At 60.6% G+C, this 113749-nt stretch carries 101 protein-coding genes, 4 tRNA genes and 1 pseudogene (2 of these 106 only partly in view); 43 read left to right on the plus strand and 63 right to left on the minus strand.

What is annotated here, in order from left to right; genetic code table 11:
• The 6 genes in view from KCG87_RS12695 to KCG87_RS12720 are tightly spaced (at most 47 nt apart) and all read right to left on the minus strand, a layout consistent with a single transcriptional unit that may run on beyond the window.
• On the minus strand, positions 1 to 785 hold the 5' end (the start) of the coding sequence (locus KCG87_RS12695) for an ABC transporter substrate-binding protein (protein WP_098968138.1). The gene continues 958 nt to the left of window position 1, outside the view; the window shows 785 of its 1743 coding nt (coding positions 1–785); it begins with the start codon at positions 783 to 785; its stop codon lies beyond the left edge, outside the window.
• Between the two features lie 47 nt (positions 786 to 832).
• Positions 833 to 1105 (minus strand): DUF2160 domain-containing protein, encoded by a 273-nt coding sequence (locus KCG87_RS12700; protein ID WP_027614647.1) that lies wholly within the window; start codon positions 1103 to 1105, stop codon positions 833 to 835.
• A gap of 10 nt (positions 1106 to 1115) precedes the next feature.
• Positions 1116 to 1916, minus strand: coding sequence for a carbohydrate ABC transporter permease (locus KCG87_RS12705; RefSeq protein WP_027614646.1), 801 nt, complete (start codon positions 1914 to 1916; stop codon positions 1116 to 1118).
• A 10-nt stretch (positions 1917 to 1926) separates the two neighbouring features.
• On the minus strand, positions 1927 to 2793 hold the full coding sequence (locus tag KCG87_RS12710) for a sugar ABC transporter permease (protein WP_007961995.1): 867 nt from the start codon (positions 2791 to 2793) through the stop codon (positions 1927 to 1929).
• On the minus strand, positions 2790 to 3899 hold the full coding sequence (locus KCG87_RS12715) for an ABC transporter ATP-binding protein (RefSeq protein WP_210557655.1): 1110 nt from the start codon (positions 3897 to 3899) through the stop codon (positions 2790 to 2792). The genes KCG87_RS12710 and KCG87_RS12715 overlap by 4 nt, the downstream gene beginning before the upstream one ends.
• Positions 3899 to 4993, minus strand: a complete 1095-nt coding sequence (locus tag KCG87_RS12720; protein ID WP_095138884.1) for an ABC transporter ATP-binding protein — start codon at positions 4991 to 4993, stop codon at positions 3899 to 3901. Before KCG87_RS12720 ends, KCG87_RS12715 begins: the two co-directional genes overlap by 1 nt.
• 381 nt (positions 4994 to 5374) lie before the next feature.
• Here KCG87_RS12720 and KCG87_RS12725 point away from each other — a divergent pair, with 381 nt between their 5' ends.
• Positions 5375 to 7222, plus strand: a complete 1848-nt coding sequence (locus tag KCG87_RS12725; protein WP_098968135.1) for a sigma-54-dependent Fis family transcriptional regulator — start codon at positions 5375 to 5377, stop codon at positions 7220 to 7222.
• 253 nt (positions 7223 to 7475) lie between these two features.
• The gene (uppP, locus tag KCG87_RS12730; RefSeq protein ID WP_210557653.1) at positions 7476 to 8348 is read left to right on the plus strand and encodes an undecaprenyl-diphosphatase UppP; all 873 of its coding nucleotides are present in this window, start codon (positions 7476 to 7478) and stop codon (positions 8346 to 8348) included.
• 62 nt (positions 8349 to 8410) lie between these two features.
• Here uppP and cysS read toward each other — a convergent pair whose 3' ends face one another.
• Together cysS and KCG87_RS12740 are read right to left on the minus strand one after the other, a co-directional pair.
• Positions 8411 to 9793 (minus strand): cysteine--tRNA ligase, encoded by a 1383-nt coding sequence (cysS, locus tag KCG87_RS12735; RefSeq protein ID WP_134785992.1) that lies wholly within the window; start codon positions 9791 to 9793, stop codon positions 8411 to 8413.
• Positions 9794 to 9815: 22 nt separating this feature from the next.
• On the minus strand, positions 9816 to 11516 hold the full coding sequence (locus KCG87_RS12740) for a glutamine--tRNA ligase/YqeY domain fusion protein (protein WP_210557650.1): 1701 nt from the start codon (positions 11514 to 11516) through the stop codon (positions 9816 to 9818).
• A gap of 266 nt (positions 11517 to 11782) precedes the next feature.
• Here KCG87_RS12740 and KCG87_RS12745 point away from each other — a divergent pair, with 266 nt between their 5' ends.
• Both KCG87_RS12745 and lpxH read left to right on the plus strand, forming a co-directional pair.
• Complete coding sequence (locus tag KCG87_RS12745; protein ID WP_098968133.1) at positions 11783 to 12289, plus strand: peptidylprolyl isomerase; 507 nt, start codon at positions 11783 to 11785, stop codon at positions 12287 to 12289.
• Positions 12286 to 13032 (plus strand): UDP-2,3-diacylglucosamine diphosphatase, encoded by a 747-nt coding sequence (gene lpxH, locus KCG87_RS12750; RefSeq protein ID WP_210557648.1) that lies wholly within the window; start codon positions 12286 to 12288, stop codon positions 13030 to 13032. The genes KCG87_RS12745 and lpxH overlap by 4 nt, the downstream gene beginning before the upstream one ends.
• A 179-nt stretch (positions 13033 to 13211) precedes the next feature.
• On the opposite strand, the gene KCG87_RS12755 is transcribed toward lpxH, so the two are convergent.
• From KCG87_RS12755 to KCG87_RS12790, 8 genes are all read right to left on the minus strand, one after another.
• Positions 13212 to 14741, minus strand: coding sequence for a DHA2 family efflux MFS transporter permease subunit (locus tag KCG87_RS12755; RefSeq protein WP_210557646.1), 1530 nt, complete (start codon positions 14739 to 14741; stop codon positions 13212 to 13214).
• 239 nt (positions 14742 to 14980) lie between these two features.
• Positions 14981 to 16183: an HlyD family efflux transporter periplasmic adaptor subunit gene (locus KCG87_RS12760; protein ID WP_134785989.1), complete on the minus strand. Its 1203-nt coding sequence runs from the start codon at positions 16181 to 16183 to the stop codon at positions 14981 to 14983.
• Between the two features lie 14 nt (positions 16184 to 16197).
• Entirely contained in the window at positions 16198 to 17667 is a 1470-nt protein-coding gene (locus KCG87_RS12765; RefSeq protein ID WP_210557644.1) for an efflux transporter outer membrane subunit, read from the minus strand.
• Positions 17657 to 18139 (minus strand): MarR family transcriptional regulator, encoded by a 483-nt coding sequence (locus KCG87_RS12770; protein WP_064586973.1) that lies wholly within the window; start codon positions 18137 to 18139, stop codon positions 17657 to 17659. The genes KCG87_RS12765 and KCG87_RS12770 overlap by 11 nt, the downstream gene beginning before the upstream one ends.
• A 237-nt stretch (positions 18140 to 18376) precedes the next feature.
• Positions 18377 to 19696 (minus strand): DUF308 domain-containing protein, encoded by a 1320-nt coding sequence (locus tag KCG87_RS12775; protein ID WP_210557642.1) that lies wholly within the window; start codon positions 19694 to 19696, stop codon positions 18377 to 18379.
• A 94-nt stretch (positions 19697 to 19790) separates the two neighbouring features.
• Positions 19791 to 23465 carry a translocation/assembly module TamB domain-containing protein gene (locus KCG87_RS12780; protein ID WP_210557640.1) on the minus strand — a complete coding sequence of 1225 codons (3675 nt, stop codon included), beginning with the start codon at positions 23463 to 23465 and terminating at the stop codon, positions 19791 to 19793.
• Positions 23462 to 25189: an autotransporter assembly complex family protein gene (locus tag KCG87_RS12785; RefSeq protein WP_210557638.1), complete on the minus strand. Its 1728-nt coding sequence runs from the start codon at positions 25187 to 25189 to the stop codon at positions 23462 to 23464. The genes KCG87_RS12780 and KCG87_RS12785 overlap by 4 nt, the downstream gene beginning before the upstream one ends.
• 66 nt (positions 25190 to 25255) lie before the next feature.
• Positions 25256 to 25906 carry a GNAT family N-acetyltransferase gene (locus KCG87_RS12790; RefSeq protein WP_007961094.1) on the minus strand — a complete coding sequence of 217 codons (651 nt, stop codon included), beginning with the start codon at positions 25904 to 25906 and terminating at the stop codon, positions 25256 to 25258.
• 305 nt (positions 25907 to 26211) lie between these two features.
• Between KCG87_RS12790 and xthA the strand changes: the two genes are divergently transcribed.
• Positions 26212 to 27024 carry an exodeoxyribonuclease III gene (gene xthA, locus KCG87_RS12795; RefSeq protein WP_098968125.1) on the plus strand — a complete coding sequence of 271 codons (813 nt, stop codon included), beginning with the start codon at positions 26212 to 26214 and terminating at the stop codon, positions 27022 to 27024.
• A gap of 240 nt (positions 27025 to 27264) precedes the next feature.
• Positions 27265 to 28599, plus strand: coding sequence for a phosphate ABC transporter substrate-binding/OmpA family protein (locus tag KCG87_RS12800; RefSeq protein WP_210557636.1), 1335 nt, complete (start codon positions 27265 to 27267; stop codon positions 28597 to 28599).
• 131 nt (positions 28600 to 28730) lie between these two features.
• Here KCG87_RS12800 and KCG87_RS12805 read toward each other — a convergent pair whose 3' ends face one another.
• Positions 28731 to 29960 carry an acyl-CoA dehydrogenase gene (locus KCG87_RS12805; protein WP_003223710.1) on the minus strand — a complete coding sequence of 410 codons (1230 nt, stop codon included), beginning with the start codon at positions 29958 to 29960 and terminating at the stop codon, positions 28731 to 28733.
• Between the two features lie 157 nt (positions 29961 to 30117).
• Here KCG87_RS12805 and KCG87_RS12810 point away from each other — a divergent pair, with 157 nt between their 5' ends.
• From KCG87_RS12810 to KCG87_RS12820, 3 genes are all read left to right on the plus strand, one after another.
• Positions 30118 to 31047, plus strand: a complete 930-nt coding sequence (locus KCG87_RS12810; protein WP_027614626.1) for a LysR family transcriptional regulator — start codon at positions 30118 to 30120, stop codon at positions 31045 to 31047.
• Between the two features lie 178 nt (positions 31048 to 31225).
• A complete protein-coding gene (locus KCG87_RS12815; protein WP_202369817.1) occupies positions 31226 to 31624 on the plus strand; it encodes a MerR family DNA-binding transcriptional regulator in 399 nt (132 codons plus the stop codon).
• Between the two features lie 143 nt (positions 31625 to 31767).
• Positions 31768 to 32667 carry a hydroxymethylglutaryl-CoA lyase gene (locus KCG87_RS12820; RefSeq protein WP_210557634.1) on the plus strand — a complete coding sequence of 300 codons (900 nt, stop codon included), beginning with the start codon at positions 31768 to 31770 and terminating at the stop codon, positions 32665 to 32667.
• Positions 32668 to 33333: 666 nt separating this feature from the next.
• On the opposite strand, the gene KCG87_RS12825 is transcribed toward KCG87_RS12820, so the two are convergent.
• Positions 33334 to 35031, minus strand: coding sequence for an AMP-binding protein (locus tag KCG87_RS12825; RefSeq protein WP_210557632.1), 1698 nt, complete (start codon positions 35029 to 35031; stop codon positions 33334 to 33336).
• Between the two features lie 298 nt (positions 35032 to 35329).
• Between KCG87_RS12825 and KCG87_RS12830 the strand changes: the two genes are divergently transcribed.
• The 4 genes from KCG87_RS12830 to KCG87_RS12845 all read left to right on the plus strand — a co-directional run bounded on the left by KCG87_RS12830 (position 35330) and on the right by KCG87_RS12845 (position 40997).
• A complete protein-coding gene (locus KCG87_RS12830; protein ID WP_007961115.1) occupies positions 35330 to 36493 on the plus strand; it encodes an isovaleryl-CoA dehydrogenase in 1164 nt (387 codons plus the stop codon).
• A 12-nt stretch (positions 36494 to 36505) separates the two neighbouring features.
• Positions 36506 to 38113 carry a carboxyl transferase domain-containing protein gene (locus KCG87_RS12835; RefSeq protein ID WP_210557630.1) on the plus strand — a complete coding sequence of 536 codons (1608 nt, stop codon included), beginning with the start codon at positions 36506 to 36508 and terminating at the stop codon, positions 38111 to 38113.
• 119 nt (positions 38114 to 38232) lie between these two features.
• Positions 38233 to 39048 carry a gamma-carboxygeranoyl-CoA hydratase gene (locus tag KCG87_RS12840; protein ID WP_210557628.1) on the plus strand — a complete coding sequence of 272 codons (816 nt, stop codon included), beginning with the start codon at positions 38233 to 38235 and terminating at the stop codon, positions 39046 to 39048.
• Positions 39048 to 40997 (plus strand): acetyl/propionyl/methylcrotonyl-CoA carboxylase subunit alpha, encoded by a 1950-nt coding sequence (locus KCG87_RS12845; protein WP_210557626.1) that lies wholly within the window; start codon positions 39048 to 39050, stop codon positions 40995 to 40997. The genes KCG87_RS12840 and KCG87_RS12845 overlap by 1 nt, the downstream gene beginning before the upstream one ends.
• Positions 40998 to 41036: 39 nt before the next feature.
• On the opposite strand, the gene KCG87_RS12850 is transcribed toward KCG87_RS12845, so the two are convergent.
• Positions 41037 to 41696, minus strand: coding sequence for an XRE family transcriptional regulator (locus tag KCG87_RS12850; protein WP_027614618.1), 660 nt, complete (start codon positions 41694 to 41696; stop codon positions 41037 to 41039).
• A 131-nt stretch (positions 41697 to 41827) separates the two neighbouring features.
• On the opposite strand from KCG87_RS12850, the gene KCG87_RS12855 reads away from it, so the two are divergent.
• The 3 genes from KCG87_RS12855 to KCG87_RS12865 all read left to right on the plus strand — a co-directional run bounded on the left by KCG87_RS12855 (position 41828) and on the right by KCG87_RS12865 (position 45148).
• Complete coding sequence (locus KCG87_RS12855; RefSeq protein ID WP_003223691.1) at positions 41828 to 42166, plus strand: DUF3077 domain-containing protein; 339 nt, start codon at positions 41828 to 41830, stop codon at positions 42164 to 42166.
• Positions 42167 to 42647: 481 nt separating this feature from the next.
• Positions 42648 to 43799 (plus strand): M14-type cytosolic carboxypeptidase, encoded by a 1152-nt coding sequence (locus tag KCG87_RS12860; RefSeq protein WP_210557624.1) that lies wholly within the window; start codon positions 42648 to 42650, stop codon positions 43797 to 43799.
• 149 nt (positions 43800 to 43948) lie between these two features.
• Positions 43949 to 45148, plus strand: a complete 1200-nt coding sequence (locus tag KCG87_RS12865) for an MFS transporter (RefSeq protein WP_210557622.1) — start codon at positions 43949 to 43951, stop codon at positions 45146 to 45148.
• Here the strand turns inward: KCG87_RS12865 and KCG87_RS12870 are convergent.
• Complete coding sequence (locus tag KCG87_RS12870; protein ID WP_027614614.1) at positions 45145 to 45690, minus strand: cytochrome b; 546 nt, start codon at positions 45688 to 45690, stop codon at positions 45145 to 45147. The two genes, KCG87_RS12865 and KCG87_RS12870, sit on opposite strands and share 4 nt — an antisense overlap.
• Positions 45687 to 46781 carry a catalase family peroxidase gene (locus KCG87_RS12875; RefSeq protein WP_210557620.1) on the minus strand — a complete coding sequence of 365 codons (1095 nt, stop codon included), beginning with the start codon at positions 46779 to 46781 and terminating at the stop codon, positions 45687 to 45689. The genes KCG87_RS12870 and KCG87_RS12875 overlap by 4 nt, the downstream gene beginning before the upstream one ends.
• A 157-nt stretch (positions 46782 to 46938) precedes the next feature.
• On the opposite strand from KCG87_RS12875, the gene KCG87_RS12880 reads away from it, so the two are divergent.
• The 3 genes and pseudogenes from KCG87_RS12880 to KCG87_RS27610 all read left to right on the plus strand — a co-directional run.
• On the plus strand, positions 46939 to 47445 hold the full coding sequence (locus tag KCG87_RS12880) for a sigma-70 family RNA polymerase sigma factor (RefSeq protein WP_047597521.1): 507 nt from the start codon (positions 46939 to 46941) through the stop codon (positions 47443 to 47445).
• Positions 47442 to 48197: an anti-sigma factor gene (locus KCG87_RS12885; protein ID WP_210557619.1), complete on the plus strand. Its 756-nt coding sequence runs from the start codon at positions 47442 to 47444 to the stop codon at positions 48195 to 48197. The genes KCG87_RS12880 and KCG87_RS12885 overlap by 4 nt, the downstream gene beginning before the upstream one ends.
• Positions 48191 to 48301: pseudogene (locus KCG87_RS27610) on the plus strand (metal ABC transporter ATP-binding protein); the annotation flags it as partial. The gene KCG87_RS12885 and the pseudogene KCG87_RS27610, both read left to right, overlap by 7 nt.
• A gap of 22 nt (positions 48302 to 48323) precedes the next feature.
• Here KCG87_RS27610 and KCG87_RS12890 read toward each other — a convergent pair.
• The 7 genes from KCG87_RS12890 to KCG87_RS12920 form a co-directional block, all read right to left on the minus strand.
• The gene (locus tag KCG87_RS12890) at positions 48324 to 49295 is read right to left on the minus strand and encodes a spore coat U domain-containing protein (protein ID WP_098968113.1); all 972 of its coding nucleotides are present in this window, start codon (positions 49293 to 49295) and stop codon (positions 48324 to 48326) included.
• Positions 49292 to 51649 carry a fimbria/pilus outer membrane usher protein gene (locus KCG87_RS12895; protein ID WP_210557618.1) on the minus strand — a complete coding sequence of 786 codons (2358 nt, stop codon included), beginning with the start codon at positions 51647 to 51649 and terminating at the stop codon, positions 49292 to 49294. The genes KCG87_RS12890 and KCG87_RS12895 overlap by 4 nt, the downstream gene beginning before the upstream one ends.
• A 244-nt stretch (positions 51650 to 51893) precedes the next feature.
• Positions 51894 to 52682 (minus strand): molecular chaperone, encoded by a 789-nt coding sequence (locus KCG87_RS12900; protein ID WP_210557617.1) that lies wholly within the window; start codon positions 52680 to 52682, stop codon positions 51894 to 51896.
• Positions 52683 to 52716: 34 nt separating this feature from the next.
• Entirely contained in the window at positions 52717 to 53217 is a 501-nt protein-coding gene (locus KCG87_RS12905; protein WP_134785971.1) for a spore coat U domain-containing protein, read from the minus strand.
• Positions 53218 to 53221: 4 nt separating this feature from the next.
• Positions 53222 to 53758 carry a spore coat U domain-containing protein gene (locus tag KCG87_RS12910; protein ID WP_027614606.1) on the minus strand — a complete coding sequence of 179 codons (537 nt, stop codon included), beginning with the start codon at positions 53756 to 53758 and terminating at the stop codon, positions 53222 to 53224.
• A 20-nt stretch (positions 53759 to 53778) separates the two neighbouring features.
• Complete coding sequence (locus KCG87_RS12915) at positions 53779 to 54312, minus strand: spore coat U domain-containing protein (RefSeq protein WP_096795681.1); 534 nt, start codon at positions 54310 to 54312, stop codon at positions 53779 to 53781.
• Between the two features lie 104 nt (positions 54313 to 54416).
• Positions 54417 to 54938 carry a spore coat U domain-containing protein gene (locus KCG87_RS12920; protein WP_097088184.1) on the minus strand — a complete coding sequence of 174 codons (522 nt, stop codon included), beginning with the start codon at positions 54936 to 54938 and terminating at the stop codon, positions 54417 to 54419.
• Positions 54939 to 55225: 287 nt separating this feature from the next.
• Here KCG87_RS12920 and zapE point away from each other — a divergent pair, with 287 nt between their 5' ends.
• Together zapE and KCG87_RS12930 are read left to right on the plus strand one after the other, a co-directional pair.
• Entirely contained in the window at positions 55226 to 56347 is a 1122-nt protein-coding gene (gene zapE, locus KCG87_RS12925) for a cell division protein ZapE (RefSeq protein WP_210557616.1), read from the plus strand.
• Positions 56348 to 56549: 202 nt separating this feature from the next.
• Positions 56550 to 57863 (plus strand): leucine-rich repeat-containing protein kinase family protein, encoded by a 1314-nt coding sequence (locus tag KCG87_RS12930; RefSeq protein ID WP_210557614.1) that lies wholly within the window; start codon positions 56550 to 56552, stop codon positions 57861 to 57863.
• Positions 57864 to 57987: 124 nt separating this feature from the next.
• Here KCG87_RS12930 and KCG87_RS12935 read toward each other — a convergent pair whose 3' ends face one another.
• Entirely contained in the window at positions 57988 to 58692 is a 705-nt protein-coding gene (locus tag KCG87_RS12935; protein WP_027614601.1) for a YebC/PmpR family DNA-binding transcriptional regulator, read from the minus strand.
• Between the two features lie 219 nt (positions 58693 to 58911).
• Between KCG87_RS12935 and tssI the strand changes: the two genes are divergently transcribed.
• Positions 58912 to 60297 carry a type VI secretion system tip protein TssI/VgrG gene (tssI, locus tag KCG87_RS12940; RefSeq protein WP_210557612.1) on the plus strand — a complete coding sequence of 462 codons (1386 nt, stop codon included), beginning with the start codon at positions 58912 to 58914 and terminating at the stop codon, positions 60295 to 60297.
• 666 nt (positions 60298 to 60963) lie between these two features.
• Here tssI and KCG87_RS12945 read toward each other — a convergent pair.
• Positions 60964 to 62355, minus strand: coding sequence for an FAD-dependent oxidoreductase (locus KCG87_RS12945; RefSeq protein ID WP_210557610.1), 1392 nt, complete (start codon positions 62353 to 62355; stop codon positions 60964 to 60966).
• A gap of 71 nt (positions 62356 to 62426) precedes the next feature.
• Positions 62427 to 63752 carry an MFS transporter gene (locus KCG87_RS12950; protein ID WP_027614598.1) on the minus strand — a complete coding sequence of 442 codons (1326 nt, stop codon included), beginning with the start codon at positions 63750 to 63752 and terminating at the stop codon, positions 62427 to 62429.
• A 270-nt stretch (positions 63753 to 64022) separates the two neighbouring features.
• On the opposite strand from KCG87_RS12950, the gene KCG87_RS12955 reads away from it, so the two are divergent.
• The gene (locus tag KCG87_RS12955) at positions 64023 to 64895 is read left to right on the plus strand and encodes a LysR family transcriptional regulator (RefSeq protein WP_096795687.1); all 873 of its coding nucleotides are present in this window, start codon (positions 64023 to 64025) and stop codon (positions 64893 to 64895) included.
• 121 nt (positions 64896 to 65016) lie between these two features.
• Here KCG87_RS12955 and KCG87_RS12960 read toward each other — a convergent pair whose 3' ends face one another.
• On the minus strand, positions 65017 to 65877 hold the full coding sequence (locus tag KCG87_RS12960; RefSeq protein WP_210557608.1) for a LysR substrate-binding domain-containing protein: 861 nt from the start codon (positions 65875 to 65877) through the stop codon (positions 65017 to 65019).
• A 113-nt stretch (positions 65878 to 65990) separates the two neighbouring features.
• Between KCG87_RS12960 and KCG87_RS12965 the strand changes: the two genes are divergently transcribed.
• The 3 genes from KCG87_RS12965 (at position 65991) to KCG87_RS12975 (ending at position 68819) form a co-directional block, all read left to right on the plus strand.
• Complete coding sequence (locus KCG87_RS12965; RefSeq protein ID WP_210557607.1) at positions 65991 to 67100, plus strand: 2-aminoethylphosphonate--pyruvate transaminase; 1110 nt, start codon at positions 65991 to 65993, stop codon at positions 67098 to 67100.
• 143 nt (positions 67101 to 67243) lie between these two features.
• On the plus strand, positions 67244 to 68071 hold the full coding sequence (phnX, locus tag KCG87_RS12970) for a phosphonoacetaldehyde hydrolase (protein ID WP_134785966.1): 828 nt from the start codon (positions 67244 to 67246) through the stop codon (positions 68069 to 68071).
• A gap of 193 nt (positions 68072 to 68264) precedes the next feature.
• Positions 68265 to 68819, plus strand: a complete 555-nt coding sequence (locus KCG87_RS12975; RefSeq protein ID WP_134785965.1) for a cytochrome b — start codon at positions 68265 to 68267, stop codon at positions 68817 to 68819.
• Between the two features lie 125 nt (positions 68820 to 68944).
• Here the strand turns inward: KCG87_RS12975 and KCG87_RS12980 are convergent, their stop codons facing one another.
• Together KCG87_RS12980 and KCG87_RS12985 are read right to left on the minus strand one after the other, a co-directional pair.
• A complete protein-coding gene (locus KCG87_RS12980) occupies positions 68945 to 69868 on the minus strand; it encodes a pyridoxal-phosphate dependent enzyme (RefSeq protein WP_210557605.1) in 924 nt (307 codons plus the stop codon).
• Between the two features lie 227 nt (positions 69869 to 70095).
• Positions 70096 to 72135: an NADPH-dependent 2,4-dienoyl-CoA reductase gene (locus KCG87_RS12985; protein WP_210557603.1), complete on the minus strand. Its 2040-nt coding sequence runs from the start codon at positions 72133 to 72135 to the stop codon at positions 70096 to 70098.
• Positions 72136 to 72341: 206 nt separating this feature from the next.
• On the opposite strand from KCG87_RS12985, the gene KCG87_RS12990 reads away from it, so the two are divergent.
• Together KCG87_RS12990 and KCG87_RS12995 are read left to right on the plus strand one after the other, a co-directional pair.
• A complete protein-coding gene (locus tag KCG87_RS12990) occupies positions 72342 to 73472 on the plus strand; it encodes a carbon-nitrogen hydrolase family protein (RefSeq protein WP_210557601.1) in 1131 nt (376 codons plus the stop codon).
• 3 nt (positions 73473 to 73475) lie between these two features.
• The gene (locus KCG87_RS12995; RefSeq protein WP_134785962.1) at positions 73476 to 74516 is read left to right on the plus strand and encodes an AraC family transcriptional regulator; all 1041 of its coding nucleotides are present in this window, start codon (positions 73476 to 73478) and stop codon (positions 74514 to 74516) included.
• A gap of 4 nt (positions 74517 to 74520) precedes the next feature.
• Here the strand turns inward: KCG87_RS12995 and KCG87_RS27580 are convergent, their stop codons facing one another.
• The 3 genes from KCG87_RS27580 to KCG87_RS13005 form a co-directional block, all read right to left on the minus strand.
• Positions 74521 to 74649: a hypothetical protein gene (locus KCG87_RS27580; protein ID WP_256662080.1), complete on the minus strand. Its 129-nt coding sequence runs from the start codon at positions 74647 to 74649 to the stop codon at positions 74521 to 74523.
• A gap of 251 nt (positions 74650 to 74900) precedes the next feature.
• Positions 74901 to 75788 (minus strand): DUF2242 domain-containing protein, encoded by an 888-nt coding sequence (locus KCG87_RS13000; protein WP_098968097.1) that lies wholly within the window; start codon positions 75786 to 75788, stop codon positions 74901 to 74903.
• 91 nt (positions 75789 to 75879) lie between these two features.
• Entirely contained in the window at positions 75880 to 76779 is a 900-nt protein-coding gene (locus tag KCG87_RS13005; RefSeq protein ID WP_134785960.1) for a LysR family transcriptional regulator, read from the minus strand.
• 120 nt (positions 76780 to 76899) lie between these two features.
• Here KCG87_RS13005 and KCG87_RS13010 point away from each other — a divergent pair, with 120 nt between their 5' ends.
• The gene (locus tag KCG87_RS13010; protein WP_210557599.1) at positions 76900 to 78093 is read left to right on the plus strand and encodes an MFS transporter; all 1194 of its coding nucleotides are present in this window, start codon (positions 76900 to 76902) and stop codon (positions 78091 to 78093) included.
• A 558-nt stretch (positions 78094 to 78651) separates the two neighbouring features.
• On the opposite strand, the gene KCG87_RS13015 is transcribed toward KCG87_RS13010, so the two are convergent.
• From KCG87_RS13015 to KCG87_RS13060, 10 genes are all read right to left on the minus strand, one after another.
• Positions 78652 to 80523 carry a SurA N-terminal domain-containing protein gene (locus KCG87_RS13015; protein ID WP_098968094.1) on the minus strand — a complete coding sequence of 624 codons (1872 nt, stop codon included), beginning with the start codon at positions 80521 to 80523 and terminating at the stop codon, positions 78652 to 78654.
• A gap of 236 nt (positions 80524 to 80759) precedes the next feature.
• Positions 80760 to 81032 (minus strand): HU family DNA-binding protein, encoded by a 273-nt coding sequence (locus KCG87_RS13020; protein ID WP_008077714.1) that lies wholly within the window; start codon positions 81030 to 81032, stop codon positions 80760 to 80762.
• A 148-nt stretch (positions 81033 to 81180) separates the two neighbouring features.
• Positions 81181 to 83577, minus strand: a complete 2397-nt coding sequence (gene lon, locus KCG87_RS13025; RefSeq protein WP_003223634.1) for an endopeptidase La — start codon at positions 83575 to 83577, stop codon at positions 81181 to 81183.
• 163 nt (positions 83578 to 83740) lie between these two features.
• Complete coding sequence (clpX, locus tag KCG87_RS13030; protein WP_003223632.1) at positions 83741 to 85024, minus strand: ATP-dependent Clp protease ATP-binding subunit ClpX; 1284 nt, start codon at positions 85022 to 85024, stop codon at positions 83741 to 83743.
• Between the two features lie 112 nt (positions 85025 to 85136).
• On the minus strand, positions 85137 to 85772 hold the full coding sequence (clpP, locus tag KCG87_RS13035) for an ATP-dependent Clp endopeptidase proteolytic subunit ClpP (RefSeq protein WP_007951559.1): 636 nt from the start codon (positions 85770 to 85772) through the stop codon (positions 85137 to 85139).
• A 92-nt stretch (positions 85773 to 85864) separates the two neighbouring features.
• Entirely contained in the window at positions 85865 to 87175 is a 1311-nt protein-coding gene (tig, locus tag KCG87_RS13040; RefSeq protein WP_027614582.1) for a trigger factor, read from the minus strand.
• Positions 87176 to 87573: 398 nt separating this feature from the next.
• A tRNA-His gene (locus tag KCG87_RS13045) sits at positions 87574 to 87649 on the minus strand.
• A 76-nt stretch (positions 87650 to 87725) separates the two neighbouring features.
• Positions 87726 to 87810 (minus strand) — tRNA-Leu (locus KCG87_RS13050).
• A 58-nt stretch (positions 87811 to 87868) separates the two neighbouring features.
• Positions 87869 to 87944, minus strand: a tRNA-His gene (locus KCG87_RS13055).
• Positions 87945 to 87976: 32 nt separating this feature from the next.
• Positions 87977 to 88053: transfer RNA gene (locus KCG87_RS13060), tRNA-Arg, on the minus strand.
• A 275-nt stretch (positions 88054 to 88328) separates the two neighbouring features.
• Between KCG87_RS13060 and folD the strand changes: the two genes are divergently transcribed.
• Together folD and pbpG are read left to right on the plus strand one after the other, a co-directional pair.
• The gene (folD, locus tag KCG87_RS13065) at positions 88329 to 89183 is read left to right on the plus strand and encodes a bifunctional methylenetetrahydrofolate dehydrogenase/methenyltetrahydrofolate cyclohydrolase FolD (RefSeq protein ID WP_003223627.1); all 855 of its coding nucleotides are present in this window, start codon (positions 88329 to 88331) and stop codon (positions 89181 to 89183) included.
• A 229-nt stretch (positions 89184 to 89412) separates the two neighbouring features.
• On the plus strand, positions 89413 to 90351 hold the full coding sequence (gene pbpG / locus KCG87_RS13070; RefSeq protein ID WP_047597458.1) for a D-alanyl-D-alanine endopeptidase: 939 nt from the start codon (positions 89413 to 89415) through the stop codon (positions 90349 to 90351).
• Between the two features lie 150 nt (positions 90352 to 90501).
• Here the strand turns inward: pbpG and KCG87_RS13075 are convergent, their stop codons facing one another.
• From KCG87_RS13075 to KCG87_RS13085, 3 genes are all read right to left on the minus strand, one after another.
• Positions 90502 to 90696: a hypothetical protein gene (locus tag KCG87_RS13075; protein WP_047291581.1), complete on the minus strand. Its 195-nt coding sequence runs from the start codon at positions 90694 to 90696 to the stop codon at positions 90502 to 90504.
• Positions 90697 to 90708: 12 nt separating this feature from the next.
• The gene (locus KCG87_RS13080) at positions 90709 to 90915 is read right to left on the minus strand and encodes a DUF6021 family protein (RefSeq protein ID WP_047597456.1); all 207 of its coding nucleotides are present in this window, start codon (positions 90913 to 90915) and stop codon (positions 90709 to 90711) included.
• A gap of 89 nt (positions 90916 to 91004) precedes the next feature.
• Positions 91005 to 91676, minus strand: coding sequence for a peptidase C39 family protein (locus tag KCG87_RS13085; protein ID WP_210557779.1), 672 nt, complete (start codon positions 91674 to 91676; stop codon positions 91005 to 91007).
• A 232-nt stretch (positions 91677 to 91908) separates the two neighbouring features.
• On the opposite strand from KCG87_RS13085, the gene KCG87_RS13090 reads away from it, so the two are divergent.
• Positions 91909 to 92076, plus strand: a complete 168-nt coding sequence (locus tag KCG87_RS13090) for a hypothetical protein (RefSeq protein ID WP_167734114.1) — start codon at positions 91909 to 91911, stop codon at positions 92074 to 92076.
• Positions 92077 to 92179: 103 nt separating this feature from the next.
• On the opposite strand, the gene KCG87_RS13095 is transcribed toward KCG87_RS13090, so the two are convergent.
• Positions 92180 to 92929, minus strand: coding sequence for a TerC family protein (locus tag KCG87_RS13095; protein WP_027613902.1), 750 nt, complete (start codon positions 92927 to 92929; stop codon positions 92180 to 92182).
• A 29-nt stretch (positions 92930 to 92958) separates the two neighbouring features.
• On the minus strand, positions 92959 to 93201 hold the full coding sequence (locus KCG87_RS13100; RefSeq protein WP_007965379.1) for a hypothetical protein: 243 nt from the start codon (positions 93199 to 93201) through the stop codon (positions 92959 to 92961).
• Positions 93202 to 93354: 153 nt separating this feature from the next.
• On the opposite strand from KCG87_RS13100, the gene nhaR reads away from it, so the two are divergent.
• Positions 93355 to 94254: a transcriptional activator NhaR gene (gene nhaR / locus KCG87_RS13105; RefSeq protein WP_139055775.1), complete on the plus strand. Its 900-nt coding sequence runs from the start codon at positions 93355 to 93357 to the stop codon at positions 94252 to 94254.
• On the opposite strand, the gene KCG87_RS13110 is transcribed toward nhaR, so the two are convergent.
• On the minus strand, positions 94249 to 95412 hold the full coding sequence (locus KCG87_RS13110; protein WP_210557597.1) for an MFS transporter: 1164 nt from the start codon (positions 95410 to 95412) through the stop codon (positions 94249 to 94251). The two genes, nhaR and KCG87_RS13110, sit on opposite strands and share 6 nt — an antisense overlap.
• A gap of 337 nt (positions 95413 to 95749) precedes the next feature.
• Here KCG87_RS13110 and sstT point away from each other — a divergent pair, with 337 nt between their 5' ends.
• A complete protein-coding gene (sstT, locus tag KCG87_RS13115; RefSeq protein WP_098968087.1) occupies positions 95750 to 96982 on the plus strand; it encodes a serine/threonine transporter SstT in 1233 nt (410 codons plus the stop codon).
• 240 nt (positions 96983 to 97222) lie between these two features.
• On the opposite strand, the gene KCG87_RS13120 is transcribed toward sstT, so the two are convergent.
• The gene (locus KCG87_RS13120) at positions 97223 to 97732 is read right to left on the minus strand and encodes a DUF1993 domain-containing protein (RefSeq protein ID WP_007965386.1); all 510 of its coding nucleotides are present in this window, start codon (positions 97730 to 97732) and stop codon (positions 97223 to 97225) included.
• Positions 97733 to 97857: 125 nt separating this feature from the next.
• Here KCG87_RS13120 and KCG87_RS13125 point away from each other — a divergent pair, with 125 nt between their 5' ends.
• A complete protein-coding gene (locus tag KCG87_RS13125; protein WP_210557595.1) occupies positions 97858 to 98502 on the plus strand; it encodes a DUF480 domain-containing protein in 645 nt (214 codons plus the stop codon).
• Positions 98503 to 98634: 132 nt separating this feature from the next.
• On the opposite strand, the gene KCG87_RS13130 is transcribed toward KCG87_RS13125, so the two are convergent.
• Together KCG87_RS13130 and KCG87_RS13135 are read right to left on the minus strand one after the other, a co-directional pair.
• Complete coding sequence (locus KCG87_RS13130; protein ID WP_210557593.1) at positions 98635 to 99153, minus strand: cupin domain-containing protein; 519 nt, start codon at positions 99151 to 99153, stop codon at positions 98635 to 98637.
• Between the two features lie 212 nt (positions 99154 to 99365).
• On the minus strand, positions 99366 to 100184 hold the full coding sequence (locus KCG87_RS13135) for a shikimate 5-dehydrogenase (protein ID WP_135295394.1): 819 nt from the start codon (positions 100182 to 100184) through the stop codon (positions 99366 to 99368).
• Between the two features lie 257 nt (positions 100185 to 100441).
• Between KCG87_RS13135 and KCG87_RS13140 the strand changes: the two genes are divergently transcribed.
• The 3 genes from KCG87_RS13140 to KCG87_RS13150 all read left to right on the plus strand — a co-directional run bounded on the left by KCG87_RS13140 (position 100442) and on the right by KCG87_RS13150 (position 101501).
• The gene (locus tag KCG87_RS13140; protein ID WP_007965394.1) at positions 100442 to 100792 is read left to right on the plus strand and encodes a hypothetical protein; all 351 of its coding nucleotides are present in this window, start codon (positions 100442 to 100444) and stop codon (positions 100790 to 100792) included.
• 229 nt (positions 100793 to 101021) lie between these two features.
• Positions 101022 to 101216 (plus strand): hypothetical protein, encoded by a 195-nt coding sequence (locus KCG87_RS13145; protein WP_025108897.1) that lies wholly within the window; start codon positions 101022 to 101024, stop codon positions 101214 to 101216.
• Positions 101217 to 101318: 102 nt separating this feature from the next.
• On the plus strand, positions 101319 to 101501 hold the full coding sequence (locus tag KCG87_RS13150; protein ID WP_097087786.1) for a hypothetical protein: 183 nt from the start codon (positions 101319 to 101321) through the stop codon (positions 101499 to 101501).
• Here the strand turns inward: KCG87_RS13150 and KCG87_RS13155 are convergent.
• Together KCG87_RS13155 and KCG87_RS13160 are read right to left on the minus strand one after the other, a co-directional pair.
• On the minus strand, positions 101498 to 102559 hold the full coding sequence (locus tag KCG87_RS13155; RefSeq protein ID WP_027613894.1) for an AI-2E family transporter: 1062 nt from the start codon (positions 102557 to 102559) through the stop codon (positions 101498 to 101500). The genes KCG87_RS13150 and KCG87_RS13155 overlap by 4 nt on opposite strands.
• A gap of 117 nt (positions 102560 to 102676) precedes the next feature.
• The gene (locus KCG87_RS13160) at positions 102677 to 103363 is read right to left on the minus strand and encodes an isochorismatase family protein (protein WP_210557591.1); all 687 of its coding nucleotides are present in this window, start codon (positions 103361 to 103363) and stop codon (positions 102677 to 102679) included.
• A gap of 192 nt (positions 103364 to 103555) precedes the next feature.
• On the opposite strand from KCG87_RS13160, the gene yegQ reads away from it, so the two are divergent.
• Complete coding sequence (gene yegQ / locus KCG87_RS13165; protein ID WP_210557589.1) at positions 103556 to 104890, plus strand: tRNA 5-hydroxyuridine modification protein YegQ; 1335 nt, start codon at positions 103556 to 103558, stop codon at positions 104888 to 104890.
• A 121-nt stretch (positions 104891 to 105011) separates the two neighbouring features.
• Here yegQ and KCG87_RS13170 read toward each other — a convergent pair whose 3' ends face one another.
• Positions 105012 to 105875, minus strand: coding sequence for a LysR substrate-binding domain-containing protein (locus tag KCG87_RS13170; protein ID WP_210557777.1), 864 nt, complete (start codon positions 105873 to 105875; stop codon positions 105012 to 105014).
• Between the two features lie 101 nt (positions 105876 to 105976).
• On the opposite strand from KCG87_RS13170, the gene KCG87_RS13175 reads away from it, so the two are divergent.
• Positions 105977 to 106870, plus strand: coding sequence for a DMT family transporter (locus tag KCG87_RS13175; protein ID WP_210557588.1), 894 nt, complete (start codon positions 105977 to 105979; stop codon positions 106868 to 106870).
• Between the two features lie 134 nt (positions 106871 to 107004).
• Here the strand turns inward: KCG87_RS13175 and KCG87_RS13180 are convergent, their stop codons facing one another.
• Together KCG87_RS13180 and KCG87_RS13185 are read right to left on the minus strand one after the other, a co-directional pair.
• Positions 107005 to 107235 carry a hypothetical protein gene (locus tag KCG87_RS13180; protein WP_007965409.1) on the minus strand — a complete coding sequence of 77 codons (231 nt, stop codon included), beginning with the start codon at positions 107233 to 107235 and terminating at the stop codon, positions 107005 to 107007.
• 92 nt (positions 107236 to 107327) lie between these two features.
• Positions 107328 to 108041 (minus strand): FadR/GntR family transcriptional regulator, encoded by a 714-nt coding sequence (locus KCG87_RS13185; protein WP_134785948.1) that lies wholly within the window; start codon positions 108039 to 108041, stop codon positions 107328 to 107330.
• A gap of 366 nt (positions 108042 to 108407) precedes the next feature.
• Between KCG87_RS13185 and KCG87_RS13190 the strand changes: the two genes are divergently transcribed.
• Positions 108408 to 109754, plus strand: coding sequence for an MFS transporter (locus KCG87_RS13190; RefSeq protein WP_210557586.1), 1347 nt, complete (start codon positions 108408 to 108410; stop codon positions 109752 to 109754).
• Positions 109755 to 109788: 34 nt separating this feature from the next.
• Positions 109789 to 111132: a glucarate dehydratase gene (gene gudD / locus KCG87_RS13195; RefSeq protein WP_135295388.1), complete on the plus strand. Its 1344-nt coding sequence runs from the start codon at positions 109789 to 109791 to the stop codon at positions 111130 to 111132.
• 132 nt (positions 111133 to 111264) lie between these two features.
• Here gudD and KCG87_RS13200 read toward each other — a convergent pair whose 3' ends face one another.
• Entirely contained in the window at positions 111265 to 112137 is an 873-nt protein-coding gene (locus KCG87_RS13200) for a LysR family transcriptional regulator (protein WP_150369707.1), read from the minus strand.
• Positions 112138 to 112297: 160 nt separating this feature from the next.
• Between KCG87_RS13200 and ampC the strand changes: the two genes are divergently transcribed.
• On the plus strand, positions 112298 to 113464 hold the full coding sequence (gene ampC, locus KCG87_RS13205; RefSeq protein ID WP_210557583.1) for a class C beta-lactamase: 1167 nt from the start codon (positions 112298 to 112300) through the stop codon (positions 113462 to 113464).
• 62 nt (positions 113465 to 113526) lie between these two features.
• Here ampC and KCG87_RS13210 read toward each other — a convergent pair whose 3' ends face one another.
• Positions 113527 to 113749, minus strand: partial view of a hypothetical protein gene (locus KCG87_RS13210; RefSeq protein WP_135295386.1) — the 3' portion only. 86 nt of this gene lie beyond the right edge of the window; the window shows 223 of its 309 coding nt (coding positions 87–309); its start codon lies off the right edge, out of view — the gene reads right to left on this strand; the stop codon is at positions 113527 to 113529.

Consider the following 113749-nt stretch of genomic DNA (forward strand, 5'->3'; position numbering starts at 1 on the left):
CAGCCCAGCGACGGGTCTTTCTTACCGTAGTCCATGTGTCCGTAGACGCGTTTGCCGTCGATCTCCTTGACGTCTTCGCTGAAGAATTTGGCGATGTCTTCATAGGCCGACCAGTTCACCGGCACGCCCAATTCGTAGCCGTACTTTTCCTTGAACTTGGCTTTCAGATCGGCGCGTTCGAACCAGTCGGCGCGGAACCAGTACAGGTTGGCGAACTGTTGGTCGGGCAGTTGATAGATCTTGCCGTCCGGCGCGGTAGTGAACGAGATGCCGATGAAGTCCTTGATGTCGAGGGTCGGCGAGGTGAAGTTCTTGCCTTCGTTGGCCATCAGGTCGGTGATCGATTCGGTCTTGCCGTAGCGAAAGTGCGTACCGATCAGGTCCGAGTCGTTGACCCAGCCGTCGTAGATGTTCTTGTCCGACTGCATCACCGTCTGCATTTTTTCCACCACATCGCCTTCTTGCAGCAGGTCGTGGGTGAGCTTGATCCCGGTGATTTCGGTGAAGGCCTTGGCCAGTACCTTGGACTCGTATTCGTGGGTGGTCAGGGTCTCGGAAACCACTTTGATTTCCATGCCGCGAAACGGCTCGGCGGCCTTGATGAACCACTTCAATTCTTCGAGCTGCTGATCGGCCGTCAGGGTCGACGGCTTGAATTCACTGCCGATCCATTTTTTCGCAGCGTCTTCGTAGGCATCGGCCCAGGCAGATGCGCTCAAACCGCTGAGTGCCAGCAAGGCTGCCAATGAAATGCTATGTCGCAGCTTATTGTTTTTGTCGAACATAGAGACCTCCAGTTTGAGTTACGGAGCACGATTGCCGAGCGACTCGACTAGCCCCAGCGCATCACAACCAACAGCCACACCAGAGACAGCGCGGACGCCACCCAGATGCTCCAGTCGGTGACGCCGATTACCAGCAGATGCAGGTAGGCGCTGCCGAGAAGACCGATGAACAAGCGATCGCCACGGGTGGTGGCAATCGGCAGAAAACCGCGTCGCAGGATGCTTGGCGAGCGCAATTCCCAAGTGGTCATGCCCACCAGCAACAGGCCGATGGCGATAAAGAACCCCGCCGTGGGGGTAGTCCAGCTCATCCATTCCATCATGCGTTCCTCAGACCCGACCGAGGGCAAAGCCCTTGGCCACGTGGTTGCGAACAAACCAGATCACCAGCATGCCCGGGAGGATGGTCAACACCCCCGCCGCCGCCAGCACGCCCCAGTCGATGCCCGAAGCGGAAACCGTGCGGGTCATCACCGCGGCAATCGGCTTGGCATTAACCGAAGTCAGCGTGCGCGCCAGCAGCAGTTCGACCCAGGAAAACATGAAGCAGAAAAACGCCGTGACGCCGATGCCGGAGCCAATCAGCGGGATGAAAATCTTCACGAAGAACTTGGGAAAGCTGTAGCCGTCGATGTACGCGGTTTCGTCGATTTCCTTGGGCACCCCGGACATGAAACCTTCAAGAATCCACACCGCCAGCGGCACGTTGAACAGGCAGTGCGCCAAGGCCACGGCGATGTGCGTGTCGAACAGCCCAATCGACGAATACAGCTGGAAGAACGGCAACAGAAACACCGCCGGTGGCGCCATGCGGTTGGTCAGCAGCCAGAAGAACAGGTGCTTGTCGCCGAGGAAGCGATAGCGCGAAAACGCGTACGCCGCCGGCAGCGCCACACTCAGCGAGATCACCGTGTTCAGGCTGACGTAATACAGCGAATTGAGATAACCGGTGTACCAGCTCGGATCGGTGAAAATCACCTTGTAGTTGTGCCAGGTGAAATCCTGGGGGAACAGGGTCAACCCGCCGAGAATTTCGGTGTTGCTCTTGAACGACATGTTCAGCAGCCAGTAGATCGGCACCAGCAGAAACAGGATGTACACCAGCAGCGGAATCAGCTTTCTCTTGCTCATGGCCGGGCCCTCAGCGGTTGGCGTCGGAATGGGTCATGGCGGTGTAGAACAGCCACGAAACCAGCAGGATGATCAGGAAGTACACCAGCGAAAACGCCGCCGCCGGCCCCAGATCGAATTGGCCGACCGCCATCTGCGTCAGCGTCTGACTGAGGAAGGTCGTGGCATTGCCCGGCCCGCCACCGGTGAGCACAAACGGCTCGGTGTAGATCATGAAACTGTCCATGAAACGCAGCATCACCGCGATCAGCAGCACGCTTTTCAACTTCGGTAACTGAATATGGCGGAACACTGCCCACGCCGAGGCGCGGTCGATTCGCGCCGCCTGGTAATACACGTCGGGAATCGCCCGCAACCCGGAAAAACACAGCAGCGCCACCAGCGAAGTCCAGTGCCAGACGTCCATCACCAGCACCGTCACCCAGGCGTCCATGGTGTTGGCCGCGTAGTTGTAACTGATGCCCAGCGCATTCAGGCTCGACCCCAGCAGACCAATGTCGGCACGCCCGAAAATCTGCCAGATGGTGCCCACCACGTTCCATGGGATCAGCAGCGGAATCGCCAGGATGATCAGCACCACCGACGACCAGCGGCCCTTGGTCGGCATGGTCAGGGCGACGGCGATACCCAACGGAATTTCGATCAGCAGCACGCAGGCCGAGTAGATGAATTGGCGCAGCAGCGAGTCATGCAGACGCGGGTCGAGCAGCACCTGCTTGTACCAGTCGGCGCCGACAAAGTAGCGGCTGGACTGGTCGAAGATGTCCTGTACCGAGTAGTTGACCACGGTCATCATCGGGATCACCGCGCTGAACGCCACCAGCAGAAATACCGGCAACACCAGCCACCAGGCCTTGTTGTTCTGCACCTTGTTCATGGCTGCACCTCGTCGTCGGCTTCGAGCAGAAACTCATCGGCATAGACCATCAGCCACTGCGCCGGAAAACTGATATACGCCGTGCCCTGCGGCACCGGTTTGTCTTCGGCCAGACGCACCTTCAGCGGCGCGCCATCGAGGTCGAGGGTGAGGATCTTGTAGGTGCCGAGGTCTTCGACGTGAACCACCCGCGCCTGCATCGCCTCGTCAAACGGCTCGTCCCAGACGTGAATGAATTCGGGGCGGATGCCGACCTTCAGATTTTTCCACCGACCGTGTTCGATATGCCGTTGCAAGGCGTCGGACAACGGCAAGTGCGTCGAGGCGAAACCGACCCCGCCCGGCTGCGGCTGCACCTCGATCAGGTTCATCCCCGGGCTGCCGATGAAGTAGCCGACAAAGGTGTGAGTCGGCCGCTCGAACAATTCCCGTGGCGTGCCGAACTGCACGATCTGTCCGCCGTACATCACCGCGATCTTGTCGGCGAAGGTCGAAGCTTCGAGCTGATCGTGGGTGACGTAGACCATGGTGATGTTGAACTGCTCGTGGATCTGCTTGAGCTTGCGCCGCAGTTTCCACTTCAGGTGCGGGTCGATCACCGTCAGCGGCTCGTCGAAGAGAATCGCCGAGACGTCGTCACGCACCAGGCCACGGCCCATGGAGACTTTCTGTTTTTCGTCGGCGGTGAGGTTGCGCGCCTTCTTGCTCAGCAGGTTTTGCAGGTCGAGGACTTCGGCGATTTCCTGCACCTTGCTGAGCACTTTCGCCTCGGCCATGCCCTGATTGCGCAGGGGGAAGGCAAGGTTGTCGAACACGCTCATGGTGTCGTAGACCACCGGGAACTGGAACACCTGAGCGATGTTACGCTTCTCCGGGGTCAGGTCGTTGACCGCTTTGCCATCGAACAGCACATGCCCTTGCGAGGGGCTGAGCAGGCCGGAAATGATGTTGAGCAAGGTCGACTTGCCGCAACCCGAAGGGCCTAGCAAGGCATACGCGCCGCCCTGCTCCCAAATGTGATCCATCTCGCGGATCGCGTAATCGTCAGGCCCGCTCGGCTGCTTGCTGTAGCTGTGGGCGAGGTGCTGCAAACGGATTTCGGCCATCAGGCAACCCTCGCGACACGTTGGCCCGGTGCCTGCACCAGACGGCCCTGCGCATCGAACACGAACAGTTTGTGAGTCGGGATGTAGATGCGGATCGGCGCATCGACGTCGTATTCGTGAACCCCCGGCAGGTGCAGCACCAACAGGAAATGCTCGTTGCGCACGTGCAGGAAGGTTTCCGAGCCGCTGATCTCCGCCACTTCGACGGTAACCGCCAGCTCCAGATCGTCATCGTTGCTCGGCACCAGCGAGATATGGCTGGGGCGCACGCCAAAGCGAAACTCGCCCTCGCCTACAGGACGCAGGTCGACGTTCAGCGGAAAGTGCACGAAATTGGCGAAGCTGACTTCATTGCCGGCAATGCGCCCGGGCATCAGGTTGATCGGCGGTTCGGAGAACAGCTCGGCGGCCAACACGGTTTGCGGCTGGTGGTAGACCGAGGTCGACGGGCCGCTCTGGATCACCCGGCCCTCGTGCAGAATCGTCGTGGTGCCGCCCAGCGCCAAGGCTTCGTTGGGTTCGGTGGTGGCGTAGATCGCGATGGTGTGGCGCAGCTTGAACAGCTCGCGCATTTCCTGGCGCAGTTCTTCGCGCAGCTTGTAGTCGAGGTTGACCAGCGGCTCGTCGAACAGGATCAGCTCGGCGTCCTTGACCAGCGCCCGGGCCATCGCCGTGCGCTGCTGCTGACCGCCGGACAGTTCCAGCGGATAGCGCTGCAGAAACTTCTCGATGCGCAGCATCTTCGCGGTTTCCAGCACTTTGCTATGAATGATTTCTTTGGAAACACCGGCCTGACGCAGCGGCGAGGCGATGTTCTCGAACACGGTCATGGTCGGGTAATTGATGAACTGCTGATAAACCATCGACACGTTGCGCAGGCGCACCGGGCGCTGGGTGACGTCGACGCCGTTCATCAGGATCCGGCCGCTGTCGGGCTTGTCCAGGCCTGCCATCAGGCGCATCAGGCTGGTCTTGCCGGACAGCGTGCGGCCGAGCAGAACGTTGAAAGATCCGGGTTCGAATTTCAGGCAGGCATCGTCGATCCAGGTCTGGCCCTCGACGGTGCGGCTGACGTGCTCCAGGGTGAGTGACATGGCTCGGCCTTTTTATTATTGGAGTCAAGCGACCTGTGCAGCAGAGCGACATTCGTGCCAGAAATGGCAAGTGGTTGATTTGTCGTGAAAAGGGCTGAAAACGCGGGGATCAGGCGTTCATTGCTGAACACATTTGAACAGCTGGGCGATTGACAATGAACAATAGTGAACAACACTCTATGAACGCTTTTTGCCCAAATTCTGTGAACGATGAAAATCCAATGTGGGAGCGGGCTTGCTCGCGAATGCGGTGTGTCAGTCGATGTAAATGTGTCTGATATACCGCTTTCGCGAGCAAGCCCGCTCCCACAGTTTTGATCTGTGTTGGTTTTGAAAGCAGTGCCATAACAACAATAAAATGCCCTTCAGAGGCCCACCACCATGGCCGCACCTGCCCCGCCGCTGTCCCACGACGCGATTGTCCAGTCCTCCTGGCAACGTTGCCGCGCCTTCGGCCTTGACCACCAGAGCGCCCCGGCCTTCGATCAATTGCCCGCCGCCGGCATCGCCCAGCTGCTCGACCGTCACCACGCGCTGGTGCAAACCACCCATCAGGAAGTGCTGCCGTATTACGAGAACATCCTCAGCAACTCCAATTGCCTGATCATGCTCGCCGACCATCAGGGTCAGGTGCTGACCTCGTGGGGCACTCAGCGCTTTATCGAGCCGAACCTGGCCCGAGGGTTTAGCGCCGGGGCGAGCTGGATGGAGCGCTGCAGTGGCACCAATGCGATCGGCACCGCGCTGGCCTGCGAGCAAGCGGTACACATCGAGCACGATGAACACTTTCTGAAAGCCAACCGTTTCATGACCGGTTCCGCCGCGCCGATTTTCGATGCCGAGCGCAAGGTTATCGCCGTACTCGACGTGTCCAGCGACAGCTATCTGCCGCCCTCGCACACCCTGGGCATGGTCAAGATGATGAGCCAGACCGTGGAGAACCGGCTGATCCTCAACCTGTTCCACGGCCAGCACTTTCAACTGACCTTCAACACCGGGTTGAACAACCTCGACAGTCAGTGGGCGGGTTTGCTGATTTTCGATGAGAGCGGGCAGGTGCTGTCGGCCAATCGCCGGGCGGACAATCTGCTCGGCGTGCGCCTGTCGCGGGTCAGTGTCGAGAGCCTGTTCAACGTGTCGCTGCTGGAGCTGCTGAATCAGCCCGACGGCTTGCCATTCGCCCTGCAGACCTCCGGGCGCAACCGTTTTCAGTGTTTGTTGAAGCGGCCGCAACAGGCAGCGGTTCAGCCTCGGGTATTTGCTGAACCGAAAAGCGCCGAAACGTCGCTCAAACCCGCGGGCGCCATCAGCCTCAGCACCCTGCACTTCGGTGACAGCCGGGTGGAAAAAGCCGTGCGTCAGGCCGAACGCCTGCTGGAGAAAGACATTCCGCTGCTGATCCACGGCGAAACCGGAGTCGGCAAGGAAGTCTTCGTCAAAGCCCTGCACCAGGCCAGCTCGCGCAGCAAACAGGCATTTATCGCCGTGAACTGCGCGGCGATCCCCGCCGAACTGGTGGAGTCGGAACTGTTCGGCTATGAAAAAGGCGCGTTCACCGGCGCCAACCAGAAAGGCAGCATCGGCCTGATCCGCAAGGCTGACAAAGGCACCCTGTTCCTCGATGAAATCGGCGACATGCCGCTGCCCACTCAGGCGCGGTTGTTGCGGGTGTTGCAGGAGCGCTGCGTGCAACCGGTGGGCAGCAGCGAGTTGTTCGCGGTGGACTTGCGGATCATCTCGGCGACCAACCGCTCTTTACGCGAGCAAGTGCAATTGGGCCGATTTCGTGAGGACTTGTACTACCGAATTGGCGGTTTGACACTGGAACTGCCGCCGCTCAGAGAGCGCAGTGATAAAGAGGCGCTGTTCAAACGCCTGTGGGAGCAGCATCGCGAACCGACGCAATGGGCCGGGCTCAGCCGCGAAGTGCTGGAGCTGTTCGAGCGGCACCCGTGGCCGGGTAATCTGCGTCAGGTCAGCAGCGTGATGCAGGTGGCGCTGGCGATGGCCGAGGAACAGCCGGTGCGGCCGGAGCATTTGCCGGATGACTTTTTTGTCGATCTGGAGATGGAGCCGGTGGAGAGCGTGCAGCCGCTGGGGCTGGATCTGAATGATGTGGAAGCGTTGAACCGGGAGTTGAAAGCAGCCGGGGGGAATATTTCGCATCTGGCGCGGCGGTTGGGGGTTAGTCGCAATACCCTTTACAAGCGGTTGCGTCAGGCTGAGTGACAGGGTGGCTGAACCGGCCTCTTCGCGAGCAAGCCCGCTCCTACAGGGGATCCGTGTCGTACACAAAAATCAGACATGACAAAAATCCAATGTGGGAGCGGGCTTGCTCGCGAAGGCGCCAGCCCAGTCACCCCACAACTATCAATCCGCCCTCATTGACCGAACCGACTAGACTGTGACGAAATGTTTCAGTTTTTCGCCATGCCATTGATTCAGACACCTCCCTCCTCCTGATTTTCACAGGATAAGTGCTTTGACCAACATCTGTTCCACCGGCCTCGATATCGGCTTCGCTTCGCTGGACTACCTGCAGATCGGCTTCCTCGGCATCATTCAAGGCATCACCGAGTTGCTGCCCGTTTCCTCCACCGCGCATATGCGCATCGTCCCGGCCCTGCTCGGCTGGCCGGATCCCGGCTCGGCGTTTTCCGCAGCGATGCAACTGGCCGCACTGGCGGCGGTGGTCAGTTATTTCTGGCGCGATGTCCGCCAAGTGGTCGGCGGCAGCGTCGATGCGGTGCGCCAACAGGATTTCAACAACCGCTGGTTCATCCTCGCGGTGGCGATTGTGCTGGCGACCATCCCCATCGGCATCGCCGGTATAGCGTTGTCATCGACACTCAATGCCTGCAACTCACCCTTGCGCGGCCTGATGGTGATCGGGATTTCCTGCGTGGTCATGGCGGTGCTGCTGGCGGCTGCCGAACTGACCTGCCGCCATCGGCGCAGCGTTGACGAAATGCGTCTGCGCGATGCGCTGATCGTCGGCATCGCACAGATTGGCGCGCTGATTCCTGGGGTGTCGCGCTCCGGCTCGACACTGACGGCAGCGTTGTTTCTCAACTTCAAGCGTGAAGAAGCGGCGCGGTTCTCGTTCCTGCTCGGGCTGCCGGCCATCGCCCTCGCCGGTTTGAAAGAGTTGTGGGTGTTGTTCCATGCCGACCTTCCAGCTGCCGTTTGGGGGCACCTGATTTTCGGTCTGGTGATTGCCAGCATCTCGGCGTTCTTCGCGATCTGGGGCCTGATGCGTTTTCTGGAGAAGTTCTCCACCTGGCCATTCGTCATCTACCGTGCGGTGCTGGGGATTTTCCTGATCGTCGCGGTCAGCACCGGCGCCTTGAGCTAAGGCCCCGCCAGAAAAAACAAAACCCGCACTCGGCGGGTTTTGTTTTAACGCGGATCAGGCAATCAGTCAGCCAGACGCCAGGTCGTGCCACCCTTGCCGTCTTCCAGCACCACGCCCATGGCGGTGAGCTGGTCGCGGATGCGGTCGGATTCGGCCCAGTCCTTGCCGGCACGTGCCGCCAGACGCGCAGCGATCAGCGCCTCGACTTCAGCGGCATCGACACGCCCTTCGGCGCCCGCTTGCAGGAAGTCATCGGCTTCCAGCTGCAACACGCCCAGCACGCTCGCCAGTTCTTTCAGACGTGCCGCCAGACCGGCCGCCGCGTCGAGATCGCTCTCGCGCAGACGGTTGATCTCACGCACCATCTCGAACAGCACCGCGCAGGCTTCCGGCGTGCCGAAGTCGTCGTTCATCACCGTGGTGAAACGCTCGACGAAGGCTTCGCCGCCGGCCGGGGCCACGCTCGGCAGGCCTTTCAACGCGTGGTAGAAACGCTCGAGTGCGCCCTTGGCGTCCTTGAGGTTGTCTTCCGAGTAGTTGATCGCGCTGCGGTAGTGGCTCGACACCAGCAGGTAACGCACGACTTCCGGGTGGTACTTGTCGAGCACGTCGCGAATGGTGAAGAAGTTGTTCAAGGACTTGGACATCTTCTCGCCATTGATACGGATCATGCCGCAATGCATCCACGCGTTGGCGTAGGTCTTGCCGGTGGCCGCTTCGCTTTGGGCGATTTCGTTTTCATGGTGCGGGAACTCGAGGTCGCTGCCGCCGCCATGGATGTCGAAGGTCTCACCGAGGCAGCAGGTAGACATCACCGAGCACTCGATGTGCCAGCCCGGACGCCCGGCGCCCCACGGCGATTCCCAGCTCGGCTCGCCCGGCTTGGCGGCTTTCCACAGGACGAAGTCCAGCGGATCTTCTTTCGACTCGTCGACTTCGATGCGCGCACCGATGCGCAGGTCTTCGATCTTCTTGCGCGACAGCTTGCCGTAGCCCATGAACTTGGCGACGCGGTAGTACACGTCGCCATTGCCCGGGGCGTAAGCGAAGCCCTTGTCGATCAGGGTCTGGATCATCGCGTGCATGCCCGGAATGTGATCCGTGGCGCGCGGTTCCATGTCCGGCTTCTTGATGTTCAGGCGCGCTTCGTCTTCGTGCATCGCCGCGATCATGCGCTCGGTCAGCGCTTCGAACGACTCACCGTTCTCGCGGGCACGATTGATGATCTTGTCGTCGATGTCGGTGATGTTGCGCACGTAGGTCAGGTCGTAACCGCTGAAGCGCAACCAGCGGGTCACCAGGTCGAACGCGACCATGCTGCGGCCGTGGCCGAGGTGGCAGTAGTCGTACACGGTCATGCCGCACACGTACATGCGCACCTTGTTGCCATCCAGCGGCTTGAAGACTTCTTTGCTCTTGGTGAGCGTGTTGTAGATCGTCAGCACTTTATATTTCCTTGACGCTAAATCACTGGCCCCACGAATCACGCAGGGTCACGGTACGGTTGAATACCGGCTGACCTGGTTTCGAGTCCTTGATGTCGGCGACGAAGTAGCCTTCGCGCTCGAACTGGAAACGGTCTTCCGGCTGTGCATTGCCAAGCGATGGCTCAGCACGACAACCGGTCAGCACTTGCAGTGAGTCAGGGTTGATGTTGTCGAGGAAACTCGCGCTGTCTTCGGCCTTCTCCGGATTCGGAGAACGGAACAGGCGATCGTACAGACGCACTTCGCACTCGATGCTGGCAGCCGCCGGCACCCAGTGGATCACGCCTTTGACCTTGCGGCCTTCCGGGTTCTTGCCGAGGGTGTCCGGGTCGTACGAGCAACGCAGTTCGACGATGTTGCCGTCGGCGTCCTTGATCGCTTCGTCGGCACGGATCACGTAGCTGCCACGCAGACGCACTTCGCCGTTCGGCTCCAGGCGCTTGTAGCCCTTTGGCGGTTCTTCCATGAAGTCATCGCGGTCGATGTAGATTTCACGGGCGAACGGCAGCTGGCGCACGCCGAGTTCTTCTTTCTGCGGATGACGCGGCAGTTCGAGGTTTTCGACCTGACCTTCCGGGTAATTGGTGATCACGACTTTCAACGGACGCAGCACGCACATGGCGCGCGGCGCGCTCGCGTCCAGGTCCTGACGGATGCTGAACTCGAGCATGCCGAAATCGACCACGCCATCGGAACGGTTGGTGCCGATCATGTCGCAGAAGTTGCGGATCGACGCCGGCGTGTAGCCACGGCGACGGAAGCCGGACAGCGTCGACATGCGCGGGTCGTCCCAGCCATTGACGTGCTTTTCATCGACCAGTTGCTTGAGCTTGCGCTTGCTGGTGATGGTGTAGTTCAGGTTCAGGCGGCTGAACTCGTACTGACGCGGGTTGGCCGGCACCGGCAGGTTGTCCAGGAACCACTCGTACAGCGGACGATGGCTTTCGAATTCCAGGGTGCAGATCGAGTGGGTGATGCCTTCGATGGCGTCCGACTGACCGTGGGTGAAGTCATAGTTCGGGTAGATGCACCACTTGTCACCGGTCTGGTGGTGATGGGCGTGGCGGATGCGGTACATGATCGGGTCGCGCAGGTTCATGTTCGGCGAGGCCATGTCGATCTTCGCACGCAGCACGCGGGCACCGTCCGGGAACTCACCGGCACGCATGCGCGCAAACCAGTCGAGGTTCTCTTCCACCGAACGGTCGCGGAACGGGCTGTTCTTGCCAGGCTCGGTCAGGCTGCCACGGTATTCCTTGGCCTGCTCCGGGGTCAGGTCGTCGACGTAGGCCTTGCCGGCCTTGATCAGCTCGATGGCCCAATCGTGCAACTGGTCGAAATACTGCGAGGCGTAGCGCACTTCGCCGGACCACTCGAAGCCCAGCCATTTGACGTCGGATTCGATCGCGTCAATGTATTCCTGGTCTTCCTTGGCCGGGTTGGTGTCGTCGAAACGCAGGTGCGTGACGCCGCCGAACTCCTGGGCCAGGCCGAAGTTCACGCAGATCGACTTGGCGTGGCCGATGTGCAGGTAGCCGTTGGGCTCAGGCGGAAAACGGGTGACGATCTGGGTGTGCTTGCCCGAGTCCAGGTCTGCCTGGATGATCGGCCGCAGGAAATTGACCGGCACGGCAGGGCCGGACTTGGCATTCGAGGTAGGGTCGACAGTGGGCTTGCTCATAGGATCCTTGACTTACATGTGCGCGGCCGCAAAGGGGGCCAGACAAAACAAAGCCGCTATCATAGCCGATGCTGTCAAGGGGCTGACAGAGCACGGCCTATAAAGGAGCGCATTTAATCGCCGGGATTTGAAAAACAGCCTCGAAATTCGCGCCTGTCACGCTAAACTGCGCACCTTGGCCGAAGCAGGCTGAACCGGTTTCGGGACGCAGTGTCCGAAAACCACGAATTCCTTATAAAACGCTTCATTGAAAAAGAGCACCGATCATGACTCAAGTCAAACTGACCACCAACTACGGCGACATCGTCATCGAACTGGACGCTGAAAAAGCGCCGATCACCGTTGCCAACTTCCTTGAATACGTTAAGGCCGGTCACTACGAAAACGTAGTCTTTCACCGTGTGATCAAGGGTTTCATGATCCAGGGCGGCGGTTTCCAGCCTGGCATGCAGGAAAAGAAAGACAAGCGCGCCAGCATCCAGAACGAAGCCGACAACGGCCTGAAGAACGAGAAGTACACCCTGGCCATGGCCCGCACCATGGACCCGCACTCGGCCTCGGCGCAGTTCTTCATCAACGCCACCAACAACAGCTTCCTCAACCACACCGCCAAGACCGCTCAGGGCTGGGGTTACGCCGTGTTCGGTAAAGTCGTTGCCGGCACCGATGTCGTCGACAAGATCGAAGCCGTTGCCACCACTTCCAAGGCCGGTCACCAGGACGTGCCGAAAGACGACGTGATCATCGAGAAAGCCGAGATCATCGAAGCGTGATATTGCTGATTTCAGACTTGCATCTGGAAGAGGAGCGCCCGGACATTACCCGGGCGTTTCTGGATTTGCTCGCCGGACGCGCCCGCTCGGCGAGTGCGTTGTATATCCTTGGCGACTTTTTCGAGGCATGGATTGGCGACGACGCCATGACGCCCTTCCAGCGTTCCATCTGCCAGGCCCTGCGCCAGTTGAGCGACAGCGGCACGGCGATCTTTCTGATGCACGGCAATCGCGACTTCCTGCTCGGCAAGGCCTTCTGCAAAGCAGCCGGCTGCACGCTGTTGAAGGACCCGAGTGTCGTGCAGTTTTATGGCGAGCCGGTGCTGCTGATGCACGGCGACAGCCTGTGCACCCGCGATGTCGGCTACATGAAGCTGCGGCGCTACCTGCGCAACCCGATCACCTTGTTCATCCTGCGCCACCTGCCGCTGAGCACCCGCCACAAACTGGCGCGCAAGCTGCGCAGCGAAAGCCGCGCGCAGACGCGGATGAAGGCCAATGACATTGTTGATGTCACACCTGAGGAAATTCCGCGGATCATGCAGCAATACGCGGTGAAAACCCTGATTCACGGGCATACCCATCGTCCGGCGATCCACAAGCTGCAACTCGGCGAGCAGGCAGCTAAGCGGATTGTGCTGGGGGACTGGGATCGTCAGGGCTGGGCGTTGCAGGTGGATGAGAACGGGTATGCCCTGGCACCGTTCGACTTTGCTCCGCCGCCGGCCCTGCCGCACGGCTGAAGATCGCCCCCCCTCACCCCAGCCCTCTCCCCCAGGGGGGCGAGGGGGAAAGGGAGCCGATCTTCATGCTATTCAAAACCTGAGTTCAACTCGGTGGCTCAGGTCGGCGGACCTCGAAAGAAACCCTCAGTCAGTCCCCTCTCCCTCCGGGAGAGGGTTAGGGTGAGGGGCTTTTGACCTTAGTGTCCTGAAGCAGCAGGCCCGGCCTTCGCCGCAAACGGCGGCTTCGCCAGCCACACAATCAGAATCAGCCCCATGAAGCCCCAGCCCAACAACGTGAAGTAATCCACGGTGGAGAGCATGTACGCCTGGCTGGTGAGGATCTGATCCACCTGCGCGTACGCCGATTGGCTCGCGCCGCCTAAATGGTTCAAGGTCTCGCGGGTCGCCGGCTCGAAGGTACTGATGCTTTCGCTCATGTACGCATGATGCTGATCGGCGCGGCGGATCCAGATCCATGTGGTCAACGATGCCGCAAAGCTGCCGCCCAGGGTGCGCAGGAAGGTTGCCAGGCCTGCGCCGTCGGCGATCTGGCTTGGCGGCAGGTCGGACATCAGGATGCTCAGGGTCGGCATGAAGAACAGCGCCACGCCGATACCCATGAACAGCTGCACCAGAGCGATGTGCTGGAAGTCCACCTCGTTGGTGAACTCGGCGCGCATGAAGCAGCTCAGGCCAATCGCGAGGAACGCCAGACCGGCCAACAGGCGCAGGTCGAACTTGTTCGCGTACTTGCCGACAAACGGCGACAGCAACACCGGCAGAATCCCGATCGGCGCCACGGCCAGACCGGCCCAGGTCGCGGTGTAACCCATCTGGGTTTGAAGCCACTGCGGCAGGATCAGGTTGATGCCGAAGAAACCGGCGTATCCAAGGACCAGCACCAGCGTGCCGATGCGGAAGTTGCGGTAGGCGAACAGGCGCAGATTCACCACCGGATGCTGGTCGGTCATTTCCCAGATCACAAACACCGCCAGCGCGATCACCGAAATCGCCGCGCCGATGATGATGAAGTTCGATTCGAACCAGTCCAGGTCATTGCCCTTGTCGAGGATCACCTGCAACGCGCCGACGCCGATGATCAACGTGATCAGGCCGACGTAGTCCATCGGCTGACGGCTGGTTTCAACCGGACGCTTGGCCAGTTGCGAGCGCACCACCATCACCGCAAAGATGCCGATCGGTACGTTGATGAAGAAGATCCACGGCCAGCTGTAGCTGTCAGTGATCCAGCCACCAAGGATGGGCCCGGCAATCGGCGCGACCACCGTGACCATCGCCAGCAACGCCAGGGCCATGCCGCGCCTCGCGGGGGGATAGACCGCAATCAACAGCGTCTGCGTCATCGGGTACAGCGGCCCGGCCACCAGGCCTTGCAGCACGCGGAAACCGATCAGTTCCGGCATCGAGGTGGAGATGCCGCAGAGGAACGAGGCCAGCACGAACAGAATGGTGGCCCAGAGAAACAGCTTCACCTCGCCGAAACGCCGACTGAGCCAACCGGTCAGCGGCAGCGCGATGGCGTTGCTCACGGCAAACGAGGTGATCACCCAGGTGCCCTGCTCCGAACTCACCCCGAGGTTGCCGGAAATCGTCGGCAGCGCCACGTTGGCGATGGTGGTGTCGAGCACTTGCATGAACGTCGCCAGCGACAGGCCGATGGTGCTGAGCAACAGGCTGGGCGGCGTGAAAGAGGCGTTATTGCTCATTGTGAATCCTATGAAACCGGGTTGACGCTGCGTCTGTTAAAGAAGCAGTTGCCCATAAGGAACAGGCCCTTGTGATGAGGAAGTTCATCTGTGGTGAGGGGATTTATCCCCGATGGGTCGCGAAGCGGCCCCTCCTTTGATTCAGAAAAGCCGGGCCTGCTGCGCAGTCCATCGGGGATAAATCCCCTCACCACAGTAAATCTCATCACCTTGAGAACCTGTTCCCACAGGGGGAAGATTCAGCGTTGCGCGGTCTTGCTCACCGCAGCGCTGTTGTCGTGGATCAGCTGAGCGATCATCGCGTCGGCTTCGGCCAGTTGGCGGTCGTAGACGTTGGTGCTGAACGAGGCCTTTTGCGGCGGTTGCTGGGCCAGCACCGGGCCGCTCTGGTCGTGCAGATTCACTTCAACGTTGGTCGACAGGCCGACCCGCAGCGGGTGCTTGGCCAGTTCTTCGGCGTTGATGTGAATCCGCACCGGCACGCGCTGCACGATCTTGATCCAGTTACCGGTGGCGTTCTGCGCCGGCAACAGGGCGAACGCGCTGCCGGTACCGGCGCCGAGGCTGTCGACGGTGCCGCTGTATTTCACGCTGCTGCCGTAGATGTCGGACTCGATGTCCACCGGTTGGCCGATGCGCATGTCACGCAATTGGGTTTCCTTGAAGTTGGCATCGATCCACAGTTGATCCAGCGGAATCACCGCCATCAGCGCGGTGCCCGGCTGTACGCGCTGACCGAGTTGCACGGTGCGCTTGGCGACGTAACCGGTGACTGGCGCGATCAGGGTGCTACGGGCGTTGGTCAGGTACGCCTGACGCAGATCGGCAGCGGCGGACATCACGTCCGGGTGCGACGAAACCACGGTGTCATCGACCAGCGCGCTGGTGGTTTTCAGTTGCTGCTTGGCGTTGGCCAGGGCGTTTTGCGCCGAGGTCAGGTCGTCGCGGGCGTGGGACAGTTCTTCCTGGGAAATCGCCCCGCCAGCAGCGAGGTTTTTCCGGCGGTTGTAATTGTCCTGAGCCTTCTGCACCTCAGCCTGTTGCGCGTTGACCTGGGCTTTCATGCCATCGACGTTGCTGTACAGGCCGCGCACCTGACGTACAGTGCGCGCCAGTTTCGCCTGGGCACTTTGCAGGCCGACTTCGGCGTCGTTCGGGTCAAAGTTGATCAGCACCTGACCTTCGTGAACCAGATCACCATCGTCAGCGCCAATGCTGACCACGGTGCCAGTGACCAGCGGGGTGATCTCCACGACGTTGCCGTTGACGTAGGCGTCGTCGGTGCTTTCGTTGAAGCGCCCGATGAATTCGTGATACGCCCAGACGCCGGCCCCGGCGAGCAGGACCACGACGGCCAGCACCAGCAGCATGAATTTGCGTTTGCGTGGATTACCGGTGTCGGGGGTGTTGTCTTGAGTTTGAGTGTTTTCGGCAGTGGCCATGACAAATACCTGAATTAGTTGTGCGACGTGGCTGGGGTGGCGTTGGCTGCGGTCAGGGTTTCACCCTGAAAGCCGCCGCCCAGCGCTTGCATCAGTTGAATCGACAGGTCGATCTGCTCGGCATTGAGGTTGGCCAGCTGACGCTGGGCTTGCAGCAATTGCTGCTCGATGCTGAGCACGTCCAGGTAGTTGCCGATGCCGGAACCGTAACGCTGGACGACGGTGTTGTAAGAATCCTGAGCAATCTCGGTGGCGTGTTGCTGCGCGCCGATCTGCCGGCCGATGTCACGCAACTGGTTGATCGTGTCGCTGACATCGCCCAGTGCTTTCACCAGGCTTTTGTTGTACTGCGCCACCGCCAGATCGTAATCGGCGTCGCGCGCATCGAGGTTAGCGCGCAGGCGTCCACCGTCGAAGATTGGCACCGAAATGGTCGGGGCGATGCTGAAGAAGCGACTGGCCGACCCGAACATCGCGTCACCCAACAAGGATTCGGCACCGGCCGAAGCCGTGAGGTTCAAGTTGGGATAGAAGCGGGTTTTCGCCGAGTCGATGTCTTTGCTCGCCGCCTCTACGCGCCAGCGCGCAGCGACCAGATCCGGACGCCGACCGAGCAGTTCCGCCGGCAGCACCGACGGCACCACCACGGCGCTGGCTTGCAGAACTTTCGGCCGAGCGATTTCATTGCCGCGATCCGGGCCTTTGCCGAGCAGTACGGCCAGGGCGATTTTCGCGCTGTTCAGACGTTTTTCAGCGTCGATCAGGCTGGCTTCGGAACTGGCCTCAAGGCTTTGGGTTTGCTGGAACTGGTACTGGCTGTCGATCCCGGCACTCAAGCGGCGCTGGCTCAGATCAAGCATCTGTTTGGTGCGTTTCAGATCGTCGTTGGCCAGGTCGTAGACGATGTGCGCCTGACCCAAATCGCTGTAGGCCCGGGCCACGTCGGCGGCGAGGGTCAATTGCGCGGCCTGACGGTCGACTTCGGCAGCGCGAGCCTGACCGAGTGCAGCTTCCCAGGCATCACGCTGGCCGCCCCACAGGTCGAAGTTGTAATTGAAACCGGCGCTGACGTTACGCACGGTCGCGTAGGCATCGCCCTGCCCTCGCGGGTCCTGATCCTTGGCCAAGCGCGAACGGCTGATGCCGGCGCTGGCGTCGAGGGTCGGATAGCGTTCGGCATCGGCGGCATACGCGGCGGCGCTGGCCTGATGCGCGCGGGCTTCGGCGATCTGCATGTCCGGGCTGTCGTGCAGGGCTTCGCGGATCAGACCGTCGAGTTGCGGGTCGCCAAGGCTGGTCCACCAGTCGCTTTTTGGCCACGCGGCCGGCGACAGGGTCACGCCGTTGAGGGACTGGCTGGCGTTGAGGCTTTTCGCATCCAGGCTTTTGCCCTGTGTGTCGAGGCCGCTGTAATTGGCGCAGCCGGCGAGGATCATCGCCGACAGCACCAGGGTCAGGCTGGTGCGCAAGGTTTTACCGCTCATTGTGTTCACCTAACCGCTGGATAGTGATCGGGTCACCGGCTGCCAGCAGGATTTTCTTGAGGATGTATTCCAGGGTCTTCAACTCGTCCGTAGTGACGGCGCCGGCCAGTTCATTCATTGCATCGGCGCCGATGTGCGGCAGGCGATCGGCCAGTTGCTGGCCCTGCTCGGTGAGTTTGAGTTGCACCTGACGGCGATCGCCTTCGCTGCGTTGGCGAGCCAGGAAACCTTTCTGCTCCAGACGATCGAGCATGCGTGTCATCGAACCGCTGTCCAGCGACAGATGCCGGCACAGCTCGGCCGGGGTGTCGACGCCGAACTGGGCCATGATGATCAACACCTTGAACTGCGCGGCGGTGATGCCGTGGGGTTCCATGTGGGTGTCGATGATCCGGTCCTTGAGCAGCGCGGCACGGCCGAGCAACAGGCCGAGGTGGCAATGTTTGAATTCGTCCGGGGTGAAATGCTTCATGTGCTCACCTAATAACTGCCTAGGCAGTGAATGTATGTCGAGATGTTACTGCCTAGGCAGCGAATGTCAACGTAATAGTTAGGTTGCTTTGTAATTAGTTGACCAGTGGAGTGGGTTTTTGTGTTGCCCGCACTGACGCTTTCGCGAGCAAGCTCGCTCCCACAGGGATCTCATGCATACATGGATCAATGTGGGAGCGAGCTTGCTCGCGAAGGCAGCGACTGGGTGTAACGTCGGTCAGGATTTGTCGGAAGGATGCACAGATGGCGGCTGGAGGGGATGCACTTCGCGCCCGCGCAAGGCCGTCAGCGCATAACCGCAAGCGCGTTTGATCACCGCATACATGCTGTGCCAGCCCGGCGGTGCCGGCTCGATCGCGGCGTGCAACGCCCGTGCATAATCGAGCACCAGACCGGGCGTCCAGGCCATCACTTCGGCGCGTTTACGCACCTGCGCCGCCACCCAGAACTCGGGGCTGAGGATCACTCTGGCGAAATCGAGCATGCTCGAATGCCCGCGATTCATCGCCCCTTCAAGGGCTGCTTCGAGGCTGTGGGCGACGGCACTCGAGCAGTTGCGGCTGGTGAGGTTGTATGTGCTGTTCTGCCGATATTCGCTCCAGAACGCCTGCAACCGCCGGGCGTCATAGTGAGCAAAACTGACCTGAACCGAAGACGGGCACCAGTCGGCCACCTCCCCCGCATAGTCCGGCAGAAACCGCCCGGCGACATCGTTGTTCGGCGTCGCCCGCAGCAAGCGCACGAAATCCCCCGCCGAACGATCGATGTCGTCCAGCGGGTAATGGCTGATGTAAATGTCCGGGCCACATTCCAGTGCCGCGTGGCCGGCGGAGATCACGCCGTTGATGTCGACCGCTGCGATATAGCGGTTGAGCAGACGGTTGCGCACCAGAGTGTCATCGACGGTGCCGCTGGGGGTCCAGACATGGATCACCAGCGCTGTGCTGGGGGCCGGCCCACCGACCGAGGCCGGACTCGCCAACGGTGGCTGGTGTTTGAAGCGCAGTGACTGGCGCAACAACGCGCAGCCCGAAAGAAAGATGCTCATGCCAATGCAGAAAGGCACCGTGCCCTTATACAACGTCGGATACGGTTCGAGGATGAACAGGCCAAAGGTGATTTCGAACAATCCGGTGAGCAGCGACAATCGCCAACCGACAAAGCGCACCACCACCGCCGCCGCCAGCCGAAAGCCGCCATCGAGCAGAAACGCCACACCGAACAGCACTGCCAGAATCAGGCTGGCGACATGTTGCCGGTCGACGATCAGCAGCCCAAGCAGCAGGAACGCCAGACCGCGCGCCTTGCGCAACGCGGCGGCGGTGCCGGTCTGCGGTGCTGGCACCAGCAGGATAATCAGGGCCTCGAGTAACAGCAGATAGCCAAAGACATGCAGCGGAAAATACAGCACGCCGTCCAGTGCATCGATGAAGATCGCCACCCCGGCCGCGCCCCAGACAATGCCGGTCAGCGCCAGCGTCGACCAACGGTTACGGACAAAGTCATTACCGAGCAAGACCATACTCAAGCGGACCATAGGCGCAACCGGCAAGGTTTTGAGGGTTCGGTGAGTCTAATACATCCTGGAAAAACCGGATCGCAGCGTCACGACCCGGCTATTGGCCACGTTCTCAGAAATCGCGCTTGTAGAAGATATCCAGCGAACTGGCGACACCGCTGGCGGCTTCGACATATACCTTCTTGCTCAGCTTGTAGCGCAGCGCGATGGTGTTGGCTGGCTCGAACACGCCGACGCCATAACGCAAGCTGAGCTTCTCGGAAATATTACCGCTGGCGACCACGCTGGTGGTGTTGCCGCTGCCTTGGGTGTCGAGCTGGAAGTCCTGAATCCCAAGGTCTTTGGCCAGGCCGCTGGTGACCCCGGAACTGCCCATCAAGCCCAGACCCAACGCCGCTTGCGCGAGCATGTTGTTGTCTTCGCCGTTGGTGCTCAACGGTCGCCCGAGCACCAGATACGACAACGCCTGCTCCTGACTCATCGCCGGTTCAGAGAAGATTTGCGTGGTCGGTTGCTCGGCGCTGCCGCTCAGGCGGATACCGGCGATCACGTCGTCGGTCTGGCGGATCGCTTCGATGTCCAGATACGGCTGATCGATCGGGCCGGCAAACAACAGACGCGCACGGCGCACGTTCAGGCGCTGGCCGTAGGCGCGGTAACGGCCGTCGTTGAGCCACAGCTCGCCACGGGTGTCCATGTTGTCGCCGATGTGCACGTGACCTTGCAGGTTGGCGGTCAGGCCGAACCCGGCGAAGCTCAGTTTGTCTTCGCCGACCACCACGTCGATGTCCATTTTCATCGCCATCGGTGGTTTACCCTCTTCAGTCTGCGCGCCGACGATGATCGTGTCGTCGGAAACCTTTACCGTCGATGGCGGCAGTTCACGCACGGTGATTTCGCCTCGCGGCACCTGTACCTTGCCGGCAATCTTCAGCTCATCGCCGGCCATGGAAATTTTCAGGTCCGGCGCCACTTCAAGCTTGGCGTACGGTTCAACGGTGACCGGCAATTGCGTGCCCTTGAGCGCCAGATCGACCACCAGCGCCTGGCCCCAGGCGACGTTACCGTTCAGGCTGCCCTGCCCGCTCTTGCCACTCTTCCAGCCGCCGTCCAGACGCACCGATTCACCGGCAATCACCGCCTGCAGTTGCAGGTCTTTGAGTTCCATCGGCAGCTCGGCGCCGGAGACTTCGCCGTCACTGAGCTTCACCGTGCCGTTGACCAGCGGCGCCAGCAGTCCGCCGGATATCGTGCCGCTGCCGTTGAGGCGCCCGGTCAGTTTCTCGACCATCGGCACAAACGGCCGCGCCACCGAAAGGTCCAGCCCGCTGAGACGGAAAGAACCACTCAGCGGTTTGTTTTTCGGCAACGGATTGAGCTGTGCCTGCACCATCAATTCGCCGAGCTTGCCGCCGACGAAGTTGAGTTCGGTGTCCACGCGCTTCGGTGTGAGTTTGCTGGTGAGCTTCAGGGTCTGGTACGGGAAGTCCAGCCACTGATCCTTTTCCTTCATGCGCAAGGTGCCGCCGCTGGCGTCGACGCTGACCACGCCGTTGGGGCCGCTGGCTGGCAGGTCCAGTTGCAGGTCGGCGTTGAGCTTGCCCTGCCAGGCGAAGTCTTTCGGTAGCCATTGTGCGAGGCTTTCAATCGGGAACTGCTTGAGGTGGTAACGCAGTTTCGGCTCCGGCAGCAGGCGCTGATCTTCACCGCACAGACTGGCATTACCGGACATCCAGCAATGCGCGCCGAAGTTGATCTTGCCGTCGGCGAGGCGTTCGAGTTTGGCCGGGCTCTGCAGTTTCCAGTCCTGGCCGCCGGCCTGAATATCGCCGCTGGCCAAACGACCGCGCCAGTTACCCTTGTCCAGATTGCCATCAAGGCCGAGGGCCAGTTTCAACTTCGGCCCGAGCAGGTCGAGGTTGAGTTTCTGACTCTTGATGTCGCCCTGAGCGCTGGCGGTCAATACGCCAAGATTGGTATCGCCGGCCTGAATGCCACTGCCTTTGAGATCGATCTTCGCCCGTTGCGCACTGTCGAGCGTGGCGTCGAGGTTGAGGCTTTGCAGGCGATTGTCCTGGAACGCCAGTTGCGAACCTTGCAGGCCGAGCTTGCCTTGCGGTGCTTTCAGCGTACCGGCAACGTTGACCTGACCCGTGACCTGCCCGCGCAACTGCGGCCAGAGCTGGGCCAGACGCGTCAGTTTGATGTCGATCTGCCCGGTGAGCTTCTGTTGCAGGCTGCCCTTGCCGCTGATGCTGTTGTCGCCGAGGCGGATTTGCAGCGCGTTGAGGTTCCATTGCTCGCCCGCGCCGTCAGCCTTGGCCTGGAGGGTCGCCTGTTGCCCGCGCAATTTGCCTTTGAGGTCGAGATCGGCGGTGAGGCTCAAGCGTTCGTTCTTCATTTCGCCTTTGCTGCGCAACGGGCCGGCCAGGGTGCCCGGCAGCTCCGCAACCCAGTACGCCGGGTTCAACGCAGAGAGATCCAGCGCAGTGTCCCAGGCGATGCCGTCGGCGAACTGCACGTTGACATGGCCTTCGGCCTTGCCCTGCCCGGCTTCCATTTTCAATTGCGGCAAGGCGATCTGTTTCAGGCTGCCGCTGAACGGACTGCTCAGGCTGAACGCCCCCGCCGGGCCATCGAGGTCGGCGGCGAAGTTACCGAGGTACTGACCGTCGGTGTAGGAGACTTCGCCGGTGAAGGTGCGCAAGGCGACTTGCGGCTCGTCGATTTCGTTATACAGCCGATGCCACGGGAAATCCTGCCAGTTGATGTTGGCCTGAGCCGTGAGGCCCTTGCTCCAGTCAACGCTGCCGGTGAGCTTGAGGCTTTGCTTATCGTTGGCCGTCAGGTCGAGGCCGGCGATCTGCGCGCCGCTGGCATCGACCTTGCCTTTGAGCAGCAGCGCCACCGGGCCTTTATCGGCGGGCAGCGTGGCATTGCCGTTGAGCTGATAACCGTTTTTCAGGTCACCTTCACCGGTCAAAACCAGCTGATTGAGTTGCAGAGTGTCCGGCAGATCGGCGCTCGGTTTGAATGCCTCGGAGGTGATACGCACCTTGGCCGGCAGGTTTTCCGCCAGCGGTTGCAGTTCGCCGGTCAACTGGCCGTCGAGGTAACCGTGGCTGTTGGCGTGCAGGTTGAGGGTTTTCAGCAGATCGCCGTCGACTTTCAACGCCAGCGTCCATGGGCCAGTGCCTGGGGACGGCAGGCTCAGGTCACCGGCGATGTTCAGCGGCCAGTTGCCGGTCGGTTGCAGCAGGCCGGAGAGGTTCAGGCTGAGGTCGTCGCGCTGCAATTTCACGCTGTCGATCTGCAGGCCCTGGGCCGTCCAGTGCGCCGCCAGTTGCAGGCCCTTGAGCTGCTCGCTGCCGTTGAACAGCAGGCTGCCGACTTGTACGTCACCGAGTTCGATGGCCACCGGTAGTTGCAGATCCGGCAGTTTGATCGGGCCACTTTCAGTGGTTTCCTCACTCGGCGGGAATTGCAGGATCACCTGATCGGCCTTGAGCTGTTCGATGCACAAAGTCATGCGGGTCAGGCACAGCGGCGACCAGGCGAAGATCGCCTGGTTCAGTTCGACCCGGCTGCTGCCCTGCTGCCACAGCAGATGATCGGCGCTCCATTGGCCGCCGAGGCGACCCTGGAAGTTCTCCACGCTCAGACCCGGCACCAGGCTCAGCGCCCAACGGCTGCCGGCCTGCGTCCCGAGTACGGCTGCGATGCTCAATACAACCAACAGCACCAGCGCCAACAGCGCCAGTGCCGATATTTTCAAACCACGCTTCACAGCTCAGGCCCCATGGAAAAGTGCAGCCGGATGCCGCCGTCGTCGTCCAGCGCGTGGGCCAGGTCGAGGCGGATCGGCCCCACCGGCGAGACCCAGCGCACACCGATACCGATCCCGGTCTTGAGGTTCGGCAGTTCGAGTTTGTTGAAGGAGTTGCCCTGGTCGACGAAGGTCGCGATTCGCCATTTCTCGGCAATCGAATACTGGTACTCGACGCTGCCAGCGACCATGTAGCGTCCGCCAATACGGTCGCCCTTGGAGTTTTCCGGGGACAGACTCTGGTAGTCGTAACCGCGCACGCTCTGATCGCCACCGGCGAAGAAACGCAGTGACGGCGGTACCGAGTTGTAACCATTGGTGGCGCTGCCGCCGACCTGCACCCGACCGAGGAAGCGGTGGTTGTCGAACACCGTGGTCAGGCCTTTGATCAACGCTGTGCCATATAAGAGGTTGTTGTCCGAACCGAGGCCCTCCTTCGCCACCTTGCTTTCAAAGGTCAAGCGATAGCCGTTGTGCGGGTCGATGCGGTTGTCGCTTTTCAGGTACGAGTAACTGATGCCGGGCATCAGCAAGGTACTCAGGCCGGAGTCGTCGCCGAGTTCATATTCTTCGCGCTGCCATTTCAGCGAGATCACTCGCTGCCAGCCGCTGGGCAACTTGCTGTGCCATTCCGGGCCAAACGTCAGCAGCTTGCTCAGGGTGTCGGAGCCGTCGATGTCTTCGTATTGATAACCACCGGCCCAGCGCAGTTTGTCGGTCAGCGGCGGGTCAAGCGGGATGTCATAGAACAATCCGACGTTCTGCCGTGGCGCCGACAACTCGGCTTCCCAGCCGTAACTGTCGCCCTGCGGGTTGACCCAGTGGCGCGTCCAGTTGGCCTTGATCCGCGGGCCGACGTCGGTCGAATAACCGAGACCCAGGCCCATGGTGCGTGGCTTGCGGGTGTCGAGCTTGACGTCGACCGGGATCACGTCGTTTTTCGCCGCCGTCGGCGCCGCATCGACGCGCACGCCTTCGAAATAGCCGCTCGATTGCAGGTCGCGGTTGAGTTCGGCGATCAGCTCGGAGTCATACGGATCGCCAGCCTTGAACGGCACCATGCGTTGCAGCAGGTCTTCGTCGAACGGCGTATCGCCCTCGAAACTGACTTTGCCCAGCGCATAACGCGGGCCGCTGTCGTAGATCAATTCAACGTCGGCCACCCCGGCACGCGGGTCGACCAAAAGTTTCTGGCTGGTGAAATGGCCACTGAAAAAGCCGAAGCGCGAGGCCTGGTTCTGGATCAGGCGTTTGGCGTCTTCATAACGCCCATGGTTGAGCACGGCGCCGGACTTGAGCGTGTCACTGCTCGGCACACGAAAGGATTTGAGGGAGGCGGCAGGCCCGTCGACGCGGATGGTGACGTTGCGCAGACGAATCGGTTCGCCGGGATCGATGTTCAGCACCAGGCGCGGCTTTTCGCCGCCCTTCACGTCACTGTCGATCTGCGGCTGGTAATAACCCAAGGCCTGCGCCGCTTTGCGCGCCTGCTCCTCGGCCCCGCGACTGAAGCGCAGCAAGGCTTGTTCGTCACGATCGCCAAGGCTGCCGATATAACCTTCTATATTGGCCTTGAGTTCATCGTTGGACGGTTTGATCCGCACGTCCAATTCACTTTGCGCCAGCGCCGCGCAGCTGGTTAACAGCATGAGCACGCCACTGGTAAATCTTCCTGGAAACTTCATAGGCGCGGATGCTATCACGGGCTTGGGAGCGTGATAGAACAGGAAATTTCCTGAAAAGTTCTATGGCTAAGCCGTTGCAGTTTGTAACACCTGCGGATTGGCGTGGAAAAACACGTGCTCGCGCACCGGGCCGACGGCCACTTCGCCAATCTCCTCATAACCCTGACGTTTGTAGAATTCCAGGTAGCGCGGGTTGCCGGTGTCGAGCACCACGCCTTGCGAGGTTTCGTCCACTGCGCACCAGTTATGCACGGCGGTCAGCAACTGCTCGCCGAAGTGTTTGCCCTGAAACTGCGGATGAATCCCCAGCAGCGGCAGCATGTGCACCGAATCGCTGGGCACGCAGGCGGCCACCGCATCGTGGTATTCCAGATAACGCCGGGTGCAGCGGAATCCGGTGCTGAGCACCATGCGCAGGCGCCACGCCCAACTTTCGGTGATGCCCAGACGACGCTGCGGCGGTGCGATCAGGGCGATGCCGATCAGCCGGTCGTTGACCAACAGGCCGATGGCCGGCTGATCCTGCAGAAAGTGCTGTTTGACCAGTTCCCGCACCGTGGCCCGCACGCGCTGCTCGTAACCCGGCCGCTCGGCCTCGAACAAGTAACCGAAGGTCGGCTCGTGGCGATAGGCCTGATACAGCAGCGATCGGGCTTCGCGCGAGTAACCGCGGTCGAGCATGTGGATGTCGGCGATGGCGGTCTGGGTTTCAGGCATGACGGTGATTCTCCCCCGGGGCGCGGCTCAAATGACTGCGCTCTTGATGGTACGAACCTTTTGCGGGTGGCGCAGTTCCCCACAGGTATAGACCAAGCCAGACTCTTCATCGACCGGGCGGCCGTCAATCGCGAGCAGGCTCACTCCTACAGGGGTACGCATTCCAAATTGTAGGAGTGAGCCTGCTCGCGATGGCGTCAGCTCGGGCAACCCACATCCCACAGACAAAAATGATTTCTCCCACCCCACACTGGCCCCCATCCCACATGTCAGCTAGCATCGCCCTTTTGCCAGGACTGCCGACCATGAAGATTGTTTCCTTCAACATCAACGGACTGCGCGCCCGTCCGCATCAGCTGGCAGCGCTGATCGAAAAGCATCAGCCGGACGTGATCGGCCTGCAGGAAACCAAGGTTCACGACGACCAGTTCCCGCTGGAAGAAGTGCGTGCGCTGGGCTATCACGTTTATTTCCACGGTCAGAAAGGCCATTACGGCGTCGCCCTGCTTTCGCGCAAAGAACCGCTTGCGATCCACAAAGGCTTCGCCAGCGATGAAGAAGACGCACAGCGCCGCTTTATCTGGGGCACCTTCGCCGACGCCAATGGCGTGCCGGTGACCATCATGAACGGCTACTTCCCACAGGGCGAAAGCCGCGACCACCCGACCAAATTCCCGGCCAAACAACGCTTCTACAGCGACCTGCAAACCCTGCTGGAAAGCCAGTTCCACAACGAACAGCCGCTGGTGGTGATGGGCGATGTGAACATTTCCCCGGAGGACTGCGACATCGGCATCGGCCCGGACAACATGAAGCGCTGGTTGAAAACCGGCAAATGCAGCTTCCTGCCGGAAGAGCGCGAGTGGATGGCCCGCCTGAAAAACTGGGGCCTGACCGACAGCTATCGCCACTTGAACCCGGACGTGACCGACATGTTCAGCTGGTTCGACTATCGCAGCCGTGGTTTTGAAGACGAACCGAAGCGCGGGCTGCGGATTGACGTGATCCTGGCGTCCCATGGTTTGCTGCCAAGAGTCAAGGATGCGGGCGTGGACTATGAACTGCGCGGCATGGAAAAACCGTCGGATCATGCGCCGATCTGGCTTGAACTGGCCTGATTCACAACGCTTCTCCCTGTACGAGTGAGCCTGTGGTGAGGGGATTTATCCCCGATGGGCTGCGAAGCGGCCCCAGTCGTCTCTAGTAGATCGAAATGAAGATTTTGGGTCGGCTTCGCCAACCATCGGGGATAAATCCCCTCACCACAGGCTCACTCCTACATTGGATCACTGTCATGTTTTGGTCATGCGCCTGACTTAATCTCCCCGGCAATCCCCTTGGCTTGATTCGGTGCCGGCATGACCCTGCGTGTTCTGTTCGCTTTTCTGTCGAGTGCATGGCTGACGGTCAGTGCCGCCACCCTGCCCATCCCTGAAAATGGCCCGGCATTGCGCATCCAGGGTTCCAACACCATCGGTGCCGATCTCGGCCCGGCGTTGGTTGAAGGTTTTTTGCAGGACCAGGGCCTGCTGAAGATCCACCGCGAAAACCCCGACACCGCCAACGAACAACACATCGTCGCCCAGACTGCCCAAGGCAAACGGGTGGTGATTGAAGTCGCCGCCCACGGTTCCAGCACCGGATTCACCGCGCTGAAAAGCGCCAGTGCCGACCTCGCCGCCTCCTCCCGCCCGATCAAGGACAGCGAACTGCTCAGCCTGCAAGCGCTCGGCGATCTGAAAAGCGCCGCCGCCGAGCAGGTGATTGCCATCGACGGTCTGGCGATCATCCTTCACCCCGACAACCCACTGCAGCAACTGGACACCGAGCAACTGGCGCGGATCTTCAGCGGTGAGGTGAAAACCTGGGAAGACCTCGGCGGTCGCGGCGGCGCGATTCATTTATATGCGCGGGATGATCAGTCCGGCACTTACGACACGTTCAAGGAACTGGTGCTGGGTCGGCGTGGGAAAAGTCTGAGTTCCAGTGCGAAACGCTTCGAATCCAGCGAGCAATTGTCCGACGCGGTGAGCAGTGATCCGCAGGGTATCGGTTTTATTGGTCTGCCTTATGTGCGCCAAGCCAAAGCCGTGGCAATCGCCGATGGCGCATCGCAATCGATGTTGCCGCTCAACAGCCTGATTGCCACTGAGGACTATCCGCTGTCGCGGCGCCTGTTCTTTTATCTGCCGCCGGGCAACCAGAATCCGTGGGCATCGGCACTGGTGGCGTTTGCGCAAAGCCCACAGGGCCAGAAGATTGTCGCGGCCAACGGCTTCATCAGCCAGACCGTGCACGCGATGACCGTGACACCGAATGCGCTGATGCCCGAGGGTTATCAATCCCTCAGCCGCCATGCCCAGCGTCTGACGGTGAATTTCCGTTTCGAAGAAGGCAGCGCCAGCCTCGACAACAAGGCGCGGCAGGATCTGGCGCGGGTGCTCGACTATATACAGCGCCATGACAAGACCGAGCGCGCGGTGACGCTGGTGGGGTTTGGCGACGAGAAAGACGATCCGGCCCGCGCCGACCTGCTGTCAAAGCTGCGGGCGATGGCGGTGCGCCGTGAATTGGTGAAGAACGGCGTGGTGATGCGCGAAGTGCGCAGGTTTGGCGCGTTGATGCCGGTGGCGGCGAACAGTGCGGATGAAGGCAGGATCAAGAATCGGCGGGTTGAGGTTTGGGTGTACTGAATCTGATGCAGGTGTGCTGGATGCATGGGCCCCTTCGCGAGCAAGCCCGCTCCCACTTTTGATCGCATTCTTCTAGTCGGGATGCGGTCGAATGTGGGAGCGGGCTTGCTCGCGAAGCCGGCGACGCGGTCTTAATGACCGCTGCGCAGCATTTCCTTCGGCACATACTTGCCGATCTCGAACTTGCCGATCGCCGCGCGGTGCACTTCGTCCGGGCCGTCAGCCAGGCGCAGGGTGCGCTGCATGGCGTACATGTAGGCCAGCGGAAAATCGTTGGAGACCCCGGCCCCGCCGTGGATCTGGATCGCCCGGTCGATCACCCGCAGCGCCACGTTCGGCGCGACGACCTTGATCTGCGCGATCTCGCTCTTCGCCACTTTGTTGCCGACGGTGTCCATCATGTACGCCGCTTTCAGGGTCAGCAGACGGGCCATGTCGATTTCCATCCGCGAGTCGGCGATCTTGTCGACATTACCGCCCAGACGCGCCAACGGCTTGCCAAACGCGGTGCGACTCACCGAGCGCTTGCACATCAATTCCAACGCACGTTCAGCCATGCCGATCGAGCGCATGCAGTGGTGAATCCGCCCTGGACCTAGGCGACCCTGAGCTATTTCGAAGCCGCGACCTTCGCCGAGCAGGACGTTTTCGTAAGGCACGCGCACGTTGTCGAACAGCACTTCGGCGTGGCCGTGCGGTGCATCGTCGTAGCCGAATACCGGCAGCGGGCGGACGATTTTCACCCCGGGGGTGTCGACCGGCACCAGGATCATCGAGTGCTGCGCATGGCGCGGTGCGTCAGGGTTGCTCAGGCCCATGAAGATCAGAATCTTGCAGCGCGGATCGCAGGCGCCGGAAGTCCACCATTTCTTGCCGTTGATCACCCATTCATCGCCATCACGCACGGCGCGGGCGGCCATGTTGGTGGCGTCGGACGAGGCCACATCCGGTTCGGTCATGGCGAACGCCGAGCGGATCTCGCCGCGCAGCAGCGGTTCGAGCCAGCGCTGTTTCTGCTCTTCGTTGGCGTAGCGCACCAGCACTTCCATGTTGCCGGTGTCCGGCGCCGAGCAGTTGAACGGCTCCGGCCCCAGCAGCGAACGGCCCATGATTTCTGCCAGCGGTGCGTATTCAAGGTTGGTCAGACCGGCGCCGAGTTCCGACTCAGGCAGGAACAGATTCCACAGCCCTTCAGCCTTGGCCTTGGCTTTGAGCTCTTCCATGATCGCGGTCGGCTGCCAGCGATCACCCTCGGCAACCTGGCGTTCGAACACGGCTTCGGCCGGGTAAACGTAAGTGTCCATGAACGCGGTCACGCGCTCACGCAGTTCTTGCACCTTGGGCGAATAAGCGAAATCCATGAGCAATTACCTTCTTTAGGCAGAGGTTGTTCAGATCATGCAATCGATGCTAGAACAGCGCTGATAATTTACCTAGCCTATTCTCGGCGTGTATAAACATTCATCACCGATATATGATCCGCTGATCGTCAGCCCCTAGAACAAGAGAAGCCGCGTTATGAATCTGAGTAAGGTCGACCTCAACCTTTTCATCGTCTTCGACGCGATCTACACCGAAGCCAACCTGACCCGCGCCGGGCAGATTGTCGGGATTACCCAGCCGGCGGTGTCCAACGCGTTGGCGCGGTTGCGCGAGACCTTCAACGATCCGCTGTTCGTGCGCACCGCCCAGGGCATGGTGCCGACGCCGATGGCACAGAACATCATCGGCCCGGTGCGCAACGCGCTGTCGCTGCTGCGGGTGTCGGTCCAGGAGAGCCGGATTTTCAACCCGGCGCAGGCGGTGAAGACTTATCGCATCAGCATGACCGACCTCACTGAAGCAGTGATTCTGCCGCCGCTGTTCCAGCGTTTGCGGCGTCTGGCGCCGACGGTGATCATTGAAAGTTTCCTGTCGAAACGCCGCGAGACCACCAAGGAACTGGCGGCCGGACGCCTGGATTTTGCCGTCGATGCCCCGCTCAACACCGACCCGCAGGTGCGCCACGTCAAGCTGATGGAAGACCGTTACGTCTGTGCGATGCGCAAGGGCCATCCGCTGGCGGGCAAGGAGAAACTGTCGCTGGATGACTATCTGTCGCTGACCCACATCCATATCTCCAGTCGCCGCAGCGGGCTGGGCTATGTGGATCTGGCGCTGGGCAAAATGGGCATTCAGCGCAAGATCGCCCTGCGCTCGCAGCATTATCTGATGGCGTCGCAGGTCATGCAGCAGACCGACATGGTGATGACGGTGCCCGAGCGCTTTGCCCGGCGTAATGACTTGCATGCGTTCAACCTGCCGGTCAACGACGTGCCGCCGCTGGAGACTCACCTGTACTGGCATGAAAGCACCGACCAGGACCCGGCCAATCGCTGGATGCGCGAGCAGATCATCGAGTTGTGCCAGCAGGTGGCAGCGCAGGAGAAGAAGCTGGACAAGGTGTAAGTCTTTGCACCGAGTCGCTGGCATCGCGAGCAGGCTCACTCCTACATACGACCGCGTTTCAATTGTAGGAGTGAGCCTGCTCGCGATGAGGCCCACAAGAACACCGCAGATCATCCTTCTTGACGTAAACGTCAACTCGCCATTAGCTTAGCGCCAAGACCTTTTTCCGAGCGCTTTCATGAGCAGCCAGACCTACAGCATTTCCGACCTCGCCCGCGAGCTGGACATCACCACCCGGGCGATCCGCTTTTATGAAGAACAAGGCCTGCTCAGCCCCGAGCGTCGTGGCCAGGAACGCATCTACTCGCCGCGCGACAAGGTCAGCCTGAAGCTGATCCTGCGTGGCAAGCGCATCGGTTTCTCCCTGGCCGAATGCCGTGAGCTGATCGAGCTCTATGACCCGTCCAGCGGTAACACCAAACAGCTCAACAGCATGCTGGCAAAAATCGGCGAGCGCCGCGAACAGCTTGAGCAGCAGTTGCTCGACATCGAACAGATGAAGCTGGAACTCGACACCGCTGAAGAACGCTGCGTGCAAGCGTTGGAGCAGACACTCAAGGGTCAGCAGGCGAGCTAGTAAACAACACAAATTCCTTGTAGGAGTGAGCCTGCTCGCGATAGCGGTGTGTCAGTCGAGCAAATATTAACTGACTCACCGCTATCGCGAGCAGGCTCACTCCTACAGGGGATCTCCTCGAATCCAGAAGAGCAGGTCAACCCATGTCCCTCCCCTCCCAAGTACGCCTGATCGAAGTCGGCCCGCGCGATGGCCTGCAGAACGAAGCCCAACCGATCAGCGTGGCTGACAAGGTGCAACTGGTCGACGCCCTGAGCGCCGCCGGCCTTGGTTATATCGAAGTCGGCAGTTTTGTCTCGCCGAAATGGGTGCCGCAGATGGCCGGATCCGCCGAAGTGTTTGCGCAGATCCAGCGCAAACCCGGCGTGACCTACGGCGCACTGGCGCCGAACCTGCGCGGTTTTGAAGATGCGCTGGCTGCCGGCGTGAAAGAAGTCGCGGTGTTCGCTGCGGCGTCCGAGGCGTTCTCGCAGCGCAACATCAATTGCTCGATCAGCGAAAGTCTGGCGCGCTTCGCACCGATCATGGAGGCCGCGAAACAGCACGGCGTTACCGTGCGCGGTTACGTGTCCTGCGTGCTCGGTTGCCCTTATGAAGGCGAGGTCGCACCGGAACAAGTGGCGATGGTCGCCCGCGAGTTGTCTGCGATGGGCTGCTACGAAGTGTCCCTCGGCGACACCATCGGCACCGGCACCGCCGGCGCGACCCGGCGGTTGTTCGAAGTGGTGTCGGCGCAAGTGCCACGGGAAAAACTCGCCGGGCACTTCCACGACACCTACGGCCAGGCGATGGCCAACATCTATGCCAGCCTGCTGGAAGGCATCGCGGTGTTCGACAGCTCTATCGCCGGCCTCGGCGGCTGCCCGTACGCCAAAGGCGCGAGCGGTAACGTCGCCACCGAAGACGTGGTGTACCTGCTCAACGGCCTGGGCATCGAGACCGGTATCGACCTCGACGCCCTGATTGCGGCGGGTCAGCAGATCAGCGCGGTGCTCGGTCGCCCGAGCGGTTCGCGTGTGGCCAAGGCCCGTAACGCCCAGTGAGGGCGAAGGTGTTACCGCTGTGTCCGAAACGTGGGCGTAGTCGAGTAACACGGAAACAAATTGTCTGGTTTGCCCTGAAGGAAAAATCCTTCAAAAATCTCAAGGCATTGATTTACAAGGGATTTAAAAAGTTGGCACGGCTTCTGCTATCTCTATGGCATAACAAGAATAAAAAGCAGCAAACCAATAAAAATAAGACGTACCGACTCTGACATAACAAAAACAACACGGCAGAGACGCAGCTAACAGATTTTTTTGGAGAAGGTGTGCTTTTCAGGGTGCTCTCAGGAGTGACCCGCAACCGGGCAGAGAACAATAAAACTACCTTCAGGTAGCTCCCGAATCGGTTGGATCGTTTAACGAGAAAGCAGATCAGCGCTCAAAAAAATACGTTTGCTCTTGACCCCGGATGGGGGTCGCCAAAAACAGCGGTAAAGGGCCACGGTTGCCAAAAACAACAACAGACCGCCCCTCAATAATAAAAAAGAGCACGCGACGACAAAATTAAAGGGGAGCTTCGGCTCCCCTTTGTGCTTTCTGTGATTCCTGAAAACATCACAGATTCCCTGTGGGAGCGGGCTTGCTCGCGAATGCTGAGTGTCAGGCGACAAATTTGTATCTGATACACCGCATTCGCGAGCAAGCCCGCTCCCACATTTGATTGTGTCAGGCCTGCTTTTCGCGGAGCTCCTCGATACTGATCTCACGCATCCGAAATTTCTGGATCTTGCCCGTCACCGTCATCGGAAACTCCTCCACAAACTTGAAGTAACGCGGCGTCTTGAAGTGGGCGATGCGCTCCTTGCACCAGGTTTGCAGTTCCAGTTCCGACTCACTGTGGCCGGGATGGAATTTGATCCAGGCGACAATCTCCTCGCCGTAACGCGAGCACGGAATGCCGATCACTTGTACGTCCGCCACCGCCGGGTGGGTGAAGAAAAACTCTTCCAGCTCACGCGGATAAACGTTCTCGCCACCACGGATGATCATGTCCTTGTTGCGCCCGGCGATGTTCACGTAACCCTCATCGTTCATGCTCGCCAGATCGCCGGTGTGCATCCAGCCGGCCTCGTCGATGGCTTCGGCCGTGGCTTGCGGGTTGCTCCAGTAACCGAGCATCACACTGTAACCGCGGGTGCACAGCTCACCGATGGTGCCGCGCGGCACCAGGTTGCCCGCCTCGTCGATGATTTTGCTTTCCAGTTGCGGCTGGGTGCGGCCGACGGTGGTGACGCGCAGTTCCAGCTCATCGTTCGGCCCGGTCTGCAGCGACACCGGACTGGTCTCGGTCATGCCGTAGGCAATCTGCACTTCGCTCATGTGCATCTCGCTGATGACCCGGCGCATTACCTCGATCGGGCAAGTGGCGCCGGCCATGATCCCGGTGCGCAGGGTCGACAAGTCGAACTCGGCCCGCTGCGGCTGATCGAGCATGGCGATGAACATGGTTGGCACACCGTACAGGCCGGTGGCTTGTTCTTCGGCGACAGTTTGCAGGGTCAGCAGCGGGTCGAACGCGTCGTTGGGATAAATCATGGTGCTGGCGTGGGTGATGCAGCCGAGGTTGCCCATGACCATGCCGAAGCAGTGATACAGCGGCACGGGGATCACCAGGCGGTCGCTCGGGGTCAGGCCGATGCTTTCGCCGACCATGTAACCGTTGTTGAGGATGTTGTAGTGACTGAGGGTCGCGCCCTTGGGGAAACCGGTGGTGCCGGAGGTGTACTGGATGTTCACCGGTTGATCGAAGTGCAGACTGTCGCTGCGTTCACGCAGTTGTTCGGGCGAAACTCTGCTCGCCAGATCGGCCAGTTGCGACCACGGCAGGAAGCCCGACGGTGGCTGTGCGTCGAGGCTGATCACCCCGCGCAAATCCGCCAGACGTTCGCTGCACAAATGGCCGATGGATTGCTCTGCGAGTTCCGGTACCAGCCCTTGCAGCATGGCGTGGTAGTTGGAGGACTTGAAAGCGCCGGCGCACACCAGCCACTGGCAACCGGACTGCTTGAGCACGTATTCCAGTTCGGAGCTGCGGTAGGCCGGGTTGATGTTGACCAGGATCACGCCGAGCTTCGCCGTGGCGATTTGCGTGATGCACCACTGTGCACAGTTCGGCGCCCAGATACCGAGCCGATCTCCCGCCTGCAAACCCAGCGCCAGCAAGGCTCTGGCGTGCAGGTCGACGCTATCGGCCAGTTGCTGCCAGGTATAACGCAACTGCTGATGCCTTACGACCAGCGCCTCGCCGTGTGGGTGTTGCGCAACAGTCTGATCGAACTTCTGCCCGATGGTCATCGCCAGCAAGGCTTTTTCCTGGGAGCCTCGGGTATAGCTGCGCTGCGGGTTTGCACTGGGTTGATCCATGATGACCCCTATTGTCTTTATTAGTGGGTTTACCGGGATTTTGCTTCGGGTGGGAGCGGGCTTGCTCGCGAATGGGGAGGATCAGTCGCCAGATGTATAGGCTGACACACTGCATTCGCGAGCAAGCCCGCTCCCACCAAAAGCACTCCGCTTCAATCCTGAACTGGTCCTACTCTCGCCTATGTTGACGTTAACGTAAAGGGTGATTGACAGCCATTCGTCACAGGCTTACGTTAACGTAAAGGTGAGAGCCGTTCGACCGCCCTCCCCACCCTACAAAAAAGCCAAAAGGTGACCCATGAGCTACCCATCCCTGAACTTCGCCCTCGGTGAAACCATCGACATGCTGCGCGATCAGGTTCAGTCCTTCGTCGCCGATCAGATCGCCCCACGCGCCGCGCAGATCGACCGCGACAACCTGTTCCCGGCCGACATGTGGCGCAAATTCGGTGACATGGGCCTGCTCGGCATCACCGTGCCGGAAGAGTACGGCGGCGCGGGCCTGGGTTACCTGGCGCACGTGGTGGCGATGGAAGAAATCAGCCGCGGCTCGGCTTCCGTGGCGCTGTCCTACGGCGCGCACTCCAATCTCTGCGTCAACCAGATCAACCGCAACGGCAACCACGAACAGAAATCCAAATACCTGCCGAAGCTGATCAGCGGCGAACACGTTGGTGCACTCGCCATGAGCGAGCCGAACGCCGGTTCCGACGTGGTTTCGATGAAACTGCGCGCCGACAAACGCGGCGACCGCTTCGTGCTCAATGGCAGCAAGACCTGGATCACCAACGGCCCCGACGCCAACACCTACGTGATCTACGCCAAGACCGACCTGGAAAAAGGCCCGCACGGCATCACCGCGTTCATCGTCGAGCGCGACTGGAAAGGCTTCAGCCGCAGCAACAAGTTCGACAAGCTCGGCATGCGCGGTTCCAACACCTGCGAGCTGTTCTTCGATGACGTCGAAGTGCCAGAAGAAAATATCCTCGGCGTGCTCAATGGCGGCGTGAAAGTGCTGATGAGTGGTCTCGATTATGAACGCGTGGTGCTGTCCGGCGGTCCGACCGGGATCATGCAGTCGTGCATGGATCTGATCGTGCCGTACATCCACGATCGCAAGCAGTTCGGCCAGAGCATCGGCGAATTCCAGCTGATCCAGGGCAAAGTCGCCGACATGTACACCCAGCTCAACGCCAGCCGCGCCTACCTGTATGCAGTCGCTCAGGCCTGCGAGCGTGGCGAAACCACGCGCAAGGACGCCGCCGGGGTGATCCTCTACACCGCCGAGCGCGCCACGCAAATGGCCCTCGACGCGATCCAGATTCTTGGCGGCAACGGCTACATCAACGAATTCCCGGCCGGACGTCTGCTGCGTGACGCCAAGCTGTACGAAATCGGCGCCGGCACCAGTGAGATCCGGCGCATGCTGATCGGCCGCGAACTGTTCAACGAAACCCGCTAAACGGAGCTGCACATGGCTATCCTGCATACCCAGCTCAACCCCCGCTCAGCGGAGTTCGCCGCCAACAGCGCGGCGATGCTTGAACAGGTGGACGCGCTGCACACCCTGCTCGCCCAAGTGGCGCTGGGCGGCGGCGCGAAAGCCCAGGAACGTCACACCTCGCGGGGCAAGTTGCTGCCGCGCGAACGCATCAACCGCCTGCTCGATCCGGGCTCGCCGTTTCTCGAGATCAGCCAGCTCGCCGCCCACGCCGTGTACGGCGAAGACGTGCCAGCCGCCGGGGTGATTGCCGGGATCGGCCGGGTCGAAGGCGTCGAGTGCATGATCGTCGCCAACGACGCGACGGTGAAAGGTGGCTCGTACTACCCGCTGACCGTGAAAAAACACCTGCGCGCGCAGACCATCGCCCAGCAGAACCGCCTGCCGTGCATCTATCTGGTGGACTCGGGCGGCGCCAATCTGCCGCGTCAGGACGAAGTGTTCCCGGATCGCGAGCACTTTGGCCGGATCTTCTTCAACCAGGCCAACATGAGCGCGATGGGCATTCCGCAGATCGCCGTGGTCATGGGCTCCTGCACCGCAGGCGGTGCCTATGTGCCGGCGATGGCGGACGAAGCAATCATGGTGCGCAATCAGGCGACGATCTTCCTCGCCGGCCCACCGCTGGTGAAAGCCGCGACCGGTGAAGTGGTCAGCGCAGAAGACCTCGGCGGTGCCGACGTGCACTGCAAGATTTCCGGCGTGGCCGACCATTACGCCGAGAGCGACGAACACGCCCTCGCCCTCGCCCGCCGCAGCGTCGCCAACCTCAACTGGCGCAAGCTCGGCGAAGTGCAGCAGCGCACGCCGATTGCGCCGCTGTACGCCAGCGACGAGTTATATGGCGTGGTTTCGGCCGACGCCAAACAGCCATTCGACGTGCGCGAAGTGATTGCGCGGCTGGTCGACGGTTCGGTGTTCGATGAATTCAAGGCGCTGTTCGGCACCACGCTGGTCTGCGGTTTTGCGCACCTGCATGGCTACCCGATCGCGATCCTCGCCAACAACGGCATCCTCTTCGCCGAAGCCGCGCAAAAAGGCGCGCACTTCATCGAGCTGGCCTGCCAGCGCGGCATTCCGCTGCTGTTCCTGCAGAACATCACCGGGTTCATGGTCGGCCAGAAATACGAGGCCGGCGGCATCGCCAAGCACGGCGCGAAACTGGTGACCGCCGTGGCCTGCGCCAAAGTGCCGAAATTCACCGTGATCATCGGCGGTAGCTTCGGCGCCGGTAACTACGGCATGTGCGGGCGCGCTTACGATCCGCGTTTCCTGTGGATGTGGCCGAATGCGCGCATCGGCGTGATGGGCGCAGAGCAGGCTGCGGGCGTGTTGGTGCAAGTCAAGCGCGAGCAGGCCGAACGCAGCGGCCAGACCTTCAGCGCCGCGCAGGAAGCCGAGATCAAGCAACCGATCCTCGACCAGTACGAAGAGCAGGGTCACCCCTACTACTCCAGCGCACGGCTGTGGGACGACGGCGTCATCGACCCGGCGCAGACCCGCGATGTGCTGGCCCTGGCCTTGTCCGCGTCGTTGAACGCGCCTATCGAACCGAGCCGCTTCGGCGTGTTCCGGATGTGATGCTTTTTTGTGGGAGCGGGCTTGCTCGCGAAAGCGGTGTATCAGTCGACGTATCCGCAACTGACAGACCGTCTTCGCGAGCAAGCCCGCTCCCACAGAAACCGTGGAGACGGAAGAATATGAGCGACTTCAACACCCTCGAACTGCAGAGCGACCCAAGGGGTTTCGCCACCCTGTGGCTCAATCGTGCGGAAAAGAACAACGCGTTCAACGCCGAAATGATCCGCGAACTGATCCTCGCACTGGACAAGGTTGCCAGCGACGCCAGCCTGCGTTTCCTGTTGGTGCGCGGGCGTGGCAAGCATTTCAGCGCCGGCGCCGATCTGGCGTGGATGCAGCAATCGGCCGAACTCGATTACCACACCAACCTGGACGATGCCCGCGAGCTGGCGGAGCTGATGTACAACCTCGCCAAGCTGAAAATCCCGACCCTGGCGGTGGTGCAGGGTGCGGCGTTCGGCGGTGCGCTGGGGCTGATCAGTTGCTGCGACATGGCGATCGGCGCTGACGATGCGCAATTCTGTCTGTCGGAAGTGCGCATTGGTCTGGCGCCGGCGGTGATCAGTCCGTTCGTGGTGCAGACCATCGGCGAACGCGCGGCGCGTCGTTATGCGCTGACTGCCGAGCGCTTCGGTGGGCAGCGTGCGCGGGAAATCGGCTTGTTGTCCGAGAGCTATCCGGCTGCCGAGCTTGATCAAGCCGTCGAACAATGGATCGACAACCTGCTGCTCAACAGCCCTGCCGCGATGCGCGCCAGCAAAGATTTGTTGCGCGAAGTCGGCAACGGCGCACTGACCCCGGCGCTGCGCCGCTACACCGAAAACGCCATCGCCCGAATCCGCGTCAGCCCTGAAGGCCAGGAAGGCTTGCGCGCCTTTCTGCAAAAACGTGCACCTAGCTGGCAAGCCGCAACCACCCCCAAGGAGCCGCGTTGATGAGCGCACCTGTTCTCACCACCCTGCTGGTGGCCAACCGTGGCGAAATCGCTTGCCGGGTCATGCGTACCGCCAAGGCCCTGGGCCTGACCACCGTCGCCGTGCACAGCGCCACCGACCGCGAAGCGCGGCACAGCCGCGAAGCGGATATCCGCGTTGATCTCGGCGGCAGCAAAGCCGCCGACAGTTATCTGCAAATCGACAAGCTGATCGCGGCGGCCAAGGCCAGCGGCGCGCAGGCGATTCACCCGGGGTACGGCTTCCTGTCGGAAAACGCCGGGTTCGCTCGTGCCATCGAAGCGGCCGGGCTGATTTTCCTCGGCCCGCCCGCCTCGGCCATCGACGCGATGGGCAGCAAATCCGCAGCCAAGGCGCTGATGGAAACCGCCGGTGTGCCGCTGGTGCCGGGCTATCACGGCGAGGCGCAGGATCTCGAAACCTTCCGCGATGCCTGCGCACGCATTGGCTATCCGGTGCTGCTCAAGGCCACGGCCGGTGGCGGCGGCAAAGGCATGAAAGTGGTCGAGGACGTCAGTCAACTGGCCGAAGCGCTGGCCTCGGCGCAGCGTGAGGCGCAGTCGTCGTTCGGCGATTCGCGGATGCTGGTGGAGAAATACTTGCTCAAACCACGCCATGTGGAAATTCAGGTGTTCGCCGATCAGCATGGCAACTGCCTGTACCTCAACGAGCGTGATTGCTCGATCCAGCGCCGGCACCAGAAGGTCGTCGAAGAAGCCCCGGCCCCGGGCCTGACTCCGGAGCTGCGCCGGGCCATGGGCGAAGCGGCTGTGCGTTCGGCGCAGGCGATCGGTTACGTCGGTGCCGGCACCGTCGAGTTTCTGCTCGATGCGCGTGGCGAATTCTTCTTCATGGAGATGAACACGCGCCTGCAGGTCGAGCACCCGGTCACCGAAGCGATCACTGGCCTCGATCTGGTGGCGTGGCAGATTCGTGTGGCGCGTGGTGAAGCGTTGCCGATCACGCAGGATCAGGTGCCGCTCAATGGCCATGCGATTGAAGTGCGGCTGTATGCAGAGGATCCATCGAATGATTTCCTGCCCGCCACCGGGCGTCTGGAGCTTTACCGCGAATCGGCTGCAGGGCCGGGGCGGCGGGTTGATAGCGGGGTTGAAGAAGGTGACGAGATTTCGCCATTCTACGACCCGATGCTCGGCAAGCTGATTGCCTGGGGCGAGGATCGCGAGCAGGCGCGCCTACGGCTGTTGAGCATGCTTGATGAGTTCGCGATTGGCGGCTTGAAGACCAACATCAACTTTTTGCGGCGGATCATCACGCATTCGGCGTTCGCCGCTGCGGAGCTGGATACCGGGTTTATTCCGCGTTATCAGGAAACGCTGCTGCCGGCTCCGGGTGAACTGAGTGATGGGTTCTGGAATACGGCAGCGCAGGCTTTCGCGCAGAGTTTGCCGGGTACTGTTCGGGCGGATGATCCGGAGTCGCCGTGGGCCTTGAACAGTGGTTTGCGCGCCGGTCTGCCGGCAGAAGTCACTTTGCATTTGAGCTGCGAGGGCCAGGATCGGGCGCTGACGCTGAATAGCTCAGGCAACGCCACACTGTCCGGTGAAGCACTGGTGGTCGAGCACGATGGCGTACGCCGTGTCCTGCGGGCAATTCGCCAGGGCGATTCGCTGTACCTGCAATGGGACGGCGAGTTGCGGCGCATTCAGGCGTATGACCCAATCAGCGCCGTCGACGCCAGCCACAGCCATCAGGGCGGTCTGACTGCGCCTATGAACGGCAGCATCGTGCGGGTGTTGGTGGAGGCCGGGCAATCGGTCGAGGCCGGTGCGCAACTGGTGGTGCTGGAGGCGATGAAGATGGAGCACAGCATTCGCGCGCCCCATGCGGGAGTGATCAAAGCGCTGTATTGCCAGGAAGGCGAAATGGTCGGCGAAGGCAGCGCTTTGGTGGAACTGGAAGCCGAGTAAATGGGAGATCGATCCTACGCCGAGCGAGGATCGATCTGACTAGAAACGCGCCGTGGCCTGAACCACCACGCCGATGATTCGACACTCATCGGTGAACAGGGCTTTGGGCCAGGTCGGATTGAGCGGTACCAGATAACGCTGGCCGCCCTCTTCGTCGAGCTTGCGAAAGATCGCTTCATCGCAGCCCTGCCACTGGGCGATCACCAGCTTGCCGGGCAGCGCCTCCACCTCCGGATCCACCAGGATCAGCATGCCTTCGGCGATGCTCTGGCCGGAAGGTGCGGTCATCGAGTTTCCCGTCACGGTCAGCCAGAACGCTGCGCCACGGGCGTGATAGTCCGTCAGTTCGAAGCGCTGCTTGTCATGTGACGGGGCGTAAGCGGCGGTTGCACTCTCACGCGATTCGCACGGCGTGTGCCAATCGCTGACCGGATAGCGGAAATACGGGTTGTACTTCTGCGCCAGCGGCATCTCGTCATCGTCGGTCTCCTGCGGCTCGCGAATCACCAGCACCACTTCCAGGAAGTCCATGCCCAGCGCTTGCAATACGCGGTTCATTTCCGTAATACCCGGCTCGCGACGTTTGTTCAGCCAATGGCCGATCCCGCCCTGGGACATGCCGACGCGCTCTCCGAGCTCTGTTTGAGTGATTTTGAGTTCACTCATTTTGGCCTTGACCAACTCAATCCATTTATCCATGTGCGGCACCTTACTTGCCCCGCCTTCGGCCGGCAAAACACATATTGTAGTATTTAAATTCTGGTCACAACTACGTATCGTACTATGCTGGAAGCACGGACTTTCAATCGAACAAGGAGTGACCCTTCACCATGAATATCAGCAGCAAAGACTTGCCCGATCTGCAAATGGACACCACGTTCACCTCCCCTCAAGGCAATGCAGCAGCGCAGCGAGCACTGGACTATTACTTGAAACCAGCTGTTTCAGAACCCGAGGTAGATGAACGTTTTTTTGATGTGAAACGCCATCTCAGCGGCGAAGAGGCCCTCGTGCACGCGTCGGATCTGTTGCGCTGCGCAGCCGCCACCGCCTTCAAGGCAGCCGAAAACCTGCAGGGTGCAAGCCGCGACCTGGCATTTTCGGTGGTGCATATGGTGGATATGGCGCGAGCGATGGTCGACCATTCAATTGATGGCGAACAGCTCTAACGGACACGGGAAGCGGACGGACAGGAAAGAGTTTTCCAATCGCGCAGATAAAAACATTTGACTTGCAAATGATAATGATTATTATTGCAGGCAGCTGGTCGCGAGATCAGTCGATGGACCAGAGACCTTAGGTCGGTCTTCTGGACTATCTCCTCATCAGGCTAATCACGGTTTTTGACCCGGCTTTTTGCCGGGTCTTTTTTTGCCCGTTTTTCGGGCTTATGGCTTCAGGCTAATGAAGTCTTTGGGTGCTGCAAATTCGATGGCGCGGATAATATCAAAAGAATATCGCTTGGCAAGCAAAGCCCGGCCCGATTGGGGCAAACTAATGACAATTAGCACTTGAGAATCAATCGCACAGTCTCTAAGCTGCTTGCGCGTCACGGAAGACGCCCCCCACCGCAACCCGCAATTTCCCTCGGTTTCACCCCAGTCTTGCGTGTAAAGTAGCCGCCATAAAAATCATATTCAGGAACCGATTATGACCGTGGCCAAATCTTCGTTCGACATCAGCGCCAACTTCGACAGCGGCAACATCCAAGTCATCGACATCTCCAACCCGCTCAACCCGGTTCTGGCCATTCGCCCGGATACCCGCAGCGCGCATTTTCAGTGGTTCCACTTCAAGGCCAGCGGCCTGCATGTTCATCAGGAACACTGGTTTCGCCTGGTCAACGCCAGTCAATCCTCTTACAACAAGGCCTGGACTGGCTATCAGGCTGTTGCGTCCTACGACCATGTGAATTGGTTTCGTATTCCTACCAGTTTCGAAGGCGACAGCCTGCGCTTTTGCCTCGAAGCCGAGCAGACTCACGCTTGGTTCGCCTACTTCGAACCCTACAGCCGCGGTCGTCACGACTGGCTGATCGAGCAGGCGCTGAGCAAGGCCGGCACCGAGTTGCTGGCTACCGGCAAAAGCGTCGAAGGTCGTGACATTCAACTGCTGCGCAAGGGCAGGGGCGCCGAAGGCCAGCGCAAAATCTGGATCATCGCGCAACAGCACCCGGGTGAGCACATGGCCGAATGGTTCATGGAGGGTGTGATCGAACGCCTGGAACGCCACGACGACCCGGTGTTGAACAAGCTGCTGGCCAGCGCGGATCTGTATCTGGTGCCGAACATGAACCCGGACGGCGCCTTCCACGGCCATCTGCGTACCAACGCCATGGGCCAGGACCTGAACCGCGCCTGGCAGAGCGCCAGTCAGGAAGTCAGCCCCGAGGTACTTTTCGTACAACAGCAGATGGAAAAGTACGGCGTCGATCTATTCCTCGACGTACACGGTGATGAAGAAATTCCCCACGTGTTCACCGCCGGTTGTGAAGGCAACCCGGGTTACACACCGCGCATCGAGAAGCTCGAAGAGCATTTCCGCACGCACCTCAAGCACACCACGAAAGACTTCCAGACCAAATATGGCTACACCCGCGACGAACCGGGCCAGGCCAACATGACCCTGGCCTGCAACGCGGTCGGCCAGAAATACGATTGCCTGTCGCTGACCCTGGAAATGCCGTTCAAGGATCACGATGACCATCCGAACAAAGAAACGGGCTGGTCGGGCAAGCGCTCGAAACAGTTGGGCAAGGACGTGCTGACCACGATCGCAGACATGATCGACACTCTGCGCTGATCCTTCCCCCGCTCTACCCAAAGATCGCAGCTATGCCTGCGATCTTTTTTTTGCGCAATCACACGCCATGACCAACAAGGTTGCAAATTAAAACCAGAGTGCCTACCTTGATTATGGTTTTAATTTGAAACCCAAAAAGGAATCAGGGCATGCAACCTCAACCTCTCAAAAGCAGCGTGGTGCTGCTGTTTGCCGTCGCCTGCGGACTGGCGGTGGGCAACGTGTATTACGCGCAGCCGCTGCTGGACGCCATGGCCGATGCCTTCGCCATGTCACCGGCAACCATCGGCATCGTCATTACCCTGACGCAGATCGGCTATGGCATCGGTCTGGTGTTGCTGGTGCCACTTGGCGACCTGCTCAACCGTCGGCGGCTGATCGTCACCCAGACCCTGCTCTCGGCCGCCGCGCTGTTGATGATCGCGCTGGCGCCCAACAGTGTGTGGTTGCTGCTCGGCATGACCCTGACCGGTTTGCTCGCGGTGGTGACGCAAGTGCTGGTGGCGTACGCCGCGACATTGGCCGTCCCGGCGCAACGCGGCCGGGTGGTCGGCGTCGTCACCAGCGGCATCGTCGTCGGCATTCTGCTCGCGCGCACGATTGCCGGGGTCATGGCTGATCTGGCCGGTTGGCGCGCGATCTATCTGCTGTCGGCGGGGCTGACGCTGCTGATGGCACTGCTGCTGTTGCGCGTCTTGCCCAAGAATGAAGCCGCGCAGCCCGCAAGCCGTTACGGCGCGCTGATCGCATCGGTGTTCAGCCTGTTCGGGCAAGAGCCGGTGCTGCGGCAACGGGCGATTCTCGCGCTGCTGACCTTCGCCAGCGCCATGGTGCTGTGGACGCCGATGGTGCTGCCGCTGGCTGCCCCGCCACTGTCGCTATCGCACAGTGAAATCGGCCTGTTCGGGTTGGCCGGCGCCGCCGGTGCACTCGCCGCCGCGCGCGCCGGACATCTGGCTGATCGCGGTCTGGGCCAATGGGTCAGCGGTCTGTCGCTGCTGCTGATGTTCGCCTCGTGGCTGCCGATCGCCCTCACCCAGTCCTCGCTGTGGGCGCTGTTGCTCGGCGTGATCACCCTCGATCTGGGCTTGCAGGCCGTACACGTCACCAGCCAGAGCATGATCTACAGCGTCCGCCCCGAAGCGCAAAGCCGCCTCACCGCCGGCTACATGCTGTTCTATTCGATCGGCAGTGCATTGGGTTCGATTACCTCGACGGCGATGTACGCCTGGGCCGGCTGGACCGGCGTATGTCTGCTTGGCGCCGTTATCAACGCATTGGCGCTGGGTTATTGGTGGCTGACCCTGAGAAGTGGCGCACCGCAGCGGTGCGCCACACAAGCGGGTTAATCGCGATCGCGACCGCGCAACATGCTGTCGAGCACCTCGTCGCGGCGCACCCAACCATGGAACAGCGCCGCTGCCAGGTGCAACAGCACGGTGAGGAACAACAGGTACGCCAGATAGCCATGCGCCTTGCGCAGCAGGGCAAACACTTGCGCATCGGCCGGCAGGATCGACGGCAACTGCAAGGTATTGCTGAGCATCACCGGCTCCCCGGACGCACTGATCATCGCCCAACCGAGCAGCGGCAGCACCAGCATCAACGCGTACAACAACACATGCGAAGCCTTGGCCGCCATCACCTGCCAGCCCGGCAGATCGGCCGGCAGCGGCGGCTGTCGAGTGGAAAACCGCACCAACAGACGCACGACCACCAGCAGCAGAATCGCAATCCCCAGCGGTTTGTGCAGATGAATCAGCCATTCATGCCGCTGTGAAACCGAAGTGACCATGCCGGCGCCAATGAACAACATGGCGATGATCATCAGCGCCATCAGCCAGTGCAGCAGCCGCGCCAACAGCGCGAAATGAGTCGGTTGCGTGCTCATGGGCGAGCCTCCTGTCTGGCGGCGGGCAATTGGCTGACTTCACTGGTTCGCCGTAGATAGGAATCGGCGTAACCGGCGGAACGCGCCGCGAGCAGCGGGTCGTCGGAGCCTTCGATCCCGGCTGGCAGCACCAGCGGATCGTAGTTGATGTCGCGGCATTCGCCGCTGAGCTGCGGCTGAGTCTTCTCCAGCACCAGCGTGCCGGCGTTGATCACCTTGCGGCCCTCGGGCCAGGTTTTGCTGGCATCGTTCACCGGATCACCGGGGTTGGCCAGGGTGATATTCAGCTGCCAGCGCAACGGCCCTTCGGCCAGACGCTGCACCAGATCCTTCTCGAGAAAATCCGCCCCCTCCGGCGCCGAGGCTCCGGCGGCATCGCGCGCCAGTGGCGTGAGACTCCAGCGCACCGCCTGCTTCTGCCCACTGGCGTTGACCAGATAGAACGCATTCACGCTGTTGTAGGTTTCAGTGGCATAGCTGGCCGACGGTTTGGCGGTCTTCACCCACGTCAGAAACGGCACGGCTTCCGGGTGGGCGGCGAAGAATGCCGGCACTTTCGACGGATCCGGTTTGCCCGTGGCCGGGTCCGGCGACTGCGCCTGCTGCAATTGATAGAACGCCTCGGGAGTGCCAACCGGGAACACCGGCATGCTGTTCATCCCGGTGCGCCATTGCTGACCGTTGGCCTGGGTAAAACGCAGCGCCAGACTGCGGATCGGCACACTGCTGTCCGGGGCGTAGGGATTGCCCGCCGGCAATGCGAAACGCCCGACAACCGGCGTCTGCGCCTCGTTGAACACCTGCGCGGAAGAGAACGCTCGCGCCTCGCCACTGCTCTCGAAATGCCCGATTACGCACACGCCCTTGGCGTGGTTGCGCCGGAACCCGGGGTGCACGCCGTTGTTTTTCTCCAGCACATCGACCAGCGCCTTGGGCGTCAGACGTTGTGGATCAAGATTACCGTGCACGTAGGCAAACGCCCCGGCGACAGCGGCAACCACCACGGCAATCGCCGTCAGGCGCAACACTGTGCTCGCGGCACTCAAGGGCGGGCGCGACGGCCTGCCCGGCGGTGAAGTGCGATCAACCATGAATAACTCCAGGGCCATCGGCCACAAGTAGGAAGAATCAGCAAGACGCACCCCAGCGGGATTTATTCCATGGCCCGGTATTTATTTTTCCGAACGTGGAATAACCTCGAACGGCAGACGTCTCCCTAGTCCACAGCGTAGTGACTAGCAGAAATTCATGAGCGAATTCGACGAACAGTTGAGAGAAATCATTCCCAGATTGCGCCGCTTTGCCGTGTCATTGACCCGCAACAGCAGTAGCGCCGACGATCTGGTGCAGGCCAGCCTCGAGCGGGCCCTGTCCGGCTGGGGTGCGAAACGCGCCGAGGGTGATGTGCGCGCGTGGCTGTTCGCGATTCTCTATCGGCAATTTCTCGACGCCCATCGGCGCTCGCGTCGTTATGCGCGGATGCTCGAATTCTTCACCGGTCGCGACGACGCCGAACCCTCGGTCGAGCGCACCGTGATCGCCCAATCGACCCTGCAAGCCTTCGATCGCCTGCCCACCGAACAACGCGCGCTGTTGCTGATGGTCTCGGTCGAAGGCCTGAGCTACAAGGAAGTCGCGGACATCCTCGACGTCCCCACCGGCACGGTGATGTCGCGCCTGTCCCGCGCCCGCCAGGCCTTGCGCCAGCTCAGCGACGGCGAAATCAGCAGCCCTTCTTTGCGGATACTCAAATGATCAGCATGCCTCCCAGTGAGCGTGACCTGCACGCGTACGTCGACCATCAACTCAACGAGGCCGACCGGCGTCTGGTCGACACCTGGCTGACCACTCACCCGGAAGCCGCCGCGCAGGTGCGCGCCTGGCAGCACGACGCCCAGTTGTTGCGCGCAGCCCTGGGCGGTGCCTTGCAGCAACCGGCCAATCCGGAACTCGATCCCACGCTGATTCGCCAGCGCCTCAAGCGTCAGTCGCGACGTCATCTGGCCAGCGCGGCGGTGTTGCTGATCGCGGTCGGCATCGGCGGTTTCAGTGGCTGGCAGGCGCGGGAAATGACCCTGGTGCGCTCATCCCCACTACCGATGACCGATGCCTTGCAGGCCTATCGTTTGATCGCCCAGCAAGGGATATTACCGGCGGACTACAAGGTCGACACTGACGGCGACATGCAGCATTGGCTCGACCGTTATTTCACCCAGGCCAGTCGCTTGCCGGATCTGAAATCCGCCGGTTTCGAACCGGTCAGTGGCCGCCTGCTCAGCACCGATGAAGGCCCGGCGGCGATGGTGGTGTATGAGGATCGCAGCGGCCACAAGGTCAGTTTCTATGTGCGACCACCGGGACCTGAAAACACCTTCCTGCCACGCGGCAGTCGCAGCGACGGCGATCTGCAGGCCGATTACTGGTCCGGTGGCGGGTACAACTATGCGATGGTCAGCCCGACGGATTCGCCGGCGGTGCAGCAATTGAGGCAGTCACTGCCATTGTGAAAACTGCGCAAATCCCCCCTGTGGGAGCGGGCTTGCTCGCGAAAGCGGTAGATCAGCCACCATCATTGTTGAATGACACACCGTATTCGCGAGCAAGCCCGCTCCTACAGGGGCTCATCGTATGAGTCAGAACCCTACATCGAGCACCACATTGTCCAGGTACGTCCCCGCCGGCGGCGTGGTCTGATCGGTGTAGATCTTCGCGTTGTAGTTGAAGATCTGACTTCCGGTACCCAAGCCATTCCCCGGATTCACCTCGGCATCGGTGCTCGACCGGCGCGCGCTGCCGACACTGCCCCAACGAGTAGTCCCGGCGCTTTTGAAGATGTCGTAGGCCAGATAATTACTTCCGGAAATCATCCGCCGCCGACCGCCGACACTGACCGGGTTCTGTCCGTCGCTCAAACCGACGGTGTAAGCACTGCCCTTGGTGCAGGCCAGATTGATGGTCTGCCCGGTCACCGGGGTAAAGGCACTGATTACCGGTGCACTGCCAAAGGCAATGTTCGGCGCAGTAATCGTGCAGTCGTTGGACACGGTCAGGTTCACCGTCAACGTCGCGGTACCGCTATTGATGTCGCGCCCCAGACAAACACTGCCGATACCGATCCCGGAGCAGTAATTCCAGTTCCAGAAAATGCTCAGGGTTTCCGTATAAACCCCGGCGGCGACGTTACTGCCAATGGTCGTGCCCAAGTACAGCGGCACGGTTTTCGGGGTGGTGCCGTTGAGCAGCCCCAAAGCATCGATGATGCCGTTGCGGGCGAAGTCGAAGGCGGTGCCACGGGTGACCGGGTAGCTGGTGCTGTTGTTGGCATAGATCGTGTAGCCGATGACGTCACCGGTCGGCCCGAGCAAGCCGCTCTGGGTCGAGGTAATGGTGGCGTAGAAATGGTCGTTGCTGGTCAGCAATGACAACAGCGAACCGGTACAACTCAACCCGGCATTGAGCGTGGAACTGGGCTGCGTCGTGGTGCGCACGGCAATCGAGCTGATCGAACCGAACGCCGCCGGCGTGGTGCTGACCACCGAACACAAGGCCTGCGCCATCCCCGGCAGCAGCAACGCCAGACACAGGCAGATCCGCGCCGCGCTCATTGGCACACCAACGGGCCGATCAGCGGCACCTGGCTTTGCCGCATATCCACTTCGAATTGCGTCTTGCAGGTTTTGCCGTCGGCCAGCGTCACCTGCAACGAGTTCTGCGCCTGCAGGTTTTCCAAATAGACCAGCCCGTCCCAGCCGACCACCGTGCGCGCCCCACTCTGCTCGTGCAGCACGCCGGCGCCCAATGGCAGTTCGCGTTGCTGCGCATCTACCAGCACGATGCTCGCGGCGATCACCCGGGTCAGAGGAAACTCCAGCAAATAGCCGCTGCCACGGCGCACGGCGATGCGTTGTTCGACGTTGGGGCTGCGCACGTTGGCCGGCAGATTCAGCGGATCGATTTCGTATTTGCCGCGGTAGTAAGCGCTGCTCCACGGCACCAGCAAGTGGCCGTTTTTATCGGTTTGACCGACCTGCTGGTTTTCGTAGCGCACCGGAATGTCGGCGAAACCGTCGGTGCTGACCACCACAAACGCGTCGTCGATGCGATTGGCGGCGAACACCTGGCGGTCCATCCACACCAGCGAGCCACTGGCATCGGCCCAACGGGTCTCGGCGTCTGAGGTGCCGTAAACCCCGGCCTGCAACTGCACCGATTGCAGACGCCAGGTCACATCAGCCTGACGATAATTGGGACCATCACCCTTGGCGTAACCCAGATTGAAACCCACCCCGCCCTCGGTCGGCACCGAGCGGCTGTAATTGACCCGCTGCTGACTCTGCCCGGTCTTACTGCGCTCGCTACTGATCGCCAGGCTGCCGCGCAGATCGAACGGGATCACCAGTTGCGCCTGCACTGCCCAGTTGCTGTCGCCGATCTCGCGGTTGGCCGACAGATAGAAGCTGCTGTTGCGCCATAGCGGTTTGCTCCAGCTCAGGTTGAGCAGACGCGTGCGCGAATCGTCCGCCGCGCGCACATCGAAATAACCGGCACCGAGGCTGCCCCAGCGCTCGAGGTTGACGCTCAGGGTCGCTTGCTCGCTGCGCCGGCTGAGGCTGATGTAAGGGCTGTCGATCACGCTGAGGTCGGCGTACTGATCGCGGCGTTGCAGGCGCTGCCAGGAAAAACTGTAGCGCTGGCTGCTGTACTGATAACCGAGACTCACCTGCTCGCCGCCGTCGCCGTCGAATCGGCTCTGACTGATGGCGCTGTTGAGTACGCCGAAATTGCCCAGACGCCAATTGCCGCCGATCCCGCCGAGGGTCAGCGAGTCAGCCGCTTCGGCGTGGCTTTCCAGGGTGAAGCTGTCGCTGACACCGTAGCGCAGGCTGCCGGAGGTCATGCCAGGGCCATAGCTGAAGTCCTTCAAACCGTAATCGCGGCGCAACGTACCGGCCGCCACCGAGAAATCACTCAGGCCTTTTTGCAGCAGACTGCTGGTGACATAGAACGGCACCGTGGTCGACACCTGCCGCCCCAGCGCATCGGTGGTCACCACCACGGCCTCACCGGCGCCGTTGATGAAAGGAATGTTGGTCAGGGTATACGGACCCGGTTGCAGGTCGGTGCTGCTCGACTTGTAGCCGTTGATGAACAGATCCACCGACGACGGCACAGCGGCCTCACCGGCGAACTGCGGCAACGGATAGGTGACCAGATCCGGACGCACGGCAAAGTCCCGCGAGAACTGCACACCGCCCAGACGCACCGAGTTGCTCCACGGCAAGGCGTCGCTGATCACGTCCCCGCCCTCGTAGGTGAGCATTCGCTCGTCGTCGGAGTAACGCCAGGTGGTGTCGTAGCGCAGGTAGCCGTTGCCCAGTGTGCTGACCGAATCGCCGGACAAGGTACGCCGGTACTGCCCGGTGTTGGACAACGTGCCCCAGCTATCGAACAGCCGCACCTCGTTCCACGCCGCCAGATAAGTGCCGGCATCGTCGGTGTCGTTGAGGTACAGGTCATAGTTGAACAACGCGCCGAAACTGCTCAGCGCCGGGGTGCGCGGATAGTTCTCGCGATTACCGATGAACTGATCCGGCAGCCACTGCGGTGGCACCACCAGCAGCAGGCGCTGGCCGACACTGTCGTATTCGCTGTGCAGTCCAGGCAGGCCGTCGAGATCAACTTCAGCACCAGGATTGCCCGGCAGTTTCATCCCGGTTTCAGCCAATACGCTGGCCGGCAAAAACAGATGCCCGTCACGTTGCTGCACCGCCACCACCCGCCCGGTGTTCATCTGATTGACCACCAACTCCAGAAACAACTGTGCATCACTCACGGCCTCCATGCCGCTGGGCGGTGGCGGCAGTTCGCCGGCCTGGGATGGTTGCACGAACATCAGGCACCACGCGCCGGTCATGAGCCACAACGGACGCTGAATACGACGAGCCCATCCCGGGCTCATACACGCTTTACGTCCGTCAATGGACTCGATCCTCCTGATGCCACTCTTGCCAAAGCCAGATATCTTTCTGTGGAATTTTGACGACACGATGCATTCATTGTGGCGAGGGAGCTTGCTCCCGCTCGGCGGCGCAGCCGTCGTCAGAATTGTTTAAGCGGACTGCCTGACATGGCTTGGGGCGGCTTCGCAACCCAGCGGGAGCAAGCTCCCTCGCCACAAAAGTCCACTCGGCATGGCTCCCTTTTCAGCGTCCCGGCGCAATGCTCTGCACCTGGACCCCGCCATTGACTCGCACTTGCAACGCCGACTCACTCGCCAACGCCCCAGGTGCCGGCCAGCGCATCACCGCGCCCGGCAGCACATAACCCAGCAACCCCTCGGCTAATGGCTTGCTCTGTCCACCCTGTTTGATCGCCACGTCGGTCAGCCGCGCATGCACCGCGCCCTGATTGCGCACTTCGATATACGGTCGACCGTCCACCGCCACCGTGCGCCAGCTCAGCTGCGGCACACCGATACCTTTGGGGTCACGCGGGCGGGTGCTGTCTTCCTTGCTCCACAGCCCCGCGCCGTAGGCAAACAACGGCACCGAATAGCGCATCTGAAAGCGGATCGCGGCCGCGGTTTTGCCGCCCTCGGCAGCCGGCGGCTGGGCGGAAGGGATTTCGTCGATGATGATCCGGTAGGCCAGTTCCTGCCCCGGTGGCACATCCTTGGTCCGGGTCAGGCGCACCAGTTGCTTCTGCCCCGGTTCGATCTTCGCCACCGGTGGGCTGCCGATCACGTCGCGCTGGTTCTGGTATTGCTCCTCAAAGCCGCTCTGGCTCCAGCCGAACACGCGGATCTGCAGGTTGGCGGTTTCCGTGCCACGGTTTTCCAGCCATAGCGCACTGGCCTGTTGATCGGCCTCCAGCACCGGATCGATCGGCCAGATCAACACCGAACTGGCGGCCTGCGCATGGCCGGCCCCGAGCATGACCAGTGCCAGCAACGCGCCCTGCAACAACGAATGCCCAGACGTAACTGCCCCCATGAACCTGCTCCTTGTCGGCCATTCAAATTTCGCTTTACCACGACAGCTGCACCTGCAACACGTCGCTGTACGTCCCCCCGGGCTGATTGCCCGGCAATTGCACCTGACCGTAAATCGGCAGGCTGATGTTGTTCGCATCGCTATAGGCCACCGCCACGCTCTGGCCGATGCCCAGGCTCTGGCTGTAAGCCGCATCGCGGAACAGCGCATACGCCACCCGCGCACTGCCGCTGTTGATCTGCATGTGGCGACCGCTGCTGTTGTACTGGCCGCCATCGACCGTCATGTTCACTGCCACCCCCGGCGTGCATTGCAACTGCACGCCGCCGGTCAATGCCACTTGCACCGTGCCGGTCGCGAGGGCCGAACTCGAACCGAAATTCAGTCCGCCGTAATTCGACACCCCGCCGACTACCAGACACCCCGGCGTGATGGTCGCGCTGACCTGAAAGCTCTGGCTGGTCGCCGCCCCCAGCGGCAGCGGCACACTGCCCGCACAGAGCAGGAGCAGCGCGGCACAGCCTTGGCGGCGCATGGCATCAGAACGTCAGTTCAACAGCGACGGTGTCGGTGTAAGTCCCTGCCGGCAGCCCGGCCTTGCCCACCGCCTGACCGTAGATATTCACCGTCTGCGCCACGCCAGTGCTGGTCGCCAGATTGATCGTGCCGTCGATCGGCAGCAGCTGCGAATGCCCGGCATCGGTGTAGAAGTCGTACGGCACGTAGTTGGCGACACCGTCATACAACGCACGAGCGCCGCCCGGCGACTGTCCGTCGTGAGCACCGGCGCGCACTTTGACCACCGGGGTCGTGCCGCTGGAGCAGAGAATCGACAGCGCCCCGCCGCCACCGCCCAGTACCTGCCCGCTCGCGGTGGTGAACAGACTGTTGGCGGTGCCGAAGTTCAGCGCACCGAAGTTCAGCCCGGTGGAACCGCCGGCACCGTTGACCTGACAGCTGCTGATCAGGGTCAGGCTGGCGGTGATCTGGCCGGTGACCGTGGTGGCGGCGTGGGCACTGGAAACCAGCGTCAGGCCGAGCAACGACAAACCTATCCTTGATGCAAACTTGCGCATGGTGTCCGTCCTCTACGGGGTTACCAGTCGAGCGTCACCGTCAGCGTGTCGGTGTAGACACCTGCCGGAACCGCGCGGGTATTCGCCACCACCGTGCCAAACACCGGAATCGGTATCTGCGCACCGCTGGTGACAGCGAAATTGTGTTGTTGGCCAATGCTGTAGCGTTGGCTGCCGGAGGCATCCAGAAAGAGTTGATAAGGCAGGGTCTGGCGCCCGTTGCTCAGGCGGCGGGTGGTGCCGTCACCGTGGCTGCCGCCGTCGATGGTGACGGTGAAACCGGTGACCGAGGGATTGCAGGCGACGTTCAGCTTGCCGCTGCTGTCGCCGTCGAGACTGGCCTTGATCGGCGCGTTCCAGGTCGGCCCCTGCTGACCGAAATCGAGGGTGCCCAGATTGCTCACCGGGATCGCCGGGGTGGCGCTGTTGGTGACTTCGCACCCGGCGATCAGGATCAGCCGCGCATTGATCTGCCCACTGATCGCCGCCTGTGCGTCGTCAGCGAGCAACAGCAACGTACCCGTGGCGATAACCATCCAGTGCTTGCCTGTCATTGCGTCCGTCCTACTCCTTCAGGATGCCTGCGTACCTTGCGTTCAGCATTGAACGCCCCTTCCCTGCGCAACCCGCCTCCAGCGGATTGCCTGAAATCCTGCACTCACCAGGTCACGGTGACTTTCACCAGATCCGAATAGCGGCTGACCTGCGGCACCTGCGCCAGACGCTCGATCCGCGCGTACAGCGGCAGCTCCACCGTGCCGGTGTCCGGCACCCGGCCGCTGACTGGCACGTTCACCACCAGCGGCACCCGGCGCGCCGCGTCCTGATACAGCCGATATGGAATCGGCTGGCTCCCCGCCGCCCCCGCCATGTAGCGAACCTCGCCAACGCCACCATGCAGGCCACCGTCGACCCGCAGTTGATACGGCGTGTCAGGGTTGCATTCCAGACGTGGCAACCGTTGGTTGGTCAGCGCCGCACCCAGTGGCCCGGCCGGGTCGTCGAGACGCGCAATACTGCCGAAATCCAGCACGCCCAATTGTTCGATACCCGCCTCGCGCTGCTGGCCGATCAACTGGCAGCCACGCTGCACGTCAACGCGGACTTCGACCTGAAGATCCGCCGCATGCACCGAGGCCCCAAGCACCCCGAGCAGGCCCATCACCACACGTACAATCACTGTCCCATTCCTTGTGAGGGAACATCCTGGATGACGTTACTGTGTTTCAGGGTAGCAACGGACGACGAATCCGCCAGTCGATTGGATCCATGGTCCTGCCGGGATATGTTTCGAAAGTTTGGCAACACGGCGAATTACATCGCTGAAAATAGCTGTACGTCCCGCACAAATCTGTTCAGTGATCGCCCACAGTCGACGAGCCGCGATGGAAGCCGGGCGCAGCCTCTGGTTACACTACGGCGCCGCGCTCCCGGGCGCCGGTCTGATGAACACGGAGTGACTGCACTGTGCCCTCACGAGCGCCCAAACGATCGCCACTGACCCTGCGCTGGTCGGCGCTGCGCCGCTGGTTCGCCAAGGGCCGGCCCGCGCATGCCGGGCATGACGCGAATGCCCAGTCGATCCGCGACTATTTCCGGCACAAGGCCCATAGTCAGGGTTACACCCTCAGCCACAGCCAACAGCGGGTGATCGATTGCATGGCGCAGCAGGCCAGCCTGTTGTTCGGCGCCAAGCCGCAAATGCCGCCGAGCCTGTACCTGCATGGCGCGGTCGGACGCGGCAAGAGCTGGCTGCTCGACGTTTTTTTCCAGGCACTGCCGACCGCGCAGAAACAGCGCGTGCATTTCCATGAATTCTTTGCCCGGTTGCATCAGGGCATGTTTAACCATCGCGAACAGGACGACGCTCTCGGCGTCACCCTCGACGAGCTGTTAGCCGATTGCCGGGTACTGTGTTTCGACGAATTTCATGTGCATGACATCGGCGATGCGATGCTCATCACCCGCCTGTTCAAGGCCTTGTTCCAGCGCGGGACTCTGCTGCTGGTGACTTCCAACTATCCGCCGGAAGGCTTGCTGCCCAACCCGCTCTATCATGCGCGCTTCAAACCGGTGATCGAATTGATCAACGCCCGAATGCAAGTGATGGAGGTCGGCGGCCCGCACGATTACCGCAGCCAGGCGAGCAACCATGCGCATCAGGTTTTCACGCAGGGCCACTATGTGTGGCCAGCCACCGCAACCCAGCGCCAGGCGCTGAACCTGCCGCCCGAAGGTGCCCCGGCCATTGCGTTGCCGGTGGGCAGCCGACACGTTCAGGCGCGCCTGTGCGATGGCAGCCGGGTCGCTTTCACCTTCAGCGACGTGTGCGAGCAACCGACAGCGGTGATGGATTATCTGGAGCTGTGTCGGCGTTTCGACCAGTGGATCATCGACGACCTGCCGGAACTCGGTGAGTGCTCGATCGCCGCACAACAGCGCTTCATCAACCTGATCGACGTGCTCTACGACCAGGACAAGCACCTGACCCTGCTCAGCCGCTTGCCACTGCGCGAGGCCCTTGGCGGGAATGCCATCGATCTGGCGCGCACCCGCAGTCGCCTGGGGCAGTTGCAGGAAATCCACTGACAACTCGGATCCCCTGTGGGAGCGGGCTTGCTCGCGAAAGCGGAGTGTCAGTGACGAATCGCTGACTGACAGAACGCCTTCGCGAGCAAGCTCGCTCCCACAGTGGATCAGAGTGTTCTTCAGTGCAAATCCCGGCTTTGCCGTTATCATGTCGCCCATTCCGAGCGCCCGGCGCTTCTTTCCTTTGATAGTGAACATCCCCATGCACACCCTTGCTCAATTGCGCGCCGGCGAGTTGTCGGGCATTACCCGGCTGGATCTGTCTTGCGGCCTGACCGAGTTCCCCCGGGAGATTTTCGAACTGGCCGATACGCTGGAGGTGCTCAACCTCAGCGGCAACGCCTTGAGCAGTCTGCCCGATGATCTGCACCGCCTGACCAGGATGCGCATTCTGTTTTGCTCGGACAACCACTTCACCGAGGTGCCGGAATGCGTCGGAAAATGCGCGGCGCTGACGATGATCGGCTTCAAGGCCAACCGCATCAGCCACGTGCCAGGCGCAGCACTGCCGCCGCTGCTGCGCTGGTTGATCCTGACCGACAACTGCATCGAAAGCCTGCCCGTCGAACTGGGTGAGCGCCCGTATCTGCAAAAACTGCTGCTGGCCGGGAATCGCCTGCAAGCGCTGCCCGCCTCAATGAGCCAGTGCCATCGCCTGGAGCTGATCCGCATCGCCGCCAACCAGATGCGTGAACTGCCGCAGTGGCTGCTGACCCTGCCGAGCCTGACCTGGCTGGCGTATGCCGGCAATTCGCTGGAAACCGAAGCCGATGCCGCCGCGCTGGAAGCCACGCCGCTGATCGACTGGTCGGCGCTGCGTCTGGAACAGCGCCTGGGCGAAGGCGCCTCGGGGGTGATTTCCCGGGCGCAGTGGCAGCGCGCCGACGGCTCGCAGGTGCCGGTCGCGGTGAAGCTCTATAAAGGTGAAATGACCAGCGACGGTTCGCCGCTGCACGAAATGAATGCCTGCATTACCGCCGGCCTGCACCCGAACCTGATCCGCGTGGAAGGCCGTATTCACGGGCATCCCGATGGCCAACAGGGGCTGGTGATGCAACTGATCGACCCAAGCTTTCGCAACCTGGCGGCATTGCCGAGCCTGGCGAGCTGCTCGCGGGATGTGTATGCCGAGGACTGCCGCTTCAGTGCCGAAGTGGCGCTGAACATTGCCAAGGGCATCGCTTCGGCGGCCGAGCACTTGCATCAACAGGGCATCACCCACGGCGACCTCTACGGCCACAACATTCTGCTGAACGATCAGGGCGATTGCTTGCTCGGGGATTTCGGCGCGGCGTCGTTCCATGCCACCACCGACAACCTGGAAACCCGGGCACTGCAACGCATCGAAGTGCGGGCGTTCGGGGTTCTGCTCGGGGAATTGCTGGCGCGCGTCGACTCGGGGTTGAGCGATGAACAGCGCGAGGTGCTGGAGGCGCTGGAACAGCGTTGCTGTCAGCCGGACGTGCTGGCGCGGCCGGGGTTTGGCGAAGTGATTGAGATGCTGGAAACGCTGTAACTGACGCAAATCCTGTGGCGAGGGAGCTTGCTCCCGCTGGACGGCAAAGCCGTCCCAAAAACAACGACTGCCGCGCAGCCGAGCGGGAGCAAGCTCCCTCGCCACAGTTTATCTTTGCAGCAAATCAGCCCGCCAGACCGACAAACATGTCCTGCACGTCGTCGTGGTTGTCGAGGCCTTCGAGGAACGCTTCAACTTCAGCCATCTGCTCGGCGCTCAGGCCGCTGACCGGGTTCTTCGGCTGGTAGCCGAGTTTGGCCGACAGCACCGTGAAGCCTTGCTCAGGCAGGGCTTTCTGCACGGCGTCGAGGTCGGTCGGATCGGTCAGGAACAGGGTCGCGCCCTCTTCGCCCGGCTCGAAGTCCTGGGCTCCGGCCTCGATCGCGGCCATTTCCGGATCGGCGTCCGGGGTGTCCGGCGACGCTTCGATCATGCCGACGTGGTTGAAGTCCCAGGCCACCGAACCGGAAGCGCCCAGTTGACCCTTGCGGAACGCCACGCGGATTTCCGCGACGGTGCGGTTGATGTTGTCAGTGACGCACTCGACGATCAACGGAACCTGATGCGGTGCGAAACCTTCGTACGTCACGCGGTGGTACTGCACGGTTTCGCCCAGCAGGCCGGCGCCTTTCTTGATGGCGCGGTCCAGGGTTTCCTTGGGCATCGAGGCTTTCTTGGCCTGCTCGACCACCAGACGCAGGTGTGCGTTGGTGGCGGTATCGGCACCGTTGCGGGCAGCGATGGTGATTTCTTTCACCAGTTTGCCGAAGATCTTGCCCTTGGCGTTGGCTGCCGCTTCTTTGTGTTTAACCTTCCACTGTGCGCCCATTACTCACTCTCTTGATCTGTGGCGCCGAGACATCTATTGGCCGACGCGTGGCGCCAAGTTTATACGGCCTAAAGTCGGCAATCGACCAAAAAAATCATTGTTGAATCGACATCGTCACCACGACTTGTAGGGCGATTCTGAAAAGCCCACCAGCCATGACCATTCGTGCTCGCGTTTTCGTACCCTCTGCCGTCCGTATTGCCCACAGAGCCCGTACGAATGCTCAATGATAAGGAAAGCCCGTTCACCCTGACCCTGATCGACGGCCCGCTGTGCCTGCCGGTCTTGCGTTTCAGTGGCAAGGAAGCACTCAATCAGCCGTTTCGCTTCGAGATTGAAATGATCGGTCTGGCACCGGCGTTGCCCCCAGGCAGTCTGCTGCGCCAACCGGCGTTCCTGCGCCTGGGCGCCGATCACGGGATCCACGGTCTGATCCACAGCGTCAGTTGCGAGCATCGCGCCAGCCACCGCATCGGCTACCGGCTGATCCTCGTCCCGCTGCTGCTGAGTCTGGACCAGCCGCCCCGGCGCCGGGTCTTCGTGCAAACGAGCGTGCCGACGATCCTCGCGCAATTGCTCGGCGAGCATGAGTTGCCGGCGGACAGTTACCGGATCGAAATGAGCGTCGGCCAATACCCGCCGCGGCCCTTTTGCATCCAGTACGAAGAAAGTGACCTGGCCTTCGTGCAACGGCTGTGTGAGGAGGAAGGCATCCACTATCACTTCGAGCATCACCCGAACGGGCATGTGCTGGTGTTTGCCGATGACAACCTCAGCCTGCCGCAGGAACCGTTGCCGGTGCCGTTTGGCATCACCGACGACACACCATCACCGCGCGTCAGCACGCTGTTTCAGCGCCATGACGCGCCACCGGTGATGGCTGCGCACGGCATTCGCAACCGCGGGCAGGAGGCCATCGCCACCGACGCGGCCAACCATCCCTTGCCCGCACTCGCACCGCAGAACCTGTCGGGCGAACAGCGTCACGCCGAACAACGCAGCCGTCGCCATCTGCAGCGCCAGCGCTGTCAGTCGCGCTCGATCCGGGGCAACTGCGATTGCAGCGCGTTGCGCAGCGGGCATCTGTTACAGATCAGCGAGCATCCGATCAATACCTTCAATGAACAATGGCTGATCACCGAACTGCATCACCAGGGCCAGCACCCCTCGATCCTCGACCCGACCACTGATGTGCATCGCTATCGAAACGACTTCACTGCCCTGCCCTGGTCAAGCGATTTTCGCCCGCCATTGGCACAGCCGCGCCCGAACATCGGCGGCTACCATCTGGCACAAGTGCTGGGATCGCCCGGCCAGCCCGCGCAACTGGATGATCGCGGGCGCATCGGCGTCAACCTCTGGCCGGCGCAGACAACTGAGTCTGCATGCCTGTGGCTGCCAATCGCACTGACCGGCGCCGGCCGGCTCGCCACCCGCCAGTTGCCCCGCGCCGGCAGTGAGGTGTGGGTCAGCTTCCTCGACAGCGACCCGGATCGACCGATCCTGTGCCTCGCCAACCCACGCCCTGCGCCACCGAGTGAAACACCACCACCGCGCGACAACAGCCTGTTGCTCGATTGGCTGCTGCACGGTGCCGATCCCTAAGCGCCGCAGACATTGGCATTGAGTACACCTGGAAGAAACTGGGTGGTTGTGAGGTCGCTATCGCTGGCAAGCCAGCTCCCACAGTTGGATTGGGTGCGGGCTGTTGGAGGTGGGTCGGCTCGCAGGCCGCCTTCGCGAGCAAGCCCGCTCCCACAGTGGATTGGGTGTGAGCTGTTGGAGATTGGTCGGCTGGGAGATTGCTATCGCTGGCAAGCCAGCTCCCACAGTTGGATTGGGTGTGGGCTGTTGGAGGTGGGTCGGCTCGTAGGCCGCCTTCGCTGGCAGGCCAGCTCCCACAGGGAGCTAAAGCCAAGCGCATGCTTTTCACCACTCAAATGGCCGAGTGTCAGCTCGCCGAAAGCTCTTGATCTTGCCGTGCCGGCCCCATCGGCAGGCTGAGTGGAGGGGTTTATCCGGGGGTGGGAGCGCAGCGACCTTTTGGCGCAGCCAAACACAGCGAGAGGAGGTGCAGCGAAGCAAACCGTAGGCGCTGCCCCCCGGATGAATCCCGTAACGAAGGAACCCGAGCCTAAGCGAGGGCCGTACGCCGGGGCCCAGCCTTTTGGTTACTTTTGGGCGTCTGCAAAAGTGACCCGCCGTAAGGGCGGAACCCTAAGCAGCCGTTACCGCAGCAACGGATATGCCCCCATAAATCAAAGCCCCCATTCACCCCTTGTCAGCCTTCCCCGCCGCCGCCGCAAACCTCGCCAACCGCACATCCAGATGCCGCGGCCGCCGCCCATGATCCTCAGCCCGCTCCTTGCGCCGAATCGCATTACGCACCATCAACGACCCCAGATACCGAATCGGCTCCGGCGGAAAATACCCCAGCGGCCCGTTCACCAACGGCGAACGAGTCCAGGGGTTATCGAGCCCCTGCACCAACGAGGCAAGAATCTGCCCGCCCATGTGACACGGCCCGACGCCACTGCCGGAATAACCAAAGCCATAAAACACATTGCCACTGGCACTCATCTGCCCGAAAAACGGCAACCCGGTGACCGATCGATCCGACGGCCCGTTCCACGTTGCGTCGATCTTTACATCGGCAAACGCCGGGAAGAAGTCGCCGAGACTGCGCTTGAGCAAATCCGCATAGGGCGATGGCTGATCGAACACCGGCAACATCCGCCCACCATACGCAAACGTGTTACCACCCTTGCCAAGCATGATCCGGCCGTCCGGCGTGTTGTGGTAGTAGTGCACGAAAATCCGCGAATCGAGCACCGTGACACCGCTGGTCAAACCGATTTCCTGCAGCAGATCCGGGCGCGGCTCGGTGATCAGCATGTCACTGGAGACAATCGCCACGCTGCGTTCGAACTGCGGAAAAGCGCGGGCCATCCACGCGTTCATCGCCAGTACCACGCGGTCGGCTATTACGCAGCCCCCAGCGGTGTGAATACGCGCCGGACGGCCCTCCTCCAGGCCGGTCATCGCCGTGTTCTCGTGGATCTTCACGCCCAGTTGCAACGCCACCCGACGCAGCCCGCGTACCAGTTTGCCCGGCTGCACACTGGCCGCCGCTGGCGAGAACCAGCCCTCCAGATGCTTGCTGGAACCGGCCATGCGCTGCACATCGGCCACCGGGCGCTGCGTGAACGAGTTGATGCCGTTACGCTCCAGCGCCGCGATCACGGCGTCGGTCGAACCGACCTGCGCCTTGTTGGTGGCGGTGTACAGCGTGCCGTCGAGGCGGTAATCGGCATCGACGCCGTACTGTTCGCAGAACTCGCCAATGGCGTGGATGCTGCGCTCGGATTCCTTGACCAGACGCACTGCCTCCTCGACACCGAACAGGCGCTCGAGGGTGAAATACTTGGCCGACCACGACAACGCGCAACCACCGTTGCGCCCACTGGCACCGGCGCCGCAGATGTCGGCTTCGATCAGCAATACGTCGAGTTCAGGGTTCTGCTGCTTGAGCATGATCGCCGTCCACAACCCGGTGTAGCCGCCGCCGACGATGCACACGTCGGTGCGCACTTCGCCTTGCAGCGGCGGACACGTCGCGGATGGATCGGCCTGCAAGGCCTGTTCGAGCCAAAACGGTCGCATGGGATTCTCCAGTCAGATGGCCACGACACAGCCTGCCGCGAACGCCGCAGCAGGCCGCGAGGCGAGGGTTTTCAGTTACGCAGGGGTTTGATGGTCAGCGGGCAATTGGGAATGGCCGCGCGCGGTTCCATCACCCCGACCGGGCGGCTGTTCCAGTGCGGAATCAGCACCAGCGCCGAGAACAATGCGCAGCCGGCGAAGACGATGAACACCGTCACCGAATCGAAGTAACCCGGCAGCAATCCGCCGAGCACCGCACCGACCGAGCCGCAGCCGTTGACGAAACCGGCCGCGGTGGCGCCGGCCTTGGCCTTGCCGAAGTCGATGGCGGCCGCGCCGCTGATCATCGAATCCGGCCCGTACAGGGTCAGGCCCATGACGAACAGCAGCGCCACCACCAGCATCACGCTGCCGGTGTGCAACGCGCCCATGAACAGCGCCAACGTTACGGTCAGTGCCAGCAGACTGAGGACGCAGGCCGGCATGCGCCGGGCGCCGAACAGTTTGTCCGAGGCCAGACCGATCATGATCGGCCCGAGCAACCCGGCCAGTTCGAACGAGGTGGGAATGATCGCCGCGCCGACCTTGCCGACACTTGGCATCTGCTCAAAGACGATCACCGGGCCCCACAACAGAATCGCGTAACGCGCCGGTTTCAACATGAAATACGCCAGGCCCAGCACCAGCACCGTGCGGTTGCGCAGGATTTCCTTCAACGGCTCCCAGACGCTGAGCTTGCTGTTGGCTTCGGTTTCCGCGGCACTGAGTTCCGGCTCCGGTTCCACCGCCGGCAGGCCGACGTCTTCCGGTTTGTTGCGCTGAAAAATGAAGAACAACAGCGCCACCACCGCGACCACTGCCGCGCTGGAAATGAACGCCGCGTGCCAGGTGCCCATCAGCGTATACGCCCACCAGCCGGCGAACGGCGAGGCCACCAGACCGCCAAACGCATAGCAGGAGCTCCACAATCCGAGCACCCGCCCACGCTGCTGCGCCGGGAAGAAACTCCCAAGGTTTTTACACAATCCCGACCAGCCGGTGGACTGCGCCAGCCCCTGGATCAGCATGCAAGTGGCGAAGATCGGCAAGGTCGCGAAACTGCCCATCACCAATGCCGCACCAGCGGAAATCAGCAGCCCGCCAAGCACCACGACCCTCGGGCCGAAACGGTCGGCAAGCATGCCCCAGGTGAATTGGCCGATGGCGTAGGCCGCCAGATAGATCGCATCGAGGTTGGCCATGGCCATCTTGTCGAGCATGAAGGTCGGGTCTTCGGCGATGCCCAGTTTGGCCACCGAAAACGCTTTGCGGGTGAAATAGAAAGCGGCGTACGCGAGCCAGGTGACAGCGAAAATCTGCATGCGCCAACGCGCAATGGTGCCGATGTGCTTGTTCATTGTGGTTCTGACCTCAGGGTGTGAGTGTGCCGGCAGAATCGTTAAGTAAACGCCTGTGTTTTTTATTGTTGAGCACTGCGCCAGCGCCCCATCCCTGATGGCGATAGCGGTCAGATGAGTCCTGTTGTTGCACGCACAGGCTCATCGCCGACGCTGCTGCCCGAGCGGACAGTCAGCGCTGGCGTGAGCGGATCAAAGCAATTACTGTTTAATAAATAAAATCGATTTATCGTATTTCACACATAAGCTCAGCTTGTTACTGGAGGCTGCATGTCGGTGTCCCACGCCCAGCTCAAAGCCTTCCACGCCGTGGCCGTCCATGGAAGCTTTACCAAAGCCGCCGAACGGCTTTTTCTCACGCAACCGGCAATTTCCGACCAGGTGCGCAAACTCGAAGAGCGTTTTGGTGTGTTGCTGTTCCATCGCAACAAGCGTTCGGTGCGCCTGACCGATCTCGGTGAGCGGCTGCTGGCGATTACTCAGCGGCTGTTTGTGATCGAGGCTGAAGCCCAGGAACTGCTGCAGGAATCCCAGGCGTTGCAGACTGGCAGCCTGATTCTCGCAGTGGACGCACCGATACACGTGCTGCCGCAAATCGCGCGGTTCTGCGAGCGGTATCCGGGGATCAGCGTGAAGATCGAGACCGGTAACACCGATGAATCGCTGTTTCGCCTGTTCAACTATCAGGCCGATCTGGCGCTGCTCGGGCGCGATGTCACTGATGAACGTCTGCTGTGCGTGCCGCTACGCAACGACCCGATGGTGGCGTTCGTCTCGCGCCATCACCCGTGGGCCGAGCGCGAGTCGATCTGTCTGGCCGATCTCGATGACACGCCTCTGGTGCTGCGCGAGCACGGCTCGGTAACCCGCCAGACTCTGGAAGAAGAAATGGCCCGCGCCGGTTTTCGCATTCGTCCGGCAATCCAGGTCGAGGGCCGGGAAGCCGCGCGCGAGGCGGTGGTGGTGGGGATCGGTGTGGGGGTGGTGTCGGCGGCGGAGTTTGGCGCGGATTCGCGGGTGTGTGCGTTGCCGATCACCGATTGCACCCGGCGGTTGACCGAGACGTTGGTGTGCTTGCGCGAGCAGAGTTCGCGGCGGGTGGTGGCGACATTTCTCGATATGGTTCGCGAGAGTCTTGGGTAAACCGGTCTGGCCCCTTCGCGAGCAAGCTCGCTCCCACAGGGTTCTCGGTCGTTCACACATTATGTACACGCCACAATACCTGTGGGAGCGAGCTTGCTCGCGAATGAGGCGACGCGAATTGTCAGACTGTCGCCAGACCGAAGAACGCCTGAATCAGGCGCAACTCCCGCCGCCGCTCCATGCAGCCAATCATGTGCCGATTGACCAACCCGTCGCCGACAATCGGAATCGCCACCACCCTCGGGTCATGGCTGACCTCCACCGACGACACCACACCCACCCCCAGCTCCGCCGCCACCGCTTCGGTCACCGCCTCACGGCTGTCCAGCTCCAGCAACACTCGCGGATGCACCGCCGCCTGATTGCAGGCCTGATCAAAGGTGCGCCGGGTGATCGAACTCGGCTCGCGCAACACCATGATCACCTGATCCAGCTCCTTGAGCTTCACTTCGCCGGCACGCTGCGCCCACGCATGCGCCGCCGGCACCAGCGCACATATCCGCGATTCGCTCAACGCTTGCAGATGCAGGCCCTTGCGCGGTTCGACCTCGGTCAGCACCGCCACGTCCGCATGCTCGGACAACAGCGCGGCGAGGGTTTCCTGCGCATTGCCCAGACGCAGGTTCACCGTGATTCCAGGATAGCGCGCACGCAGGCTGGCGAGCATCGGCATGACCATGTGCGGACCGTCCGCCGCCACTTCGAGGCGCCCGGTGAGCAATTGGCGGTTGGCTTCGAGCAGGGTCTGGGCTTCTTCGGCCAGACCGAACATGGCGCGGGTGATCGCCGCCAGTTTGGTGCCCTCCTCGGTCAGTTCCACCCGGCGTGCGGTGCGACGCAACAAGGTGATCTGGTAGTGCTCCTCCAGCGCCTTGATGTGTCCGGTGACCGCCGGCTGACTGATGAACAGGCGCGCCGCGGCGCGGGTGAAGCTGCCTTCCCGGGCCACGGCGTCGAAGGCGCGCAGCTGGAACAGATTCATGAATAACCCTCACTGATGGCTGGCATAACAACAAACAATTTGATTGATAGACCGCCGAATTGCAACGTATGCCCCGTAGCTTCATCCCACAGCGCTATCGCGAGGACACACGAATGAGTACTGCCGCACCCATCCTGCTCACTCCCGGCCCGTTGACCACGTCGGCCCGCACCCGCCAGGCAATGATGATCGACTGGGGGTCATGGGATGACCGCTTCAATCAACTGACCGCCAGCCTCTGCGAGCAATTGCTGGCGATCCTCAATGGCTCCGCCACTCACCACTGCGTGCCATTGCAGGGCAGCGGCACCTTCGCTGTCGAAGCGGCCATCGGCACGCTGGTGCCGCGTGACGGCAAGGTGCTGGTGCTGATCAACGGTGCCTACGGCAAGCGTCTGGCGAAGATCTGCGAAGTGCTCGGCCGCTCGTTCAGCACCTTCGAAACCGCCGAAGACGAACCGACCACCGCCGCCGACGTCGACCGCCTGCTGCGCGCCGATGGCGACATCAGCCATGTCGCGCTGATCCACTGCGAAACCAGCACCGGCATCCTCAACCCGTTGCCGGAAATCGCCGACGTCGTGCAGCAACACGGCAAGCGCCTGATCATCGATGCCATGAGCTCGTTCGGCGCGTTGCCGGTGGACGCGCAAAAAGTCCCGTTCGATGCGCTGATCGCCGCTTCCGGCAAGTGCCTGGAAGGTGTGCCGGGGATGGGTTTTGTTTTCGCCCGCAAGGAATCGCTGGCAGCAGCGGCCGGCAACTCGCATTCGCTGGCGATGGACCTGTATGACCAGCACACGTATATGCAGAAGACCGGCCAGTGGCGCTTCACTCCGCCGACTCATGTGGTCGCGGCGCTGCACGAAGCGCTGCTGCAATACAACGAAGAAGGTGGCCTGCCCGCGCGGCATGCGCGCTACGCCGCCAACTGTCAGGCGTTGATGGAAGAGATGGGCAAGCTCGGGCTGCGCAGCTTCCTGCCGGCAGCGATCCAGGCCCCGATCATCGCCACCTTCCATGCCCCGCAAGACCCGCGTTACCAGTTCAAGGACTTCTACGAACGGGTCAAGGCCAAGGGTTACATCCTCTACCCCGGCAAACTGACCCAGGTCGAAACCTTCCGCGTCGGCTGCATCGGCCACGTCAACCCGGACGAAATGCGCCAGGCCGTGGCGGCAGTGGGTGAAGTGCTGCGCGAGATGGAAGTCCTCGATATCTGAAACACCACTAATCCCCTGTGGGAGCGGGCTTGCTCGCGAAGGCGGAGTGTCAGCCGCCATCAATGTTGAATGTGCCGCCGCATTCGCGAGCAAGCCCGCTCCCACAGTTTTGAACCGTATTGCCAACTCAGGAATTGATTGCCATGAACTACACCAACCCAAGCAAACTGCAAGCCGCCATCCTCGACTGGGCCGGCACCGTGGTCGATTTCGGCTCGTTCGCGCCAACGCAGATCTTCGTCGAAGCCTTCGCCGAATTCGATGTGCAGGTGTCCATCGAAGAGGCCCGTGGCCCGATGGGCATGGGCAAGTGGGACCACATTCGTACCCTGTGCGACCAACCGCAGGTCGCTGAGCGTTATCGCAAAGCGTTCGGCCGCACCCCGACCGACGATGACGTGACCGCGATCTACAACCGCTTCATGCCGCTGCAGATCGAGAAGATCGCCGAGCACTCGGCGCTGATTCCCGGCGCACTGGAAACCATCGCCAACCTGCGCCAGCAAGGGATCAAGATCGGTTCCTGCTCCGGCTACCCGAAACTGGTAATGGACAAGGTCGTGGCCCTCGCTGCCACTAACGGCTACGTTGCCGACCACGTGGTCGCTACCGACGAAGTGCCGAACGGTCGCCCATGGCCGGCCCAGGCCCTGGCCAACGTGATTGCGTTGGGCATCGATGATGTCGCGGCCTGCGTGAAGATCGACGACACCGTGCCGGGCATCCTCGAAGGCCGTCGCGCCGGGATGTGGACCGTGGCGCTGATCTGCTCGGGCAACGCGCTGGGCTTGGATTACGCCGGCTACCGGGCGCTGGGCAGCGACGAACTGGCCAGCGAACGCAAACGCATCCACGCGCTGTTCGCCGATTCGCGCCCGCATTACATGATCGACACCATCAGCGACCTGCCGGAAGTGATTGCCGACATCAACAAGCGTCTGGCCAACGGTGAAATGCCGCAATCGAGCTGATTGCTTCTTTTGTCAAAACAACAAAAAACGCCAGGGTCTTCGCGACGCTGGCGTTTTTTTATGGCTGAAGCCTTGAGTCAGCGCAGTGAAACTCCGATCAGCCTCAGGCAAATCCGCCAAAGCGGATTACAGTTAAAGCATGCCGTCGCACAAGAACGGCACGTGGCGACCCTGATCTGTGAGGAAACACCGTATGCCGTGGACAAGTTCCGAATCCCGCTACAGCACCGTGTCCGTGCTGCTGCACTGGCTGATGCTGGTCCTGTTGATCCTGGTGTATGCCAGCATGGAGTTGCGCGGGATTTTTCCCAAAGGCAGTGGCGGCCGCTCGCTGATCCGCGAAGTGCACTACATGCTCGGCCTGACCGTGTTCGTGCTGGTGTGGTTTCGCCTCGTAGCGCGCAGCATCGGCCCGGCACCGAAAATCTTCCCGGCCTCGCCGCAGTGGCAAACCCTGCTGGCGCGGGTGATGCACTGGTTGTTGTACCTGTTCATGATCAGCATGCCGATTCTTGGCTGGCTGATTACCAGCGCCGAGGGGCATCAGGTGATGTTCTACGGTTTCGATCTGCCGTTGCTGGTTCATGAAGACAAGGCATTCGCCAAGCAGGTGGAGCACTGGCATGTGTTGATCGGCAATATCGGCTACTGGCTGATCGGCCTGCATGCGCTGGCGGGGCTGTATCACCATTATGTGGTGGGCGATAACACGTTGCTGCGGATGATGCCCAAGCGCGCGGAACGCTGAGGCCCAGTTTTGTCCATGCTTGTGGTGAGGGGATTCATCCCCGATGGGGCGCGTAGCGGCCCTGAAAGAAAGGGCTGCTGCGCCGCCCATCGGGGATGAATCCCCTCGCTACAAAACCATTCACGCTAAATCCTGGTGAATCCGCGGCGCCCCTGCAAGCCACCGGTATGCACGAAGATCAGCCGTGTGCCGTGCTCGAACCTGCCCGCTTCAACCTGCTGCTTCAGCGCCAATAACGCTTTGCCGGTGTACAGCGGCTCCAGCGGAACGCCGCTACTGCGCTCAGTGCTCTCGATGAACTCAAGCAACACCGGATCGACCTTGGCGAACCCACCGCGGCTCGCGTCGAACAACGCGTAGTCCGCCACAGCAAGCCCCGACTCCTGAACAATCGCCTCAACCTGCGGTGCCACGCCATGATCCTCGGGCACCGCCAGAGCGCCGTACACCGGATGTGCACCCGCCTCGGCGAGCACCAGCCCCGCCAGGGTCGTCCCGGTGCCGCAGGCCAGCCACCAGCCGTGGAAATCGCTCCAGCCCAGATTGTTCAGTTGCGTGATCACCTGCTCCTTGAGCGCTTTGCAGCCCAAGGCACCGGCCAATCCGCCGCCACCCTCTGGCACTGCGTGCAGATTCGGGAACTGCGCCTGCCAAGGCTCCCAGAATCCGGGCTCATGCCGCGCCCGATAGCCACCGTAACCGAGCCAGTGCAGTTGCATGCCGAACGCCTGCAGGTCCTCAACCGTGGGCGTCTGCTGTGGATGGCCACGCAAGAGCCCAACGGTTTCGAAACCCAGACGCTTGCCAGCCGCGGCCAGCGCATGCAGATGATTGGAATGCGCGCCACCAAGGCTGATGATGCCCTGCGCGCCGGCGCGGTCGGCAGCCTTGAGGTGTTCGGTGAGTTTGAACCATTTGTTGCCGCTGATCAGCGGGTCGATCTGGTCCAGACGCAGGATCGCGACCTCGATTCCGGCGTTGGTGAGCCAGTCGAGTTGAAGCAATTCGAGGGGGGCTTGGGGTAGCCAGTTGGCGGGAGGAAGAAGCATGGGCGACTGATCATTCGAGGCAGAGCCGGCATTCTAGTCGCTCACAGGACGCCATCGCGAGCAGGCTCACTCCTACAGGATCCGCGGCATGCATAAATTCTGCGAACACCACAAATCTACTGTGGGAGCGGGCTTGCTCGCGAATGCGGTCTGTCAGTCATTGCATAGGTCAACTGACACGACGCCTTCGCGAGCAAGCCCGCTCCCACATTGGAGATTTGTGGGGCTTAGAGTTCAGCAGCCAGACGCGAACCCTGGTTGATCGCCCGCTTGGCATCCAGCTCCGCCGCCACATCGGCGCCGCCGATCAAGTGCACATTCTGCCCCGCCGCGACCAGACCTTCCTGCAGATCGCGCAGTGGATCCTGTCCGGCGCAGATCACGATGTTGTCCACCGCCAGCACTTGCGGCTCGCCGGTTTCGCCGATACGGATGTGCAGGCCTTCATCGTCGATTTTCAGGTATTCAACGCTGTTGAGCATCTGCACTTGCTTGTTCTTCAAGCCCGTGCGGTGAATCCAGCCGGTGGTCTTGCCCAGGCCATCGCCGACCTTGGTTTTCTTGCGCTGCAACAGGAACACTTCGCGAGCCGGCGCGTGCGGCGCTGCTTTGATCCCGGCCACGCCACCACGGGCTTGCAGATGGGTGTCGATGCCCCACTCTTTCCAGAACGCGGTGCGATCCAGACTGGTGGCCACGCCTTGGTGCACAAGGAATTCCGAGACGTCGAAACCGATACCGCCCGCGCCAATCACCGCGACGCGCTTGCCCACCGGTTTGCGCTCGAGGATCACGTCCAGGTAGCTCAGCACCTTGGCATTCTCCACGCCCGGAATCGCCGGCACACGCGGCGCGATGCCGGTGGCGAGGATGATTTCGTCGTAACCGCCCTCGACCAGCTTCGCCACGTCGACACGGGTGTTCAGGCACACCTCGACATTCGTGGTCTGCAGCTTGCGCTTGAAGTAGCGCAGGGTTTCGAAGAATTCTTCCTTGCCCGGCACACGCTTGGCGATGTTGAACTGGCCGCCGATTTCGCTGGCGGAATCGAACAAGGTCACCTGATGCCCGCGCTCGGCGGCCACGGTCGCGGCGGACAGACCGGCAGGGCCGGCACCGACCACGGCGATCTTCTTGATCTGTTGCACCGGCAAATAGTTGAGCTCGGTTTCATGGCAGGCACGCGGGTTGACCAGGCAACTGGTGAGTTTGCCGCCGAAGGTGTGATCGAGGCACGCCTGGTTGCAACCGATGCAGGTGTTGATTTCGTCAGCGCGGCCTTCTGCAGCTTTGTTGACGAAGTCCGGATCGGCGAGGAACGGCCGTGCCATCGAGACCATGTCGGCATCGCCTTCAGCGAGAATCTGCTCGGCGATTTCCGGGGTGTTGATGCGGTTGGTGGTGATCAGCGGAATGTTCACCGAACCACGCAATTTGGCGGTGACCTTGCTGAACGCCGCGCGCGGCACCTTGGTGGCGATGGTCGGGATCCGCGCTTCGTGCCAGCCGATGCCAGTGTTGATGATGGTCGCGCCGGCCTGCTCGATGGCTTTGGCCAGGGTCACGATCTCTTCCCAGCTGCTGCCGCCCTCGACCAGATCAAGCATCGACAAACGGAAAATGATGATGAAGTTCGGGCCGACTGCTTCGCGCACGCGGCGGACGATTTCCACCGGCAGGCGCATACGGTTTTCATAGCTGCCGCCCCAGCGGTCGGTGCGGTGGTTGGTGTGCGCAGCGAGGAACTGGTTAATGAAATAACCTTCAGAGCCCATGATTTCCACACCGTCATACTCGGCGCTCTGCGCCAGTACCGAGCAGGTGACGAAATCGCTGATCTGTTTCTCGATGCCCTCCTCGTCCAGCTCTTTGGGCTTGAACGGGTTGATCGGCGCCTGAATCGCACTCGGCGCGACCTGTTTCGGGCTGTAGGCATAACGCCCGGCGTGGAGGATCTGCATGCAGATCTTGCCGCCCGCCTCGTGCACTGCGCGAGTGACGATGCGGTGCTTGAGCGCTTCTTCCTCGGTGGTCAGTTTGGCTGCGCCGGAGTACACGCCGCCCTCGTCGTTCGGGCCGATACCGCCAGTGACCATCAGGCCGACACCGCCACGGGCACGCTCGGCGAAGTACGCGGCCATGCGTTCGAAGCCACCCGGTTTCTCTTCAAGGCCGGTGTGCATCGAGCCCATCAGGGTGCGGTTGCGCAGCGTGGTGAATCCCAGGTCCAGCGGGGCCAACAGGTGCGGGTAATGAGCGGCGGTCATCGGTAACTCCACAACGTGCGATCACGGAAATTGCGGGAGCTCTGCGTCCCCCGTCAGTCATGTTCGACAGACTAAGAGTCGCACCGCTGTCACTCAATGACCGAAACTGACAACTTATTGATCCAAATGCGCAGCGCCCCTTGGCAAGCGCAGGCATGCGCCCTACCCTAGTCGCCACACCCTGTACCCGGCTGTTGTTGGTTTTCATGCGCAAACTTCTGTATCTGTTTTTCTCCATGGCCATCGTTGCCGCCCTGACCACCTACGCCATGTGGGCGGCGGACCGGCCGGCGGGGCATTACCTGTCGGACCTGCGCATCAAACTGGCGGTCGATCAGGGCACGCCCGCCGACCGTGGCAATCTGCTGGGCATCCAGCCGGAACTGTTTCCCACCGACTACCAAAGCCCCGAGCGCCTGCACCGCAAACTCGCGGCCTATCTGCAGCAGGCACAGGATCAGGGGCTGCTCAACGAAAAAACCGTGGTGGTACTGCCCGAGCATGTCGGCACCTGGCTGATGATCAGCGGCGAGAAAGACGAGCTCTACCAGGCGCCGACCCTCGTCGAAGCGATGAACTGGCTGGCGGCGAGCAATCCGTTGCTGTTCGCCCGCGCCTGGCTCACTGCCAAGGGCGAAAATCGCCTCGACGACGCGCACCTGCGCATGAAGTCCAAAGCCATGGCCAAGGATTACCAGACGTTATTCGGTGGTCTGGCCAAGGAATTCCACGTCACACTGGTGGCCGGTTCCATCGTCCTGCCCGAACCGAGCATCCGCGACGGCCAGCTCAAGCCCGGCAGCGGCGCGCTGTTCAACAGCAGCGTGGTGTTCGGCCGTGATGGCGTACCGCTGGGCCAGCCACAGCGGCAGATGCACCCGATCTTCGAACAGCGCGATGTGATCGAGGGCGACGACGCCCACGCGATCAACGTGATCGAGACCCCGGCCGGGCGTCTGGGTGTGCTGATCGGCAGCGACAGCTGGTACCCCGACAACTATCGCCGACTCGACGAGCAAGGCGCGCAACTGGTGGCGGTGCCGGCCTTCGTCGTCGGCCACGACGCCTGGAATCAGCCGTGGGCCGGCTATAAGGGTTCGAGTACACCGGGGTCGGTCAGCCTCAAGCCCGGAGAAATCAGTGAAGGTCAGGCCTGGCATCGCCTGACACTGACTGCACAGCCACCGAGCAGCCGTGCGATCGCCGGCATGAGCGTGTTCCTGCGCGGCCAGTTCTGGGACAAGCCCGGTTCGGGGCAAAGCTTCCTCAGCAGCAACGGCCAGCAATTCGCCGATGGCGAAGCCCGTGGCGCGCGTCTGCTGAACATCTGGTTGTAAGCCATGAAGCCGCTGCCGATGCGTCTGGGGGATCTGTCGGTAGGTTTCGTGCACAGCCTCGCTGATGCCGTGCGCAGCCAAGGTGCCGATCCGCAACCGCTGCTCGAACAATATGGGCTGGATGCTGCGCGACTGGCCGAGGCCGGCGCGCGGTTGTCGATTCCGCGCTACATGCGTCTGGGGCACAGCGCGATTCAGTTGACCGGCGATCCGGCACTGGGCTTGCGCATGGGTCAGCTCAGCCGCTTGAGTCAGGCCGGACTCGCCGGGGTCACTGCCGCGCAGGCGCCGACCGTGCGCGAGGCCGCCCGTTGTCTGATCCGCTTCGAGCCGCTGTACGGCTCCAACTATCGCGGGCAGTCGAGTTTTCACGAAGACGCTCATGGCGCGTGGCTGCGCTTCTATTCGATCAGCCCGTACAACGCCTATAACCGTTTTGTAGTGGATTCGATTATCGCCGGCTGGTTGCATCAACTGTCCAGCGTCGGTCGCGAGCCACTGCGCGCCGAGCGCATCGAGATCGAATTTGACGCGCCGGACTACCGCGACGCCTACAACGCGCTGGGCGACTGCCCGATCCAGTTCGGCGCTGAGCGCAATCAATTGCGCCTGAACCTGAACAGCCTCGCACAGCGTAATCCCGAGCACTGTCCGAGTACCTGGCGGCATCTGCTGCAATTGTGTGAACGGGAACTGGAGCAATTGACCCGCACCCGCAGCCTGCGTGAACGCATCACTCAACTGCTGGGGCCGTTGCTCAATGGTGGCCGGGAACCCGACCTGGAAGAAGTGGCGGCGCGCCTGAAGCTGCCGACCTGGACCTTGCGGCGCAAACTGGCCGAGGAAGGCACGCAGTTTCGCGCGATCCTCAATGACACCCGCCGTGATCTGGCGATGACCTACATCCGCGACACCGAACTGGCGTTCGGCGAGATCGCCTACCTGCTGGGCTTTGCTTCAGCCGAGGCGTTTCAACGCGCCTTCAAGCGCTGGAGCGGCCAGACCCCCGGCGAGTTTCGCCGCAGTCACCGCAAAACCGCCTGACACCTTACAACTCGGTGGCGTCTTCGGCCGGCTCTGGCTGATCCAGTTCATACGCCTGGTATTCGAGCAGTTCTTCTTGATAGTCGTCCATCGTGTGATCCCCCTGCTGCCCGTTTGAAAATAGCCCGATCAACTGACCAGTGCCTCGAGCCTATCGTGCCCGTATGAAGGAAAAGTGACATCCCGCCTTCATGAATAAAACGTAGCAGGTGGTCAGGAATTTATCGCAGGATTTTTGTCGGGGGAATGTAACGAGATTTGAGTACACCACAAAACAAATGTGGGAGCGGGCTTGCTCGCGAAAGCGCAGTGTCAATCAACATATACATTGACTGATACTCCGCTTTCGCGAGCAAGCCCGCTCCCACATGGGATGTGTGTGTGTTACTGCATCGCCGGAATCGGCTCCGATGGCGGCGGGATATTGGTCGGGTTGGCCGGCGGCGTGATCGTTTCGGTAGCCGGTGCAGGCTCTGCACTCGGTGCCGGGGTGATCGGCGCTGACTCGGCCGGCGGCACCACTGGCTCAGAACCCGTTGGCGTCGGCGCAACCGGAGCGGGGGCCGGGGTCGCTGCCGGGGCTGCCGGCGTCATGTTTTGGGCAGGCTCGACAATCCCGGCTGGCGGCGGTGCAGGCGTTGCCTCTACCGCCGGTGCAGGTGTAACCGGCGCTACAGCGGCAGGCTTGGGCTCAGGCACACCGAGATCGGTCTTGGGTTTTTCTTCGATGTGCGCGGCTTTCTTCGCATCGGCTGGCAGGAACAACTCAACCAGCGTGAAGAACCGCTCGTAGAACTTCTGCGAGGTCACGGTCTCACTGGCCACCTTGACCATCGAATCGTCGGATGAGCCGATCGGCATCGACACCGAACCCAATACGCCAACCCCGAGACTGGCGGAGTTGTTGGTCTTCTTCAGCGCATAGCGATCCTGCAGGGCATTGGCGAACACCGTGGCATGGTGCTTGGAGCTGCCATCTTCGGTACACACCACATTGAAGCTGATCTCCATGTGGGTTTCACCGGTTTGCTGGAAGCTTTTGTGGCCACTGATCAGTTTCGGGTCACTGCTGGTGATGATGTAGCCCTGGCTGAGCAACGCACGACGGGCCGCCTCGCAACTCGCGGTGTCGGCCACCGGATAATTGCGCGAGAACGTGCCGGAATCATCGAAGTTCTCATGCTCATAGATCGGCTTGTCCTTCGAACAGCCAGCAACAGCGGTCAACAACAGCGCCAACCCAACGACACGCATGGGAGTTGAAATCAACATTGAACATCCTGAGGAAAAACAGTCCGGGGCGTATTGTGCAACAGAACGTGGCCCTGCGGCGCATGGATTGTGTCTTAAAGCCGTTACAACCCTATTGACCCTTGATTGCCGGAAAAAGTCGCAGCGACAAGTGATCGATGAAGACGCGCAATTTGGCGGTGGCATGGCGACTGGAGGGCCACAATACCCAGAACTGACCGGTGTGCTGCATATAGGCATCCAGCACTCGCTGCAAGCGCCCCTGCGCCACATCCTCATGGGTCATGAAATCCGGCAGGCAGGCGATACCCATCCCTGCCAGCGCCGCATGATGGACGGCTTCGATGGAGGTAGTGACCAGCCGCGTCGGCAAGCTCGGCTCCGGCGCGCCCTCCTCGCCAATCAATGGCCATGGCTCCAGCTTGCCAGTGGCATGAAAGGTGTGCCGCAAGCAGGCGTGCTCCGCCAGATCGGCGGGAATTTGCGGCACGCCGTGCTCCCGCAGATACAACGGGCTCGCCACCAGCACCATGTGAAACTCGCCCAAGGGCCGCGCCATCAGCCGTGAATCACGTGGTTGACCGGTACGAATCACCGCATCAAAGCCCTCCTCAACCACGTCGACCATGCGATCAGTCAGGTCCAGATCCAGCTCGATCTGCGGGTACAGCGCCATGAACTCATTCATCACCGGCATTACCAGGCCGTGCACCTGCGGCAGGCTGATGCGCAGTTTGCCATGGGGCTGGGAGGCGGAATCGCAAAGTTCGAACTCGGCGGCTTCCACCTCGGCAAGAATTTTGCGACAGCGTGCGAGGAACAGCGCGCCCTCGCTGGTCAGGGTGATGCTGCGGGTAGTGCGATGAAACAGCCGCACGCCCAATCGCGCCTCCAGCCGGGCGATACTTTTGCCCACCGCTGAAGACGACACGCCCTGCAGCCGCCCAGCCTCGGTAAAACTGCGGGTCTCGGCGACTTGAACAAACACCGAAATACTGCCCAGACTGTCCATTCCGCCCCTCCGATTCACGACATCCATGTCCGATATGTTCGGAACCGTAACCCATTTTTCTCCAATGCGCAGCGCCCTAGCCTATGGCCTTCACCCACTTCGGCACATGGACGCTGACTCATGAACGACGCACAACTGACCTCGGCCCTCACCCAGCCAGTCGACACCCGCGAACGATTGCCCCTCGGCGCCCTGCTGGCCCTGGCCACCGCCGGTTTCATCACGGTGCTGACCGAAGCCATGCCCGCCGGCCTGCTGCCACAAATGAGCGCGGGGCTGAATGTCTCCCAGGCACTGATCGGGCAACTGGTCACCCTGTACGCGATTGGCTCGATGCTCGCCGCCATCCCGCTGACCATCGTCACCCGCAGCTGGCGTCGTCGGCCATTGCTGCTGTCAGCCATCGGCGGCTTCGCCATCGCCAACAGCATCACCGCCGTGTCGGAATGGTACTGGCTGACTTTGACCGCACGCTTGCTCGCCGGGATATTTGCCGGGCTGCTGTGGGCGTTGCTGGCAGGCTACGCCAGCCGCATGGTTGCCCCACACCTGCAAGGCCGGGCAATCACCGTCGCCATGCTTGGCGCGCCACTGGCACTCTCGCTGGGCATCCCGGCCGGCACACTACTCGGCACGCTGGTCGGCTGGCGCCTGAGCTTCGCCATCATGACTGCGCTGACGCTGTTGCTGGTGATCTGGGTGCGCTGGCAAGTGCCGGACTTTGCCGGAGAACACACAGGAAAACGCCTGCCCCTACGTCAGGTCTTCACCCTGCCCGGCGTACGCTCGGTGTTGTTCGTGACCTTGACCTACGTGATCGCCCACAACCTGCTGTACACCTACATCGCACCGTTCCTGCAACCGTCAGGACTGGCCAGCGATATCGACCGGGTGCTGCTGGTGTTCGGCCTGGCCTCAGTGCTGAGCCTGTGGATCGTCGGCAGCCTGATCGATCACTGGCTGCGCGAACTGGTGCTGATCAGCACGCTGCTGTTCATGCTCTCCGCCATCGCCTTGGGCCTGTGGCGAGAATCGGCGACCGTGGTCTACCTCGCCGTCGCCGTGTGGGGCCTGGCGTTTGGTGCGATGCCTTCGCTGTTGCAGACTGCCTCGGCGAAAACCGCTGGAGAGGCTGCCGATACGGCGCAGTCGATGCTGGTGACCCTGTGGAATGTCGGAATTGCCGGGGGTGGTTTGGCGGGTGGTTTGCTGCTGGGGAGTCTGGGGGTTGGGGGGTTTCCGTGGATTGTTGTGGGGTTGCTGGTTTTGACCTTGAGTGCGGTGCTGAGGGCGAGGGGCTATGGGTTTGTGTGATTGGGATGTTTGTCTGTGAGGGGCCGGGCGGCTAGTCGGCCGTCTTCGCTGGCAAGCCAGCTCCCACAATTGATCTGCGGATAGTCAGTTAGAGACAGGCCGGCTCGTAGGCCGCCATCGCCGGCAGGCCAGCTCCCACAGTAGCGCAAAAGCCGAACGCATGCTCTTCACCACTCAAATGGCGGAGTGTCAGCTCGCCGAAAGCTCTTGATCTTGCCGTGCCGGCCCCATCGGCAGGCTGAGTGAAGGGGTTTATCCGGGGGAAGGAGCGCAGCGACGTTTGGCGAAGCCAAACACATCGAGAGGAGGTGCAGCGAAGCAAACCGGAGGCGATGCCCCCGGATGAATCCCGTAACGAAGGAACCCGAGCCACGGCGAGGGCCGAACGCCGGGGCCAAGCCTTTTGGGTTACCTTTTCGGCGTCTGGAAAAGGTGACTCGCTGTAAGAGCGAAACCGCCAGCGGCAGCACCCGAAGCAACGGATATACACCCAAATCTCAACCATAAAAAAGCCCCGACCATAAGATCGGGGCTTTCCTGTTACCACTCAGTCAACCATCAATACCGCTTGATGTCCGCCTGACTCTCCAACTGCTTACGGAACGCCGCAAAATCCTGCTGACCTTCACGCGAAGCCAGGAAACGACGGTACTGCGCCTTCTCTTCATCAGTCGGCGCTACTGCTTCATTCACACCGTCCAGACGCACAATCATCAGACTACCGTCCTGCAAGGTCACGCTGCTGAACGTCGGCTTGCCCTTGGCTGCCGGTTTCGGCATGCGGAACAACGCCTGCAGCACAGTCGGGTCAACCCCTTCCTGAGCACGGGTCGCCGCCGTCACAACCTTCCAGTTCTGGCCGTCAACCGCCTTGTCCAGTGCAGTCTTGCCATCGCGCAGACCAGCAATCAACTGGTCAGCCTTGGTCTTGGCCGCAGCGCTGGCGTGCTCTTTAGTCAGTTGGGCACGGATCGCCGTGTTCACCGCTTCGAGTGGCAACTGCTCAGGCTTCAGATGTTCCTTGGCGCGCAGCACGACCACGGTTTCCGGGTCCAGCTCGATACCGGTGCTGTTGGCGTTTTCTTCCAGCACTTCCTGACTGAACGCAGCCGTCACCACCGCGCGGTTGGCGGCGATGCCTTCGCCACCTTCACGGCCGAACGGCTTGGAGGTGTGCACAGTCAGTTTCAGATCTGCCGCAGGCTGGGCCAGGTCAGACGCTTCGAACGCCGAGTCTTCCAGTTGCTTGGTCGCCTCGACAAAACGCTGCTCGACCTGTTGAGTCTTCAGCTCGCGGGTCAACTTGTCTTTCAGGCTGGCCAGGGTCGGAACTTCCGGCGCTTCAACACCCAGCAGCTTGATCAGGTGGTAACCGAAGTCGGTACGCACCGGCTCGGACACCTGGTCCTTGTTCAGCGAGTACAGGGCTTTTTCGAAAGCTGGATCATAGACGCCAGGACCGGCAAAACCGAGGTCACCGCCATTGTTGGCCGAGCCCGGATCCTGCGAGAACTCCTTGGCCAGCGCTTCGAATTTCTCGCCCTTGGCCAGACGCGCCTGGACTTCTTCGATCTTCGCCTTGGCCTGAGCGTCGGTGGTCTTGTCGTTGACTTCGATCAGGATGTGCGCCGCACGACGCTGTTCCGACAGGTTGGCGATCTCTTTCTGATACGCCGCCTGCAGGTCTTCATCCTTGACCGCAACCTGGTCGAAGAACGAAGACTTCTTCAGCTCGACATAATCGACGACCACTTGCTCAGGGGTCATGAACTCCTTGGCGTGCTCGTCGTAGTAAGCCTTGACCTCATCGTCGGTCAGCTTGACCGCGGCCGGGTCGGCCTTGACGTTCAGCGAAGCGAAATCGCGGGTCTGTTTTTCCAGACGGGCAAATGCCAGCACTTCGGCGTCGGTGACGAAGCCGCTACCGGCAACACCGGCGCGCAACTGACCGATCAGCATTTCCTGAGCCAGCATCTGGCGGAATTGCATGCGGGTGTAGCCCAGTTGACGAATCACCTGGTCGAAGCGCTCGGAGCTGAACTTGCCGTCCACCTGGAATTCAGGGGTCTGCAGGATCACCTGATCCAGTGCACCTTCGGAGAAAGCGAATTTCGATTGTTCTGCGCCTTGCAGCAGCAGCTTGCGATCGATCAGGCCCTTGAGGGCCGATTCGCGGAGCATTTTTTCGTCAAGCAAGGAAGCATCGAAGTCCTTGCCCAGTTGTTGCATCAGCTGACGGCGTTGCATGTCAACGGCCTGGCTCAGCTCGTTCTGGCTGATTTCTTCACCATTGACCTTGGCCGCATCGTTGGTGTGCGTCGTGGCCTTGAAAATGGCATCGAAACCGGTCAGAGCCATCAGTGCAACGATGACCCCGATAATGGTCTTGGCAATCCAGCCTTGTGAATTGTCCCTGATATTCTGCAGCATGCGTCCCCCAGAAACGGTTGAACTTCAAAAATTAGGCAACCGTGGAGCGTGGGTAGAATCCGGATAGAAGAAAGGCGCATCCGAGGATGCGCCTTCTCGTAACTGGCGGAGCGGACAGGGCTCGAACCCTCGATCCCGGCGTTACAGGCGGCTGTTCCAGCGACCTGCTCTACCGCTCCGCTGCCAAGTCAGGCATGACCCCGACCCGGATGGGTAAAAACCTGAAACAAACTAACTTAGTTAACAGCTTCTTTCAGTGCTTTACCGGCTTTGAAACCTGGCTTTTTAGCAGCAGCGATTTGCAGCGTCTTGCCGGTCTGTGGGTTACGACCAACGCGAGCTGGACGATCAGTCACGGAGAAAGTGCCGAAACCAACCAGAACAACGGAGTCGCCAGCCTTGAGAGCGCCAGTGACGGATTCGATTACAGCGTCCAGCGCACGGCCAGCAGCAGCTTTCGGGATATCAGCGGATGCAGCGATAGCATCAATCAGTTCCGACTTGTTCACTCTAAGTCCCCTTATATCTATTTTGAGATGATTCTAAGTTTTTTGGTGAAAGCAAAAACGAGTGCTGAATGGCCTACAGACACTTAAGAGCCGCTTTATAACAAGGGCTCTAAAAAGCTGTCAAGGAAGCCCCCCAGGCAAAAACGTATTAATGCGTGCTAATTCTTTCCTTTGAATCAGACTCACGTTTTTCGTCCTTGGAAACTATCTCCGGAGCCACATCCGGCAAGGGCTCCGGCGCGTATTGCAGCGCAATTTGCAGGACCTCGTCAATCCATTTAACCGGTTTAATCTGCAGATCCTGCTTGATATTGTCAGGAATCTCCTTCAGATCGCGCACGTTCTCTTCCGGAATAATCACAATCTTGATTCCGCCACGGTGAGCCGCCAGCAGTTTTTCCTTCAGACCACCAATCGCCAACACTTGGCCACGCAGGGTAATTTCGCCGGTCATGGCAACATCGGCGCGCACCGGAATCCCGGTCAAGGCTGACACCAGTGCCGTGCACATGCCCACACCCGCGCTAGGACCGTCCTTCGGGGTCGCCCCTTCCGGCATGTGAATGTGCGTGTCGCGCTTCTCATGGAAGTCCAGCGGAATGCCCAGGCTTTTGGCACGGCTGCGCACAACGGTCAGCGCCGCAGTGATCGATTCGACCATTACATCGCCCAGCGAACCGGTCTTGATCAGCTGACCTTTACCCGGCACCACAGCCGCTTCGATGGTCAGCAATTCACCGCCCACCTGCGTCCACGCCAAGCCAGTCACCTGACCGATCTGATCCTGTTGCTCTGCCAGACCGTAGCGGAATTTACGCACGCCGAGGAAATGCTCCAGCAGGTCAGCTGTCACTTTTACCGAGAAGCGTTTTTCCAGCGCATGTTCTTTCACGGCCTTGCGGCAGACTTTGGCTATCTGACGTTCGAGGCCACGCACACCGGCTTCACGGGTGTAGTAACGGATGATGTCGCGGATCGCTTCCTCGTCGAATTCCAGCTCACCCTTCTTCAGACCATTAGCGGCAATCTGCTTGGGCGACAGGTACTTTACGGCGATGTTGATCTTTTCGTCTTCGGTGTAGCCCGGCAGACGAATGACTTCCATCCGGTCCAGCAATGCCGGCGGGATGTTCATCGAGTTCGAGGTGCACAGGAACATCACATCGGACAGGTCGTAATCGACTTCCAGATAGTGATCGTTGAAGTTGTGGTTCTGCTCCGGATCGAGCACTTCCAGCAACGCCGACGCCGGGTCGCCACGCATGTCGCTGCCCATTTTGTCGATTTCATCGAGCAGGAACAGCGGGTTGCGTACGCCCACCTTTGTCATCTTTTGAATCAATCTTCCTGGCATCGAACCAATGTAAGTCCGACGATGACCACGAATTTCCGCTTCATCACGCACGCCACCGAGGGCCATACGCACAAATTTACGGTTAGTGGCGTGGGCAATCGACTCTGCCAGCGAGGTCTTACCCACGCCAGGAGGACCCACCAGGCACAGCACCGGGCCACGGATCTTCTTCACGCGCTTCTGCACGGCGAGGTATTCAAGGATGCGCTCCTTGACCTCTTCGAGACCGTAGTGATCGGCGTCGAGAATGTCTTCAGCACGCGCCAGGTCGAGGCGTACCTTGCTTTGCGCCTTCCACGGCACCTGCACCAGCCAGTCGATGTAGGAGCGCACCACGGTGGCTTCAGCGGACATCGGCGACATTTGCTTGAGCTTGTTCAGCTCGGCGGTGGCTTTGGCCAAGGCATCTTTCGGCAGGCCGGCAGCATCGATGCGCTTTTTCAGCTCTTCGATTTCATTGTGACCTTCGTCACCGTCGCCCAGCTCTTTCTGAATGGCCTTCATCTGCTCATTCAGGTAGTACTCGCGCTGGCTGCGCTCCATTTGCTTTTTGACGCGGCCGCGAATGCGTTTTTCAACTTGCAGCAGATCGATTTCGGCATCCAGCAAGGCGAGCACGTGCTCGACCCGGGCCGACAGATCGATGATTTCGAGGATTTCCTGTTTCTGCTCGATCTTCAGCGCCATGTGCGCGGCCATGGTGTCGACCAGACGACCCGGCTCATCAATGCTGTTGAGCGACGACAGGACTTCAGCCGGGACCTTCTTACCCAACTGCACGTATTGTTCGAACTGCGACAGCAGGCTGCGCACGAACACTTCGGATTCGCGCTCGGCGGCGTCGACTTCGTCGATCAGCGAGACTTCGGCGCGGCAATGCCCGTCGACTTCGCTGAAGCGCTCTACAGCACCGCGCTGCTCACCTTCGACCAGAACCTTGACGGTGCCGTCCGGCAGCTTCAGCAGCTGCAACACAGTGGCGATAGTACCTACGCGATAGAGAGCGTCTTCACCGGGATCATCGTCAGCCGGGTTTCTCTGGGCCAGCAGCAGGATCTGCTTGTCGCCCGTCATCGCGGCCTCGAGGGCTTCGATGGATTTCTCGCGCCCCACGAACAGCGGGATAACCATGTGCGGATAAACCACGACATCACGCAATGGCAGGAGAGGCAATTCGATGGTTGTCTTCATGATTTCGCCTCTACGGCGGCCATATGGCCGTAATCAGATGGAATTAAACTTGAAACCAAGATGGGGGCTGCCTTGAAAAAAAACAAGCGCAAAGCGGATGTAAAAAACGACATAAAAAAAAAGAGGCCCGAAGGCCCCTTCTTTGTTCCGGCAGTGTGGACGCTTACGCGTCCGGCGCTGCCTTGGCCGTCGGCTCACTGTTTTCGTAGATATACAGTGGCTTGGACTTGCCTTCAATCACGCTTTCATCGATGACGACTTTGCTCACTTCAGACTGCGAAGGGATTTCGTACATCGTGTCGAGCAGCACACCTTCGAGAATCGAACGCAGGCCACGGGCACCGGTTTTACGTTCCAGAGCACGTTTGGCGACCGATTTCAGTGCGTCGGTCCGGAACTCCAGATCCACGCCTTCCATCTCGAACAGCTTGGCATACTGTTTGGTCAGAGCATTTTTCGGCTCGGTGAGGATCTGCATCAACGCAGCCTCGTCGAGCTCGTCCAGCGTCGCAAGAACCGGCAGACGACCGACGAATTCCGGGATCAGACCGAACTTGACCAGATCGTCAGGCTCGACTTCACGCAGGGATTCACCGACTTTCTTGCCTTCTTCCTTGCTGCGCACTTCTGCGTTGAAACCGATGCCGCCCTTGGTGGAACGGTTTTGAATAACCTTTTCCAGACCAGAGAACGCACCACCGCAGATGAACAGGATGTTACGGGTGTCGACCTGCAGGAATTCCTGCTGCGGATGCTTGCGACCACCTTGCGGTGGAACGGAAGCGACCGTGCCTTCGATCAACTTGAGCAAGGCCTGCTGCACGCCTTCACCGGAAACATCGCGGGTGATCGACGGGTTGTCGGACTTGCGGGAAATCTTGTCGATTTCGTCGATATAGACAATGCCCATCTGGGCCTTTTCCACGTCGTAATCGCACTTTTGCAGCAATTTCTGAATGATGTTCTCGACATCTTCACCTACGTAACCGGCCTCGGTGAGGGTGGTTGCGTCAGCGATGGTGAACGGAACGTTCAGCAGGCGGGCCAGTGTTTCGGCCAGCAGGGTTTTACCGGAGCCTGTCGGGCCGATCAGCAGGATGTTGCTCTTGCCGAGTTCGACGTCGTCAGCCTTCTTGTCACGCTGATTCAGGCGCTTGTAGTGGTTGTACACCGCTACGGCCAGAACCTTTTTCGCACGCTCCTGACCGATTACATACTGGTCAAGGATGCCGCTGATTTCTTTAGGCGAAGGCAATTTATGCGCGCTGCTTTCGGCCTGTGCTTCCTGCACCTCCTCGCGGATGATGTCATTGCACAGGTCGACGCACTCGTCGCAGATAAAGACCGAGGGGCCGGCAATCAATTTGCGCACTTCATGCTGGCTTTTGCCACAGAAGGAGCAATAGAGCAGCTTGCCGTTGTCCTCGCCGTTGCGGGTGTCAGTCATTCGTTCGATCCAAATCCGATAGGCTTGCAACACAAGATGAAGGCTATTGCGGGCTTTTTCAAGCCCGCTGGTGGTCGGACCTGCCGACCCACCTTATTTTGAGCTGCTTATTTTACGCAGGACGCTGGTTGATGACTTCGTCGATCAGGCCGTATTCCTTCGCAGCTTCTGCACTCATGAAGTTGTCGCGGTTGGTGTCGCGCTCGATTTCTTCAAGCGTACGACCGCTGTGCTTGGCCATCAGCGTGTTCAGACGCTCGCGGATGAAGAGGATTTCCTTGGCATGGATTTCGATATCCGAGGCCTGGCCTTGGAAACCGCCCAGTGGCTGGTGAATCATCACACGCGAGTTCGGCAGGCAGAAACGCTTGCCTGGAGCACCGGCCGTCAGCAGGAATGCACCCATGCTGCACGCCTGACCAATGCACGTCGTCGAGACGTTTGGCTTGATGAACTGCATGGTGTCGTAGATCGACATGCCCGCTGTCACCGAACCGCCCGGGGAGTTGATATAGAGATGGATGTCCTTGTCCGGGTTTTCCGCTTCAAGGAACAGCAATTGCGCACAGATCAGGTTGGCCATGTAGTCCTCTACAGGACCCACCAGAAAAATGACGCGCTCCTTCAGAAGGCGCGAGTAGATGTCATAGGCGCGCTCGCCACGAGCAGATTGCTCGACAACCATCGGGACCAGGCCGCCGGCGGCCTGGATATCAGAGTTCTGCTGAATATACGAATTACGGAACATGCTCTGCAGTCACTCCCAAATAGTTATGTCTTGAATACGCATAAGCCAGCTCGAAGGCTGGCTTATGTGTGTACTTCTTAACGCAAAAACAATCAGTCGGCTTTTGGAGCTTCTACCGGCTTGACCGCTTCTTCGTAAGAGACCGATTTGTCGGTCACGCTAGCTTTCTGCAGAACAGTATCCACAACTTGTTCTTCCAGCACAACCGAACGAACTTCGTTCAGTTGCTGCTCGTTCTTGTAGTACCAGGACACGACCTGCTCAGGTTCCTGGTAAGCCGAAGCCATTTCCTGAATCATTTCGCGAACGCGGGCTTCGTCAGGCTTCAGGTCGAATTGCTTGACCACTTCGGCCACGATCAGACCCAGCACTACACGGCGCTTGGCTTGCTCTTCGAACAGCTCGGCCGGCAGTTGGTCAGGCTTGATGTTGCCACCGAACTGCTGAACCGCCTGCACACGCAGACGGTCAACTTCGTTGGACAGCAGAGCCTTCGGCACTTCGATCGGGTTGGTGGCCAGCAGACCGTCCATTACCTGATTTTTTACCTTGGACTTGATGGCCTGACGCAGCTCACGCTCCATGTTCTTGCGAACTTCGGTGCGGAAACCGTCGATGCCGCTTTCCTTGATGCCGAATTGAGCGAAGAACTCTTCGTTCAGCTCTGGCAGCTTAGGCTCGGAAACGGTGTTTACAGTCACGGTGAACTCGGCGGTTTTGCCGGCCAGGTCCAGGTTCTGATAGTCCTCAGGGAAGGTCAGGTTCAGAACGCGCTCTTCGCCCGCTTTAGCGCCCACCAGGCCTTCTTCGAAGCCCGGGATCATGCGACCGGAACCCAGCACCAGCTGAGTGCCTTTGGCCGAGCCGCCAGCGAAGGCTTCGCCGTCAACCTTGCCAACGAAATCAATGTTCAGCTGGTCTTCGTTCTGAGCAGCACGATCGGCCACTTCAAAACGGGTGTTCTGCTTGCGCAGGATGTCCAGCATCTTGTCCAGATCGGCGTCAGCCACTTCAGCGCTCAGGCGCTCGACAGTGATGCCGTCGAAACCGGCAACGGTGAACTCAGGGAACACTTCGAATACGGCAACGTATTCCAGGTCTTTGCCAGCTTCCAGCGACTTCGGCTCGATCGAAGGCGAACCGGCAGGGTTCAGCTTCTGCTCAACCACGGCTTCGTAGAAGGAGGACTGGATGACATCACCAACAGCTTCCTGACGAGCGTCAGCACCGAAACGGCGCTTGATTTCGCTCATTGGCACTTTGCCTGGACGGAAGCCAGCAATCTTGGCCTTTTGGGCAGTCTGCTGCAGACGCTTGTTGACCTGGCTCTCAATGCGCTCAGCCGGCACGGTGACGCTCATGCGGCGCTCAAGAGCAGTAGTATTTTCAACAGAAACTTGCATGGATATTCCTCGTTGCACAGACGTTAGCCGGCCGTTTCCGACCCCAGAATCAAGGGCATGCATTCTAGTGGGTCAAACTCAAGAAGTCACCCTACTGAAAACGGGTAAAAAAACAGCAGGCCATTTATAGGTGTGAATGCAGCAATGCACTCCACCTCGAAGACGAATAAAGACCATCACGCCAAGGCTCTGCTTCAACCGCTTCTATATATAGAAGAGACTGCGAGCCATCTCCCTGACGGCTGATCCCGCGAACATGGCCGGCGGTCGGCACACTGACAGCAAGCCCCTGAACACGACGAAACGCCCTGCCCTTCGACCCGAAACGCTGCGCGACAAACCACCAGCCGTAAAACAAAAAAGGCGCCAGACTGTTAAATCTGGCGCCTTTCGAAATATGGGGTGGACGATGGGGATCGAACCCACGACAACGGGAGTCACAATCCCGTGCTCTACCAACTGAGCTACGCCCACCATATTGCGTCACAAAAAAGCCATTCAACTTCTTTGCTGAACTTCATCAGACCTGCGGCATGAATGAAGCTTTAATTGGTGCGGATGAAGAGACTCGAACTCTTACGCCTCGCGGCGCTGGAACCTAAATCCAGTGTGTCTACCAATTCCACCACATCCGCAGATGAAGCTTTTTAAAGCAAAGGCGCCAGACTGTTACATCTGACGCCTTTCGAAATATGGGGTGGACGATGGGGATCGAACCCACGACAACGGGAGTCACAATCCCGTGCTCTACCAACTGAGCTACGCCCACCATATCGCGCTACTTGTGCCAAAGCTGCCTAATGGCGCACCCGGCAGGACTCGAACCTGCGACCATCCGCTTAGAAGGCGGATGCTCTATCCAGCTGAGCTACGGGCGCCTTATTAATCTGTACTCTTGGAGGACTACAAACTAAATGCTTTCCAGCTTCGCAGAACGCTAATTCCGCTCAACCTTCTTAACCAGTGCTAGGCTGCGCCCGACAAGTGCGACGAATAGTATAGAGCGCTCCCAAGGCCGTCAAATCCTTTTTGAAAAAAATTCATTTAATTAAAGGAGTTAGGGGAATTTGCTGACCAAGCGCCTTTGCCCTCACCGTCTGACATGCGAGAATGCGTTCTCTTTTTTTCCCCTCTCGATGGTTAATCACGCGCAATGACTGCACAACTAATCGACGGCAAATCGATCGCCGCCAGCCTGCGCCAGCAGATCGCCCAACGAGTTGCCGAGCGTCGCCAGCAAGGCCTGCGCACTCCCGGCCTCGCGGTGATCCTGGTCGGCAGCGATCCTGCCTCTCAGGTTTATGTCTCGCACAAGCGTAAAGACTGTGAAGAGGTCGGCTTCCTCTCTCAAGCCTACGACCTGCCTTCCGAAACCACTCAAGAAGCGCTGACCGATCTGATCGATCGCCTCAACGACGACCCGGCCATCGACGGCGTGCTGCTGCAACTGCCGCTGCCCGAGCACCTGGACGCCTCCAAACTGCTGGAGCGCATTCGCCCGGACAAAGACGTCGATGGCTTCCATCCTTATAACGTCGGTCGCCTGGCCCAGCGCATTCCGTTGCTGCGTCCGTGCACCCCAAAAGGCATCATGACCTTGCTGGAAAGCACCGGCGTGGACCTTTATGGTCTGGATGCGGTGGTGGTGGGTGCGTCGAACATCGTCGGTCGTCCGATGGCGATGGAACTGCTGCTGGCCGGTTGCACCGTGACCGTCACCCACCGCTTCACCAAGGACCTGGCCGGCCACGTCGGTCGCGCTGACCTGGTGGTGGTCGCCGCCGGCAAGCCGGGACTGGTCAAGGGTGAGTGGATCAAGGAAGGCGCGATCGTGATCGACGTCGGCATCAACCGTCAGGACGATGGCAAGCTGGTCGGTGACGTGGTGTACGAAACCGCCCTGCCCCGCGCCGGCTGGATCACTCCGGTTCCCGGCGGCGTTGGCCCGATGACCCGTGCCTGCCTGCTGGAAAACACCCTCTACGCGGCAGAAACCCTGCACGCCTGAGACGTTTTTCCGCAATAAAAGAACCCCGCCTTGTGCGGGGTTTTTCGTATCTGAGAAAAAACACTAACCGTTCGCCGGAAACCCCTCTTTTTACAGGCCTTTTCACGAGATTTTCAGGTCATTCAAACAACCATCGACAGATCTTCAGCCATACTCCTAGAATGCGACGCTTTGAAGAAATAACCCGTTACAAACTAACGGAATATCCAACCTTTATGAGTTCGCCCGCGTGAAAATTCGTCTTTCGATCCTGAGCCTGGTTTTTGCTTTTTCAGGCACATTCGTCACGCCAACGGTCAACGCCGCAGAAACTACCGCCGCGCCACGCGACGCTTCACAACTGAAGATCGCCTCCGGCAGCGCCCTGCTTATGGATTTGCAGACCAATAAAGTCATCTATTCGAGCAATCCGGATGTGATCGTACCGATCGCTTCTGTGAGCAAACTGATGACCGGACTGGTGGTGGTTGAAGCGCACCAGAACATGGACGAATGGATCGACGTCGACATCAGCCATACGCCGGAAATGAAAGGCGTGTTCTCCCGAGTCAAACTGAAGAGCGAACTGCCGCGTCGCGAGATGCTGCTGATTGCCCTGATGTCCTCGGAGAACCGTGCTGCCGCCAGCCTCGCGCATCACTATCCAGGCGGTTACGCCGCGTTCATCGCCGCAATGAACGCCAAGGCCAAAGCGCTGGGCATGACCAATACGCACTATGTCGAGCCGACCGGGTTGTCGGAACGCAACGTGTCCACCGCCCGCGACTTGAGCAAACTGCTGGTGGCCGCTAGCAAGCATCCGATCCTCAGCGAGCTGACCACCACCAAGGAAAAAACCGTAGCGTTCCGCAAGCCCAATTACACCCTGGGTTTCCGCAACACCGATCACCTGGTGAACAAGGCTGACTGGGACATCAAGATCACCAAAACCGGCTTCACCAACCCGGCGGGTCATTGCCTGGTGCTGGTGACGCGAATGAGCAACCGCCCGGTTGCCCTGGTGATTCTCGATGCGTTCGGCAAGTACACGCATTTTGCCGATGCCAGCCGTATCCGCAGCTGGATGGAAACCGGTCGTAGCGCCAGCGTCCCGGCAGTTGCGCAGCAATACAAGGCCGAGAAAAACCTCAAGTCGCGCCAGAGCGGCGTGGTCGAAGCCTCCAAGTAATTAGAAATATCCAACTGTGGCGAGGGAGCTTGCTCCCGCTGGGGCACGTAGAGGACCTTCTTTTTTAACAGAAAAGGCCTGCTGCGCAGTCCAGCGGGAGCAAGCTCCCTCGCCACAGAGGTATTCAGCCAGTGGTTAAATACCCGTTATTCAATCATTGGGTAACGGCATTTTGTCGTCGTCCGGAATGCCGTCACCAGCGCTCGGATCTGGCGTCAGCACATTAGGTCGCGCCAGCGGATCGCGCAGCGGGCTGTCCGGATCCAGCACAGGGTCCACGTCGTCCTCAGGCGTGGTCGGCACGCTGTCCGGTTTTTTATCGTCGAAGCTGGAATCGGTACTCATACGCACCTCACTTCATGGTTTCAGATCAGCCAACGGATCATAGGGCTTGGCCGGTCGCTGACTGTCGTCGTCCGGTTGCACGTCTCGCGGCGCCTTGGCGGGGCCGACCGGATCAACTTGCGGATCGTCGAGATCCGGTGAATCCGGATCGAAACCCAGATCATGACCGGACGAATGCTCGCTTGAGTGTGGGCCTTTCGGGGATGGGGAATCTGCCATGCTCGCCTCCTGATTCACCCGCACATTCGGGCTCTATCAGTGAGAGGCCTGCCGGGCGTGAGGGTGCCCGGCAGATGACGAACGGAGCCTTAATGTGCGGCCAAAGCCTTTCTGGCTTGCGCCGCTTCACGTTCCTGCCCGGCCTGCGCCAGCTCGTCCGCGGCCTTGAGCCAGCGCTGGCGGTCGACTTCGGCAGGAATCTGCGACGGTTTCTGGATCAGTACTGCCCAACCGCCGGATTTTTCGAAGGCGGATTCAAAGGAACTGAAACTCATCAGTTCGCGGCGATTCATCCCGGCGCGCAACAGCACCTTCTGTTTCAGCCGGTCATAACCGGAAAGGATCGCGTAACGCGGTTCGGCCCAGAACGCCGAGCCTTCACTGAAGCGCACCATTACCGGATAACCTGCCGCGACCTGGGTCAACAGGGCAGGCAAATTCTTGTCCAGCGGATAGACCACCATGCCGTAATCGCGAGCCAGGCTCTGCAGATTCTGCTGCAACTGCTCTTGTGCATCCGGCAGATGCAACGGTTTTTCCAGCAAGCCCGGGGTGATCATGATGCCTTGCTGCGACAACAGGCTGGCCAGCACTTGCGGACCACTTTGATTGGCTTCGCCGCGATAGAACGTGCCGCTGAGTTCGACCCGTTCCGGCAGACGCTTGACCTGCGGCGCGACACTGCCCGCACACCCTGCCAACACCGCCGCGCAACCGGCCACCAGCAACGCCCCTCGCAATCGAGAAAATACCTGCACCATCATCACTCTCGTCAGACGCCGGTCATCGTGTTCCGGCAACGCCTGCGATCATAGGGCGACGCACGCCTGCGGTATAGCCTTAAACCGCAGACCGATCGTTTGCATAGAGCGAACTGATTGGTCATCACCGACCTTTGGTCAATAGTCTGAAACACCCCATTGTCTAGACTGTCACTGAAACAGAGCGAACTGAAAAAGTGTGTGCCCGATGCAGGGCAAAGAGGAGGCACTGATGAGCCTGACCATGACTATCGTAATGCTGATCGCCGGCTGGCTGGCCGTGGCCACTGCCATGTTGTGGGGCGTGCTGCGAATTTCGCGGCGCCACCATCACCCGCAGCCACCTGTGGCGGTCGAAAAACCGCAAAAGCACAACGCACGGCACGCGACCGCACATTGATACTGCAAACGTTGATACTGCAAACGTTGATACTGCAAACGTTCCGCCCATAAAAAAGCCCCCTGAACGCTTGGCGCTCAGGGGGCTTTTGGCTGGTCAGCGCTTACGCCTGCTGAGCCAGCTTCTTCTGCTTCGCCCGGCGCGACATCATGTTCAGCACCTCAATCGCTGCCGAGAACGCCATGGCCGCGTACACATACCCTTTCGGTACATGGGCGCCGAAGCCTTCGGCGATCAGCGTCATGCCGATCATGATCAGGAAGCCCAGCGCGAGCATCACCACCGTCGGGTTGTCGTTGATGAACTTGGCCAGCGGTTCAGCCGCAAACAGCATCACCATTACCGAGACCACCACTGCGATCACCATGATCGGCAAGTGCTCAGTCATGCCCACCGCAGTAATGATGCTGTCGATGGAGAACACCATGTCCAGCATCAGGATCTGACCGATCGCGGCAGCGAAGCCCAGGGTCACGGTCGATGTTGCGCTTTTCGGGTCTTCCGGCGCCGGGTCCATGCTGTGATGGATCTCGGTTGTGGCTTTCCACACCAGGAACAGACCACCGGCAATCAGGATCATGTCCTTCCAAGAGAACGCCTGGCCCATGATTTCGATCACAGGGGCAGTCAACTGCACGATGAAGGCGATGGTGCTCAACAGAGCCAGACGCAGAATCAGCGCCATGCCGATACCGATTCGACGCGCCTTCTGACGATGCTGCACGGGCAGTTTGTTGGTCAGGATCGAAATAAAGATCAGGTTATCGATGCCGAGTACGATCTCCATCACCACCAGTGTGGCCAAAGCAACCCAGGCGGCGGGGCTGGCGGCGAGTTCTAACAGATATTCCATGGGTCAGTCCTGACTCTGTGTAAGACGGTTTAGATGGTCTTGGAGGAAGATTCGGATTTTTCCGCGTCTTTTTCCGGTGTTTCTTTTTTCTCGATCAGGCCGCCGGTGGCGTCGCTGAGTGCTTGTTCAGCAGCCTTGTGCGTGTCGTCGATCGCCTGTTTGGCGCTTTCGGCGGCCTTGCCCATCAACTGCTGGGCGCTTTTCTCGGCCTGATCGCAACCGGCCATAAGCAGTAAAGACGTAAACATCAACGCTGGAATTGTGTATTTCATGGGACTTCCTTCGAATGAACAGACAGGGTCACAGACCGCCCGTCGATGGCTGGGCATTCTAGGGAGACAAACACTTCAGGAAAATTCGTATTTTTAGCGGCTATACTTCGGTTTTAACGAACACTGCGCAATCCAGTCAGAGGCCATTGCTCGATGCTCAACTACCGACAACTGCATTACTTCTGGGTGGTCGCCAAGACCGGCAGCATCGTGCGTGCCTGCGAACAGCTGAACCTCACGCCACAAACCATCAGCGGGCAGATTTCGCTGCTCGAACAAACATACGGCATCGAACTGTTTCAACGGGTCGGCCGTCAGCTGGAGCTGACCGAAGCTGGACGTCAGGCCCTGCCCTACGCCGAGCAGATGTTTCAGTTAGGCGGCGAACTGGAGCTGATGCTGCGCGCCCAGCCCAACGAGCAGCAGATACTGTTCCGCGTCGGCGTGGCGGACGTGGTGCCCAAGTCCATCGTCTATCGCCTGATTGCGCCGACCATGGAGTTGCACGAGCCGCTACGCATCACCTGCCGCGAAGACAAACTCGAACGCCTGCTGGCGGATCTGGCGATCCAGCGCCTGGACCTGGTGATTTCCGACAGCCCGATGCCGTCGCACCTCGACATCAAGGGCTATAGCCAGAAGCTTGGCGAATGCGGGATCAGTTTCTTCGCCACCACGCAGCTGGCGGCGCAATACGGGCAGGATTTCCCGCGCAGCCTCAACGGCGCACCGCTGTTGATCCCCGGCGCGGAAACCGTGGTGCGCAGCCGTTTGCAGCGCTGGTTTGCCGAGCAACAGATCCAGCCGCGAATCGTCGGGGAGTTCGATGACAGCGCCCTGATGCAGGCCTTCGGCCAATCGGGCAGCGGGATTTTCATCGGCCCAAGCGTGATTGCCGATGAAGTCAAACGCCAGTACGGCGTCGAGGAGATTGGCCAGACCGATGCGGTGACCGAGTCGTTCTATGCCATTTCGGTGGAGCGCAAGGTCAAGCACCCCGGCATCGTTGCGATTACCGAAGGTGCCCGACGCGAGCTGTTTACCGCGTTATGACGCCTGGGCGCACGCGTCGCGCGGCTTGAGCGTCATCAACACCATGGCGAGGAACACCGACAACAGAATGAACCCGGCAGCGGCGAACCCCAGAAAACCCAGGCCAGCACTGTCGATCACCCGCCCGCCGATCATCGCTCCGAGGCCAATCCCGAGATTGGCCCCGGCGATATTCAGCGAGGCGGCAAAGGCTGGCGCTTCCGGTGCGGCCTTCATCAGGCGTACATGGCTGACCAGGAACAACGCAGCCTGGGTGATACCCCAGATGCCCATGGCCACCGCCAGCCCCACCGTCGAGTGAATGTTCGGCACCAGCGAGACCATGCCGGCAATCATGAACGCGCAGAACAACACCGAGGCGCCCAGTGGATGACGATCCACCGCGCGACCGCCCAGTGAGTTGCCGATCAGCCCGACCGCACCGAAGCCCATCAGGCACCAGCCAACCACCGTGCCGTTGAACCCGGCCAGACGCTCAAGAATGTCGGCCAGATAGGTATAAGCGGTGAACATGCCGCTGAATACCAGAATCGACAACAGCACATGGCCGATCATCAGCGGGTTGCGCAGGATCTTGAACTGCGAGGCGAAGCTGACCTGATGCTGGTGCAGACTGGTTTTCGGCAGGTAAACAAACAGCAGCAAGGCCTTGGCGAAAGCGATCACCGCCAGAATCGCAAACGCACTGCGCCAGCCGAACGCATCGGAAATCAACGTGCCCACCGGAATGCCGAACACCGTCGCGCAAACAATGCCGAAGCCGATCTTGGCAATCGCGCGGCCGGCATGATCCGGGCCGACGATGTCCACCGCCGTCTCACTGGCCAAGGCCCAGAACACCGGCAGGCCGAGCGCCGGGATCAACCGGGCGATGGCCATGACCCAGATGTTCGGCGCCAGCGCCGCAACGGTGTTGGCCAGGCCGAACATGATCAAAATCGTGATGAACAACTTGCGCCGCTCGAAGCGGGCGAAATACGCGGTCAAAAATGGACCGAACGTCGCCACCGTGAAAGCGAATAGAGTCACCAGCAAACCGGCCTGCGGAATGGTTACCGCCAGGTCGCGGGCAATGGCCGGCAACAGGCCGACGATGACGAATTCCGTGGTCAGCACCGTGAATCCGGCGGCGGACAACAGAAGAATGGGCAACAGCATGAGCAACTCCAGCAAAACGACGACACCAGCGATGACCAAGAGGCCCGCTGGCAGACTATGAAAATGAGGATGGCGAATCTTAACAGAGTGTTTCCGGGCTGACTTGCACAAACCTGCTGACTTGCCGATCAATCCGGTGGCAGATCGTCACAGGCCTGAAGGATAACGCCTACGCTGTGATAAAGTCCGCGCCCTGAAAAACGTACACCCTGTTCAGCGCCCCGTTTAACAGCGTTGATCGCGCGTCAGCCCTTTCGGTTCGTGCCGGTGACCTGCCCCCCGATGTATCACCGGTTTCACGCAACCTTGCACCCTATAAAAAATCAGAGATGCCGTTATGACCGCTTCATCCCCTTCTCTATTGCAACGCCTGAAAAACCTCAGCCTGGTCACGCAGATCCTGATCGGCCTGATTGCCGGTATCGCTCTGGCGCTGTTCGCCCCGGAAGCGGCGAAAGGCTCGGCGTTCATCGGCAAAGTGTTCGTCTCGGCACTGAAAGCCGTGGCCCCGATTCTGGTGTTCGTGCTGGTGATGGCGTCGATTGCCAACCACAAGCACGGCCAGGAAACCCACATCCGGCCGATCCTGTTTCTTTATCTGCTCGGCACATTCGCTGCGGCGGTGGTGGCGGTTGTCGCCAGCATGGCGTTTCCCTCGCATCTGGTGTTATCCACCGACAACGTGTCAGTCACCGCGCCAGGCGGCATCGCCGAGGTGCTGCAAAGTCTGTTGTTGAGCGTGGTCGATAACCCGGTCAGCGCGCTGATGAATGCCAACTTCATCGGCATTCTCGCCTGGGCGATCGGCATGGGCGTTGCCATTCGCCACGCCGGTGACACCACCCGCGAAGTGCTCGGCGATCTGTCCAACGGCGTGACGCTGATCGTGCGCGTGGTGATTCGCTTCGCACCTCTGGGCATTTTCGGTCTGGTGGCCTCGACCCTCGCGACCTCGGGCTTCGGCGCACTGATCGGTTACGCGCACCTGCTGGGTGTGCTGCTGGGCTGCATGCTGTTCGTCGCGCTGGTGATGAACCCGTTGATCGTGTTCTGGAAACTGCGCCGCAACCCGTATCCGCTGACCCTCAAGTGCCTGCGCGAAAGCGGGATCACCGCGTTCTTCACCCGCAGCTCGGCGGCGAACATTCCGGTCAACCTGGAACTGAGCAAGCGCCTGGGCCTGCACGAAGACACCTACTCGGTATCGATCCCGCTGGGGGCAACCATCAACATGGCCGGCGCGGCGATCACCATCACCGTATTGACCCTGGCCGCGGTGCACACGCTGGGGATTGCCGTGGACATTCCAACCGCGATTCTGCTCAGCGTCGTCGCGGCGATCTGCGCCTGTGGCGCCTCGGGCGTGGCCGGCGGCTCGCTGCTGCTGATTCCGCTGGCGTGCAGCCTGTTCGGTATCCCGAGCGAGATTGCCATGCAGGTGGTGGCAGTCGGTTTCATCATTGGGGTGTTGCAGGACTCGGCGGAGACGGCGTTGAATTCGTCCACCGATGTGCTGTTTACCGCCGCGGCGTGCCTGGGTGAAGAGGCGAAAGCCCAGCGCACTGCGTAACAATTGCTGCAATGAAAAGCCCGCCAAGGTGTGAACCCTGGCGGGCTTTTTTGTGGCCGAGATCTTTCCCCCCTCACCCCAACCCTCTCCCCCCAAGGGGTGAGGGGGAAAGGGAGCCGATCTTTGTCGGATTCAAGTCTTGAGTTCGACTCGATAGATCAAGTCGGCGTATCTCGAACAAACAACGCGATCAGTCCCCTCTCCCACTGGGAGAGGGCTAGGGTGAGGGCTTCTAACGATTTAGTACGCGCCCATGTAATCGCGTTTACCCACTTCAACACCGTTGTGGCGCAGCAGCGCGTAGGTGGTGGTGACGTGGAAGAAGAACTGCGGCAGACCGTAGCTCAGCAGGTAAGCCTGGCCGCTGAAGCGCTTCTCCTTCGGCGTGCCCGGACGGGTCACGATCTCGATGCCTTCCTTGCCGTTGATCTGCTCCGGCTTGATCTCGCCGATGTAGGCCAGAACCTTGGCGATCAGCGCCTGCAGCTCGGCGAAGGTGGTTTCGGTGTCGTCATATTTCGGGATTTCGACTTCGGCCAGACGCGAGGAAACGCCCTTGGCGAAGTCGACGGCGATCTGCACCTGACGCACCAGCGGGAACATGTCCGGGTACAGGCGCGCTTGCAGGAAGGCGTTCGGGTCGATGTTTTTCTCGGTGGCGTGGGCTTCAGCCTTTTTCAGGACATCGCTCAGGGCGTTGAGCATTTGTTGAAAAACCGGGACGGATGCGGCGTACAGGGAAATGGTCATGGCAGTCTCGTGTAGTGGCTGGGTGGAACGTGGAGGCGATTATAGCCATGCTTGATGACCACACGGCTTGCCTTTTGTTAGCCAAGGATTAGGCTAGGCGCCTTCGACTGCAGAGGGAACGCGCGATGACCACCGAACTTGCAACCACCACCGACGAACCACGGCTCAACGCCACGGAAATCCGCATTCTGGGTTCGTTGATCGAAAAACAGGCCACCAGCCCGGAAACCTACCCGCTGACCCTCAATGCACTGGTGCTGGCCTGCAATCAGAAAACCAGCCGTGAACCGGTGATGAACCTGACTCAAGGCCAGGTTGGCCAGAGCCTGCGGGCGCTGGAAAGCCACGGTTACGCCAAACTGGTCATGGGCAGTCGCGCCGATCGCTGGGAGCACAAGCTCGACAAGGCGCTGGAACTGGTGCCGGCCCAGGTGATTCTCACTGGCTTGATGTTCCTGCGTGGCCCGCAGACAGTGAATGAGCTGCTGACCCGCAGCGGCCGCATGCATGACTTCGAAGATGCCGAGCAAGTGGTGCATCAGCTTGAGCGCCTGATCGCGCGCGGACTGGCGGTGTTGATTCCGCGTCAGGCCGGTCAGCGTGAAGACCGCTACACCCATGCGCTGGGCGATCCGGCAGATATCGAGGCGATCCTGGCGGCGCGGCAGAATCCTGGGGAACGCGCGACCAGCGGTGTGTCAGTTGAACGCATCGAAGAACTGGAAGCACGGATTGCCGCACTGGAAGAACGCCTGGCGCGCCTCGAATAATCACCCCCAATCCTATGGTGGGAGCGGGCTTGCTCGCGAAGGGGCTGTGTCAGTCGAATCACTGTGAATGACACACCGCATTCGCGAGCAAGCCCGCTCCCACAGGGTCTGCACCAAGCCGAAGATCTCTATTTATTCACCATCCCAGTAATCCACACCATCCGCCTGCCGCGCCACGGCAACGAAGCCTGACGCATTGCCTTGGTCATCGACTTTGAAGTTGTCCATCACCGCGTATTTGTTGGAGTCCGGGTATTCACAGATATCCGGTTGCTGCTGGGTGCTGACCGCCAGGTAACGCAGTTCCGCGTCGCTGGTGTTGATGATCTGATGCGCCGTTTCCGGGCCGCCCGGCGGGCAGGCGATCACGTCGCCCGCGCGGATCGGAAAGCGTTCGGCCCCCAGCCGCACTTCGCCCTCCCCGGCCACCACATAGAACATCTCTTCATTGACCCGATGGCTGTGAAACGGACTGCCGCGCATGCCTGGCGGCAAGGCGTACAACCGATAGCCGAGTTTCTGCGCACCAAGCTGCTGGCCGATGCGCGCCATGCGTTGTTGATAGCGACCAGCGGTTTCGCCTTCCGGGGCAAGGGCTTCGGGCAGGGATTCGAGTTCGACCTGGTGCAGGTTGAGGATGGGCGGATGCATGGGGAGCCTCGATCAGGTTTTTTATGAGGGGCAAGTCTGGGCTTGCTGAGGCCGCAGTATAGGCAACCGACTAACAACCGAGTCGCGGCCTTCGCGAGCAAGCCCGCTCCCACAGGATTTGTGGTTGCTCACCTGGTTGTGTTGCAACCTGATACCTGTGGGAGCGGGCTTGCTCGCGAAGAGGCCCGATGGATCAGCGCAAAACTCAATGATCAGCTGCGAGCAAATGCCACCGCCGCCGCAAACTGCTCCTCACTCGGCCGCACCCCGGTGTACAGCACAAACTGCTCCAGCGCCTGGATCGCAATCACTTCCAGCCCGGTAATCACCTTCTTGCCCTCAGCCCGCCCACGCACGATCAGCGGCGTCTCGGACGGAATCGCTACCACATCGAATACCGTGTCGGCGGCCTGGATCACTTCAGGCTCGAACGCCAGTTGCCCGGCCTCCGGCCCGCCGTCCATGCCCACCGGGGTGACGTTGATCAGCATCTGCGGCCGCTCTTCGCCCAAATCCGCCTGCCAGCGATAGCCCAGCGAGTCCGCCAGTGCCCGTCCGGCGCGCTCGTTACGCGCAACGATCAAGCCATTCTTGTAGCCACCATCGCGCAAGGCACTGGCCACCGCTTTGGCCATGCCGCCGCTGCCGCGCAGGGCGAACGTCGTGTCTTGCGGTACCGCGTGGGTTTCCAGCAATTGCGCGATGGCGATGTAATCGGTGTTGTAAGCCTTGAGATGGCCGTGGGTGTTGACGATGGTGTTGATCGACTGGATCGCCGCTGCCGACGCATCCAGCTCATCGACCAGCGCGATGCAGGCTTCCTTGAACGGCATCGACACCCCGCAACCACGAATCCCCAGCGCACGAATGCCGCCAACGGCCCCCGGCAGATCCTGACTGCTGAACGCCTTGTAATAGAAGTTCAGGCCCAACTGCTCATACAAATGGTTATGAAACCGCAGACCGAAGTTCCCGGGGCGCCCTGACAGGGACATGCACAGCTGGGTGTCTTTGTTGGGATTCATCTGCATGAAACTTCTCCTTGAAAACGGACTTTCGGATGGACGGAGTTAGCCATTCCATCGGGTTCTGGACGATCATAGGCGCCTGTCTGCAACGGGCTGCGAGCCCCTTTGACCGACCGGTAAAGAAGCCGGTACAGACCTTACACAAAATTTACCCAGCGGCTGTGCTGATTTTCAGAATTTCGCTGTCATAGAAGTATCCCCGCGACAACTTTGGGCCTGGTGCAGGCCCGGACGCCGGGTCGAAGAACCGAGGAATTATCATGATTCGTAAACTCCCCATCGTGGCCTTGTTGATTGGTGCATTCGCTATCACAGGTCAGGCAGAAGCCCACGGCGGTGGCTGGCAGGGTCCGGCAGTGTTTGGTGCGATCGTCGGCTCGGCCATCATCGGCTCCGCCTTGATCAACCAGGACCGGCCGGTCTACGTGCAACAGCCTGTTTACGCTCAACCGGCACCGGTTTACGTGCAACAACCGCCGCCACCGGTCTACTACCAGCCGGCGCCGGTCTATGTGCAACAACCGGTCTACGTGCCTGGCCCGGTCTACTACGGCCCACCACGCGGCTACTACGGCCGGCCACACGGCTACTACGGTGGCCCGCGCTGGTAATCGCAAACAACGAGCCCCGCTTAATAGCGGGGCTTTTTTATGACCGTCGGTCGGGCAGAGTCTGAAAAAATCTCGCCAAGGTCGCTGTGAGGACAGTTCCAGCAGCTAAAGTCGGCATGATGGACTTGACCGTCGGGGGCAAAACACGAAACGGTCATCTATTTGTCATGACGGAACCGCAATCTGAATCCGTCCGTAAACAACAGGTTGATAAAAACAAGGACGACCCATGCCTACACAAAATCCGCACCGCATCGTCGGCCTGTGCACTTCAAGCAAGGTGTACAGCGCGCTGACTGAACTGAAACACCTGGAAGGCCACCGCTGCGCCAAGTTTCTTTCGCTGCTGGCGGAGAATCTCGTGCACAAGGGCCTGCTCAATGAGCGCGAAGTGGTGCACATGCTCGACCAGGTTGTCGACTGATGCAGCCCTCACTGTGATCAATGACCACTATCGAAAGCGTTGATTGTCCCTGAGCGCAGCGAATCCCTAAGGTAGCTCCACAGATTGATGGAGGTACTTGTCATGGCTCAGGTTCAAATCATGTCGGTAGTCGGTAGCGCTGTTCCCGCATCGCTCAGAGCGTCGGGATTGCTCGCCTGCTGGTATCTGGTGCGCGATGGCGAGCCGATCAGCGGCCCGCTCACTTCACTGCCCGCCGCACAGGCCCTGTCACAGAAAATCGTCAGCGGCCCATTCCACGCTTAAGGCAACTGGACTTTCGGTTTGGTCTCGATGAACAACGCCCAACTGGACATGAACAGCGCTGCGATCAGCGGCCCGATCACGAAACCGTTGAGGCCAAACACCGCGAGGCCGCCGAGGGTCGAGATGAGGATCATGTAATCCGGCATGCGCGTGTCCTTGCCGACCAGGATCGGGCGCAGCACGTTGTCCACCAAGCCAATCACAAACACCCCGAACAGCCCCAGCACCACGCCCTGCCAGATCATCCCACTGAGCAGGAAGTACACCGCCACCGGCGCCCAGACGATCCCCGCACCCACCGCCGGCAACAGCGACAGAAAGCCCATCAGCACCGCCCACAGCAACGCGCTGGGAATGTCGAGAAACCAGAAAATCGCCCCACCCAATGCGCCCTGAGTGACCGCCACCACCAGGTTGCCCTTGACCGTCGCGCGTACTACCCGATTGAACTTCAACTGCAAACGGCGTTTGTGGCTCTCTTCCAACGGCACCGCGGTGCGTACCTTGCGCACCAGCTCGGCGCCATCGCGCAGAAAGAAAAACAGCAGGTACAGCATGATGCCGAAGCTGACCACGAACTCGAATGTGCCTTGACCGAAACTGAACGCCTGACTGGCCAGCACCTGACTGCCCTGCATCGACGCCTTGACGATTTTCTCGCGCAGACCGTTGAGTTCGCCCATGCCGAAGCGATCGAGCAAATGCTGAAAATACGGCGGCAAGCTGTGTTTGAACTGTGCCAGATAGGCACCGATGTCCAGCTGGCCGCTTTCGATGTTGTTGTAAACCGTCGCGCCTTCCTGGACCAACAGGATGCTGAGGATGATCACCGGCAGAATCGCGATCACCAGGCAGATGCCCAGAGTGCAGAGCGCTGTCAGGTTGCGCCGCCAGCCAAATTTGAGCTGTAACTTGCGCTGCATCGGCGCAAACAGAATGCCGAGAATCACCGCCCAGAACACCGCGCCGTAGAACGGCAGCAGAATCCAGATGAAGGCGACCGTCACCAACAGCAACAGCACGGTGAGGGATTTGAATTGCAGGGTTTTTTCGTTCATGTCCGATCCATGTCAGTCAGGCGTCTCGCACGCCCCGAACCTTAGTCAGCCGGGGCGCGCGCGAGTGCCATCTTTGTTCATGGAGCATAGATTGCCTGGACGATGCAGCCCGGCTAATCAGCGCACCGGCAGTTTGACGATCTGCGCAGTGCTCAACACGTCGCCGAAGGTGTCTTCGACTTCCGCCAGCGCGGCCTTGTGCAGCGAATCCTTGTCGATAGACACGCCGTTGGCGCGGGTGATGGCGCGGGTCGCCGAGGCATCGGACGCGACAATCACGTTGTAGCCCAAAGGCGCGGCGTCCCGTGCGGCACCCGCCACGCAGGCGTGGGTCATCAGGCCGGAAATGATCAGGGTCTGGATGCCGGCCTTTTTCAGTTGCTGGTCAAGGTCGGTGCTGGCGAACACGCTGACGGTGCTCTTTTGCAGCACCACGTCTTGCGGGCGCGGCTGCATGTCCGGGTGAAATTTGACGGTCTGGCCATCGATGGCAAACACTGGCGAGCCGGCCGGTGCGACGTGCTGCACGTGATACACCGGGATCTTGTGACTGTCAGCGAAAGTGATCAGCTCACGGGTTTTCGCCAGGGCAGCGGCACCGTCCGGGATCGGCATCCGGCCGCTGAAATATTCATTCTGGAAATCGATCACCACCAGTGCGGATTTGCCCGCTGGCAAATGATCAGCCGGTGTCGCGCCGGACATTGCCCGAATGGTCGGGTGGTTGTCGGCCATCGCTGCGCTGCTGGCCATTACACCGGAAAATGCACAAGCGGTGAGAAAGCGGCGAGTAAAGTTCTGCATGGGAAAGTCCTGCCTCGGTTGATTTGACAAGCGAATCTTAAGCAGCCACCGCCGCACCGAACACAGTGAAACCGGCACATGATCTGTGCCCTTTCTGCACAGATAAAGTCCACACACTCAAACGTAGATCCAGATCAATAAACCGCACTTGCCACTGCACTACCCTGCCGCGCTTTTGCGACCGATGCCGCCATGAAGCCAGACCTCCCCCTCGCCGCCCCGGAATTGCTCGCCCCTGCCGGCACCCTGAAGAACATGCGCTATGCCTTCGCCTACGGTGCCGATGCGGTCTACGCCGGCCAGCCGCGTTACAGCCTGCGGGTGCGCAACAACGAGTTCGACCACGCCAACCTCGCCCTCGGCATTCGTGAAGCGCAGGCCCAGGGCAAGCGCTTCTACGTGGTGGTCAACATCGCCCCGCACAACGCCAAACTGAAGACCTTCCTCAAGGATCTGGCGCCAGTGATCGAGATGGCGCCGGACGCGCTGATCATGTCCGACCCGGGCCTGATCATGCTGGTGCGCCGGCATTTCCCGCAGATGCCGATCCACCTTTCGGTGCAGGCCAACACGGTGAACTGGGCGAGCGTCGAGTTCTGGCAGCAACAAGGCCTGAGCCGGATCATTCTGTCGCGGGAGCTGTCGCTGGAAGAAATCGGTGAAATCCGTGAACAGGTACCGGGCATGGAGCTGGAGGTGTTCGTCCACGGTGCGCTGTGCATGGCCTACTCCGGGCGCTGCCTGCTGTCGGGCTACATGAACAAGCGCGACGCCAATCAGGGCACCTGCACCAACGCCTGCCGCTGGAAGTATTCGGCGCAGCAAGCCACGGAAAACCAGCTCGGCGAGATCGTGCAGACCTTCCAGCCGGAGCCAACCCTGGGCATCGGCGCGCCGACCGATCAGGTATTTCTGCTGCAGGAAGCCAATCGCCCCGATGAGTTGATGCCGGCATTTGAAGACGAGCACGGCACCTACATCATGAACGCCAAGGATCTGCGCGCGGTGCAGCACGTCGAACGCCTGACGCGCATGGGCGTGCATTCGTTGAAGATCGAGGGCCGGACCAAATCGCACTTCTATTGCGCGCGCACCACCCAGGTCTATCGACGGGCGATCGACGATGCAGTGGCCGGGCGCGAGTTCGACCGCAGTCTGATGACCGATCTGGAATCACTGGCCCAGCGCGGCTACACCGAAGGTTTCCTGCGTCGCCATGTGCATGACGAATACCAGAATTATCAGAACGGCAGCTCGGTGTCAGAGCGTCAGCAGTTCGTCGGCGAACTCACCGGCGAGCGCCGCGACCGGTTGGCCGAGGTCAAAGTGAAGAACCGTTTTGCCTTGGGCGATCATCTGGAACTGATGACGCCCAAGGGCAATTTCCACTTCGATCTGCACCAGTTAAAGAGTGCCAAGGGTGAAGCGATCGAGGTTGCGCCGGGGGATGGGCACACGGTGTACCTGCCGATTCCGGATGCGGTGGACTTGCGCTTTGGCCTGCTGATGCGCGACTTGACTCCCTGAACCCCTGAATTCCTCCCCTGTAGGAGCTACCGCAGGCTGCGATCTTTTGACTTTATTTTTGAAAAACCAGATCAAAAGATCGCAGCCTGCGGCAGCTCCTACAGGTGCGCGCTGGATGTGATCAGAGGAATTCTTCACGCAACATCGCCACGAACGCCTCACGCGCCGGGTGTACCCCGGCGTTTTCGTGCCAGTAAAACAGGTTGTCGATCGCCGTCAGTTCGGGAAACTCATAGCCCACGCATCCAGCGCCTTTGGCGTATTGCTCGAACACGCCTTTAGGCACCAAGGCCACCCCGGCGCCAGCACTCACGCAACCGACAATCGCCCCGTAACTGGCCAAGCTGACAATCGGCAGCGCCTGCCCCTGACGCAAAAGCCAGTGCTCCAGCGCCGCCCGATACGGGCAGCCCTGCGGCCACATGAACACGGTTTTGTCCTGCAGATCGTGGATGTCGCGCACCGGGCCGAATGATGTCGAGGCAATCAGTAGCAATTCTTCGCGGTACATCGGCGTGCGTTTCAGTTGCGCTCGCTCGACGTCCACCGCGACGATCGCACCGTCGAGGCGATGGCTGACGGTGTCGTCGAGTAATTGGCCCCAGGTGCCAGTGGTCAACTCCAGCGCCACCTGCGGATAGCGCTGGTGAAACTTGGCCAACAGTCGGGGCAAACGCCCGGTGGCCGAGGACTCGATCGCGCCGATACGCAGCGGGCCGGACGGTTCGGCGGCGGGATCCACCGCGCGCTTGGCTTCGGCGGTCAGCGCCAGAATCCGCTCGACATAGGCGAGAAACGTCTGCCCCGCCGGGCTGATCCGCAGCCCGCGCCCCTCGCGCAGAAACAGCGCCACACCGAGTTCCGCTTCCAACGCCTTGATCCGTGCGGTGATGTTCGACGGTACACAAAACAGCTTTTCAGCGGCGCGGGCAATGCTGCCCTCGTCGGCCACGGTCTTGAACATGCGGATCTGCGCCAGCTCCATACTCATCACTCAAAGTGAACATTCAGCACAGTATAAGTCAGTTGTGGAGACTTGTTGGCCGCCCGGATAATCGGCGCATCAACCCTTGCGGTGCGCCGATCATGCCGTCTCCTTCTCCCTTGAAAATCATTCTGGCCATGGCCTTCGTGGTCGGCTGCTGGGCCTATTCACCCACCGGCATTCACATCGGCCTGCAAGCCTACGACCCCGGGCATCTGGCGTTGCTGCGGTTTTTGCTGGCGTCGTTGTTTATGGCCGTGATCGCGGCGTTCAAGGGCATTCGCCTGCCGCAACCGCGCGATGTGCCGCTGTTGTTCGCCCTGGGATTTTTTGCCGTCAGCCTGCATCACGTGGCGCTGAACATCGGCCAGCAAAGCGTCAGTGCCGGCGCCTCCAGCGTACTGGCACAGTCGAGCCCGCTGTTCAGTACGCTGCTGGCGCGTTACGTGTTCAAGGATCAGGTCAGTGTCTGGCGATGGGGCTGCGTCTTGCTGGGACTGGTCGGCGTGGTGATCGTGGTCAGCGCCGATCGGGGCCTGGGGCAGATCGACGCGCATGGCTTGCTGATCCTGCTGGCAGCGCTGTCATGGAGCATTTACTTCGCCCTGCAAAAACATCACGCCCGGCGTTATGACGGCTTCAGTCTGGCTTGTTACGCGGTGTGGTCGGGGACACTGCTGTTGCTGATTTATCTGCCGGGGCTGGGTGCGGCGGTGGTGAAAGCGCCGCTGCAAGTGCAGTGGGCAGTTCTGGCGTTGGGGGTGTTTCCCAGTGCACTGGCCTATCTGGCCTGGGGCTTTGTGCTCAAGCATGTGGACTTGAGCCGGGCGACGATGACGTTGTACCTGATACCACCGACGGCGATGGGGATTGCTTCACTGGGATTGGGCGAGCGACCGACGCTGATGGTGCTGGTGGGGTCGGCGGTGGTGCTGATCAGTGTGCTGGCGTTGAATCTGGAGCGGCGGGTGGAGGGTCGACCGATTGAGGTCTGATCGAGGTTTTTACTGAGGCTATGACCCCATCGCGAGCAGGCTCACTCCTACAGGGGGATGCGTTCTACCTGTGGGAGCGAGCTTGCTCGCGAAAGGGCCGGCGCAGACTATAAATATCTCATGCCGGGTTAGCCTCAGCGCCTGTCATCCGACAACGGCGTCGGCTCATCCGCTGGCGGCACATCATCGTCCGCCGCCGGGTCCTTCCAGTCTTCCGGCCGATCGGCATCACTCAACGGATCGCGCCCCGGGCTCATGCCCGGCGGCGCATCGTGATCGGCCAGTGTCGGCTCATCCGTGCCGGGTACCGGACGGGTTGGATCGGTCGGCAGCACACCACCCTGAAACAGCAAATCATTAGCCATGACACACCTCACCAAGGAGGTCCGGAGAACCCGGGCCATACAGCTTGGAAGCGTGCATCTGCAGGCGGTGCTATCGAGCAGACCAACGGCAATCAGCCTTGAGAACTGAAACGGTCGCGGCTGTTGGTCAGGTGCAGCCACATGGCCGCGCGCGCCGCGTCCGGATCCTGCCGCTTGATCGCATTCAGGATCGCTTCGTGCTCCAGATGGGCCAACTGCCCCAGCTTGCTCAGATCCGCCGCGCCACGCTCGGCGGCATTGAGCCGCTGACGTGGAATCATCGCGCTGCCCAGGTGCTGCATGATTTCGCTGAAGCAGACGTTGCCGGTGGCTTCGGCAATAAGCAGATGAAAACGTCGATCAGCCTCGACACAACTGTCATTGCTGTCCAGCAAACGCTGATAGTCATCCAGCGCCTGACGCATTTGCAGCAATTGCTGCTCGCTGCGACGTGACGCGGCCAACGCCGCAGCCTGCGTCTCCAGGCCCATGCGCAATTCCAGAATGCTGCGCACCCCGAGAGCGGTGTCGACATTCAGGCGCAAGCCCTGCTCGGCAGCGCGCTCGATGACAAAACTGCCGATGCCGTGCCGCGTCTCGACCAGGCCCGAGGCCTGCAACTTGGAAATCGCTTCGCGCACCACCGTGCGACTGACGCCGTGCTCCTGAACGATGGCGTTCTCCGACGGCAGCTTGTCGCCGGGCGACAACTGGCCAAGCAGGATGCTCTGGGTGAGTTTCTCCACCAGATCGTGTGCGAGGTTGTGTGCACGTTTGGGCGCAGGGGCGTCGAGGTCTTCTTGCATGATCGGTTCCGGTCATCGGGGCTTGTCGATCGTAGCACTGCGCGGTGGCTGACGAGATCGATTTTAGCGCTGAAACAGCCAGCAACTTGTATGACAACATTCAATAAAACGAAAAAAACCGCAACAACCAAGCCCTACGCCCTGTTTGAAAATTTGGATCGCGAACCGAAATGCACGTCTGATGGGTGCGATTTGAACCAATGAAAACGGGGACAAATCCCAAAAAGAAATAAAAAATCTGTTCACCAGACAAATTTAATCGCTCCACCCCACTTGTAGGACAAAAAATCCAAGTTGTATGATGTCTATCAACAACGCAGCATCCAGCCCTACCCCGCATAAAAATAATCAGTGGGAGAAAACCAAGTGAAAACCTCCGTCTCCGGGATGAACGAGGGCGTCGATTCGACACTCGCGTCCGCCATCTCGAAAGTGAAACGCCACGTCCTGCCGCTCTTCGTGATCATGTTCATCGTCAATTACATTGACCGGGTGAACATCGGTTTCGTCCGCACTCACATGGAACATGATCTGGGCATCGGGGCTGCCGCCTACGGCTTCGGCGCCGGTCTGTTCTTCATCGGTTACGCGCTGTTCGAAGTGCCGTCCAACATGCTTTTGCAGAAAGTCGGCGCGCGTATCTGGCTCACCCGCATCATGCTTACCTGGGGCCTGGTCGCCGCCGGCATGGCGTTCATCCAGAACGAAACGCACTTTTACATCCTGCGCTTTCTGCTCGGCGTGGCCGAAGCCGGGTTCTTTCCCGGGGTGATCTACTACTTCACCCGCTGGCTGCCCGGCGCCGAACGCGGCAAGGCGATCGCGATTTTCCTCAGCGGGTCGGCAGTCGCCTCGCTGATCTCCGGCCCGCTGTCCGGCCTGCTCTTGCAGATCAATGGTCTGGGCATGCACGGCTGGCAATGGATGTACTTCATCGAGGGGATGTTTTCCGTGGGGCTGTGCGTGTTCGTCTGGTTCTGGCTCGACGCCAAACCCCACGACGCGAAATGGCTGACCCGCGCCGAACAGGACGCACTGGTCAGCGCCATCGATGATGAACAGAAGGCCCGCGAAGCCGCGACGCCGATCCGCCCGTCGATGGGCAAACTGCTCAAGGACCGGCAGATCATCCTGTTTTGCCTGATCTACTTTTTTATCCAGCTGACGATCTACGCCGCGACGTTCTGGCTGCCGAGCATCATCAAGAAAATGGGCGAGATGAGTGACTTCCAGGTCGGGCTGTTCAACTCGATTCCATGGTTGCTGTCGATCGTCGGCATGTACGCCTTCGCCGCCTTCTCGGCCAAGTGGAAGCACCAGCAGGCCTGGGTCGCCACCGCGTTGTTGATCGCCGCGGCGGGGATGTTCATGTCCACCACCGGCGGGCCGATCTTCGCCTTTGTCGCGATCTGTTTTGCCGCGCTGGGCTTCAAGTCCGCCTCATCGTTGTTTTGGCCGATTCCGCAGGCCTATCTGGATGCACGGATCGCCGCGGCAGTGATCGCACTGATCAACTCGGTGGGCAACCTCGGCGGCTTCGTCGCGCCGACCACCTTCGGCCTGCTCGAAGAACACACTGGTTCGATTCAGGGCGGCCTCTACGGCCTGGCCGCAACCTCGATCATCGCCGCGATCATCGTCTTCGCTGCACGCACCACCCCGAAACCGACTGCTGACATCGCCGTGGCCGAAGCCGCGCCGAAGCACGCCTGAATTCGTTTTGAAGAATGCTGACAAGGATAAAAACATGACCGCACACGACACTGCCAAAGCGCCAATCATCACTGACATGCAGGTGATTCCCGTGGCCGGCCACGACGGCATGCTGCTCAACCTGAGCGGCGCCCACGGGCCGTTTTTCACCCGCAATATCGTCATTCTCAAGGACAACGCCGGCCACACTGGCGTCGGTGAAGTGCCCGGTGGCGAGCGCATCCGGCAGACGCTGGAGGACGCCCGCAGCCTGGTGCTCGGCAGCACAATCGGCAACTATCAGAAGATCCTCAATCAGGTGCGCCAGACCTTCGCCGAGCGTGATGCCGGCGGCCGTGGCCTGCAGACGTTCGACCTGCGCATCACCATCCACGCGGTCACCGGACTCGAAGCCGCCCTGCTCGACTTGCTCGGGCAACACCTCGACGTACCGGTCGCGGCGCTGCTCGGTGAGGGGCAGCAGCGCGATCAAGTGAAGATGCTCGGTTATCTGTTTTATGTCGGCGATCAACGCGAGACCAACCTCGCCTACCGCAGCGAACCGGACGCCGATAACGACTGGTTCCGCGTGCGTCACGAGAAGGCCATGAGCGCCGAAGCGGTGGTGCGCCTGGCTGAAGCGGCCCAGGCGAAATACGGTTTCCAGGACTTCAAACTCAAAGGCGGCGTGCTTAGCGGCGACGCGGAAATCGAAGCCGTGACGGCACTGGCCGAACGCTTTCCCGAGGCGCGTATCACGCTTGATCCGAACGGCGCCTGGTCACTGAAAGAAGCGATCCGCCTGTGCCGCGATCAACATAAGGTGCTGGCTTACGCCGAAGACCCGTGCGGTGCGGAAAACGGTTACTCGGGGCGCGAAGTCATGGCCGAGTTCCGCCGCGCAACCGGACTGAAGACGGCGACCAACATGATCGCCACCGACTGGCGCGAGATGGGCCACGCCATTCAGTTGCAGTCGGTGGACATTCCGTTGGCCGACCCGCACTTCTGGACCATGCAAGGCTCGGTACGTGTCGCGCAGTTGTGCCATGAGTGGGGCCTGACCTGGGGCTCACACTCCAACAACCACTTCGATATCTCACTGGCGATGTTTACCCATGTCGCGGCAGCGGCACCGGGCGACATCACCGCCATCGACACGCACTGGATCTGGCAGGACGGCCAGCGTCTGACCAAGGCACCGCTGCAAATTGTCGACGGTTGCGTGCAAGTGCCGCAGAAACCTGGGCTGGGGGTGGAACTGGACATGGATCAGCTGGCCAAGGCCCACGAACTGTACAAAGGCATGGGTCTCGGCGCGCGGGATGACAGCGTGGCGATGCAGTTTTTGATACCGGGGTGGACGTTCGATAACAAGCGGCCGTGTCTGGTGCGCTGAATTCTGATCTGCAGTCCACTGCCGTCCCTGTGGGAGCGGGCTTGCTCGCGAAGGCGGTGCATCAGTCAATATTTGAGTTGACTGACACGCCGCCTTCGCGAGCAAGCCCGCTCCCACAGGAGGGGATTTGTGTCAGGCAGAGATTTGCAGCAGCCAGTTTTTGAACGCCGTCATCGCCGCCGTCTCCGGCCGTGACTGCAAGCGCGTCAGCCAATAACTGCCAGTGGTGATTTCAATCGCAAATGGCTGGCGAATCACGTCCGCCGCCAGTTGTCGGGCGAACATCAGCGGCGGTGCCAACGCCACCCCGCTGCCCTGCAGCGCGGCTTCCATCATCGCCAGCGACGAATCGAAGACAATGCTCTGCGGCGGCGCCGCGTGGGTCGCCAGGCCGGCGGCATGAAACCATTCCGGCCATTCATCGGTGCGATAGGAACGCAGCAAGCGCTGTTGCAGCAGATCGCCCGGGGTATGCAACTGCCGGGCAATTTCCGGCACGCACAGCACCGACAGTGGCGCATCCAGCAGACGCGTTGCCTCGATGCCGTGCCACGCCCCGGCACCAAAACGAATCGCGTAATCCAGCCCCTCGGCCGCGACGTCGACCCGGTTGTTGTGAGTCGACAGCCGCAAATCTATGAGCGGATGTTTCGCCTGGAAGTCTGGCAGCCGTGGCAGCAACCAACCGACCGCAAAGGTTCCGACGGCACCCACGGTCAACATTTCCCGATACTGACCGCCGGCCAGCCGCTCGAGCATCTGCGCGATATGATCGAACGACGTGGTCAAAACCGGCAACAGGGTCTCGCCTTCACTGGTCAGCATCAGCCCGCGGGGCAGGCGTTTGAACAGGGTGACGTTGAGTTGCGCTTCGAGGCTTTTCACCTGATGGCTCACCGCCGCCTGAGTCACGCATAACTCCACGGCGGCACGGGTAAAGCTCAGATGACGCGCCGAAGCTTCGAACGCGCGCAGTGCATTGAGCGGCAATTGAGGTCGAATCATGCCCAGTCCCAAATTTTTCTAATGGCTCATCCGAAATATCATCGTTTGTCGACGAGTGCCAGACTGCCTAAATTGTCGGCGCTGATCAGCTGCCCAACATTGCAATTGCCCGCAGTCTAGCGGGATAACACCCTCAACACTCATGGAGAGTGGTTCATTTATGTCATTCATCAATCCGAGCAAAGTCATTTCTCGCAGCGCTTTCGGCCTGATTTTCGCTGCCACCGCGTGCATGGCTGCCCAGCAAACCGACGATCAGTTGCAGGCGCTGGTCAAGGCCGCCGTGACCCCGGTCATGCAGCAACAGGACATTGCGGGGCTGGCCGTGGCCGTGACCGTCGATGGCAAGGTGCACTACTTTAACTACGGTGTCGCCGACAAAAGCACCGGGCAACCGGTGAGTGAAAACACCCTGTTCGAAATCGGCTCGGTGAGCAAAACCTTCACCGCAACCCTCGCCGCCTACGCCCAGGCCAGCGGCAAACTGGAATTCTCCGACAAGGCCAGCCAGCACTGGCCCGAGCTGAAAGGCAGCGCTTTTGACCACATCAGCCTGCTGCAACTGGGCACTTACAGCGCCGGCGGCCTGCCATTGCAATTCCCGGATGCTGCGGATTCTTCCGACAAGATGCTCGGCTATTACCAACAGTGGAAATCGACTTTTCCGGTCGGCAGCCATCGCCTGTATTCCAACCCGAGCATCGGCCTGTTCGGCTATCTGGCGGCGAAAAGCCTTGGCCAACCGTTCAATCAGGTCATGACTGAAACCCTGCTGCCGAAACTCGGGCTCAAGCACACCTTCCTGTCGGTGCCGGCGTCTGAACAAAAGCTCTACGCCCAAGGCTATGACAAGAACAACAAACCGATTCGAGTCAGCCCCGGCGCCCTCGACTCCGAAGCCTACGGCGTAAAAACCAGCGCCGCGGATCTGCTGCAATATGTCCAGGCCAACCTCGACACCGCCAAACTCGAATCACCCGTGCAAAAAGCCATCGCCCTCACCCACACCGGCTACTACACCGTCGGCGACATGACCCAGGGCCTGGGCTGGGAACGCTACACCTACCCGATCAGCCTCGACCGCCTGCTGGACGGCAACTCGACGCCGATGGCCATGGAAGCGCACAAGGTCAAATGGCTGAATCCGCCACAACCTGAGCCGGCGAACGTGTTGCTGAACAAGACCGGATCCACCGGTGGCTTCGGCGCGTATGTCGCATTCGTACCGTCGAAGAAAGTCGGGATCGTGATTCTGGCGAACCGGAACTACCCGAATGCGGAGCGGGTGAAGATTGCGCACAAGATTCTGGGTGAGCTCACCCGGTAATCGGACCATGAAAAATGGGCGACCTGTGAAGGTCGCCCATTTTTATTTGAGGGGATTGAAAACTACGCCTGTAGCTTCCAGCCCAATACATCCATCAGGTCGCAGCTGTCGCGCAGAGGGATTGCCAGCACCCGGGCGAAATCCTGCAGCAACAAGGCATCGTGGCCGATGCCGTCGCCGAGCGAGAGGGTTTCCAGCAGTTGAGTCACGCTTCGTAATCGGTAGGCGGCGGTGCCGTGGAGTACGTCTACCGGGGCTTCGCGGTCGATCAGGAGACAGGGGATC

Origin of the sequence: Pseudomonas sp. MWU347 (assembly GCF_017947305.1) — a bacterium.
Lineage (GTDB): Bacteria > Pseudomonadota > Gammaproteobacteria > Pseudomonadales > Pseudomonadaceae > Aquipseudomonas > Aquipseudomonas putida_A.

Excerpts from the sequence above, each read along its gene's own strand:
- KCG87_RS12980 (WP_210557605.1), bottom strand. The coding sequence starts at position 69,868 with ATGCTTCTTCCTCCCGCCAACTGGCTACCCCAAGCCCCCCTCGAATTG.
- KCG87_RS12905 (WP_134785971.1), bottom strand. The coding sequence starts at position 53,217 with ATGCGCCGCCAAGGCTGTGCCGCGCTGCTCCTGCTCTGTGCGGGCAGT.
- KCG87_RS12765 (WP_210557644.1), bottom strand. The coding sequence starts at position 17,667 with ATGAGCGGTAAAACCTTGCGCACCAGCCTGACCCTGGTGCTGTCGGCG.
- KCG87_RS13000 (WP_098968097.1), bottom strand. The coding sequence starts at position 75,788 with ATGTTGATTTCAACTCCCATGCGTGTCGTTGGGTTGGCGCTGTTGTTG.
- KCG87_RS12985 (WP_210557603.1), bottom strand. The coding sequence starts at position 72,135 with ATGACCGCCGCTCATTACCCGCACCTGTTGGCCCCGCTGGACCTGGGA.
- KCG87_RS13095 (WP_027613902.1), bottom strand. The coding sequence starts at position 92,929 with ATGGAATATCTGTTAGAACTCGCCGCCAGCCCCGCCGCCTGGGTTGCT.
- KCG87_RS12715 (WP_210557655.1), bottom strand. The coding sequence starts at position 3,899 with ATGGCCGAAATCCGTTTGCAGCACCTCGCCCACAGCTACAGCAAGCAG.
- KCG87_RS12995 (WP_134785962.1), top strand. The coding sequence starts at position 73,476 with ATGAAGCCGCTGCCGATGCGTCTGGGGGATCTGTCGGTAGGTTTCGTG.
- clpP (WP_007951559.1), bottom strand. The coding sequence starts at position 85,772 with ATGTTCCGTAATTCGTATATTCAGCAGAACTCTGATATCCAGGCCGCC.
- KCG87_RS12855 (WP_003223691.1), top strand. The coding sequence starts at position 41,828 with ATGAATATCAGCAGCAAAGACTTGCCCGATCTGCAAATGGACACCACG.
- KCG87_RS13125 (WP_210557595.1), top strand. The coding sequence starts at position 97,858 with ATGACCACCGAACTTGCAACCACCACCGACGAACCACGGCTCAACGCC.
- KCG87_RS13120 (WP_007965386.1), bottom strand. The coding sequence starts at position 97,732 with ATGACCATTTCCCTGTACGCCGCATCCGTCCCGGTTTTTCAACAAATG.
- KCG87_RS12745 (WP_098968133.1), top strand. The coding sequence starts at position 11,783 with ATGACTCAAGTCAAACTGACCACCAACTACGGCGACATCGTCATCGAA.
- KCG87_RS12790 (WP_007961094.1), bottom strand. The coding sequence starts at position 25,906 with ATGCCTGAAACCCAGACCGCCATCGCCGACATCCACATGCTCGACCGC.
- KCG87_RS13080 (WP_047597456.1), bottom strand. The coding sequence starts at position 90,915 with ATGGCAGATTCCCCATCCCCGAAAGGCCCACACTCAAGCGAGCATTCG.
- KCG87_RS12955 (WP_096795687.1), top strand. The coding sequence starts at position 64,023 with ATGTCGGTGTCCCACGCCCAGCTCAAAGCCTTCCACGCCGTGGCCGTC.
- KCG87_RS12840 (WP_210557628.1), top strand. The coding sequence starts at position 38,233 with ATGAGCGACTTCAACACCCTCGAACTGCAGAGCGACCCAAGGGGTTTC.
- KCG87_RS12895 (WP_210557618.1), bottom strand. The coding sequence starts at position 51,649 with ATGAGCCCGGGATGGGCTCGTCGTATTCAGCGTCCGTTGTGGCTCATG.
- KCG87_RS13010 (WP_210557599.1), top strand. The coding sequence starts at position 76,900 with ATGAACGACGCACAACTGACCTCGGCCCTCACCCAGCCAGTCGACACC.
- KCG87_RS12710 (WP_007961995.1), bottom strand. The coding sequence starts at position 2,793 with ATGAACAAGGTGCAGAACAACAAGGCCTGGTGGCTGGTGTTGCCGGTA.
- KCG87_RS13180 (WP_007965409.1), bottom strand. The coding sequence starts at position 107,235 with ATGGCTAATGATTTGCTGTTTCAGGGTGGTGTGCTGCCGACCGATCCA.
- KCG87_RS12945 (WP_210557610.1), bottom strand. The coding sequence starts at position 62,355 with ATGCGACCGTTTTGGCTCGAACAGGCCTTGCAGGCCGATCCATCCGCG.
- KCG87_RS12820 (WP_210557634.1), top strand. The coding sequence starts at position 31,768 with ATGTCCCTCCCCTCCCAAGTACGCCTGATCGAAGTCGGCCCGCGCGAT.
- KCG87_RS13200 (WP_150369707.1), bottom strand. The coding sequence starts at position 112,137 with ATGATTCGACCTCAATTGCCGCTCAATGCACTGCGCGCGTTCGAAGCT.
- KCG87_RS13015 (WP_098968094.1), bottom strand. The coding sequence starts at position 80,523 with ATGCTGCAGAATATCAGGGACAATTCACAAGGCTGGATTGCCAAGACC.
- KCG87_RS12825 (WP_210557632.1), bottom strand. The coding sequence starts at position 35,031 with ATGGATCAACCCAGTGCAAACCCGCAGCGCAGCTATACCCGAGGCTCC.
- KCG87_RS12880 (WP_047597521.1), top strand. The coding sequence starts at position 46,939 with ATGAGCGAATTCGACGAACAGTTGAGAGAAATCATTCCCAGATTGCGC.
- KCG87_RS12755 (WP_210557646.1), bottom strand. The coding sequence starts at position 14,741 with ATGAGCAATAACGCCTCTTTCACGCCGCCCAGCCTGTTGCTCAGCACC.
- tig (WP_027614582.1), bottom strand. The coding sequence starts at position 87,175 with ATGCAAGTTTCTGTTGAAAATACTACTGCTCTTGAGCGCCGCATGAGC.
- ampC (WP_210557583.1), top strand. The coding sequence starts at position 112,298 with ATGTCATTCATCAATCCGAGCAAAGTCATTTCTCGCAGCGCTTTCGGC.
- phnX (WP_134785966.1), top strand. The coding sequence starts at position 67,244 with ATGAACTACACCAACCCAAGCAAACTGCAAGCCGCCATCCTCGACTGG.
- KCG87_RS12890 (WP_098968113.1), bottom strand. The coding sequence starts at position 49,295 with ATGAGCGCGGCGCGGATCTGCCTGTGTCTGGCGTTGCTGCTGCCGGGG.
- xthA (WP_098968125.1), top strand. The coding sequence starts at position 26,212 with ATGAAGATTGTTTCCTTCAACATCAACGGACTGCGCGCCCGTCCGCAT.
- KCG87_RS12910 (WP_027614606.1), bottom strand. The coding sequence starts at position 53,758 with ATGCGCAAGTTTGCATCAAGGATAGGTTTGTCGTTGCTCGGCCTGACG.
- KCG87_RS12900 (WP_210557617.1), bottom strand. The coding sequence starts at position 52,682 with ATGGGGGCAGTTACGTCTGGGCATTCGTTGTTGCAGGGCGCGTTGCTG.
- sstT (WP_098968087.1), top strand. The coding sequence starts at position 95,750 with ATGACCGCTTCATCCCCTTCTCTATTGCAACGCCTGAAAAACCTCAGC.
- KCG87_RS12720 (WP_095138884.1), bottom strand. The coding sequence starts at position 4,993 with ATGTCACTCACCCTGGAGCACGTCAGCCGCACCGTCGAGGGCCAGACC.
- KCG87_RS13160 (WP_210557591.1), bottom strand. The coding sequence starts at position 103,363 with ATGCAGAACTTTACTCGCCGCTTTCTCACCGCTTGTGCATTTTCCGGT.
- gudD (WP_135295388.1), top strand. The coding sequence starts at position 109,789 with ATGACCGCACACGACACTGCCAAAGCGCCAATCATCACTGACATGCAG.
- KCG87_RS13130 (WP_210557593.1), bottom strand. The coding sequence starts at position 99,153 with ATGCATCCGCCCATCCTCAACCTGCACCAGGTCGAACTCGAATCCCTG.
- KCG87_RS13110 (WP_210557597.1), bottom strand. The coding sequence starts at position 95,412 with ATGCTGTTGCCCATTCTTCTGTTGTCCGCCGCCGGATTCACGGTGCTG.
- KCG87_RS12770 (WP_064586973.1), bottom strand. The coding sequence starts at position 18,139 with ATGAAGCATTTCACCCCGGACGAATTCAAACATTGCCACCTCGGCCTG.
- nhaR (WP_139055775.1), top strand. The coding sequence starts at position 93,355 with ATGCTCAACTACCGACAACTGCATTACTTCTGGGTGGTCGCCAAGACC.
- KCG87_RS13185 (WP_134785948.1), bottom strand. The coding sequence starts at position 108,041 with ATGCAAGAAGACCTCGACGCCCCTGCGCCCAAACGTGCACACAACCTC.
- KCG87_RS12865 (WP_210557622.1), top strand. The coding sequence starts at position 43,949 with ATGCAACCTCAACCTCTCAAAAGCAGCGTGGTGCTGCTGTTTGCCGTC.
- KCG87_RS12930 (WP_210557614.1), top strand. The coding sequence starts at position 56,550 with ATGCACACCCTTGCTCAATTGCGCGCCGGCGAGTTGTCGGGCATTACC.
- KCG87_RS12740 (WP_210557650.1), bottom strand. The coding sequence starts at position 11,516 with ATGAGCAAGCCCACTGTCGACCCTACCTCGAATGCCAAGTCCGGCCCT.
- KCG87_RS13090 (WP_167734114.1), top strand. The coding sequence starts at position 91,909 with ATGAGCCTGACCATGACTATCGTAATGCTGATCGCCGGCTGGCTGGCC.
- KCG87_RS12990 (WP_210557601.1), top strand. The coding sequence starts at position 72,342 with ATGCGCAAACTTCTGTATCTGTTTTTCTCCATGGCCATCGTTGCCGCC.
- KCG87_RS12775 (WP_210557642.1), bottom strand. The coding sequence starts at position 19,696 with ATGGTCCGCTTGAGTATGGTCTTGCTCGGTAATGACTTTGTCCGTAAC.
- KCG87_RS12875 (WP_210557620.1), bottom strand. The coding sequence starts at position 46,781 with ATGGTTGATCGCACTTCACCGCCGGGCAGGCCGTCGCGCCCGCCCTTG.
- KCG87_RS13005 (WP_134785960.1), bottom strand. The coding sequence starts at position 76,779 with ATGGACAGTCTGGGCAGTATTTCGGTGTTTGTTCAAGTCGCCGAGACC.
- tssI (WP_210557612.1), top strand. The coding sequence starts at position 58,912 with ATGCTCAATGATAAGGAAAGCCCGTTCACCCTGACCCTGATCGACGGC.
- clpX (WP_003223632.1), bottom strand. The coding sequence starts at position 85,024 with ATGACTGACACCCGCAACGGCGAGGACAACGGCAAGCTGCTCTATTGC.
- KCG87_RS12830 (WP_007961115.1), top strand. The coding sequence starts at position 35,330 with ATGAGCTACCCATCCCTGAACTTCGCCCTCGGTGAAACCATCGACATG.
- KCG87_RS12810 (WP_027614626.1), top strand. The coding sequence starts at position 30,118 with ATGAATCTGAGTAAGGTCGACCTCAACCTTTTCATCGTCTTCGACGCG.
- KCG87_RS12725 (WP_098968135.1), top strand. The coding sequence starts at position 5,375 with ATGGCCGCACCTGCCCCGCCGCTGTCCCACGACGCGATTGTCCAGTCC.
- KCG87_RS13175 (WP_210557588.1), top strand. The coding sequence starts at position 105,977 with ATGCCGTCTCCTTCTCCCTTGAAAATCATTCTGGCCATGGCCTTCGTG.
- KCG87_RS12785 (WP_210557638.1), bottom strand. The coding sequence starts at position 25,189 with ATGAAGTTTCCAGGAAGATTTACCAGTGGCGTGCTCATGCTGTTAACC.
- folD (WP_003223627.1), top strand. The coding sequence starts at position 88,329 with ATGACTGCACAACTAATCGACGGCAAATCGATCGCCGCCAGCCTGCGC.
- KCG87_RS12805 (WP_003223710.1), bottom strand. The coding sequence starts at position 29,960 with ATGGATTTCGCTTATTCGCCCAAGGTGCAAGAACTGCGTGAGCGCGTG.
- KCG87_RS12760 (WP_134785989.1), bottom strand. The coding sequence starts at position 16,183 with ATGGCCACTGCCGAAAACACTCAAACTCAAGACAACACCCCCGACACC.
- KCG87_RS13135 (WP_135295394.1), bottom strand. The coding sequence starts at position 100,184 with ATGCAGATGAATCCCAACAAAGACACCCAGCTGTGCATGTCCCTGTCA.
- KCG87_RS12885 (WP_210557619.1), top strand. The coding sequence starts at position 47,442 with ATGATCAGCATGCCTCCCAGTGAGCGTGACCTGCACGCGTACGTCGAC.
- KCG87_RS12860 (WP_210557624.1), top strand. The coding sequence starts at position 42,648 with ATGACCGTGGCCAAATCTTCGTTCGACATCAGCGCCAACTTCGACAGC.
- KCG87_RS12935 (WP_027614601.1), bottom strand. The coding sequence starts at position 58,692 with ATGGGCGCACAGTGGAAGGTTAAACACAAAGAAGCGGCAGCCAACGCC.
- KCG87_RS12870 (WP_027614614.1), bottom strand. The coding sequence starts at position 45,690 with ATGAGCACGCAACCGACTCATTTCGCGCTGTTGGCGCGGCTGCTGCAC.
- KCG87_RS13150 (WP_097087786.1), top strand. The coding sequence starts at position 101,319 with ATGGCTCAGGTTCAAATCATGTCGGTAGTCGGTAGCGCTGTTCCCGCA.
- KCG87_RS12960 (WP_210557608.1), bottom strand. The coding sequence starts at position 65,877 with ATGAATCTGTTCCAGCTGCGCGCCTTCGACGCCGTGGCCCGGGAAGGC.
- KCG87_RS12845 (WP_210557626.1), top strand. The coding sequence starts at position 39,048 with ATGAGCGCACCTGTTCTCACCACCCTGCTGGTGGCCAACCGTGGCGAA.
- KCG87_RS12965 (WP_210557607.1), top strand. The coding sequence starts at position 65,991 with ATGAGTACTGCCGCACCCATCCTGCTCACTCCCGGCCCGTTGACCACG.
- KCG87_RS13145 (WP_025108897.1), top strand. The coding sequence starts at position 101,022 with ATGCCTACACAAAATCCGCACCGCATCGTCGGCCTGTGCACTTCAAGC.
- lon (WP_003223634.1), bottom strand. The coding sequence starts at position 83,577 with ATGAAGACAACCATCGAATTGCCTCTCCTGCCATTGCGTGATGTCGTG.
- KCG87_RS12800 (WP_210557636.1), top strand. The coding sequence starts at position 27,265 with ATGACCCTGCGTGTTCTGTTCGCTTTTCTGTCGAGTGCATGGCTGACG.
- KCG87_RS12835 (WP_210557630.1), top strand. The coding sequence starts at position 36,506 with ATGGCTATCCTGCATACCCAGCTCAACCCCCGCTCAGCGGAGTTCGCC.
- KCG87_RS13155 (WP_027613894.1), bottom strand. The coding sequence starts at position 102,559 with ATGAACGAAAAAACCCTGCAATTCAAATCCCTCACCGTGCTGTTGCTG.
- KCG87_RS12705 (WP_027614646.1), bottom strand. The coding sequence starts at position 1,916 with ATGAGCAAGAGAAAGCTGATTCCGCTGCTGGTGTACATCCTGTTTCTG.
- KCG87_RS12950 (WP_027614598.1), bottom strand. The coding sequence starts at position 63,752 with ATGAACAAGCACATCGGCACCATTGCGCGTTGGCGCATGCAGATTTTC.
- KCG87_RS12850 (WP_027614618.1), bottom strand. The coding sequence starts at position 41,696 with ATGGATAAATGGATTGAGTTGGTCAAGGCCAAAATGAGTGAACTCAAA.
- KCG87_RS12975 (WP_134785965.1), top strand. The coding sequence starts at position 68,265 with ATGCCGTGGACAAGTTCCGAATCCCGCTACAGCACCGTGTCCGTGCTG.
- KCG87_RS13170 (WP_210557777.1), bottom strand. The coding sequence starts at position 105,875 with ATGGAGCTGGCGCAGATCCGCATGTTCAAGACCGTGGCCGACGAGGGC.
- KCG87_RS12915 (WP_096795681.1), bottom strand. The coding sequence starts at position 54,312 with ATGACAGGCAAGCACTGGATGGTTATCGCCACGGGTACGTTGCTGTTG.
- KCG87_RS12700 (WP_027614647.1), bottom strand. The coding sequence starts at position 1,105 with ATGGAATGGATGAGCTGGACTACCCCCACGGCGGGGTTCTTTATCGCC.
- KCG87_RS12815 (WP_202369817.1), top strand. The coding sequence starts at position 31,226 with ATGAGCAGCCAGACCTACAGCATTTCCGACCTCGCCCGCGAGCTGGAC.
- KCG87_RS13100 (WP_007965379.1), bottom strand. The coding sequence starts at position 93,201 with ATGAAATACACAATTCCAGCGTTGATGTTTACGTCTTTACTGCTTATG.
- KCG87_RS13140 (WP_007965394.1), top strand. The coding sequence starts at position 100,442 with ATGATTCGTAAACTCCCCATCGTGGCCTTGTTGATTGGTGCATTCGCT.
- yegQ (WP_210557589.1), top strand. The coding sequence starts at position 103,556 with ATGAAGCCAGACCTCCCCCTCGCCGCCCCGGAATTGCTCGCCCCTGCC.
- KCG87_RS13075 (WP_047291581.1), bottom strand. The coding sequence starts at position 90,696 with ATGAGTACCGATTCCAGCTTCGACGATAAAAAACCGGACAGCGTGCCG.
- KCG87_RS13085 (WP_210557779.1), bottom strand. The coding sequence starts at position 91,676 with ATGGTGCAGGTATTTTCTCGATTGCGAGGGGCGTTGCTGGTGGCCGGT.